The sequence below is a fragment of the Legionella pneumophila subsp. pneumophila str. Philadelphia 1 genome (assembly GCF_000008485.1).
GTDB lineage: Bacteria > Pseudomonadota > Gammaproteobacteria > Legionellales > Legionellaceae > Legionella > Legionella pneumophila.
In genome coordinates, this window is sequence record NC_002942.5 from 2,628,502 (window position 1) to 2,743,844 (window position 115,343).

The following is a 115,343-nucleotide window of genomic DNA, read 5'->3' on the forward strand; positions in this document are numbered from 1 at the left end:
TAACAGTTGACAAGGATAACTGATGTTCTCGTAAAAAATCGGCAAAATCAGCCACCTGCATCCCTGCACTCACTTCCACCAAAGTCATGGGGAGTCTATGAATGGGATTGTCTGGATTAAAAACAGGGGGATTTTTTAATGGACCAATCACTTTTGCATGATGAAATTTTTTTGCAAAACGGATAATTACATCGGTACCTGCCGTATCAGGAGATGCTTTACCACCTACGACTTGAGAAAAAGAAAATCCTTCATTGTACTGACTCTCCTGGGCTTCGCTCCATGGAAAAAAGCAACAGCTTTTACCCGGTTTATCAGTCCATCCCGCAGTAGCTCTCACCGTCACTTTATCTTTGGGTTCCCTGTCAGAATTCAATTCCTTAATCGCCTTCATCACTGTCTGAACCTCTTTTTCATTTTTAACTTCCACGACAATCGCGGCTGGATTATTAACACTCTCCATGTAGTTAGACCAACCAACAGAATGAGAAATTTTGTTTTGATTCAGAATTTGAATGAACTTACTTTTTAACTCCGTAGGTAACGCCATAATTACTCCTTGTAATATTAGTCCTCAAACGGTTAAACATAAGTTTAATAGAGCAAACCGATGTACCATGAACAGTGCCTCTCGATCAGGTATACATAAAGACACTTCAAAAATACAATACAATACTTAATGAAAAACAATAACGAATTTTGGTAGTCAATAATAAAAAATATACCCTTTTGATTGTACGCTTCTTGGAATAACATCCGTTGTGAATAGGAATCTTAAAAATCTTATCCTTGAAAAAATGAGCTCTTTTTTGAAGGGAAATAAAATATATCGTTTTACTATATTTTGAGTGGCAAACATGGAAATAATGGATGATCCATGCTAGCGCCTGCCGGTATTTCGGCCGTCAAACCAGGAAAATCAGGTGAAGTAGGCCATGCTCTGGGGGCATGCGTAATATCATCACCTAAAAAACGCACAGAAAACACTCTTCTTCTATGCCTTCCCTCAACTCCTCTTGCCATGTGTAAAGTCAGCATATGGAAACATACAACATCGCCTGGCTCAATTTCCCATCCAATAATTGGATACCTTGCTCGCGCCTCTTCTATAGGAGGCAACTCCTGCAAACTTCCTTCAGGAAACCATTTTGCCTGATTATCTAAAAATGTTCTTGGCATTAACCAGGGACCCAAATGAGAACCAGCGATAAATTCCAGAGTTGAAGAACGACTGACAGGATCAACCGGAATCCAGAAACTGCAGTTCTGCTTCCCCTCAATATTATAATACGGCTGATCCTGATGCCAGGGTGTAACCTGTCGTGTACCTGGTTCCTTTACCAACAAATGATCATGATACAACCGGACTGATTGGCTTTGCATTATTTGAGCGGCAGCTACTCCCAAATTCGTACCAAAGATAATTCGTTGATAAAAAGGATTGTTTTGCCAAGTACAAAAATCCTCAACAAAATAACCAGGATCATCGGGTCTGCTGGCTATTTTGGCACGGGGACTTAAGGAGGATAAATTAAATTCTATTCCTTCTTTTAGAATAGCAATTTCTTCCGCATTTAAAAATTGGCGAAGACATACGGCACCATTACGATTAAAATCACGGATAGTATCTTCATTCATTTTATATTCCGGTGTGATTGGTTTTTGATAACTCACATTTTCTCCAATACATCTCGCAAATGTTTAACTGGCTCTACCGTCATGGAATCGATTTGCTGTTTGGGAGCATTGGCAAAAGGGACTATAGCACGCTTGAATCCATGTTTTATAGCCTCCTTAATGCGTTCTTGACCACTTTGCACTGGTCTGATTTCCCCCGCTAATCCCACTTCACCGAATATGATGGTTTCACTATCAAATATACGATTACGTAAACTTGAAATCACTGCAGCCAACAAAGCCAAATCACTCGCTGTTTCAGTCACTTTCACTCCCCCGACTACATTGATAAAAACATCCTGATCGTAAGTAGCGATACCTCCATGACGGTGTAAAACAGCTAACAAGATAGCCAGGCGATTATGCTCAAGACCCGCAGTAACGCGTTTCGCTTGCTGACCGTGGGCCTCATCAACCAATGCTTGTACTTCTACCAACATGGGTCTTGATCCTTCCCAAGTCACCATCACTGCACTGCCAGGCGTAGGTTCGGGCTGGCGAGATAAAAAAATAGCTGAGGGGTTGGCTACCTCCTTCAGGCCTTTGTCAGTCATCGCAAATACACCTAATTCATTGACAGCGCCAAAACGATTTTTAATGGCGCGAATGACTCTGAAGCGGCTATCATTTTGCCCCTCAAAATAGAGAACACTATCAACCATATGTTCTAACACCCGAGGCCCGGCTAATGTTCCTTCCTTGGTGACATGCCCTACCAGGAAGATGGCCGTATTGGTCATCTTGGCATAACGCACCAATTGTGCTGCCGATTCCCTGACTTGACTAACTCCTCCCGGAGCAGAACTTATGGCTTCAGTGAATATCGTTTGTACTGAATCGACGACAATAATTCGCGGCTTTTCCTTTTGGGCTTGAGCAATGATGGATTCAACCTGAGTTTCTGCCAATAGCCGCAGTCCGGCCAAAGGTAGTCCCAATCTTTGGGCACGCATGGCAACTTGTTGTAATGACTCTTCCCCCGTCACATACAATACTGTTTCTTGCATAGATAAATTAGCCAGCGTTTGCAACAGTAAGGTGGATTTACCGATCCCCGGATCCCCTCCAATCAAAACAACCGAGCCATAAACCAGCCCCCCTCCCAAAACCCGGTTGAGCTCGGATATACCACAATCCATACGTACTATTTTGTCCATTACAACGTCTTCAACAGCAGTGATGACAGAGCGCTGATTAGCCCATTGCCCACTTCGTAAAGTCTTGTTTTCAGGCATAATCCCTTCTTCAACAATGGAATTCCAGGCGCCACATTGAGTACATTGTCCTGCCCATTGTTTAAAAATGGCCGCGCATTGATTACAAACAAACTGGGTTTTCACTTTCATAATTTTTGCCTTGATTCAAGCATTTTATTTAGTACATTTATGATAACTCGCGCTGAACATATTTGCCTTAAATAATTTTTAAATGAACCAGGACTTATCTTATCTTGAACGCCACCTTTTTCTTTTTATTGCACTCAATTTACAAAATATTTATTAAAACTTTACTTTTCAAAAACACTTTCTTGCTTTATTATTTGCCGAAGTGATTTTTTTATAAAAACCGAGGATAAAATTATGGCAAAATTCACCGTAGGTCAGGATCCAGTTAAAGGTTTAACTGAACTTAAGGCATACATGGAAGAGCAAATTTCAAAAATTAAAAAAGCAACCTCAGAGCAGGAAATCGATCAACTACTTGTAGAGGTTTTGAATGAGTACGATGATAAAATGGGTTCATTATCAAAAATTTACAAGGGTGGAAATGAGCAAGTTGAACAACTAAAAATTGACGTAAGAAAATTATATGAACCTTTACGTGATCAATTTAGTTATAACCACCCACAAACACTGGTTGGTGAATTTCAAACAAAATTAGAAGAACAACACAAACGGGCTGAAGAAGAAAAGCGTAAGCTGGAAAAACAGCGCGAAGAACAATTGAAACTGGAAAAGCAACTTGAAGAAGAAAAGCAAAAACTTGCAAAACAATCTGAAGTAGAAGAAAAACCTAAGCTTGAAAATCAACAGGAAGAAAATATAACTCAAGCTCTCCAGAAAGTTGATGGAATTATTCAAGAGCTCACACTCAAAATAGACAGAGTTGATCAACACCAGTATAAAAAAGCACATGACACAGCAAATACACTTCTCCAAAGTCTTATAGCTGCTCGTGATGAGTATGAGCGAGACTTAAGAGCCAATGAATTTTCTCAGGAACTTGCTGGAAGAAAGTTTAAATTAGCTTGTCAAGATGCCGTAAAAATAGCTAAACCGGTTTTAGAAAAAGACTTAGGCTGGGGTGACTACCTGAAAAATCTTTTAAAGTGCTTGGGCAACGCGGTGATTACCGTCTTTACGTTTGGTTATCAACAAGGTTTCTTCGCTTATGCACGTCCAGATTCAGCGAAAGCGGTAGAAAAAGCTGAAGAAGATTTGGGGCTTCGTCAAGCAGCTTCATCACCCAAATAATTAAACTTCAAACAAAAACCTGACATTCGCTTGGCTTCACGATGTTTAAATGCGAATGTCAGGTTTTTTATACAAATCGCGCCTGATTTTCATAGACTTATCTGACAAACAATTTGGCTTCAATTTAAATTGATTAACCCTATACCAGGCACTATGCATTAATACTTATCTAATAAAAAAGAATATGAAAATATTTGCTTTTCAATTGCCTGTTTTTGCTTTAACTTACCTAAGGGATTATTTTAAAATGTGAGGTCAAAATCATGCCTGCTTTCAAAAAAGGACAAAATCCGGTAACAGAACTTACCAGATTAAAAGAGTATATGGAAGACCAAATAGCGAAAGCAAAAGAGTCCTCCTCTTTAACAGCTCAACTAAAGTTCCTGGAAAACGCCCACACAGAACACTTTGTCAAAATGGGCTCTCTAACCACCATTTACAAGGGCGGCAGTGAAGTAGTTGACCGCTTGAAAATTGAAATACGCTCTTTATATGAAGAAATGCTCGAGTTAAAAGATAAATGCCGTGATCAGATTCAACAATATGAGACATCTATAAAAAACAGCCCCACCTTCTTCACTACGAGGAATAGCAAAACAAAGGATGAAGAATTTGATCTGGATTTTGATAAAGCATTTGGTCTTTAAACGCTGTTAACTACCTAATGTTGGTCTTTGATATTAAACTTGCAAAGTCCAACATCCAGTTCTGGAGTTCCTTTATAAAACCCAAAGCTGCCAATAAGCTTCTATGATTGATTTTCCACTTACTTCCATTCAGAAGTTGAATCCTCGCGTTAACCCAGTATAATCACACCTTTTATCGCCTTGGAAAACAGTTATGAGCAAAGGCATACATTTCGAACAATCAATCACCGAACTCGAAGAAATTGTCCGGCAACTGGAAAAGGGAGAGCTTAGCCTTGAAGAATCGCTGAAACAATTTGAAAAGGGAATTAGCCTTGCAAGACGTTGCCAAAATGCTTTGAATCAGGCAGAGCAAAAAATTGAAACGTTAACTGGTACTGATTCCAACATTGAACTCGACTCAGATGAACAAACAAGTGATTGATAAGTATACCCAAAGACATGAGCTATATCTCGAGCAATTGCTCAATGAAATAATAATACCAGCTCCCCAAATTCGCTCCGCACTCCATTACGCTTTATTTTCAGGCGGCAAAAGAATAAGACCCATTTTGGTTTATTTGGCTGGCGATTTAATTGATGTTGACCAGGGAGTTCTGGATATTATTGCGGCAGCGCTTGAGTTAACACATTGCTATTCCCTGATTCATGATGATCTTCCAGCGATGGACAATGACGATCTGCGCCGCGGTAAGCCGAGTTGTCATAAAGCATTTGATGAGGCAACCGCTATTTTAGTCGGCGATGGCATGCAAGCTTTAGCGATTGAAGTCTTACTGATGAGATTATCGCCCCTTCTCCCCGCAGCACAAGTCGTAGCCATTACTCAAGTATTGGTAAATGCCAGTGGAATAAGTGGAATGGTTAGTGGCCAAAGTCTTGATTTATCAGAACTGGCCAAATCATCGGTAACTGAGGAGCAATTAAGAGAAATTCATCTTTTGAAAACTGGAAAACTGATCCTGGCGTGTTTTGAAATGGTTTTAGCAGCACAACATGAGGTATCTGAGCAAATCAAATCCGCACTAAGAACTTATGGGAAACATATAGGGCTTGTATTTCAAATGCAAGATGATTACCTGGATCTGTACGCTCCAACTCAAATATTGGGAAAAGGTCGCTCCTCGGATCAGGCAAACCAAAAAACCACTTTTGCAACCTTATTTAACAAGCAACAATTGGAAGAAGAAATCGCTGTTCATTACCAAATTGCAATGGATTCTCTGCGGTTATTTGGTAGTAAAGCGGCTGCATTAATTGAATTAACAAAACAATTACAAAATCGTAGCAATTTGTCTTGACACCATTGATGCACCGGACAATCCGATTGATATCCGTTTTAAATTAGGATTTTTTAACAACACGCGAAACAGGAATCCAGGTTTCTATACCTTGCTCCATTTTACGTTGCGCACCCTTCCAGGCTTGCCCATAAACTACTTCATAAGTTAAGGGATATTTGCCAGTAGTAGTACGCATTGTAGCGTATTGTGCTTCAAATTGTTTCCATGCACTTTTACCTGTGAGCCCGTGATTTCGTTTAGGATTAATATTTCTTACCCCTTGAGTTTTTAGAGCTAATAGCAATTGGGGAAGGGTCTCGTAATGTATAGACAGTAATTCCATGTCAATGACTGGGTCCATGAAATGCTCGGCAATCAGACAATCTCCAATATCATGCATATCAACAAATTCATTAACATGAGCATATTGATTAGCGGCAGACCAGGCCGTTTGTAATTCCTTGAAGGTATCAGGACCCAAGGTAGTAAACATTAAGCATCCGTTGACATTCATTACACGATTAAGTTCCCGAAAAACCATGCCTAATGAGCTACTCCAATGAATAACCTGGTTAGCAAAAACCAAATCAAAAGCGCCTGTTGCAAAAGGCATTTTCTGCATATCGGCACTGACTAAAGGCCATTTACGACGCCAACCCTGTTTTTTCCTGGCTTGCTCTAACATGGCAAACGACAAATCCATTCCAACAATCTGCGCTTTCGGATATAACAAAGCCAATTCTTTTGAAAAAAATCCAGGCCCACACCCCAAATCAAGAATTCGTCGAGGAGCAATTTTCAAATATTGTAATCGCTCAAACAAACGACTGCCGATTTCTTTTTGAACTTTGGCCACACGCTCATAGTCATCGGCATGTTTGCTAAATGCCTTGCTTATTTCATTGTTGACCGTCATTATAAAGACCAGGGAAAAATTAAATGCTGGAAATCCAACTATCGTGCTCCAAAAATTATTAAGTATAACACAGAACTTACGTTTACCTTCAATATGCACTCTTTGCAACCAGTTCCACAAAAGCCAACTTGCAGTTTGCTCTAATTGCATGGAGTTTATGAAACAACTTGGATCTTGCTGTCAATACTGTGCCTACCCCCTTTCTGATGATACGTATCTGGTTTGTGGTCAATGCGTTAGAAAAAGGCCCTCCTTTGATAGTGCTTATATAGCGTATCGTTTTGAAGAACCTCTGCGTAGTTTAATACATCAGTTTAAATACCATAATGGCCTTTATCTGGCCTCGTTTCTAAAGCAATTACTTCTTAATGCCTTACCCAAAAACGCATTGAAACCAGATTGTCTAATTCCCGTTCCCATGCATCCCAAACGATTAAAACGAAGGGGATTTAACCAGGCTGGTGTATTAACCAGATTATTAGCTCGTCAATTAAACATCCCTTATGATTTATATTATTGCCAAAAAATAATCAATACCGCTTCACAAGCCAACCTTGATGGAGAGCAACGAAGGAAAAATTTACGTCATGCTTTTTATGTATCAGCTGTAACTTATGAACACGTTATGATTGTTGATGACTTATTAACCACAGGCAGCACAGCCAATGAAATGGCACATACATTAAAAAATGCTGGAGTTAAGAGAGTAGATATATGTTGTTGTGCGCGGGCTGTAACTAAAAATTAAAAGGCAGCCCGTACCTATGAGTCCACTGTCAATGGTGTAAATATCGATTCAAATCATTCATTAATAAATGCACTAACAAAACACAAAATAGAATAATCATCAAGCGATGAAGCAAGACTTCCACAGCCACTGAGACAGGTTTCCCACGAATTTTCTCTATAAACGAATATAAAATGCTGCCTCCATCAAGGCCAGGTATAGGAAATAAATTGACCAAAGCTACAGCAAGACTCAAAGTAGCAATGAATAGTAAAAAAACGATAACGCCTTGAGTTAAAGAAGCCACAGAAACAGAAAAAATAGCCAACGGTCCAAGTAAAATTGAAAAAGGAATAACCCCGAGAAACAATTGCTTCAATATCATTATAAAAAAGTACATGGTATGGATTATCTCAGCAAACGCTTTTTGCATTGAAGCCAGTAGAGATGGATAGCGCGTCAAACTGGAAACTGCTGACAAATCAGGTTTGATCCCTAGACTCTCGAGCAGAGAGCCATCTTTTGAAGTAAATTCAATCTGACTTAAATCAAGATTCAATTGTTTTAATTGTTGATTCCCTTGTCTTAAAACAATGTGAACATCCTTTTGCCCCCAATGAATTACCAATTGCATACCTACCCCTTGCCAGGAATCAGTTGGGTAATTCTCTATAGCAACCCATTGATCGCCTGCTTGAATACCCGCCTTAGCAGCAAGGCTATCCAGTTTTACCGATTGAATTTGAGGTTGTTTGTAGCTAATGCCAATATAAAAAACCAATACCAAGGCTATCCATGCGGTAATAAGGTTGGCAATCGCTCCTGACAATAAAATCAGCACACGAATCCAAATTGGTTTCTTATCAAAACAATAAGCATTTTCTTGTGGCTTTACTGGACTAATCCGCGAATTCAGTAACTGAACATACCCTCCCAAAGGCCACATTGCCCAGATCCAGTTACAACCACTTTGCGTTTGCCATTGAATTAATGGTTTTCCAAATCCTATGGAAATTTTACTAATTTTGACCTGAAACAGGCGGGCTGCCAGTGCATGCCCCAGTTCGTGTATACCTATCACCAGTATTAACGTAAGTATTATGGCTACCAATGCCATAATCATAATGGACTCCTTATCCAGAATATGAGGCTTATTAAAAACACACCAGAAAGAATAATCTATTTGTGCGTATTATCAACTACCAGCTGCAACATTGGAATCCCTTTTCTTCCAGCCAATTCATATCCTTTACGATAAACTTCAAAAATTCGATAAGGTTGATTCGTATCACTATCAACCAACTCCACCTCATCGCCCTGTTCATCAACTAAAGTGACAGTCAAATGAATCTCGCGAAATCCATCAACCTGGTAACGCTCTTTAAATAATTTCAGAACCCTCTCCAGGCTCTCAACAGTTTCAATAGCATTATGTTGACCTTGCAGGATAATGTCCATTTAAAGCTCCTATTGAAATGACACATGTTGTGCAATATGTGGCTATACATGTTGGCGGCAAAACTCAACAGGACTTTAGAAAGTCACTGTTCTCATTATTAGATATGAGCCCGTTTGAAGATAGAGAAAGTAAATTGAATCCCTTGCCAGCAAATTTTCCCAAGTGGGACAATCTTGAGGAAGAAGGCGGGTAAAAAATATACTGTAAAATGATTGCAAGAAACAGAAATACAAGGAACCTTGTCTTTTTCTCTACAAATTTTACAATGAATCGTTTACAATTCGTTAATTCCCTTAAACAAATAAATCAAGATTCTATGGTATTTGTAGCTTGCGGGCTTAATCATAAAACTGCTCCAATTCATGTGCGTGAAAAAGTCGCACTGCAGCCAGCCATGCAAGATTCTCTATTGAGCAGTCTGCTTGATTTACCTGAAGTCAATGAAGCGGCTATTTTATCTACATGCAACCGGACTGAAATCTACTGTGATACCAATACCCCTGAGGTTCTTGGAAACTGGTTAGCTCATGAACACCAATTATCAGAGGAATTATTATCTCAATTTTTGTATATCCATCAGGGAAAAGAAGGAATCAAACATACCTTGCGTGTTGCCAGCGGTTTGGATTCCATGATGATAGGCGAACCACAAATCCTTGGCCAAATGAAACAGGCGTATCAACATGCTTGTCGTCTTGGCACAGTAAAAACACAATTACGGCCTGTGTTTGAATATATTTTCAGAGCGTCCAAACGCATCAGAACTCGTAGCGGAATTGGGGCTAATCCCGTATCGATTGCCTATGCTGCGGTACAACTGATAGGGCAATTATTTAAAAACTATCATTCCTTAAGTGTCTTTTTAATTGGTTCCGGAGAAACAGCCTCTCTGGTTGCTAAATACCTGCATCAGCATGGTGTCCATCGTTTTTTGATAGCGAGCCGCACTCTGGAAAATGCTCAAAAATTAGCTGAAACTTTCGGTGGAAAAACACTGTCCATTGGTGATATCCCGCAATATTTACCTCTGGCCGATGTTGTTATTTCTGCCACAGCATGCCCACTCCCATTCATCAATAAAAGCCTGGTTGAGCATGCCTTAGAGCAAAGAAACCATGCCCCCATGTTTTTATTGGATTTGGCCGTTCCTCGTGATATTGAAGGAAATGTCAATGAATTGGAACAAGTTCATCTCTATAATGTAGATGATTTACAATCCATGATAGAAAAAGGGATGGATGAAAGGCGAAATGCGGCATTACAAGCAGAACAATTGATCGAAAGCGAACTGGATAACTACATTAGATGGCATCGCTCGCTTAGAGCCAAAGACGTCATTTGCGATTACCGCAATCAAATGCACACTTTGGCTCAACAGGAATTACAACGTGCTTTGAAAAAAATATCCGCTGGTCAAAATCAGCAAGACGTTTTAAATGAATTCAGTATGCGCTTGGTCAACAAGCTAACTCATAATCCCACCATAGGTTTAAGACAAATAGCATGGGATAACAGAGAAGACTTACTTGACCTCGCGCGATATCTCTTTGATACAACAGCCAATCAATCATTATATGAAGAAATCTCTTGAGTTAAAATTACAGCAAATGTTGGAGCGATACGAGGAAGTAGGCCGCTTACTGTCCGAAGCATCCATTATTGCCGATCAAAACCAATTTAAGTCTTTATCAAAAGAATATGCCCAACTTGAACCAGTTTCCCAATGTTATGAGTCGTATTTAGAGGCAAAAAATAATTTGGATTCTTTAAACGAATTATTGGAAAGTGATGATAAAGATTTAGCGACTATGGCTGAAGAAGAGATTGACACTGTCAAGAAACAAATTGAGGAATTGGATGAACAATTACAATGGCATCTCATTCCTAAAGATCCTGATGATGAACGCAATATTTATCTTGAAGTCAGAGCCGGCACAGGTGGAGACGAAGCAGCTATATTTGCCGGAGATCTCTTTCGAATGTACAGCCGTTATGCAGAAAGCCAGGGTTGGCAAATTGAATTAATTAGCGCCAGTCATGGTGAACATGGAGGCTACAAGGAAATAATTGCCAAAATCAGTGGGCAAGCGGTTTATTCACAACTCAAATTTGAATCAGGAGCTCACAGAGTACAGAGAGTACCTGAAACTGAATCGCAAGGTCGTGTCCATACTTCCGCATGCACGGTTGCTATCATGCCGGAGGTGGATGAAATTAATGACATTCAGATAAATCCCGATGACTTACGCATCGATACTTACAGATCTTCCGGAGCCGGTGGACAGCATGTTAACAAAACAGATTCTGCCATTCGTATCACACACATTCCTACAGGAGTGGTTGTAGAGTGCCAGGATGAGCGTTCACAGCACAAAAACCGTGCCAAAGCAATGTCCTTGTTAAAAACAAGATTATTAGATGCCGAAGTAAGCAAACAAAAACAAGAACAAGCTCAAACACGTAAGTCACTGGTTGGTACAGGTGACCGCTCCGAGCGCATTAGAACTTATAACTTTCCTCAAGGCCGGCTCACTGATCACCGTATCAATCTGACTATCTACCAGCTTAGTGACATCATGGAAGGGAATTTATCCCTGGTCATTGACCCGTTAAAACGCGAATACCATGCTGAACTGCTAGCCGATTTAGGTCGACATGATTGATATTCGTTCATTACTGGAACAAGCTCTGCAACAATTCAAAGTCAAAAACCAGGAAACCAAGTTAGAGGCAGAACTTTTACTCTGCCATGTGTTAAACAAAAACCGGGCCTATCTTTTTGCCCATCCGGATGCTTTGGTTTCTCCTGAACAGATAGAAACCTATTTGCAGATGATTAAACAACGTGCTGAAGGTCTACCAATCGCCTACATTACTGGACAGCGGGAATTTTGGTCTCTTTCGTTAAAAGTAACACCCAATGTTCTCATTCCAAGACATGAAACCGAGCGTCTGGTGGAGCTTGCACTGGAGCTAATACCTGACAAGGAGAATGTTTCTGTCCTTGATCTGGGAACAGGAAGTGGTGCTATTGCCTTGGCGCTTGCAAAAGAAAGACCCCTTTGGCATATTGACGCCTGTGATTTCAGCAAAGAGGCATTGGAGTTAGCCCGTTATAACGCTAAAACACTCGGCTTAAACAATATTAATTTCTGTCATTCCTACTGGTTTAATAATCTCCCCCTAAAACAATACCACGCTATTGTATCTAATCCGCCCTACATTGCTGAAAATGATCCTCATTTAAAACATGGCGATGTCCGCTTTGAACCAACAAGTGCATTAGTCAGTAGTCAAGATGGATTAGCTGATCTACAATATATTATTCAGCACAGTTATGAATATCTTTTGCCTGATGGACTGCTCTTGGTTGAACATGGTTTTGAACAAAAAAATGAGATAAGCGCTATACTTAATCAATTAGGATATAAAAACATACACTGTTGGCAAGATCTTCAAGGACATGATAGGGTAAGTGGAGGACAACGTCCAAGCAATCGGAATAACAAACCTTTGTAGTGATTATTTTTTTGTTGATGATACTGACATTTTTTGGTATACGTAGCGATTTTGTATAAAACTCAGTTTCAGATACAGAATGAAATATAGGGTCTGGCATGACAGGACAATTAATTGATAAAACCAAAGAGAGATTATACAACGTGAAAAACGATGCAATAGGAAATATGGGAATAGCGCCCTACCAAGAGACTGAGGGCGAGGAATATATGAATGAAAAACAGCTGGCACATATTGAAAAAATATTGCTCGCCTGGCGCCAATCTTTAATGGAAGAAGTAGATCGTACTGTCTCGCACATGAAAGATGAAGCAGCCAACTTCCCAGATCCTTCCGACAGAGCAAGCCAGGAAGAAGAGTTTAGCATTGAGCTTAGAACCCGCGACAGGGAACGAAAACTCATTAAAAAAATCGAAGACGCTCTTGAGCGATTAAGAAATGAAGATTTTGGATATTGTGAAGCCTGCGGAATCGAAATTGGCCTGAAACGTCTTGAAGCAAGACCTACTGCGACCTTATGCATAGATTGTAAAACTCTATCTGAAATCAAGGAACGCCAAAATCAGGGTGCTTGATTCTTTCTTGCCTCTGAACATTAAACAATAAATTCCCGCCAGGCGGGAGTTTATTATTACAAGCAATCGATGTTTTTTATGTATTTTACCAATTATGGCTACAGATTAAATCAAATCAAAAAAGGCTCGGATCAACACTGGCTGTTTCTGCCAGGTGGGCCGGGGCTTGGTTCTGAATATTTAGCCAGTTTTTGCGACAAGCTAACTTTGCAGGGCACTGTAAGCCTTGTTGATTTTCCAAAAGATGGAAATAATAGTGAAGGCCAGCTTGATTTTGTATCTTGGCAGGAAGGCCTCATTTCATTGCTGAAATCTTTGAACAAGCCAATCCTTGTTACCCATAGTTTTTCAGGAATGTTCACGCTGAATTTTCCGGAAATTGAGAATCATTTAAGCGGGCTTGTTTTAATGAATACAACAACAACCAACAGTTTCTTTCAGCACGTTAACGAAATGCGTCAAAAACATAATTTGCCAGATTTAGTCCCTGCTGCGAGCCAATATCATTTATATCCATCCAACGAAACCTATAAAAAATTTTGGGATACTTATAAACATTATTGTTTCACTCAGGAAGAGCTACCAATCGGTGAGCAAATGATGGAATTATTTGCCTACAACAATGAATCCTATCATTATGCCATCGAGCATTTTTATAATGATTTTCACTATAAGTGGCATCCTCAAACCATTCCAACCATGACCATTGCCAGTGAACTTGATTACATTTGTCCACCTGCAATATTTATTCAGGATAAGAATTTTCAATGTCAAAATGTGATTAATAAAGTCATTTATAAAGCAGGCCATTGTCCATGGATACTCCACCTTGAACAAGTTCAAAAATGTTTTGATGAATTTTCTGGTATGATACAAGAAATCAATATTGAGAGAATTTTATAACAAGCTAATATCCCAAAACTGACTCAATTTTCTGTAAATACCTCACTACAGAGCCCTTATTACTTTCAAGGACTGAACTGGCGTTTGCAACCATAGTGCTTTGAGATTCCTTATCCTGATATAACTTGATAATTGCATCAACCAACTCATTGGCATGATTCACTAGCAAAATTGCCTGAGCCTCTTTAAGCTCTCTGCAAATTGATTTAAAGTTATGCACTTGATTCCCGCTTAAAACAGGCACATTCATCGCGATTGGCTCCAATACATTATGACCACCAACCGGGACAAGGCTGCCGCCAACAAAAGCAAAATCACTAATTTGATAAAATCCCAAAAGCTCACCCAAGCTGTCGAGTATAACAACTTCATTTTCTCTGGAAATCGTATCCAAATTGCTACGACACCCAGTATTAAATCCTGCTTGAACACTCAACTGATAGACCGTTTGAAATCGTTCTGGATGACGCGGAGCAATTAATAACACTACCCCCGGAATAGCCTCCTGCAAACGAGGTAGCTGAGATAAAATCTGAGACTCCTCGTCGTCATGAGTGCTTGCTGCAATGACGGTAAGTCTATCCTCTCCCCAATGACTTTTTAATTCCCTGTATTGACTACTATCAACAGAGTCAATCTGCAAATCAAACTTCATATTCCCTAATACATGGACTAAATCGGCATTTGCACCCAAGGCAATGAATCTCTCAGCATCCTCATTGCTTTGAGTCAAAATTCCTGAAAATTGATTCAAAACCGGTTTAAATAAAAATTTAAGCTTTAGATATCCTTGCAAGGAGCGATCAGATAAGCGTCCATTCGCCAGAAATAATGCCACTCCTGAAGCATGAGCCTGCTTAATTAAATTAGGCCACAATTCAGTTTCCATAATGATCCCGACACGAGGTTTCGTTCTTTTAAAAAATCGTTTGAGAACCCAAGGTAAATCATAGGGTAAATATTGATGCGCTACTTTATGACCAAATCGAGATTTTACTCGTTCAGAACCTGTAGGGGTCATTGTGGTAACTAACACTGACCAATGTTTGTTGAGCATTGCATCAATTAAAGGTGTTGCCGCGATCACTTCTCCCAGAGAAACCGCATGAAGCCATACATCAACTGGTGCATTTTCTTGTATTCCCAGACAAAAACGCTCTCCTATCCTTTGCCTGTAAGCTGGCAACTTTCTACCTTTCCGCCACAGGCGAAAAAGCAAGTAAGGAGTCAGTAAGTACATTAAAAAGGAATACACAAAACGCATAAACAGGTACCAAACACAAAAAGGTAAAGTATATACCTAAAACAGTTCCTTGTGCGATATGTTACAATTCAATTAGAGACTATGTTGTCCTCAATCTATATTATTAGAACTTGAAATTAAATTTAACACATATCTTTATAGGTAATTTCTGATAATGAACTTACGCGATTTCTTTGTAATAACAACCTGGTGGGGAAAAATACTTGGTGCCTTCTTTGGCTACTTAACTGCTGGGCCAGTAGGCGCTTTGTTTGGCATTCTCGTTGGAAACTTTTTTGATCGGGGCCTTGTCAGTTATTACTCTAATCCCCATTGGCTGTACCATGCAGAAAAACAAAGAATCGTTCAAAAAGCTTTCTTTGAAGCCACTTTCTCCATAATGGGGCATGTTGCGAAATCGGATGGCCGTGTTTCTGAACAAGAGATTAGCATGGCTAAATCCATCATGAATGAAATGAAATTGAGCAAGGGGCAAAAGGATTTGGCAAAACGATTATTTAATGAAGGGAAACAAGCTGATTTCAATGTCAGTCTTGCTCTTATCCAATTACAAAGAATCTGCAAGGATAACCGTGATTTGTTAAAGCTTTTTGTAGATATTCAGTATAGGGCAGCTCAAGTAGATGGATTAAGTAGTCAAAAAATTCACGCACTAGATAACATTTTTACGCATCTGGGATTTGCTCCCCTACACAAACAGTATCGTTTTTATGAGGATTTTGGTTCTTATTTCCAGCAAGAACAATCCAAACAACACTATCATAATCAACAGGAGTACAAGCATACCTCCTCATCTCAAGGTCAACAGGGTTACAAACCTCAATCACCCCCTAATACTTTAGCCCATGCTTTTGCATTACTTGAGGTAAGTCCGAATGCAAACAAACAGGAGGTTAGAAGAGCGTACAGACGTCTATTGAGCCGTAACCATCCAGATAAATTAATTGCTCAAGGTTTACCCGAAGAAATGATTAAATTGGCTAACGATAAAACTCATCAAATTATGAAAGCCTATGAATTGATCTGTGAAACCAAGGGTTGGTAGTCCAATTTGTTGGTCGATACGATTGAACTTGCTGTAGAATAAACGGGTTCCAGATAAGAAACCAATATCGGCGGTGGCTGTGGCTCAAACTCTGGAAGCTTTGCCATCCAACCATGGACAAACGCCAATAATAATTGTTGACTGTATTGGTAGTCATGAGTAGCACCAGGTATATCAATGGCTAAATAACTATTCTCTTTAAATTTTTCTTCCCTGCTCTTACGTTGCTGCCTTACCATGTCATAATCAAACTGCCCCACAATATCAAACAGTGGAAAACGCAACCGAGGTACTTTTTGCAAATTTCTATTTAAATCATAGGCAGACAACATCACTAGCCCATTGATCATCTTGGATTGGGGCTTGCTAAAATACTCTAATGCCAGATTAAGTTGATCACCATAATGGACTAAAACGATTCTTTTATTATTATTCTGCCTTAAAGTACTGATGACTTCCGGTAATTGGTTAATCCAGGGTATCGAGTTATTTTTAGTACAATTCAATAATACGACTGACCAGCCATTTCGAGCCAATCCCTTGGCAAACTGTTCCAATAATAAGGACCATTGCGCTGTCTCTCCACCACTAACAATGATAACCGCCCCATAGGAAACAGGCCTTGATAGCCAATAAGGCAATATAATTTTTTTTTGATCGACGGTTATGTCAAGCTTATCCGCAAATACATTGGAAACAACAAAGCAAAATAGTAGTACTATCCATTTAATTTGATTCATATTTCCCTATAAAATTGCCTATGATGGACAAGACGCACTAGTTAGTGCCAGTTAGAATGAGAGAATATTTGCGAAGTTCAAACACATCATTCTCTCATTGGGTTCTGCTCAGTATAAAATCCCCGTTCTTATCATTGCGGATTCATTTGAATGACGATGCAAGTTGCATTTGCTATCACCATAAAAAACTCTTAATTCTCGGCGAACTCCACACCAGCTTCATCCAGCATCAAACGCGCTTTTTCTGCCATTATTTTATGTGCCAACGCTGTCGGATGAACCAAATCAAAAAACAAATAACCATCACATGCGCTTTCTGTCAATTCTGGCTTCACAGACGCAACCATCTTCAAAACCGAGTTTTTAGTAATCTCATCTACTATCGAAAAGGAGCAGGTACCTGTTATATTTGTAAATCCATACTCTGCAGCATGTTCTATCACATGGTCAAAATGACTACCCGTGTCAAAAAACAACCACTCAACTTCAGGATAAGTTTTTTTAAAATAATCGACTGTATTGGATAATGCATTATTATGCTGTGTTGAGAAATAGGTCATCTCTTCAACAGAGCCAAACTCCAGAGCGGCAGGAGTTCTTCCCAAATCAGGTAAATTGAGAACTAAAATATGCTTCGCTCCCTTGTCTACCAAACGTTGTATGCTATCCGTAATCCCTCGGTTAACATTTTTAAGCGTTTCGTCCACTTCAACAGGCATTCCGAGGTAATTATTTGCCCCTATCCAAATAACAAAAAGACTGTCAGGGCTTGCTTTATCCTGATGTGCTAACAAATAAGAATTCACTTCTCTTCTTAAGGTAAAAAATACTTCATCATCTTCTTCATCGACAGAGACTCCTGCTCCGCCAAAAGCATAATCCAGCAAATGAGAGTTGGGATCATTTGGGAAGTATGAAGCTGCCAGACGTTCTATCCATACTGGGCCATTGGAAAAACGACCTTCAAAATAAGGGGGGGATTGAGGAAGTTGGTGTTTCATGTATTCATATAAGTTACCGTTATCCGACAAACTATCACCAAATACAACTATGTTATTAAGTGGTGTCGCGCTAACAGCTCCCGACAATAAAAAAGCACACAAAGATGCTAATAGTTTCATGAAACCCCTTAAATAATAGATTGATTTTATATCTTTAGGTTCATTCAATTATATAATGATTTATCAATTTTTCCACGGCATTTAACACATTACTGTATATAAATTTTTTGTTGATCTAAAACAGAAACCTAATTATAGTAAATCCTGTAAACACTTCCCTGACTCGATTCATAATGCTTTCTTTTGTAACAGGGTACAGAAAATCAATATCTTGCAATCGATTCAGCAGAAATGTCGTCAGCCCTTATTTCTTTATGAGAACCATAATAATGACTAGATTTGAAAGAAATTTCCTGATTAATAGCTTGATGTTTCTTGAAACCATACTCTCTGTGGACAAGAAGCTGGATGATGCAATTCACCATTTTACTCAAGGCCAATATGAAAACCCCCGCTATCAAATTAATTCACGTATAACAAATGCTGATGACTGGTCCAAAGAGGATAAGCTAAAATTTACTTCTGCAATTGCAGAAGCCATAGCTCTTGTTTCGGAGAAATATGAAAATCCAACCAGTGAGACTACAGAGCAAATACAAAGTGCCCGAAATATATTATTGGATAACTATGTTCCATTACTTACAGCGAACACCGACCCTGAGAATAGATTAAAATCTGTGAGAGAAAATAGTAGTCAGATAAGAAAAGAATTAATTGCCAAACTCAAAGACGAAGTACCTTATAAAAGTCAGTTTGAAAACCCCTATGTTCTTTTCCCATTCGTTGCTGCCACTGTAGCCGTAGCAGCTACTGCTGCGTCAGTGTTGTTTGGCAACAAACCATAAAGGTAGTGTTTTATTACTAATGAAGCCTCTTGTCAGGCTTCATTAAACTCAGAAATATACAGATCATCAGTACTCCAATGGTTATTTCCGTTCAAGATGGACCAAATACGGTCGTTTCAAGAAGGAGCTGATCTCTTACACTCAGAGATAAAATAATGGTTAATTAAATTTATAGGCAGATTCATTACGAATGTCGTCTAACGCTTCTTTTACTTCTTCTTTTATTCGTAGCTGAAACTGGCTGCTTGCTTTTTGGCTGAATCCACGAGACTTATCAGCTCTCCGAATTGGGCAATCAGGATCGTATCTATTGCTTTCAATGTCTTTGATATTCTTGGTTTCTCTACCGAAAAAACCGGGTTCATGTTTCTTTTTCATAATTTGGCCCCTCAGTGTTAAATTTCAGAACACCAATCCATATTAGAGGTATTAAATTAGAAAAACAAGCCAGGAAAAAGGTAGGTCTTCAGGGTAAAATCATACTTTGATTAAATAATACGTCATGCATATCATTCCTACGCGAGTGGGAATCTGTTTCAAATCTTACCCCTCCCTTTGCTATAGAGAAGAGATAGCTTACTGCCTGTGCGGGGATAATAAAATGTGAACCATTGTTTGCGCTATTTATTGTACTTAATGTTATGATCTCGCCCTGACAGGCGAAATCGTTTTACAAAATAATTAAAGGCCAATTGATAGCGCTAACAGCACTTTACTGCTAAGCTATTCAGGCACTACCAATTAATGTTAAATTGAGTTGGCGGCCACAAACCCAAGCCTTGGTTAAGTCCTTCATCACTTCTTTTGGCATACCTTTTGGTAAACGAACAGTAGAGTGATCTTCATGAATTTTAAGACCAGTAATATATCGGCTTTGCAAGCCAGCCTCATTAGCAATAGCCCCTACTATGTTGCCAGGTTTGACTCCATGAATTTTGCCTACATCGATACGAAATAAATCCTGGGCTACTGATTCTTGATTAACGGCCTTCCTGCCATCATTAAATTTTTTTCTTTCATTAGAAAAGTCTTTGGCAAAATCTTTCTTGCTTCCTCGCGCACCTTTCCGATCAGCAAAAGAACTTTTTCTATCTTCCTTAAATCGACCACGTAAATCCAATCCTTTTTCTCCTGCCCGAGCTCTCTCTTCTTTGAATGCTGAAGCTGCTTTAGGCATATTTAATTCTTTTCTCCAAGGCATGTCTTTATGCAGCAATAAAGCAAGAGCAGCCGCAACATCTACTGCTGATACGTCATGCTCTTTAATGTATTCTTCCACAATCCTTTTGTAGGAATACACATGCTCATGATTCAGTCGAGTAGTAATGTTAGACATGAATCTTTGTTGACGAGCCATCTGTATCATATGGTCATTAGGAACTTGAACTTTCTCAATTCGTTGCCTGGTATGGCGTTCAATGCTGGAAATTAAACGCGATTCCTTGGGAGTTACAAATAAAATCGTAACACCAGAACGGCCAGCTCTCCCTGTTCTGCCAATTCTGTGAACATAAGTTTCATTATCATGTGGCATATCATAATTAATCACATGAGTAACTCGCTCGACATCCAAACCTCTTGCAGCGACATCCGTCGCCACCAGAATATCAATCGCTCCTTGTTTAAATTGAGCAATAATCCGCTCACGCAAAGACTGAGTAATATCACCATGAATTGCCATTGCTCTTAATCCATGTTGTTGCAATAGTTCTGCTACTTCCTCAGTACTGCTTTTAGTGCGTACAAAAACGATAACCCCTTGATAATCCTCCACTTCCAAGACCCGGATTAACGCATCCGGTTTTTGATGTACGGAAGCAAATAAAAACCGTTGCTCAATAGACTTGACCGTCGCAGTTTCCATACGGATTTCAATTGAGGCAGGGTCATTCAAATAAGTATTGGCTATTTGACGAATTCGATAGGGCATGGTTGCTGAAAACAATGCCATTTGCTTTTTTTCAGGCAGTTTTTCTAAAATGGTTTCTACATCTTCGATGAAACCCATACGCAACATTTCATCTGCTTCATCCAGAATAAATGTCTTCAGATTATTTAAGAGCAAGGTGCCTTTATCGATATGGTCCAGAATACGTCCTGGCGTTCCAACAACCACTTGCGCACCACTACGCAATTGTTTTAATTGACGACCATATTCTTGCCCACCGCAAAGAACGGCGATCGTCACATTGCGTTGGTACTTGCTTAATAATTCAAATTGCTCTGCAACCTGGATTGCCAATTCACGAGTAGGGGCTAAAATCAAAGCCTGAGTGGTAGATATCTCAGGGGACAAATTTTGCAAAATTGGTAATGCAAAAGCCGCTGTTTTACCTGTACCAGTTTGCGCAAGAGCAATGGCATCACGACCTTGCAATATCAAAGGAATGGTTTGAGCCTGGATAGGCGATGGCGTAATAAACTTCATATCTTCTAACGCCTTATTTAAAGCATTAGAAAAATTAAAAGTAGAGAAGTTTGATATTTCTTGATTCATACTGTTCCTGAATATAATAAAGCGTCTTTCTGAAAAGGCTAACTAATATAAAAAATGTGCATTATAATAACAAAATTAACAAGATGATGCACTATATTTATTAATTTTATCAAGACTACAACCAGGGCAAAATCATATTTTGACTAAATAATACATCACATGTGTCATTCCCACGCAAGTGAAAATCTATTTCAAATTTTGCTCCACAGCTTACAATAAAAATGGCTTCCCGCCTGCGCAGAATGACAAAATATGAACAATCGTTTGTGTTGTTTATTGCACTTAATGATGTGATCTCGTCTTGAGGCAACAACCTGTCTTGATAAAAAATAATTTTATAGAAAGTGCCCTATTTTGACCTTTATTTTTAAATAATAAGAGGAAGAGTTTCTTTAATTAACTCAAACTGTGCCGGTAAGCAACCAATAATTTCACCATCTGCCTCAATTTCTATTTTACTTTCTTCCAACGGCTCTATTTTAATTTTTTTAGTCTGAACATAATGGACATTATTATCCAACAAATGCCCTCCTGAATAAATTTTATATAATTTTAAAAGTGCATTTAGTTTTGAAAATTCATTAAAAGAAACCACATCAAACAAGCCATCGTTCACTTTTGCCATTGGCGCTACATGCATACCTCCGCCAAAATACTGGCCACTGCAGACGGCCATGAGCAGGATGGAGCTATCAAATGGTAGAGCATCGTCTATCTGAACCCTTACTTTGGTTTTACGATAGGTCATCAACCCGGTTAAAGCATGCAACAAGTAATTCAGAGTACCGCCCAGTTTTTTTAACCACTTGCTTTTAGAGACACGCAAAACCACATGTCCTGACAGACCACAGCTGGCAATATTAATAAAATACCTCGACAATTGATTGGCAAGAGTAATTTTCCCAATATCACACTTGATAAATTGGTTATGACTTAATCTATCCAGGAATTCGGTCATTTTCTGTTGGGGAAATTGTCTTGTAAAATCACCGCCACAACCTGCGTTAAAAAAAGCGATTTTTGTTTGCGGATTTTTTAATTTATCTTTCTCAATTAAGCCATTCAAAACATGATTTAAAGTGCCATCTCCACCGATTATTAACAGGCTGTCAGGGTTTTCAGCAAGAAGTCCGTCTGTGATTGCTTCAAGATCATTAACCCTGTTAGATATTCTGTAAACAGTTTGTTCGAATAGGGCATGTAACCCGGGTTTTAGGACTTTCCAAACTTTTTTTCCGCGACCGCCGCCTGCTATAGGATTTATCACTACAGCAATTTTACTCATACTAATGCAGCCAACCGACAAGCCTGATCAATAGCATGACGTGCGTCAAGCTCCAAAGCTTTATAAGCGCCTCCTATTAAATGAACCAACTTGCCTGCCATTTTCAGAGGCTCATACAAATTCTTTAATTCTATTTGGCCTGCACAAATCACTATAGAATCTACTTCCAAAACTTGAGGCTTGTCATCAATAGTCAAGTGCAATCCCTGATCATCAATACGCTCGTAATTTACACCCGAAAGCATTTTGACTTGTTTATGTTTTAAACTGGAGCGATGAATCCATCCGGTAGTTTTTCCCAACCGTTTACCCATTTTTTCTTTTTTGCGTTGTAATAAATACACTTCACGAGGGCTCGGTGCAATTTCAGGTGGTTTTAATCCACCTCTATGCTGCCCGCTAATATCAATTCCCCATTCATTATAAAATTGCTCAGAAGTCAATTGATGATCATGAGTTAAAAACTCAGCGACATCAAAACCAATTCCTCCTGCCCCAATGACGGCAACACGTGAGCCAACGGGTTTGTTTTGAGTAATCACATCAATATAACTCACCACCTTTTTATGATCTATGCCTTTAATTTCGGGAACTCTGGGTATAATTCCACTGGCCAAGACCACTTCATCATAGTCTTTAAGTAATTCCACAGTAGCTTCAGTATTCAAACGTACATCCACTTTATACTTTTGGAGTTGGTAGGCAAAATAATTCAAGGTATGCTGAAACTCTTCTTTTCCAGGAATTTTTTTCGCTAAATTAAACTGCCCGCCAATCTGATTCGCTTTTTCAAACAGGGTAATTTTATGCCCTCGCTCAGCTGCTGTTACAGCAAAAGCAAGGCCAGCTGGCCCAGAACCAACTACAGCAATAGCTTTCGGTTGATTTGTTGTTTCATAAACCAAGGTTGTCTCGTTGCATGCGCGGGGATTAACCAGGCAAGATGCTGTTTTGTTCACAAAAACTTGATCAAGACATGCTTGATTACAAGCGATGCATACATTAATCGCTTTGCTTTCGCCTAATTTTGCTTTTTCTGCAAAGCAGGGATCCGCTAGAAATGGTCTGGCCATAGAGATCATATCTGCGACCCCATCTTCTAATAATTGATTAGCCAATTCTGGTGTATTAATTCGGTTAGATGTAATTACAGGTATTTTAATTTCTGGCTTTAAATGCTGGGTCACTGGAGTGAAGGCAGCAGATGGAACCATCGTTCCTATCGTTGGAATTCTTGCTTCATGCCAACCTATACCCGTATTGATTAAACTGGCACCAGCTTGCTCAATGGCTTTAGCGAGGGTAACCACTTCCTGCCAATTACTCCCCTCAGCCACTAAATCAAGCATGGACAAGCGATAAATGATAATAAAGTGCTCGCCTACCGCCTCACGAACACTGCGAACTATTTCAATAGGAAATCGAATGCGATTGGAGAAACTTCCTCCCCATTCATCCCTTCGATGATTGGTATGAGTAACTATAAACTGGTTTATCAAATATCCTTCGCTTCCCATGATCTCAACCCCATCATAGCCAGCCAATTGAGCCAGTCTGGCACATCGGGCAAAATGTTTGATGGTTTTGATAATTCGTCTTTTACTCATTTCCCACGGTTTAAACGGGCTAATGGGGGATTTAATGCCGCTTGGTGCTACAATAAAAGGGTGATAACCATAACGCCCTGCATGCAATATTTGCAAGGCAATTTTTCCACCTGCTTCATGGACCGCTTGAGTAATGACCTCATGCCGATGTTGCTCTTTACTATTAGTCAGCTTGGCAGCGAAGGGAGCCAGACGGCCAGCTCGGTTAGGAGCAAAACCACCCGTTACGATTAATCCAACTCCACCCTGAGCCCTTTCTCTATAAAAGCTTGCCAGGCGATTTAAATTTTCTTTATCTTCCTCAAGTCCAGTGTGCATTGAACCCATCAATAAACGATTCTTGATTTGGGTAAAGCCCAGATCCAAAGGCTGAAAAATGGCTTTAAAAGGGGTATTATCAATTCTCAATTCCATGAGGACTCTCTGTTTAATTAAAGCTTAAAACATAAAGTATAAACCTTGCTTATTATACAGCAATCATTTTTTACCGATTCAATTAATTTGTAATCCTCTCTCTAAACTTTAAAATAGAGTTTACGAAACTCTCATGGTCTACACAATGAAGGTTTGAACGTGCAAATCCTGATATACTAAATGTCTGAATTAAAAATATTTTTAACCCCAAAAAATCGATTTTTTTTTAAATCCTGTGGAATAAATGTTTTTCTTGGATAATACTAAAAATATTAACGGGCTTTGAAAAATACCAGGAAATGACATGAATAAATCAGGAATAATATTAATTGGTACTATTTTATTCTCAAGCATGGCTATTGCCGATGATCTTACAGCACCAATTTACACAACTGGTCCCAAACCAGTTGCAATAGGCAAGGTAACCTTCACACAAACCCCTTATGGTGTTTTGATTACACCAGACTTAACTAACCTTCCTGAAGGTCCGCATGGTTTCCATTTACATAAAACTGCAGATTGTGGTAACCACGGAATGCATGCAGAAGGACATTATGATCCTCAAAATACCAATAGCCACCAAGGCCCTTATGGTAACGGGCATTTGGGAGATTTACCTGTTTTATATGTCACAAGTAATGGGAAAGCAATGATACCTACTTTAGCCCCTCGTTTGAAATTAAGTGATATGCACAATTTAGCTGTCATGATCCATGCCAATGGAGACACTTACAGTGACAATCCTCCACAAGGTGGCGGGGGGGACCGTATAGCGTGCGGCGTCATTAAATAGTTTTTTGCATTTGAAGCAGATAATCTGCTTCAAATGCAATGATTTATTTGATTCGACCACTCACATGAACCGCATGAATCACAGCAGTAATACGTCCAACTCGTGCAAGGCTTGTATCAGATAAGCCGTGCTCTTTCAATTGACGTGCGTGAGAGCTGACACAAGCCCCACAACCATTGAGAGCAGAAACAGCAAGGGACAATATTTCAAAGGTTACCCTGTCTACCCCCGGAGTCATCATTCCTTGCATTCGTAATCCTGCAGGAATGTGCTCAATTTCCTTAATTTCAGTTAAATGAACAAAGCGATAGTAAATATTAGTCATCGCCATAAGGCTTGCCGCAAGTTGTGCTGCACGTACAATCTGTTCGTTATGCACCAATTCTTTAAGTCCTTTAATTAGAACCTCATTGCCTAAAGAATAACTCACAGCCAATGCAGAACCTAAAATCTGATGCTCACTCAATCCATCACTTTGTTCCAGATCAAGTACCTTAGTCAAATTCAAGCGTATGTCTTTAGCCACTTCCGGTATACTTTCTTTAACATTCTCTAACATGATTGATGCCTCTTTTTTCAATTTATTTGATATGAATTGTTTCTTCACCTTTTTTCCAATTACATGGACAAAGTTCATCGGTCTGTAAAGCATCCAGAACACGTAATACTTCAGCTGGATTGCGCCCTACATTTAAATCCGTAACCATCACAAAACGAGTAATTCCCTGAGGGTCTACAATAAATGTCGCACGTTGGGCAACTCCCTCCTCGTCATCCAATATGCCCAAATTTGCTGTCAATTCTCGTTTAACATCAGCCAGCATGGGAAATGGCAAATTGTTTAAGTCCGGATGCTGATTTCTCCAGGCCAAGTGTACAAATTCACTGTCTGTGCTTCCACCCAGAATTTGAGCATCTCGATCGGCAAACTCGGAATTTAGCCTTCCAAACTCCGCAATTTCAGTAGGGCAGACAAAGGTAAAATCTTTAGGCCAAAAAAATACGACTAACCATTTACCCCGATACGTTTCATTAGAGATCATTTGAAATGCATTACTTACATCATTGGCCACCGTTGCTTTAAGTTGAAACTCTGGAAATTTGTTGCCTACCGTAATCATAAGTTTTCTCCTCATTAAATTAACACCATTTTCATTGTTAAATTTAGGTGAAACCGCTAAATAAATAAAATCAATTGTTTTTATCAAAACGATAAACAAAATTAATCATAATAAAAATTATTAATCCATTTTGCAAAATATTTGGCTTTTATGTTTTTATAAACTACTTTTAAAGAAGGGCCTGTGGAGGAATATTGGTATGGAAGACCCTTTTTCTGTATTGCTAAAATCATTACAATCAGTATTTCATTTAGAGGCAATGAGAAATGGCAAGTACACTTTTCCAGCAGTTCAACATCTTAAAGAAGCCACCGAGAACTACAATCCAAAAGCCAGAAATACTTTTATTGAACTGCTTAGAGCAATTAGAGAAGCCTTGCCTTATATTGAAAAATGGCGGATTAATTTTAATGTAATCAGAAAATCCATGGATGCTCTGGCTAAATTGCACCACATGCCAACTATTGACTGGAATCAGGTCTTATCTCATCCAAAAGTATCGCCACGATTTCAATTCAGCGCACTGAATCATTCTCATCATGACTATGATTTAACGACCTGGCTTGAAAAAAAGGTAGGAAAACCCTTTGCTCAATTGGATCATACTGAATTAACCCAAACGCTGGTTGACAACCGGGATAGGTTTGGATTTAGCCAAAAATTGAGCAATCACTTAAAAAAAGATCCTGATTTTTTATACACTATCATTCTCAGGTCAGAAAGAAATTTCATCAAAATTTCTCAAACCCGCTTGATTCTTTACTTAACAGACGAACAACTTGCCAGAGCTATAATTAAGCATATTCCCGTTTTGATGCATAAAAGAAAAGAACCCTTCGAGCAAATAGAGCAATTGATTCATACTCTCAACGAAATATTATCCAATGGTCGTTCCGTATCAACTCTTTTACGAAACACAGACGCTAAAACCATCCTGGAGAATTCGCCATTATTTCAAATGTATTTGAGTGAGGAATATAAAAACAGACATCAACATCCCAATAAAGACCCTGATTTAAAAACAAACGAGTCATTGAAACCTGGTTTATAAAACCAAGGTGCGACAGCACCCTGCCCTGAAAAATTCACAAAGCAGGGTAATCAGCAAAAACAACAGAATCAAATCTATCAAGAATTAACCCGGTCTGGTTAATCCAATAAGCCTAAAGACTTGACCGTGTCACGCTCACTTCGTAATTCGTTTAAAGTGGTATTGAATCTCTCGCGGCCAAAATCGTTGAACTCCAAGTTCTCGACCACTTTTAATTCGCCATGTTCTCTTCGGCATGGGAAAGAGAAAATCAAACCTTCATCGACTCCGTACTCTCCCTTTGAGCGACGGCACATTGAAAACGATTCGCCAGCAGGAGTATCCGTAACCAAATGATTAACTCCTGTAATTATCGCATTGGCGGCAGAAGCAGCAGAAGATGAACCCCGTGCCTTGATCACTGCGGCTCCTCGTTGCTGGACGGTTGATACAAAAGTCTCTTTTAACCAGGTTTCATCATTAATGACTTGCGCAGCAGAAGTTCCATTGATTTTTGCGTTATAAAAATCGGGATATTGGGTGGCGGAATGATTACCCCAAATCGTCATTTGAGTCACTGCAGTAATGTCAACGCCTGCTTTTTTAGCCAATTGAGTACGAGCTCTTAACTCATCCAATGTGGTCATTGCATAAAAACGATCAGAAGGCACGTCTTTTGCGTGATTCATAGCAATTAGGCAATTGGTATTGCAAGGGTTTCCCACAACAAATACCCGTACATCATCACTGGCATAATCATTAATCGCCTGACCTTGTTTGGTGAATATACCACCATTGATTTGTAATAAATCAGAACGCTCCATGCCTTGCTTTCGCGGAACTGAACCGACTAATAATGCCCAGTTAACACCATCCATTGCCTTATTCAAATCTGCAGTACAAACAATGCGTTTTAATAAGGGAAATGCGCAATCATCAAGCTCCATAGCGACTCCTTCCAGTGAGGGAAGTGCCGGCTCAAGTTCAAGTAAATTCAATTCCACTTCAGTATTTGGCCCAAACATTTGACCGGAAGCAATACGAAACACCAAGGCATAACCTATTTGCCCTGCTGCACCTGTGACAGCAACTCTTACTCGATTATTTGTCATATGATTTCCTCTTATTCAACCACTCTCTAACTAAAAATAGCGCAGCAATACTGCGCGCCTCGGTAAAATCCGGTTTTTCCAATAACTCATAAGCAGCGTGTAAAGGCCACTCTACTGTTTCAGGAGGCTCAGGCTCATCACCTGGCAACGGCGAATGGTACAAACCCTCTGCAACAATAAGCTCAATGCGAGCTCCAAAATAACCAGGAGCCAATGACATGGAACGAATCCAGTGCAGTTCCCTTGCCGCAAACCCAGTCTCTTCACGTAACTCTCTGTTAGCTGCTTCTATAGGGGTTTCATTTCTGTCTATCACTCCCTTGGGAAATGATAATTCATAAGAATCAGTACCTGCGGCGTATTCCCGAACTAATAATAATGATTCTCCGGGAGTCAATGCAACTATTAACACCGCACCATGACCATGACTTTTAATCCGCTCATAGACTCGCTGAGCCCCATTGGAAAATTCCAGATACATTTCTTCAACTGTAAACAACCGGGATTTGGCTATCACGGTCCTTTGCTTACATTTTGGTTTATTTCGCATCAATGGTCATCACTTAATTTTGTAGCAAAATTGCTATCATGATACTATCGCATTCCCTAACAAGCCAGTTTAAAAATTGTAATGCTTCCGTTATCCTTGTACATTCATATTCCCTGGTGCATCAGAAAATGCCCATACTGTGATTTTAACTCACACAAAAGCCCTGATGTTTTACCCGAACACCAGTATATTCAGGCTTTGATTGAAGACCTTAAAACGGATATTTCCTCATACAATACCCGTGAAATTAACTCCATTTTTATTGGTGGCGGCACACCCAGTTTATTTTCAGCCGAAGCTTATAACAACTTATTTAATGAATTAAAGCGCATACTCCCCTTTGCAAAAAATATTGAAATTACAATGGAAGCCAATCCCGGTACTGTAGAACAACATCGATTTACTGATTATAGACAATCAGGAATCAATCGTCTTTCTTTGGGAATTCAAAGCTTTAATCCCAATCATTTAAAAATTCTTGGCCGTATTCATGACGAGAAACAAGCCCATTCTGCTATAGATACTGCCCGTAAAGCCGGCTTTGATAATCTCAATCTTGATATCATGCACAGTTTACCCAATCAAAGTGTAACGCAGGGATTACAGGATCTTAAGACCGCTTTATCCTATCAACCTGAGCATTTATCCTGGTATCAATTAACCATAGAACCGAATACTGTATTTTACAAGCATACTCCTCCCCTACCTTCTGAAGAAGAAGATTACTTGCTGGAGGAACAAGGATTTGCCCTGTTACATAATTCCGGATATCACCGCTATGAAATTTCTGCCTTTTCCAAACCGGAAAAGCAAGCCAGACACAATATCAATTATTGGCTATTCGGTGATTATTTGGGTATAGGCGCTGGTGCTCATGGAAAAATGACAACCCCAAACGCAATAATAAGAACCCGTAAGCACCGTCAACCCAAAGATTATCTGGATAATGAGAAACCTTATCTGGCTGCTTGCGAAACCATTACAGGTAAAGAATTGTTGTTTGAGTTTATGCTGAATACAACCCGGTTGGAACAATCCATACCTTTAGACTTATTTACGACAACGACAGGATTGGAACTTAATCAGCTTTTACCCTTGCTGAAATTAGCTAATAAGAAACAATTGATTAATTTAACAGATACTCATTGGCAAGTAACACCATTAGGCAGGCAATATACTAATGATTTGCAAGCCTTGTTTCTGCCCTAGTTCGCTGTTTCAAAAATTATTGATTCTTGCTTCATTGCAGAGAGTGGATTAGAGAAGGGGGTTTATATCCCCCCATTAATTGCTCAACGCGTTCTGCAACAGCCAGAGAGGTAGTATCTTTCCAGCGATTAGCGGCTATTAATACATTAATGGGCAACCCCTCGGCTGAAGTCCCGCATCTTAGGCTAATCGTTGGAAATCCACTTAAATTGTGTGTCATCGCATAGGAAAAATCGCTGATTTCTTTAATCCCAATCCCATGCGGTTTTGCTACTGTTGGAAACACTGGACTAATCAATACATCATAATCTTGCATGAATAAAGCGAGTTCCAGACGAAACAAATCGATTTCACGCATGCGTTGATGCAATTGAGTCACCGAGAATTGCGTTTGTTCCGCTTGACGCAAGAACTCTTGTAATTCCCATGACAGATTGTTAACCCCTAATTCCGATAACATAGTTTTAAATCCCGCTCCGCGATCGCCCCCGAGAAAAAGCTCCCAGTGCAAATCAAAAGCCTTGCTGACACAATCAGGTCGTACCTCCCTCACTATAGCCACATCATCCTGCAAAGCCAAGGCTGCTGATTTAACAACGTTCTGTATCTCCGCATCAACTGGCGTAAAACCATTCTCTGTAAAATAGGCTACACGTAATTTTTTTAGTGGTGCAGCAGGCATAACAGGAACCGGATTTGTATAAGGATCATATTGGTCAGAACCCGCAAGCACGGAGAGTCCTAAACGAAGGTCACTGACAGAACGAGCCATTGGTCCAAAAGAAATCAGGTTGCCAATAAGACCATAGGAATCCCCACCTACAGATCCTGTATGAGGAAGATGGCCATGTGTTGGCTTCAATGCAACAATACCGCAACAATGGGCAGGCTGCATTAAACTACCTCCACCATCGGAGCCCAAAGCAAAAGGAACGCCTCCTGCAGCGATCAAAGCCGCGGAACCACCACTACTGCCTCCACTGGTTCTTGCCAGATCATAAGGATTATTGGTCCGTCCATAGATTAAATTATCCGAATCACCACCGCGACACAATTCAGGAACATTAGTTAAGCCAAGAATAATTGCTCCTTCCTTTTTCAGTCGAGAAACCAGGGTCGCATCACGTACTGCTTTTTCTCCCTTGTAAAATCCTGAACATGCCGAAGAACAAATTAGTCCTTTCACATACAAAGCGTCTTTTATGGCAACAGGCAACCCCATTAACTTGTTCAGATTTTTTTTCGAAGAGATACTCTTGTCAATTTCCTTTGCCTGCTTTAAGCATTCCTCAGGGGGAATACGTTCGGTGAGCGCATTGATTACAGGATTAATCTTATCAATATGGTTTAAGTGCGCCACCATGACCTCTGCAGCCGAGAGTTCTTTCATTTTAATGCGGCGAATGATTTCTGTTGCAGAAAGGAGATGAATGGCATCCATAGCTTTAGTAAAATTTCCTTAAATAATGGAGTAGAATGATAGTGACACACCGAACAGGACTAAAAAGCAACATTCAGTATCCGTCTCAAACTATTGCAAATAATTCAAATTCTATGGAACATCCTCTTTTTTAGCAATATGAACGCTCTTGTTGGATCAAATTATACCAACCATGGCTGCTGTTTGCATAAACAAGTCAATTCCTACACTCATTCCAGCACTAAACATGGAATTAAATTGAAATAACATGAAATGAATTCTATTATCTAGTCTTGGCATATTTTCTATCTTAAAATTGCCTGTTAATTGAGATTGGTTGATAATAAAAATTATTCCCGAGTAAGGAGAAATCGGTGGCGCTTTTTATATTTCTAATACTAGTTGGTTATTTAATGGGCTCCATTAATTCAGCTATCATAGTGTGCCGTACGTTCGGGCTCCCCGACCCAAGAGAAGAGGGTTCAAAAAACCCAGGGGCTACTAATGTACTCCGTCTTGGAGGGAAGCAGTACGGTATTATGGTCATGGTATTCGATGCTTTAAAAGGTATACTTCCTGTCATCCTGGCCAAATTTTTAAGTGCCGAACCTGTAACCGTTGCCTTTACTGCTTTAGCAGCCGTTGTTGGTCATATGTACCCTGTTTTCTTTCATTTCAGAGGGGGAAAAGGTGTTGCTACAACAATAGGAGCCTTGTTAGCATTTCATTTTATAATTGGTGTCATGGTTGCCGCGACCTGGTTACTGGTAGCAAATTTCTGGCGCTATTCCTCTTTAGCATCAATAGCTTCTATCTCTTTAGCTCCTTTTTACTCCTTAATATTGGTGGGTAATCTTAATATTTTCCCCCCATTATTCATGATCACCATTCTGGTTCTCTACAAACACAGAGATAATTTTAATCGTTTGATAGATGGAAAAGAGCCTAAAATCAAGTTCAAACACAGTGTGATAGAGGAAATAATGGAGGCTTCTCCAGCTACTTCTGCAGAGCAAGAGTTTCCTGGCAAAGAAGTCATTGATACGAATATTGATGAAACAGAAAAGACAGAACAAGCTGAGGCTGTAAAAAAACCAAAAGTCAAAAAAGCAACAACAAAAGCAAAAAAGACAACCAGCAAGGAAGAAACAACTAAAAAACCGAAATCAACCAAACCTAAAACGAAAACAGTCAAAGAAAAGGAATAAGGCGCAGCACCTATTAATGCACAAGCAAAGATGCGCCGAAGTCACCTACCCTTGAACGCCCATATTCGAGTGCAAATTGCCAGATCATTGCGACTAAAAAAGCGGAGTGTATAGATGAGTACATGAGCATTTTTTAGAGCAATGATCTGGCAAGATGCGCCGAAGACGGGCGTTCAAGCGAGGGGCCAACGAGGTTTGACTATAACCCCCAACCCCCCATCAATCTCCCCCCGCATCATGCGCAAACATCCTGCATAAGCGACCATTGCACCATTATCTGTGCAATATTCCAGAGCGGGGAAGTACACTTCCCCTTGGATGTCCTTAATCCATTTTTGCAAAGCGCTGCGCAACGCTTTATTGGCTCCTACTCCACCGGCTACCACAAGGCGCTTTGATTGAGACTCTTTAATTGCTCTTTTGCATTTTATAATTAGTGTTTCAACTACTGCTTGTTGGAATGCTTTTGCAATTTCGGAGCGGTCGCTTTCTTTTTTTTCACTTTGATTCCAGGTGTTTAAGGCATGAGTTTTTAGTCCGCTAAAACTAAAGTCCAAGCCTGGCCTGTCAGTCATGGGACGGGGAAATTGATAGGGAGTTGATAAACATTGATCAGCCAAATTTGCCAACACGGCTCCTCCAGGATAGGGAATCCCCATCAGTTTGGCTGTCTTGTCAAAGGCTTCTCCTACTGCATCGTCGAGAGTATCTCCTAATAATCGATACTCACCAATATTATTTACTTCTATCAGTTGACAATGGCCACCGGAAACCAACAGGGCAATAAAGGGAAAGTCCAGAGATGGGGTTTCCATTTTTGCGGCTAACAGATGGGCTTCCAAATGATGAATAGCCAATGCCGGGATATTTAAGGCGTAGGCGAGACTTTTGGCAAAGCAGGAGCCAACTAACAAAGCGCCAATTAATCCAGGTCCTGCGGTGTAAGCTATTCCATCCAATTGGTTTTTACGAATTTGCGCTTTAGTTAGTACCTCATCGACCAAAGGAACCAAGTAATTCACATGATCTCTTGATGCCAGTTCTGGAACAACACCGCCATGTACACGATGAGTGGCAATTTGTGAATGCAAGGCGTGGGACAATAATCCTGATTCTGAATCATAGACAGCAACACCTGTTTCATCACAGGAAGACTCTATACCCAATACAAGCATGAACTACCTCAATAATCGGAATCAATTTTCCAGATTTTAATCATTTTTCAATTATATCACAGACAAAAGATACCATTAAATTAAAGAACAATGTCTTGATAATTTGCTAAAATAGCAAGAAACGTATAGATTAATCTTGACGTGTGGAAAATCTAGCACTAGAATTGCCCACCTATTAAGATTAAATAACCAGAGGACTAGTTAATGCCTACCGTTCGTGTAAAAGAAGGCGAAAACCCAGAATATGCACTACGACGTTTCAAACGCTCTTGTGAAAAAGCCGGTATTTTAACCGAATTACGTCGCCGTGAGTTTTATGAAAAACCAACCGCAGAGCGTAAGCGCAAGCAAGCTGCTGCAGTAAAACGTCATCTTAAAAAAATATCTCGTGATGTTAGTTCAAGACGAGGTGTTGGTCACCGACGTAAAAAAAGCACTACCTGATCTGATTTTTTCAAGATTGACTGCACTAAAAAGCAAGTTTGCGTGAGGCACTTAAACAGTGCCCTATTTTGGAAGCTCTGTTATTTTTAATTGTTTTTATTTGAAATTAGCCTTCGTGGCAGTTTCGGTAGTAAATCGCAGCTCGTCCTATATTACACCAAGGTCACATTGTATGTGACCTTTTGTTTTTTAAGGAATTAAAATGACTATAAAAGAACAAATCAACAATGACATTAAAGACGCTATGCGCGCAAAGGACAAAAACTTGCTCAATGCTTTACGCTTAATCAGTGCTGCGGTAAAACAAATTGAAGTTGATGAGCGCATTGAAGTGGATGACGAGCGCATGTTAGTCATCCTGGATAAAATGTCCAAACAACGCAAAGAATCTATTGCTCAATTTGAAAAAGCAAGCCGTGACGATCTCGTTGCCCAGGAGCAGTTTGAATTGAATATCATTTCAAAATACCTGCCTGAACCTTTAACTGACAATGAAATTGAAGAGTTAATCTGCGACGCGATCAAGTCTACTGGCGCTGAAAAAATGTCTGATATGGGTAAAGTCATGGCTATCCTTAAGCCAAAATTACAAGGACGCGCGGACATGGCCCAAGTCAGCGCCCGGATAAAGGCGAAATTAAGCTGAGTTCCAATATGTCTGGCTTAATCCCACAGCCATTCATTGATGATCTATTAAACCGCACTGATTTGGTGGAATTAATAGACGGATATGTTCCTTTGAAAAAAAGAGGCAACAGTCATATTGCATGTTGCCCTTTCCATAATGAGAAAACACCATCATTCAATGTCGTTGCAAAAAAACAATTTTATCATTGTTTTGGTTGTGGCGCTTCAGGTAACGCCATCAGTTTTGTAATGAATTATCTGAATCAAGGTTTTACAGATGCTGTTGAAACCCTCGCGACACGCTTGGGTTTAAGTGTCCCACGGGATGGTACAGGAGAGAAACATAAATCATCTCTCAATCTCTATAATCTCATGTCAGAAGTCAGCCAATATTACCAAAAAAAATTAAAATATAATGGACAAGTGGCAATTGACTACCTTCGCAACCGAGGTCTTAGTGGGGAAATTGCCAAACGATATCATTTAGGCTATGCACCTGAAGGTTGGCATAACCTGGAAAAAGCTTTCCCAAACAATCAGCGTGAACTATTGAGTACCGGTATGCTCATTAAAAGCGATGAAGGTAAAATTTATGATAGATATCGTAATCGAATTATGTTCCCCATCCATGACAGAAACGGTCGTGTGATTGGTTTTGGTGGACGTGTACTCGATAAAGATCAAAAACCCAAATACCTTAACTCGCCTGAAACAGTACTTTTTCAAAAAAGTCGTGAGTTATATGGCTTACATCAAGTTCTATCTCAGCAGAAAAATCCCGACAGTATTATTGTTGTTGAAGGTTACATGGATGTCATTGCCTTGGCACAACATGGCATTTTTAATGTGGTAGCAACATTGGGAACTGCCACCAGCACATTCCATATACAACTATTGGCAAAGCATACCAAACATCTCATTTTTTGCTTTGATGGTGATGCAGCGGGTAAACAAGCAGCCTGGCGAGCATTGGAGAGCAGTTTACCGCATTTGAATGCCGGATTAGATGCCGGATTTATTTTCTTGCCGAATGAACATGACCCGGATAGCCTGGTAAGAAATGAAGGAAAAAACGGTTTCCTCGAGCTCTTGCAACAAGCAACACCACTCCACCGCTTTTTCTTTGATACGTTAAGTAAAGACATTAATTTGTCAAACCCTGCAGGAAAAACACAGCTTATCAACGCAGTGAAACCCTATTTGCAAAAAATGGTTGAGGGCTCATACAAACAGTTGCTTATTGATGACCTGTCACGCTTAACCCATATTGAAAGCCATCGGTTAACTAATTTGATTACTGATAAATCGGAAAGCAAGCCGGAAGTACAAGCTGCTATTTCTCGTTCACCACTGCGTATTGCTATCGCGCTCCTCTTACAAAACCCCGAAATTTATTCTATAGCAATACAACAAATCAATCCTGCTTTGCTCCATGAACAGGAGCATCATATTTTATTGAAATTATTGCAACAATTAAAAGACAAGCCCAATGCCAATACTGCCACCCTCATTGAATTCTGGCGCAATAGCAGTTATTTTGAATTGATAGTTAAATTGGCAGCCTGGGATCATCAAGTGCCTGAGCAGGAGCTGACTAAAGAATTTATTGATGTCTTATTATTTTTACAAAAACAAAATCGTGAGATATTGATACGACAATACATAGAAAAATCCAGAAAAACTGGCTTAACAGAAGCTGAACGGCTCAGTTTACAAAATTTATTAAAGGAAAGACATGGGCAAGCTGAAATTGAAAAATAAAAATACTGAAATACTGGTATGTTGCAGCTACCCAGTTTATAATTTAAAACTTTTTGTAATTTCCCATTGTTCCAACAGAAGTGCCTATGACCATGAATGACCAAGATCAGCAAAGCTCACAAATTACGAAAGTCATTAGCCTGGGTAAAGAGCAAGGTTATTTGACTTACAGTCAAATTAATGACTTATTACCTAATATTGTGGATACGGAGCATTTTGATGTAATCATTAGCATGCTGGAAGGCATGAACATCAAAGTTTTTGAGCTTCCACCCAGTGAAGATGAACTTGCGCTCTTATTAAATACTGAAGAAGTCCCAGATATTGAAGAAGCAGCCATGGTACTCGCCTCTGTGGATAAAGAAACAGGTAGAACAACTGACCCGGTTCGTATGTATATGCGCGAAATGGGTACAGTAGAACTGCTGACTCGTGAAGGTGAAATCCGCATTGCCAAACGCATTGAAGAAGGAATTTACCAGGTCCTAAAATCCCTGGCGCATTATCCGGAAACAGTGCAACTGGTTCTTGAAGACTATGATCGTTTCCTTGCCGAAGAAATTCGCCTTAATGAAATCATTAGTGGTTTTGCGGATGTTGATGAAGAAATAGCACCTGCCACTAACATTGGCTCCATGCTGGATGAAGAGCAACAGGAAGAAATACTTCTTGATGTGGATGAGGAAGATGAAGACGGCGAAGGTGGTATATCTGATGTGGATGATGGACCCAATCCTGAGCAAGCGAAGATTTACTTTGATGAACTGCGTGAAGCCTTTGAAAAGGCAATGAAAGCCCTCAAAGAACATGGCCGTACGAATAAAAAAACGGTCGAGTTGCTCGATTCCATGTCGGAATCTTTTCTGAAACTCAAATTGACTTCCAGACAAGTTGATAAATTAACTCGTCATTTTCGCCAATTGCGAAATCATATCCGTGAATTTGAGAGAAGCATTATGCGTCTTTGCATCGAAAAAGCACGCATCCCCAGAAAATTGTTTATAGATACCTTCCCAGGCCAGGAAACAGATCTAGGCTGGTTAGAAACCATTATCAGCAAACATGCCAAAAAACTTGATCTTCAGCGTATAGAAGAAAATCGGGAAGAAATACTGCGCTTACAATCCAAGTTGGCCTCTTTTGAAATCGAATATGGTTTAACCATTAGTGAAATCAAAGACATTAACCGCAAGATGTCTATTGGCGAAGCCAAAGCAAGACGTGCTAAAAAAGAAATGGTCGAGGCTAACTTGCGTCTCGTGATTTCTATCGCCAAAAAATACACCAACCGCGGCTTGCAGTTTCTTGATTTGATCCAGGAAGGCAACATCGGCCTGATGAAAGCAGTCGATAAATTCGAATACCGCCGTGGCTATAAGTTTTCTACCTATGCGACCTGGTGGATTAGACAAGCGATTACACGATCCATAGCCGATCAGGCGCGGACTATTCGTATTCCGGTTCATATGATTGAAACCATCAATAAGCTCAATCGTATTTCTCGGCAAATTTTGCAAGAAACTGGCCGGGAAGCGACACCGGAAGAATTGGCGGAAAAAATGGAGCTAAGTGAAGATAAAATTCGCAAAGTTCTAAAGATAGCCAAAGAACCTATTTCCATGGAAACCCCTGTCGGTGATGATGACGACTCTCATCTGGGTGATTTTATTGAAGACAACAACATTGAATCGCCAATCGATATGGCTACAGCGGAAGGTTTAAGAGAAGCCACTTTAGAAATACTGGAAACCTTGACCCCACGAGAAGCCAAGGTTCTGCGTATGCGTTTTGGTATCGAAATGAATACAGACCATACTCTGGAAGAAGTTGGTAAACAATTTGACGTAACCCGCGAACGTATTCGCCAAATCGAAGCAAAAGCACTACGCAAATTGCGCCACCCTTCACGTTCAGAAAAGCTAAGAAGCTTCCTTGAAGGAGACGAAGGTTAATTTAATGACTGTTTTTACAAACAGTCATTAAAAAAATATAAAAAATAGTAGAACATTAAAGAAATTAAGTTTAAAATGACCCCCTCTCCGGGCCCATAGCTCAGTTGGTCAGAGCAGCGGACTCATAATCCGTTGGTCCTAGGTTCAAGTCCTAGTGGGCCCACCAATAAAATCAAGTAGTTACGGTAGTTTTAGAAAATTCGAAAAAGTCATGTAGACGCAATGTAGACAGAAAATAAAGGGGTCTTGGCTCTTCCCATTTCCGGGGGCGCTAATCAAGAACACAAAACTTTAACCCTTAACCTGTAATTTTCAAAATTTCTAAACCCATAAGCACGCCGTTGAATCAGTTTCATCTTACGATGAAAGCCTTCAGTAATGCCGTTGTTTTTAGTAAACCGCCACATTCTAACTACTTCTTCCCGCCATTGATATAATGTTTTACCTAACGTTTTGAGTGATTCAAAAGGGCTTTCTTTCAGACTGGCAACCAGTTTAAGAAAGAGAGGTATTAAACGCGTACACTGTTTTGCGGTACGATGTTTTCGCATGAGAAGCCGATGTAATCGCTGTTTAAAGTAATATATTGCAGCAATGACAGGCTGCTGTTGCAAATAACGTTCTCGTCTATTGAGTCGCTTTACCGTGAGATTATTAGGATTAGTTCTCAATGCGGCCAAGAGGCCTCGCTGATACTTCATTTCGGGATCAATCTGCTGATAAGTCTGCAAACAGAGTTGATTCAATAAACGAATCACATGAAAGCGATCGGCAACAATCATGGCATTGGGAAAGTAATGCCTGATCAACTTGCGGTAACTCGAGCTTAAGTCAATACAGACTACCTGTACTTTCTCTTTTCCTTCCAAGGTATTAAGGTAGCTCTCTAAGTCCTTTTCTGAGCGCCCCTCAACTACATCAAATATTTTATGTTTGGCCAAGTCACAAAAGGTTGTAGCATAACCCACCTTTCTATTAAATGAATGCTCATCAAGTCCTAATACTCGGGGGCAGGAACGAGTCGCTATCTTCTTATAGCGAAGCTCATAACCATAATGATACCAGCGCTCTACCGTCGATTTACCCAGCTTTAAGTCGCGCGCCAAATCCTTTTGACTGACTCCTTTGCTGTGATAGTGAAACACCTGTTTACGCAAACTCTCGCTGGCTCTTTGATACTTACCTATCCCCGGAAAGCGTTGATTAAAATAACGTCCGCAAGAAGGACAATAATATTTATGCGCCTTTAAGCATAAATAGCTACGACGTAAACCAATAGACTCATGACGTATACGTCTTATAAAACTGTCTTTTACGCGTAATTTTTTATTACCACAATGAATACAACGAACAACACAACGATAGTTTACTTCAATATAAACCGGGTTCTCTCCGCTCACTTTTTTAATAGAATATCCTGGCAAATTTAGGATACAATCTTTCTTAGGCATTTTAATCTTCCTTTTGACCGTCAAATCAAAGGGTTAGTCTAGACTAACTTGATTAAAATGCCCCCTTTGTTGGGGTAGAGCCCAAGTTTTGAATATTATATCTTATTCTTATGGGATTATGGGATTGAATTGCCTCAATTGATGTATCAAAATTGATGTATCAAAATCATTGGTCAAGATTAAACCACAAAGATACAAGCATAGACTATAATTAAGTAAAGACTTTCAAGGACGAATTATGGTCAGATTCCATTTACCAGCACAAAAGCCTTATCATACACTCGATGCATTAGAATTCTCTGAAAAAACTTTTCATCTCTTAGGCAATTTTAGATCCTGTAAAACCAAAAAGGAATTTGGAGAAAGAATTGAAAATCTTGGCGGTAAAATAAGAGGCGAGGGACAAACCAAAAATTTAAATTTTAAAAATACTGATTACTTTGTAGTCGGAGATAATCACTACAAAGAAGGTCAAAACGGAAATAAAATCTCTAGGGTTGATAGTTACAATTCACGTCATGCCCCTCAAGAACAAATTCCTAAAATATCAGAATCACACTGTAATGAACTCATGGAGAAATATCTGCAACTAAAGCCCAAATAATTCTACGCAAATCAATTAGATAAATAGAAATTTTACTTCTATTGTAGGTTCAAAAAATGCTGTTACAAAATACAGCAAGCGTAGCCTGTATTAGACGAAATCCTAATACAGGATCTATTCCATCAAGCAATCCCCTTTTCATGTAAATCCCAATCAATGGGCTCAGACTCGATTGATAACATATATAATTTATAAACGTAGATTCACATAAGCATGTTGTCCAATATCTCAGGGACAAAGGGGACATTTGGGGCAGGCGCGTTGCTACTAGGTTTTAGCCGCCCCCACCCCATACAATGAAGGTGGGGCATGTGGGACTTATTGGAAACTATATCCACCAATAAAAATCCATCCAATTATAATAATTCCTCTAAATTAGGTATAGGATTAAAGGTAAATGAAGGCATAGCGCTTGGCTTTCTCTCTTTGTCTTGATTTACAGCCAGTCTCTTCGGCTGCTGAACGTTGATGTCCTTTTGCGAATAACCGGACTTTTGGCCATTCAGGTATTTCAATACGTATAACCTGAATGTATTGTAAGTTGCTGTGAAGCTCCCCTCATCCCTAAGCGTTTCCCATATGACGATAATTGACCATCCTTTTTCCAAGGCTTCGGAAATGTCTTCACGCATAGCTAGGAATTCCACTTTATGTTTTCTGGTGTTCGTTCTTTGTGGATTCTGTTTAGAAGTCGTTATGTTTTCTGTTAAGGATTTTTTCATGGGGTACACTCCATATTTTTGGTTATTCAATCCTTTGAGTTTTATCGTTTATTTCTATTTATTTTCGACCTTTTAGGTCACATGCAACGCCCTTTTTGGTAACTTTCGGTAATTTATTATTTATTTCTATTTATTCATGATTATTTTCGTTACTAATCGTTATATAACGAACAATTACAAATAATCACCAAAAGACGGTTCCAAAATAAATTTCAAAATGCAGGGCAAGATAGGTGAAGTTAGCTAACCAGCGAGCTGGTTGCCAAACTTCACGAGCCTTATTCGCACCTTCGGTGCTCAACGTAAAAACCGATGGTATAGGCAATTTTATTCACCTCCCCAAATCTTACCGGTAAAAACATATAATCTTGGGGTGCCAACTCCCTTTATTCTTGGCTTGTGTGAGGCTTTGCCATCGGAGGCGGGTTTCAGCCAGCCAGCTTGTAATAAAACCCTTGTCACGGTGCGTTGATCAAAGCCTTTGCATAACTCATTTTTGTACGTCTCGGTTAACACCATGTAGATTCTAAACCCTTCGCCATCTGTATGATAAAATCCTGCGCGATTGAGAATCTTGTCATTGTTGGGTGAGTTGACATTATCAAATCGGCTGGCACCATGGGATTCAAAGAAAGCGCGTACCTGCGCCATAATGGCGCGATCTTCGCGGTGGCCATCAACTCCAAAAGCATCCTGCCATGCAATGAAACAAGTCTTCGCAGCATGGAAAGATTCGCCTTTTTTCCATCCTGTCAGACCAAATTGACTGGCCAATTCTCCCGCAGCAGCAACCAGTGCAAAGCGTCTGGCAACACGGATAATCTGGCCTGTTGCATCAGGCTGAATGACGATATCAACAAAAGATTGAATGGTGTCGGTAATGAATCGACTGATTGTTTGCCGGTTAGCAACCACTTGATTTAGCCACGCCCTGCCGATTGCGCCATGATATCCGCTGCTGTACTTCTTGAGCGATAAGGCCATGCTAGCTGGACTGAGCTGATCATGAATCGTTTCAAAGATCCCCATCTGACAGCCAGCATCCGCCTCAATATCAGCAAGCCTGATTTCCTGACCTGCATTAATGCGTTGTCCTGATTTTGCCATGAGTGCCGTCAAGGACTCTTCACCAGCAGATAAGAAAAATAAAGACCATCGAGAAGATTGCCTGACTGTGCCAGTACGAGAGGCACGTGTTTTTCCCTGACCATTGGCCAGTAAATAAGCTGCCTCCCCTGCTTCTCTAGGATCCATTTGACTAAGTTCATCAAGAATCAGCAAGCCGTCATTATGCAATGCGGCTAAGCCTTCAAGCCCATTGGTAGTGCTGCGCCATAAACGGCAATAAGATTGTGGGTTTCCCCAAACAGAGGCAGCCAGACTCAATGCAGTGCTTTTACCTGATGAGGATGCACCTCTGAAATGAAAGCCTCCTGAGTCTTCACCAACAATCTTTGCTAGAACTGGAGCAAGTGCTACCGAGATGGCAAATACCAATCTTGAGTTGCCGGAAGCCAGACGACCTATTGAATCTCGCCATTTATCAACGCTGCCTTTGATGGACATTGCCGGTTCAATGGCATTGGTATTTTGGAAGACAATCTTCTCTGTTGATTGCCCGATACATTGGGAAGCGGTTACAAAGACATCGCCATGCCAACCCAGTTTATCAACGCATCTTGCACGTGCGTCTACTGGAAAGACTTGTAAATAGGAGGCTAACAAATCACGAGCAGTTCTATGAGGTGAAATACTCAATCCTAATCTTGCCAGCTCTCGCCTTACATCGGAGGCATCACCCTGCAATAAAGCCAATGGCATCGCCCACTGATGAGTTATCCCATCATCATCTTGCCATTCCAGCAAACGACCCCACTCACCGCTCTGAGCATCTCGGGTTTTGGCAACGATATGCAATGGTGCACATATCCACCGAGGTGGTAAAGGAGTGCCATCCCTATCAATACCGATATAAGTTAGCCCCTCATTAGTTAACCGAAAACGACCACCGGTATAGTCGCATACAATTGGACGCTGCTTTAGTGTATTGGCTAATTCAATAACATGATTTTGTGACATACATTATTCTCCAAACAACAGTCAACCATCGGAATGAATCCAATTCATTCTGACTAATTCTAAATTTATGCGTTCTCAACGAGCTGTAACTGACCTTCGTCACTGGTTGAGTAATAAATTTTTTGTTGTTGGAGAAAGTTCAACACATCGCTTTTTCGATACAACACCTTACGACCGATTTTTAAATAGGGAACACCACCACCCGCCCAGCGGTTACGTTCAAGTAACTGGGTGGAGCAGCTTAATACTGCAGCAATCGTTTGTTGATTAAAAAGCGCAGAATGTGGCGCAGATTCAAATTCGTTTAATAGATGTAAACGGGATGGATTTTTTAAAGTCATAGGAAATTCCTCAGTTATTTACACCTCTGCCAAATGCCGAGATGTATCTTCCTTGAACAGAACTCAACGCATCATCCAGTATCACCCTGGACAATTGATTGATATTCTTTTCTCCTAATCCTTTGACTTCCAACTGCCTACATTTTGTTGGAACATCGGGCTTACTCCTTAAGCTTGGAAAAAGTATCTCGTATTCCCTCAAAGAATGTCAAGCACAAAAGATCAATTTCAAAGATGTGTTATCGAAGGATATTGATTGATACTAAAAATGAAATATAACATGTCATAAATTCGCAATTCGCGAATCGCGAATTTATCATAACCTTTAGTTTTATTACTTAAGTGCAGGAATTATCCGTGTCCCATACGTCCCAAAGTTCTCAAATAAGCTAGGGACATGTCTAGCCCAGTAATGACATGGATGCCCCACGTGTCCCATTAGTCCCAGATATTTTTATACGTCTACCAATGAGCATTAAATAATCGAAAAAATTCATTTGCATTCCATTTTGGACGAAGCTCTATTCCATATTAGACGGACATATAATCCATTTTGGACGAACTCAGAATCCATATTAGCCAAACCTTTAATCCATAATGGATGTATTTTGAGGCTAAACATGACTTTTTGTTATTCCCCCCTCAAATTTACCGTGATAACAGTAATTTTTAGGAATTTATAATAAATAAATATGGGAAAATAAGGAAATCAATCAAATTTACCGCCATAACAGTAATTTATGGTGAATTAATGCCAAGAAAAGCAATAATAAATTTATTTTTATCATTTTTACTGCTATAACAGTAATATATAATTAATTTTTGGTGTTCCATGCCCAAACACGAAATTGCCAATTTAATCCATTATTACCGCAAACAAAGCGGCTTATCACAACAAGAATTAGCCCGGTTAGCGGGGGTCGGTAAGACGGTCATCTATGATATTGAAAAAGGGAAAGAATCGGTGCGGCTAAATACATTGCTAAAAGTGCTCGATGTTTTAAATATCCAAATAAAATTTGAAACGCCTTTTCCTCAAACAACGGATAATAATTCATGAGAAAAGCATACGTATCGGTGAGTGGCATTAAGGCTGGAATATTAGAAGAATTACAAGGTGGAACCTATCAATTTACCTACTTTGAGGATTATCACGGCGCACCTGTTTCACTCACTATGCCGTTGAAAAATAAGGTCTATGATTTTGACGTGTTCCCCCCTTTTTTTGAAGGATTACTTCCTGAAGGCATTATGCTTGAAGCACTATTACGCAAATACAAGATAGATAAAAATGATTATTTTGGTCAATTGATACTAGTTGGCCAAGATGTCGTAGGCGCAGTGACTATTGAGGAAATAAGATGAAACACTGCCCTATTACTTATGAAAAGATTAGTGACCAGGAAAACTATTCGCAACGTGGATTGCATTTGCTTTCTCCTCAATTAAAAAACCTTAGTCCATTGGATTTAAGTGCTGATGAGCAGCGTCAGGAAGCAATTGCTCGAGTAGGAAAGATGTCTGTTCAAGGCGTCCAAAAGAAACTAAGCGCAAAACTAAAGATTAAAGAAGGCTGTTTTGAAATCGTGGATCAATATGGTCAGTATATTTTAAAACCACAAAGTGATATTTATCCAGAATTGCCTGAAAATGAAGCCATTACTATGACCCTTGCAAAAACTATAGGCCTCGAAGTTCCGGTTCATGGTTTGGTTTATTCTAAAGACAACAGTTTAACCTACTTCATTAAACGCTTTGATAGAATAGGCCATAATAAAAAGTTAGCTTTAGAAGATTTTGCACAGCTATCAGGTGAAGATCGACATACAAAATATAAAAGTTCTATGGAAAAAGTAATTGCAGTCATAGAACAGTTTTGTACATTCCCAAAAATTGAATTCGTGAAATTATTTAAGTTGACGTTGTTTAACTTCTTGGTCGGTAATGAAGACATGCATCTAAAAAACTTTTCCTTAATTACGAAGGATAGAAAAATTTCCATATCACCAGCCTACGATTTACTTAACTCAACCATCGCTCAAAAAAACACAAAAGAAGAACTGGCTTTACCTCTAAAAGGAAAAAAAAATAATTTAACAAAGAGTGATTTTCTTAAATACTTTGCCATTGAAAAATTAGGATTAAACCAGAACGTCATCGATGGGATCGTACAAGAGTTCCATCAGGTAATACCAAAATGGCAAGAGCTGATTGGCTTCAGTTTTTTATCTCAAGAGATGCAGGAAAAATATCTCGAATTGCTAGAGCAACGATGCAAGCGATTAAATTTTTTTGATTAACTAATATCCGCAGTCTCAATCATATGCTTAAGTATAAAATTAGCTATTTGTTACATGGGTTTTCTTAATCGCTCAACATCTTTCATGATATACTCTGCTGTAACGTCATTGTTCATTTTTGCGTTCTGTTCATTTTTAATGAACATAAAACAATTATGAACAAAAATAATTTTATTACTGACTTCACAGAGCTTGTAATGCCAGGCCAAGTATACAGAAATCCTATATTTACATAGGATTTCTGTATACTTAACAAAATAATCGCTTTTTGCCAGTTCATGCTAACATTTTGATGTTTTCTTACATGATGCATGTATCTGAAACAATATAGCTTTAAAATTAATCAATAAAAGTAGCTGGAATAACATGAAATCTCGCTGCTAATTTCTTGATATGAGAAATGTTCAGCTATCACTTGCCGTTTAATATCCCAATTTATTAAGCTTAAAATTCTGAGGAAATCCCTTGCTACATTTAATCAGAATAAGTATAAGCTTTTTCAAAACTAGCACATCCTCATCATATTTTGGTCTAAGAAAAAAATGCTTCTAAAATACTTATTTACAGTTACGATTTTAATCACTAGTTCAATAGTTTTTGCCCAACTACCCAAAGAAGTCATAGATTCATGTCATGATGGAGTAGCTGACAATAGAGATAGTGTTATCTACATGTATCTTCCTAATGATCTATGGCGCTTGGCACCTCGTTCAATAACTCCGGTTAAAAATGATGTTGAGCATATAGAGCTAGGTGGAAGTTATGATTATGAAGAAATTAATGGCAGTGAAGAACGGTATCAATTTGATTTCTTTATGCACCATTTTAGTATAGAAGATAACCAATATTTTGTAAGAAGTGACAGTAGGACAAAATTATCCGATGCGATTAATCATTCGAACCACTCTATTGCCCAGCCAGGAAATATAAATAATCTCATGATTGTAGGAAAAATTACATTCAACAAAAAAGAGTACCTATGTATATCTGGCCCCTTATATCAAAATGGCACATTCGCTGCAGTTGCAGAGTACTATATTGTTGAAAATGCTTTTGATTATGATAAAAAAATACAATTACATTATTATTTTTTTGACAGAGAATTCGTTGAGATGGCGTTAATCAGAGACAACTGGGATGGGCACTGGGAGGATTAAAATACGACCAATGGATTACTCAGCTAATTAACTAATTTACAGTAAATTCAGCTATTAAAATAATTTGATCGCAATACGAATTTAGTGAATATGGAAGAATTAGTATGATTAAACCTACCACCATAAACAGAGAAGATTTTAATTTATTAAATTTATCAATAGTCATGAGTTTCATCGTATATAGAAATCATGTGACTGATAATATCAACTAATCCCATTAATTCATGAGACTCATCATCCTTGACTATATCCAACAGCTGATCAAGGACATTAGCCAACTGATTATAATCCTCCGTACTTTGAGGCGCCCGTACTATTGATGAGATATATTTCCAGTGTTCTATTAGTTCATTGATATTCATAATTCAGCCATCTCCATCATATGCTCAAGTATAAAATTAACAACCTGCTGCATTGGCTTACGCAACCGATCAACATCTTTATATATCCTGCTGTAACATCATTATTCATTTGAAACATCTTGGTAGCTATCATGAAGTCGGTGATAACTCCATACCGGAAGGCTGATTATCTCTACGGGATAACGATATCTTTTCGGCCTTTGCTCCGACATCTTTCCACAGGTAAATAGAGCATAGTGTACACAAAAAGTTAAGTTGCCGTCCCAGGCCTAATAGGAGTTTGGGCTGCTTTATTGTTGGAATTGAAAATATACTTTAAGGAACATTTCAGCCCAATTGAAGGTTAAATATAGCCTGTTTGTAATAGATAAGATCAAAAAGTATAATTATCAGAGAGCATCAAACTATAGATCAACTATTATGAGTACAACTATTGATGAAGCAACTAAGCGCTTAGATAACATGGTTAAATTATTAAAAGAGTTTAAGAAGGAAGTCAAAGCTCAAAAATTCAAGTCAGAGAGAAATTTCGAAAATTCCAGTACCATTTTTGCAGAATTCAATAGCGAACTGAATGAACTAAAAAAATTAAAACATCATAATCTTGCAAGAGTAATTGTGGAATATTTAGGTCAGGTCATCGAAAAAAATGATCTCAATATGAAACTGATAATTACAAATAAGGATACGACACAAAATATAGTTGAACTTGAAATGACTAGTAATCTCAAGAAAAAAGAGTTTTATAAAAAGGGGATCGTGATAGCCACAGATACATCAGCCATCAATCATGAATTAATGAAATATGTTAGTGAAGTCACGGTTAATTGTCACTGGTCCAGGAAAAATAGAACATCCTACAACAGCACGAGGGAGCTAGTTGATACTGTTGCCAACGAACTGAAGCATGAGAAGCAGTATCCGCGGCTCAAGCGGTTTACCATTTTAGGCTGCGACACAGCGGATATAATCCCTCCCGAGGTTGAAACCAAATCATCTTCTGCAATGTTATATGTTTACCAATGTGAAAAAAATAACGCTGCTACCCCAGACAGGAAAAAAATACAAAGTTTCCCCTGTTTTGTACTCACAATTTCACAAGGACAATATCAGCTCCATTACTATATTGACCAAGACAAAGAAGGAACCTGTGGAGAAATGGTTAAGATTACTAAGCAAAAAAAACTCCAAAATAACTATAAGGTGTTAGCGGTTTGCAATAAAAATGACATCCCCCTCATACCCGATAGTATCTTAAAGAACATTTATGATAAAACAAATTCTGCGAAAATAAATGGTGTAAATAACCCCTACTTACATAGAGGCGCTACCGTAGGCAATGTACAATCAAGAGAAGAGTGGAGAAATCGGAAAAAAAATATTCCCGCACTCTCGTGTGGTTTATTTAAATTTGATAATAAAAAAATTCACAACTCAAATTTAGCTGAAAGTGCGGCTTTAATTATCAATAATAGCCGGAGTAACGTTAAAGTTAAAGGCTATTTAATACCAATTACTCCGGATGAAAACCACGGATTTATGAAACCAATGACAATCCACGAGGACACGCCTTGTAAAGCAGTTATCATTGACCATGGGCAGTAAATCGTTCACGATCTGACCCTAGTCCCGTTCGCGAATTGATGACGTTATTTGATGGTAAATCAGAACAGGCGGAGTTTTATATTTAAGATTTGAGAGTTTGCAGGATGAACAAAGCAAAGCGTGTCCACCGGGACAAAATTGGGCTATGATCGGTAGGCACGTCACTGGGTTCCTTTGTCCATCCTATATATCTGGTAAATTGGCTTTTAATCAATTCAAAAACGCTTATAGACATTCATGTCGAAAAAATAATAGCTAATATTATAATTTTTTTTGTTCACATCAAAAGCATCTTCAACTAGATAATATTACCAGGAATTAGCAGCAGATCCTGTATCTGAGAGAGATGTTTGTATACATAGATAAGATTTATCGCTTTTATTTATTCTCCACCACTCAGAAAAACGAAGAATTGGGATATCTGGTTTAACACTTGGATTCATCGAATAGTTTTTAGCTGTTGCTGTACTTATTTTTTATTTGCAATTATTAAATAAGGTTGGTCATCACACACTACCGCTCCATAGAGCTGACCATTAATTTCAGAATCGAAATGATTTCTACAACCTGGTTCATTATCTTTAGTGCTGCCAAACCCATCCAGTAAGGTCATGGTTATAGAATCATTGGCTGGCTTACTGTTTTTACATGATTGTAAAAATTCTACTGGGGCATAGCCAATACAATAGAGCTTATGAATATACAAATTAAAATTACAACAAATTTTTCCCTTAAATACATTACGTTTCTCCTGCTTCAAGCGCCTCTTTAGTGTACTTCCAAAATATAGTTTTATTGATGCCAGATGTTGAAATATAAGTATATTCAAAATACTTATTATTTTTTCCTCTTCTTTGTAATGGTGGTGGTTCAATTACAGAAAGAACATTATGATTTTTATTAGCAAGCTTAAATCTTGCTTTATATCTATAAGCATTTTCTCCATTTACCTTCAAATCAACCCCATCCCCAAAACATGCCCCATTTGAATAATCAGTTCCATCGTTTAGAACATTCCTGGGAGCTTTATACGCTAATTCTACCCCTGGGGAATCGATTCCACATAAGTTGCAAGCCCCATGATAATCTGAGCCAATGACCATTTCACCGGTTCTTGGATTATTGATGACGTATATTGCTTCAACAGGATAAGTTAATAGAGAAATACTATGCACTTTTTCGCTATATGCATTACTAGATAACAAGCTGAACAAAAATACCAGTACGAAAAAAACATCCATCATATGAAACCGCAAGGTATATGTTACGCCAGACGACTCCACCGCCCTATTCACCTCTTTTTTAGGTTCATAGATATAGCCGGTTTTACTTTCAGCCTGGAATACAAATTCACTGGTTTTATTTCGGCTTCTGCGTTCCATTAACACATAGACAAAATCAGACATAGGCAAGATGTATTTCTTGATTTTTGGGTCTATTCGCGCCTAATTTGAAATCATTTTGTTTAAATCAGATTGCAATATAAAATCTTTAAACAATTGATGTATATAAAGAACGCTTTTTTCTTTGTGACATACCATATAATACTCATTATCCACATTAAGCCAATCAGGTAATACCTTAACCAACGTTTTGTGTTTCAAAGCATCTGAACATAATCGGCAGTGCAGAAAACTCTTTGAAATATTCCCCTGGCTTGCCTTTTAATTTTTTAAATTTAGGAGTTTTTAACTTGCCTGCAGAGTCACTCATCAATAAATATCCTTTTTTGGAGATTACCTGAAAACATAAATCAATTTTAAATACTACCAATTTTCTCTATGACAAGTATTCTTGCAGCCCCTTTTGGATAAGCTACATGCTCACATCCTTCTTTCAAATAACATATGTCTCCACTATTTAATTCTTTTTGATTTTCTACACCACCCTCACGGTAGTGCATAATCACTTTTCCAGACAGCACAACAAAAACCTCATCCCCATCATTCTTATGCCAAATATATGGTTGATCTGCCCAATGAAGTCTAATGCTCGCATCAGATATTTGAGCAATATCTAATGCTTGCCATGGAAAATCGCCGTTAAATAATGATGATTTAATTATTTGCATATTACCTTACGCTTATTAAATTTTAGTGGTTTTAGATTCTGGCTAGCAGCCAGAACGAATAATCCTTTTTGCTCCAATTTCCTAACTCAATTATAATCACTTTCAACTTGTTCTTTCGATTCATGGCGTAGAGTTAATAGACCAGGCATGGGAAAAAGATCGACTGTTTTCTTAAGATACTTACCAGGTCGAACGTTAAGGTTAAGCGTTACAAAACTAATTAATTTTTTAATATACTCTAGATTTTGATGTTCATCTAATAAGTTGATCATCTACATCACCATTCATCCTCCAGAATTTTAATACTCATTATTAAAATTTCATTAAGAATTTTAAGAATACGCTAATTATTCATCGATAAAATGACACTTATCAATTCAATAAGATCAAAAATTATTCATATTGAAGCGATGAATTTATTAAATAATTGTAAAATAGGAGTTATCCATGCGTAGCAGAACAGAAAAATTAAGCAGTAAACGTTCGATCATCAATCATGAGCATTTAATCACTGATGAAGTCTGTATGATAGGAATTTATAGAGAAGGTGGTGACTTATCAATTTATGCTGAATCACCCGAAGGAATTGAACATTTCTCTATAAATCGAGGAAACAGTCTTGATATGGTGATATTACCACATACTTTAGTTGGAACTTGGAGGCATCATCAATTACTTCGTACGGTGGAGCAAGCAGCACAGATTCGAGCATTAAGAATAAGATCTCATGATTACATCGAACAATCAGTCACCCGAAAGGAACTTGAACAATTTAAAGAGGTATTTATGCTCGCATGCAAAGAGGAAATAAGCAATCAACCTGAAATTGAAGAGTATCTCCAAACCGCTTTGGGTAAGTTACATGGGGAACCAGAGATGACTTACAAACCAAAGTTCACAGAGCAATGCAGCATTCTCTAAAATTTTTATTAGAATAATCAGAGAAAAAGCTCGAGATTCAAAATCTTCGAGCTTTTTTAATATCCTTCATCAGTTCGATTAGTACCAGGCTTATTTGCAAACTGTATCGCTCTCAACTAACCTCAAACAAAAAGCCGTTAAAAATAGAGTCATTTAAAACCTATTAGGGTCCTATATACGGATGATGTTTTATGGATAAACTTAATCTCAATTTACTTCGCGCTCTGTATGCACTATTAACCTGCCGTCATCTAACACTTGCTAGCAAAAAAATGGGTATAAGCCAATCCTCAATGAGTATTTATTTGAAGCAACTGCGTGAGCATTTCCATGATGATTTGCTTGTACGTGGCCAAGGCAATATTATGCAATTAACTCCTTTAGCTAACTCGTTGATCGGTAAAGCCCGACAAGCCCTCTCACTGATTGAAACACTATTTAATACTATAGAGACCTTTAACCCCTTGATTTCAGAAAGAAGTTTCTCAATTGGCATGACTGATTTAATGTCTATTTTGTTGACTCCAAGTTTGATTAAACGATTGGAACAAGAGGCTCCAGGAGTCAAGCTAAATATAAAACATCCTAGTTATTTAAATACGGTGGAAGTGTTTGAGTCCGGTGATATTGATTTAATGATTGGTATGTTTGAGAGAGTCCCAGAAGGCTTAAAGCAACAAAAATTGTTTCAAGATGAAGCCGTCATTGTTGGGGGAAACAACCACCCAGGAATCCAAAAAGGGAAAATTTGCATTGAAGAACTATTTAAGTACCCATTAATTCAATTTTCATTAAGAGAAACTCCTTTTTACAATTATTTCGATCGCTATTTACGTCAACTGGGTCATGACAAACGAGTTTCTATTAGCTTAGGACAGGGGATCATGCCTTTATTGGTTCTTACTGACTCTCATTATCTTACATTAAGTATTCGAAAAGTAGCTGAAAAACTTTCCCATTTGATACCATTAAGTATTGCCTCTGTACCCTTTGAGGTTGACAGTTTTAATTGCTATCAATATTGGCACCAAAAAGATGATGCTGATCCTGGTCATCGTTGGTTACGGGAAATGATTCTCAGTATAGCTAAGAAATCTTATCTAAAATAATCAGTTAAAACCCACTCTACGAACTAGCTATAGATTGATATAAAACACATATATTTTAGATAATCACAGAAAAGTCTCTTTTAATAGACCATGAATCAGGACTGGTATTACTAGCAAATCGCAAATAATAAAAACTAAATGGCGATAAAATGCACCATGAAACCAACATTATAAATGTGTTCCCAGTGCACTAAACAGGGAAATTGAGGGTAGGGACAGGGCTAGGCCAATGACTTTTTTGTTATCCTCCAAAAATTTACCGCGGTAACAGTAATTTTATGAATTTAACATAAATAAATACGCTGAAAATTAGAAAGTCGAGTAAATTTACCGCCATAACAGTAATTTATGGCGAATTAATGCAAAAAAATGCAATAATAAATTTATTTTAATCATTTTTACTGCTATAACAGTAATATATAATTAATTTTTGGTGTTCCATGCCCACACACGAGATTGCCAATTTAATCCATTACTACCGTAAAAAAAGCGGCTTATCACAACAAGAGTTAGCCCACTTAGCAGGTGTTGGCAAGACAGTTATATATGATATTGAAAAAGGGAAAGAATCGGTGCGGTTGAACACCTTGCTAAAAGTATTAGATGTTTTGAATATCCAAATGAAATTTGAAACGCCTTTTCCTCAAACAACGGATAATAATTCATGAGAAAAGCATACGTATCAGTGAATGGCATCAAGGCTGGAATATTAGAAGAATTACAAAGTGGAAAATATCAATTCAGTTACTTTGATAATTATCACGGGGCACCTGTTTCTCTCACAATGCCGTTAACCAATAAGGTCTATGATTTTGATGTATTTCCCCCTTTTTTTTGAAGGGTTACTTCCTGAAGGCATTATGCTTGAAGCACTATTACGCAAATATAAAATCGATAAAAATGATTATTTTGGCCAATTGATAATAGTTGGCCAAGATGTCGTAGGCGCAGTGACTATTGAGGAAATAAGATGAAACGCTGCCCCATTACATATGAAAAAATCAGTGACCAAGAAAACTATTCACAACGTGGATTGCGCTTGCTTTCTCCTCAATTAAAAAACCTGAGCCCATTAGATTTAAGTGCTGATGAGCAGCGTCAGGAAGCAATTGCTCGAGTAGGAAAGATGTCTATTCAAGGTGTCCAAAAGAAACTAAGCACAAAACTAAAGATTAAAGAGGGATGTTTTGAAATCGTGGATCAAAATGGTGACTATATTTTAAAACCACAAAGTGATATTTATCCAGAATTGCCGGAAAACGAAGCCATTACCATGACCCTTGCAAAGACCATTGGCCTTGAATGGTTTAGTGTACTCTAAAGATAACAGTTTGACTTACTTCATTAAACGGTTTGATAGAATAGGCCATAATAAAAAATTAGCTTTAGAAGATTTTGCACAGCTATCGGGTGAAGATCGGCATACAAAATATAAAAGTTCTATGGAAAACGTGCTTGCAATCATAGAACAGTTTTGTACATTCCCCAAAATTGAATTCGTGAAATTATTTAAGTTGACATTGTTTAACTTCCTGGTCGGCAATGAAGACATGCACTTAAAAAATTTTTCCCTAATTACCAGAGATAGAAAAATTTCCATATCGCCAGCCTATGATTTACTTAACACTATTGCTCAAAAAAATACAAAAGAAGAAATCGCTTTACCCTTAAAGGGGAAAAAAAATAATTTGATAACGAATGATTTTCTTAAATACTTTGCCGTTGAAAAATTAGGATTAAATCAGAAGGTCATAGATGGGATCGTACAAGAGTTCCATCAAATAATAACTGAATGGCGAAAGCTGGTTGGCTTCAGTTTTTTATCTCAACAGATGCAGGAAAAATATCTCCAATTGCTAGAACAACGATGCAAGCGATTAAATTTTTGATTAACTGATATGATGTCTCTTCTTTCCCAAACATCAATTTAATTTTGTTTCCTATAATTGTATTTAGACTTTCTTGATCAATTCTCTGCTTTTTATTTTTTACTTTTAAGACTAATGGAAAAAAGTAAATGAAAATCAACTTAGACTTAAATGACTTATCAACTTATGACCAGAACCTACTTTTAAACGAGTTAAATAGTTCATTGGAAGGACTAAACAATTTCCAAGCGCAAAAACGGTTAACTCAATATGGTACGAATGAAATTCTAAGAAAACCCTATCATCTGATTATCCTTGAAGCAATCTCGCACTCAATTAATCCTTTAGTTGCCATCTTATTTTTTGCTGCTTTAATTTCAGCATTTACGGGAAATGTAGTTAATGCAGCGATAATAATTAGCATCATCATCATTAGCATTGGCCTGGATTATTTTCAAAGTCATCGCGCTCTTGTTGCAATTAAAATGTTACAAAAGAAAATAGCAACTACAGTAACAGTCTTACGTGAAAATCAATGGCTGGAGATACCTGCAAAAGAATTAGTTCCTGGTGATTTATTTCGATTATCCGCTGGTGATATGGTGCCTGCAGACTCAATACTATTAAAATCAAAAGACCTTCATATTCACCAAGCTGCACTTACCGGGGAATCAATGCCAGTTGAAAAGGAAGCAATCCCTCTAAAGACCAAACCTAAAAATCCTCTTGATGCACTCAACATCGTTTTTTCAGGCTCATCTGTTATTGGGGGTAGCGCAACAGCACTAGCAATTAATACAGGAAGTAATAGTTTATTTGGTCACATCGCAGAAAGCTTAAAGAAGAAACCACCACATACAGAATTTGAACAAGGTATGATGCGGTTCAGCACTTTTATCATGAAAATGGTATTTCTGTTAGTAATCTTTGTATTTTCAATCAACATATACATGCACAGACCATTGCTTGATTCCTTGTTGTTTGCTGTAGCGCTAGCCGTAGGTCTTACTCCTGAATTACTTCCCATGATCACGACAGTGACCTTAGCCTCTGGTGCCGTTCGCATGTCAAAGAAAAAGGTAATTATCAAAAATTTATCAGCGGTCCAAAACTTCGGGAGCATTGATATTTTATGTAGTGATAAAACAGGCACCCTGACAAGCGGAGAAATGAATTTAACAAAATACCTGGATTTTTCAGGAAAGCAATCGGAATTTGTAATGTTATTAGCCTACTTAAACAGCTTATACATAACAGAAATTAAGAGTCCCTTTAATATTGCAGTATTAAAAAAAGCAAGATTAAATCCATTAGATTTAGCAATCTTAAAACATGATCATCCCGATATTCAACCATACCATAAAGTAGATGAAATTCCTTTTGATTTTGAGCGCAGACGTTCAAGTGTCATTGTTAGCAAAAATGAGAATCACCTGTTCATTTGCAAAGGCGCACCTGAAAACATTATGAGCGTATGCTCCTATTATGATTTTGCAGGCGAAAGAGAACTGTTTACCGAAAAAGAACAAAAACAATGTGAATTGCTTTTCCAATCGTTAAGCAGCGAAGGTTATCGAGTCTTAGCTATTGCCTACAAACTAATGGATCGACAACTTAAATATACTCAAAGTGATGAAAAAGAAATGATCTTTGCGGGTTTTTTAGCCTTTACTGATCCCCTACTTGAAGATATCCCAAAAGTAATTAAAGACCTGCGTCAGGAAGGAATCAATATAAAAATCTTATCTGGTGATAATTTAATAGTTACTCAACACATCTGTCAAACAGTTGGTATGGATACAAGCCGTATTTTGACAGGGGAAGAAATTTCAAAAATTTCGGATGACGCACTTCCCTCACTAGCAGAAGGAATTGATATTTATGCTCGTATAAACCCTATGCAAAAACAGAGGATAATCTCTGCTTTAAAAAAAAGAGGGCATGTCGTGGGATATCTTGGAGATGGGATAAATGATGTACCATCTTTACATCACGCTGATGTGGGAATTTCAGTTGCTTCTGCTGTTGATATTGCTCGTGAAGCAGCAGATATTGTTTTGCTGGAACATCATCTAAAAGTATTATTAAACGGAATCATCGAAGGTCGTAAGTCGTTTAGAAACGTCATGAAATATCTCATGATGGGTACAAGCTCAAATTTTGGCAATATGATTAGTATGGCAGTTGCAGTCCTGTTTTTACCTTTTTTACCTATGCTACCCAGACAAATCCTATTAAACAATTTACTTTATGACATCTCACAAATAACGATACCCACTGATCATGTAGATCCAAGCTCGATACATCAATATAAGAGATTAGATATTAATATAATTCGCCAATTTATGTTCTACGTTGGGCCTATTAGCTCTGTATTTGATTTTTTAACATTTTTTGTCATGTTAAAAATATTTTCTGCTAATGAAGCTTTGTTCCAAACAGGTTGGTTTGTCGAATCTTTGGCAACACAAACTTTAGTTATTTTTATTATTCGCACGGCCAAAAAACCTTGGCAAAGTATGCCAAGTCTCCCTTTAACAGCTACTGTTCTACTGATAGTTATGGTGGGAATATGGTTACCATTTAGTCCATTTTCTGGATTATTTGGATTTGTGCCCTTGCCGCCATTGTATTTTCTTTTTTTGGTTACAGCGACTTTTACTTACTTATTTCTGGTTGAATTAATTAAAAAAAAGATAATGCGGAAATTATATTAGTCAAACAACATTATCATTCATTTGAAGGCTCAAAATGATTAAATGGATTTCTGGGTTTATAATTTTGGTTGTACTTATTATTATCATTGGTCATTTTAGTCAACTGCGAGTTTTTCTTGGTTTAATTGAGCAAAAGGATAAAAAATATATTTCATGGCCATTTGTTTTACTATTTCTAATTTAGAAACCATTATTTTCCAAATGAATACATTCTCTAAAAAAATCAAACCGTGCAAAATACATTCACTTAGACTTAATTTAGGAATATAATATGGAAAATAAAACAATGGCATTAAATTTTCTTAACCGCATTGAACGATGTCTTGTACCCCAATCAAATCCTCAAATAATGAAGCAATTATTATCAGCTCTTGGGCTTGATAAGCTAACTACTGGCAATGAAGAATATAAATTTTTTATCCAAACAATTAGAAAAAAAGCCATTGATCTGAATCCGTTAATTCACAAGATCAAATCAGATATTTTAAAAAATGAATCTTTATGTATTTTGCTTGCCTATATTGAAGAAAACGAATTAATTGATGACGCAGAAATCAAAAATGCATCTTTTACGATACAGCTCCAAATTAATTTATTATGCCTTTTAGAGGCAATAACCGTCACTATGGCCAATAGTAATGATTTTGCTCATGATATTTATAACCATATGATGAAGCAAAGAGGAAAAGGCGCTACAGGTAATCCTTTTTACAATTTTTTATTTGGAATACCTTCTCGTGCCACCTTATTTGAAAGATTAAAACTGATTTCCATAGATCCTGGTTTGACAAGCATTATATTTCATCGATTGATGGGTACAAATCCGGAAACTCAGGCTGATCTCGATGATTTCGTAAGTCAAAGTCGTTTATCTGGATGGAATGCTGATGTCGAACTGGCTAATTTTGATGTTGCATCAACGAGCACTTTACCTGCTATGGGAGTTAACATTTTAGAAGCCGTGTGGGAAGACTCAACAGGCCATAATAAAAATACCAGTGGTATTTTAAATGCACAAGCTGGCTTGGGATTAATTGGTATAATGGAAGAAAAAGAATACACCACTTCTTTTAAATTGGCTGAAACTACTTTGCCTCAGGGCACTAGACTTCATTCAGATTTAGGTTATTCATTGATACCTGAGTTAAAAGTTGATAACTCACCAAAGAAAGTATCTCAGTTTCATATCGATGAGCGATGGATGAATTTATACAATAGCTGGAATTTATGTTTTGTGATTGCAAATATTGATCCTGTATTCGTACCACTTAAATTGTTAATACCCAGTGTGTTTTCAGCAGAACCATCCAATTATAAAGAAACAAGAGTGCTCACCTTGTTTCTTGTTGCGAATCTCTTCTTAAACCAACAAACTCTTAATAACCCTCTATTTTCCAATAATTTTTCCTTTCGAAATGGAGATGCTATTATGAAAAAATGGGGTGAAATCAATAAAAATCATGCCAGTGAACTATTGCAACAATGTTGCGCGAAAGAATACAAAGAACCTGATACTCTATATAATAGTATACTTGGTGAGCACCCTCACTTAAACTTTGTGTTAAAACTTCTCTCTTATTTTCAGGATTCACATCAGTTTAGACTCACTAAAAAAGCAAAACAAAGTACACTGAGTGATTATTTATTTTTCTCAGGTAATGCCGCATCTGCGGATAATTCAGAGCAACTGAATTTAGCCTCTCAACCTTCTTTGAATAAGGTATAAAAATTTTATGCTTTCATCGCATTGAATAGGTAGTTGGAACCTGAGACTGGTTATAGCTAGTCTCCGTTAAAAAAATTTCCTTTTGGAATCGCTCATGAGGTAATGTGGCTATGAATTTTAAGCTGCTGTTTTCAAGATCAAATCAGCTTTCTCTGTCAGGAAATCATTGTTGTTGATTTACAAAACTGTCATCCAGGTCTATACCATTTAAAAAGAGTTCAATTAAGAAAATTTCAAGATGAATATTTTATCCTGTTTGAAAGGCTTTATTGCAACCGTTGATTGCAAAAGTTTTTCAAAGGCCGCACAAAAATTATATATATCCCCCTCTAAATTAAGCAAACAAATAACTTGGCTGGAGGAGGAATTAAAAGTTACCTTGTTGATACGCTCTACAACACGATTAATTGTGACTGAATCAGGCCATAGGTTGTATGAAAAGGCTTTAGATCTTTTCGAGCAATTAGAGGTAGTCAAGGTCATTGCAACGCCCGATCAGTTCGAATTAAATGGCATAATCAGGCTCTATCTTACTGTTACTCCGGCAATTCCCTACTTAACCTCATTAAGTATTCAATTTATGCGTAAATATCCCGGGATTGAAATAGATTTTATTGTTGGTTCGGATACAAAAGAGCTCTACTCCTCTACCTTTGATCTGGCTATTTCATTTGATGATGTCAAACATGCAAAACTGGTTTGCAAAAGATTATTTTCAATCCAGAGAAATGTCTTTGCTTCACCTGATTATATCACTCAATATGGGCTTCCTCAGACAATCGACGAACTACCAAAGCATAATTGTTTGATTAACACTCTCTATGGCCTGCAAAATAAATGGGTTTTTAACAAAAAAATCATTCATGTCTCGGGAAATTTTAAAAGCAATAATGCGGGTGTTTTAAAACAAGCTGCGGTTGCAGGCCTAGGACTTCTATTGGCTCCTTATTTTTCAGTTTATGAAGAAATAAAAAATGAAGCATTAATTCAGGTACTACCCCATAAATCTTCACCAGATATCAATCTTTATGCCATTTACCCAAAGTCTATAATGGATGAACAAAAAATTAATTTACTTTTGAACTTTTTTGTGAAAAGGCCTTGTCAGAAAACATTGCGACATCCTTTATTGATGAAAATAATTAAAGATGGATCAGTAATTTAATCTATTTTCTATTGCAAATTCAAAGAATTAGATTAATTTATCTAAGATTAAAGTGGCACTTATTGGAGGATAACCCCTCCTTTTGAGCAAAGATAAATTTAATGAGAGAGCCAACTCAATGCCCTCAACAAGAAACATTGAAACGCATAACGACTCCAATCCCACATTGCGAGCACTAAGCCTATCAGCCTTGGGCATAGTTTACGGAGATATTGGAACGAGCCCTCTTTATACTTTTAAGACGGTGATATTGCTGGCTGGAGGGGGAACTCCAGCCGTAAACACCATTATGGGTTCGGTATCATTGATTATATGGACTCTGATAATCATCGCATCTGTTAAATACATCCACTTTGCTTTACGGATTGACAACGATGGTGAGGGAGGGATTCTCGCGCTAATGTCCCTTTTGAGTTTAAAACTGAAGCAAAGGCCTTTCATTATCGCAGTTGGACTTATGGGGGCTGCTCTTATCTATGGAGATGGCACAATTACCCCAGCCATATCGGTGCTCTCTGCTGTAGAGGGACTTGAAATCCTTTCCCCATCACTTAAGTATTATGTTTTGCCTATTGCGATAACAATTCTGATAACACTTTTTGCGATTCAATCTAAAGGTACCGCAACTATTGGAAAGGCCTTTGGCCCAGTGATGGCATTTTGGTTTTTAACCATTGGTATTTTAGGGGCAAGAGGAGTTATCCAACACCCTTCTGTATTAGCGGCGATTAATCCCATCTATGGCCTAAGTTTTTTATTTTCAAATGGCGCCACAGGATTTTTTATTCTATGTGGGGTCTTTCTTTGCGTCACTGGTGCAGAGGCTTTATACGCCGACCTGGGACATTTTGGTACCGCCCCAATTCGCTGCGCCTGGTTTGGTCTGGCTTTTCCAAGCCTTATCTTTAACTATCTGGGACAAGCCGCTTTGGTTTTGGAAGGAGCATCCACGGAGCATAATATTTTTTATATGCTGTGCCCGGGTGATTTTTTATTACCGTTAATAATTCTGTCCACCGTCGCAACAATTATTGCCAGCCAAGCCATTATTACCGGAGCATTTTCCATGACAAGACAAGCAATGCAACTGGGTTGGCTGCCCAGATTACGAGTCACGCAAACGTCTTCAGAAGGTTATGGGCAAATTTATATAGGAGTCGTTAACTGGCTTTTAATGCTGGCTACCCTTGGGCTTACTATTGGATTTGGCAGTTCTGAAAAATTAGCCGCTGCCTATGGCATTGCTGTTTCAGCTACTATGCTTTGCACCACTCTGCTTTTATTTATTGCTCTGCATAAACTATGGAAATGGGATATTATCACATCAGGGCTTGTTGCTGGATTATTCATGATTGTCGATGCCTCTTTTTTTGCGGCTAATCTCACGAAATTCATCAATGGCGGATATATACCAATCACATTGGCAATCATAATCTATTCCATGATGTATATTTGGCATAAAGGCTATCAAACCATCGCAATCAAGCAAAAAGAAAAAAATATAACAGTCGCTTCCTTTCTGGACAGTATTCAAAAAGAGAGGGTAGTCCGTGTGCCTAAAACTGCTGTTTTTCTTACATCCAAAGAGCAGGATATTCCTCCAATCCTGGTTTGGCATGTCAAGAAAAATCATGTGTTGCAGGATAAGGTGATTATTTTAAAAATTAACAACTTGTCCATTCCCCGGTGTAAACCTGGTGATCGATTACAAATTGTAGAAACAGGAACAGGCATCTGGCATGCCGTAGCAAATTATGGCTTTATGGAACAACCTCATATTCCAAAATTATTAAAGAAATTAGAGGCTCAAGGCTATGACATCAATATCAAAGACATAACCTATTATATCGGTCATGAAACAATATTTGTCCGCAATGTCCGTCATACTCTGTCAAAATACATTAAAATTCTCTTCGTTTTTATGCATCGCAATGCCCTTCCCATGAGTAACTACTTTCATCTTCCGCCAGAATCAGTATTTGAAATAGGACGACAGATAGAAATTTAGTGAAAATAATTGATCCCACACATGGAAAACTCTGTGGGTGAGTGCTGTTTTATGGTCAGGATTGAATTTTGCACCTGGTCTTATAGCACATATGACAAATCAAGATTAAATCCTGGCTTTTGCTCTTTTGCAGATTATACCCAGGTCCCCTGAAAAAGATTATAAACATACCAAAAAAGTGACCTATAATTATAAAACAAATACTTTGGATGATAGAAATGGTTCAATTTGCCAAACCATCTATTGGCCCTCCGGCTGATTGTGGACGAATAAATCTCTTAATTGGACGTGAGTTAGGGCAATATCAAAATATCATACAAAAATGGATTGCTAATCTCGAAGACAACGCGAAACAAAGACCTTCTAATATTTCTGAATTTAAATTTGGAAAAACTTTAGGATATCTTTTACTTCAAAGCTTAAAGAAAGCAAATTTACATCCAGACAACTTCAGATCTTTTGGTTTCGACCCTTGGGAAGAACCTCATTATCAATCGGCACTAATCGCTGGAAAATATGTGATAACTCAAGATACGTACCGAATTTACTTTGATATACCAAAAATTGATCATTCAGATGAGGAAAAAATAAAGGCTAATCAAGACCATGCGCAGATACTTTATTTCACAACTATGACCAATGATGGCCTTATGGTTTTTACCTTTGAAGATAAAGTAGAAAATATCAATTCCAGATTATTTGTAGAACTAGCAAAAAACATAAAGATAAACTCAGAAGCATGGAGTCAATTAATACAGTTTACAGAAAAAAATCTTTTATATGAACAAGATGATATTTCATCAAAATTGCCGCAAGTATTTGGTTTGATATTATATGCAAGCATATCTCCAGAACACAGGGAAGATGTTTTTAATAACCTTTGCCCATTACTCTTAAAATCAAAAAACTTTGAATCAGAACATGTTCCCGAATTTCGTTCAATTACTACAAGACTGCTTAAAGATATTATTCCTGATTATGAAGCCAAAGTGATGGCCTTCCTGCATAAAAACAACAATCCAATGCGTTATAGCGAAAGGGACATTAGTGAGCAAGGAGCTCTTTTAGGTCTTTCAGATGAAAAAATTGACGTAGTACAAAACGAAATGAGAGAACGTAAAGCATTAGAAGTACAAAACAACAATCGATCACAAGCCATTGAACTAAAAAAAACTCTCATTGGTGCCGTAGATGAATACCTTAGATGGCGCAATAATGAAAGCAAAGAAACGGATTATCAAAAAAGCTCAGGTGCTTTTACCTGGCTGCGTCATTACACAGATTTTGGCAAAAACCGAGCCAATGATTTAAAAAATGAGCTTAATAAAGCACAAGATTTAAAGACCATGCTTGATGTTTTACAAAAACATTTCGCAAATAACTCCCGATTACATAATCATTCTCTTGATAGTTATCTATTAAGAGCAGTATACAAAGATTTTAATAAATTCAACTCAATATTTAATTTTGAACATCTTGCAATTAAAAATGATACCGATGCTAACCGTGAATGGCTAAGAGAAGAAATGTTGGGGATGGTAGCAAAAACGAACATGAATGTTACATTAGAAAAGTCAATAAATAGCAGACAAGAGAGCCCCACTCTGCCTAATAAAACAAAAGTACATATCAGTATCATGAAGATTCCTGCTAATGAACGGGAGGAAAATATTTTGGCGGTCCACACCGCGTTAAGAAATGATGAATTGCTGAGAAATCAAGATGGATCCGTTCCTGCTATCATAAAGGAAATACGAGATATTGTAGGGAAAATCGACCCTTCAGAAGAAGAAAACATAGCCAATGCGATTATTGAAATCAAAAGAACAATAGCAGACAACAGCGACAATAATTACAACGAGAATGCGCATGACATCATCAAAGCATTTGAGAATCCAAGTTGTTGTGATTTTAGAAAAATCCGCGCTGCCTTAACAACCAACCATGCAATCGATGAAATAATGAATCCGGTCAGAGTAGGAATGCAGTTGAACTAATTCAAGCTATTTTTCTACCCCTCAGTTACGCTCCGACCAAAACGGAGTTGTTCGGATTGATTAAAAGTTTGCTTAACTCGGAAACAGCCATGATTCGAAATAGGGTTATTTTGTCCAACATAGCCTGTTTGGTGGATTGTTTATGGTTTGCCATATCAATGCAGGAAGAAATACTCATTATGGTGATAATATCCTTTGGCAGATTGGTTATAAGCCCATCCTCTCTAGTCAGGTAATAACCAAGACAGTACACATTTCCATGATTTTAAGGTATGGTTATTCACTTACCTAATATGAAAAACATACATTACAAGGGCTGTGATCAATGACCATCTACTTTTTGTTTGGCAAAACTGGCTCGGGCAAAAGTTATATTGGAGAGCTGCTCAGACAGCTAAGCATCGTCCATATCGATGGTGATAACCACATCACCCAAAAAATGCGTGACTGTCTAATCGAAGATGAACAAATGACTCCTGAGATGATTGATGAATTTGTCGATGTCTTGATTGATGTTATCAAGACACAAAAAACTAAAACACCGAACGAGAGTTTTGTTATTTCACAAGCCATGTATCTCGACAAGCACCGTCTCAAGCTATTAAACGCCATACCCGAGCTCGAATTTGTAATGATTGATGTCATTCCTGTACTGCGGGCAAGCCGCATCACCAATCGATTTCGCAACCAGGAAAGCAAAGTAAGCCTGCGCTATGCCACCAGGATGGATGCATTTTTTGAGTATCCTTCACATGAAACAATACGGCTTGAAAACAATCAAAGCTCAGATGAAACGCTTATAGAGCAAATCCGTGAAAAAATGCCGGCACTGTTTAACATGGAATCAAAAGAAGAATTAAACTCAGGCATACAGCTTCAGTTTGCATAGCTTGAGAGCCATATCCAGATATTGTTGAAATAACGAACGCATGCAGCAACCGTCTTGAAGCCAGAACTTAAGAAGGTTGCCACTTGCTAGTTGAGATTAGAGAATTTGAGCCTTTTAAAAAAGATACTGTAAACCAAGAGCGACAGTATAGTGTTTATTGGATAGCCCTGCTGAATCACCAAAATAACTGCGCTCACCCGTGTCATTGTCAATGATTTCAGTATCCGCTCTCCCATTAGGATAATGATTGTAAGAAGCCTCAACAAAAATTTTCGTATTAGGTTTCAAAAAGTAGCCAGAATGAATCGTTGCCGCATAATATCTGGAGCTATTTCCCCGCTCATTGAATGTTAAGTTACGGGCATAATGCTCATCATGATCTCGAGCTGAAACCCAATCACTAAATTTTAAAACACCACTAAACTCAAAATTATTAATAAAATACCTCCCTGCCAAACCAACATAAGGAGTTCTAAATTTTTGTTGGTATCCTATTCCAGGTTGATCTCCTGGAAAACAACCGGCATAGAGCCCTCCGTTATATTGGTAACAACCTCCGGTAGCTTTCCAGTCAAAGGAATTCCATTGATAACCAGTAGCCAGGCCTAACTTGTAATTTTGTTTTTGCATCAACCAAGCCCTTAAGCTCATATCTAACTCATTTGCATAATTGAGATGCGTATCTTCATGATGAGACCAGTGAGTCCAGGTATCTTGATAAGGATTGAGCCAATCATAATCATCCATAGCAGCTTTATTTTTTACCAAAGTTGTCCAGCCTTGACCATTCATGCTAAGCCAATCCAGGACATCATAATTTAATTCCCCTTTTATTATCGGAGCATTTTTTATGCGCCAATCCAGCTGGCTTAACTTAGTGTCTGTCTCTGGATGGTAAACATATTCATGAGCTTTACCTGACAGAATGCCTAGAGAAGCACTTAATGACAAACCATTAAATTCGTAATCCGCAGCATAAGTAGAGAATGAGAAAAGAAAGGATAAAGAGACTGGAGCCAACAAAACTATTTTATTTTTCATATTTTTTCCTAGTTAAGGCTGGCAATCCTTGCAGCAAAGTGACTTTAAAAAACCAATCGCATTATTGTGATCCAAAATGATCTTGTCAAGATCAACATTGAATAATATTAATCATTAAGGATTCTAATCAAGCAATGTCATATCGCTCAATTGAGAAAGCAGGAGCAGTTATAGTAGTGCGTGTATTTTGGGCAACCATGTTTTGAGTGTGGGCACTGGGCTTTCTGGACAATAGGGCAAAACCAAATACAAGCAAGCTGAAAACTAATAAATACAACAAATCCCAATACTGGGGAAGGATATGCTTACCACCATAATTACCAAGAAATGAGAAAATACCAAGTCCAAAAAGATAGAATATAAACCACAGTGCTTGTTTGCTATCAATCTCCCGATGTGTATTTTTCATAAGACAATAGAGGAAAGAACAAACTACTCCCAGAATAGTGATCACCAATAACTTTCGTACGCTATGGAAACCTGCCCAATAAACACCGACTGTACAAACATAAAATCCGAGAAAGCCAATAAGGTTACTCCCCTGCAAACGAAAAGGACGCTTATAGTGCGGTAATTGCTGACGTAAGCAAACCAGTGCTACAGGCCCTATGGAATAGCTAATCATTAATATTGCCACAAGAAAAGCTGACATTTCTTGCCATCCGTGCAACACGAGCGACATGGTGGCAGCGAGTAAGAAATTTACGCCTAAACTAACCCAAGGAACTTGATACCTGTTTTGTTTTGTAAGAATTACAGGTGTAGGAACAACTGAGCCCATACTACTTAGCATGTGAGCTGCTGTGGTTGAATAAACAAGACCAGTGGAATAAGGTGATATAAAAGCATCGGCGTACAATAAAATACTCAACCAAAGCATACCGGCCAGTGCAGCGAGAGCAGCAAATGGTCCTGCATCACCAGTAAAAGACAAATTCACCCACCCTTTTTCCAGCGCTTGTTCGCTAACACTCCCAATAAAGGACCATTGCAAACCAGTGTAAAGCAGTGTCACGAACACTAATGAACCACCCAAAATCAGAGGTATGTATTGTCCTGGTTTCTCCAATTCACCCATCATGATAACCACTTGTCGAAACCCTAAAAGTGAAAAAAGCACACCTCCGCTTGACATTGCTGCCATAACGCCCTGCCAGCCATAAGGCATAAAACCACCGTGCTGAAAAAAATTACCCGGGTGATAACTCATGGTTACCAAGCTTGCGATAGTAAGAATAGGGATTATTATCTTCCAGATAGTAAATGCGGCATTAATGCGGGCAAACAAACCAATACCAAAATAATTAAACAAAATAAAACTCATTAATACAAGCAGCGACAACATATAACCTGTTGGCGTATTTCGATAGTGCAAAGCGTCATGAGATACCAGATCTGGAATGTAATTACTAGCATATTGAATGACACCTTGCGTTTCAATCACTGGCAAAATGGCCAGGGAAAACCAAGTCATGACATTCATGATAATGCCAGTCAAACGTCCATGGGTATATAAAGGCAAGCAAGCCAGGCTGTCGGACTGTGGAAACATCGTACCTAATTCAGCGTAAGATAAAGCAACAAACAGAAGTAAAAAACCTGCCAGTGGCCAAGCGATAATGGCAGCAGGACCAGCAAAATGAGCAGAATATAAAGAACCAAATAACCAGCCTGAGCCTACCATGCTGGTAATTGAAATCCAAAGTAAACTCAAAGCACTTAAATTTTTATTCATCTGATTTTCACATGTCCTTATGATTTTGATGCAGGCAAACAATTCACCAGTCAGCAGAGCGAAATCATTATATTTTTGCATTGTAAACAGAAATATCATGACTACCAACCCTATAAGAGTCAAGTTTAACCAGGTATGTTATAAATACCTTCCTGCATCAGGAAAAATGAAAAACAAGAACTTGCAGCAGTGATTTTCTTTGCTATGGATTCAGCATTTTTCACTCTGCAATCTCTCGCTTGATAGTATCCTTGCTTCGATTGCTTAGCTGCCCTCCCTTAAGCTATAGTTAGGTCTCTAGTGAATTATGATCTGCGACCAGGAGTGTCTATGGATGGAAAAGTTGGGAGTACAACAACCGGGTGTCCGGTGATACATGGCGGTATGACGTCTACAGGAACATCCAACACGGCATGGTGGCCAAATGCCTTGAACCTGGATATATTGCATCAGCATGACACCAAGACAAATCCAATGGAAAAAGATTTCAACTACCGTGAAGAAGTCAAAAAACTGGATTTTGAGGCACTCAAAAAAGATTTGCATGCTTTAATGACTGACAGTCAGGCGTGGTGGCCTGCTGATTGGGGACACTACGGTGGTCTAATGATTCGCATGTCCTGGCATGCTGCTGGTTCCTATCGCGTGGCTGATGGGCGTGGCGGTGCAGGTACTGGCAATCAGCGTTTCGCTCCATTGAATTCCTGGCCTGACAATGTGAACCTGGATAAAGCACGTCGCTTGTTATGGCCGATCAAGAAAAAATACGGCAACAAAATCAGTTGGGCAGACTTGATTGTCCTGGCCGGTACTATCGCTTATGAGTCAATGGGACTTAAAACATTCGGTTTTGGTTTTGGCCGTGAAGACATTTGGCATCCTGAAAAAGATGTTTACTGGGGTTCAGAACAAGAATGGTTGGGCGCCAAGCGTTACGATGGCAAAAGCCGCGAGTCTCTGGAAAACCCGCTGGCGGCAGTACAAATGGGATTAATTTATGTAAATCCCGAAGGAGTGAATGGACAACCTGATCCGCTTCGCACAGCGCAGGATGTTCGTGTAACCTTCGGACGGATGGCAATGAACGACGAGGAAACCGTTGCTCTGACTGCCGGAGGACATACTGTTGGCAAATGTCATGGCAATGGCAATGCAAAACTTTTGGGCCCCAATCCTGAAGCCGCTAATGTTGAGGACCAAGGGCTTGGCTGGATTAACAAAACCACCAGAGGCATAGGCCGTAATACTGTTTCAAGCGGCATTGAAGGCGCATGGACAACACACCCTACCCAGTGGGACAATGGCTACTTCTATTTATTGCTGAATTACGATTGGGAACTGAAAAAAAGCCCCGCCGGTGCCTGGCAATGGGAGCCCATCCATATTAAGGAAGAAGATAAACCAGTAGATGTTGAAGACCCTGCCATCCGGCACAACCCGATCATGACTGATGCTGACATGGCAATGAAAATGGATCCCGTTTATCGTAAAATTGCAGAGCGCTTTTACCAAGATCCCGACTATTTTGCAGAAGTTTTCGCTCGAGCCTGGTTCAAACTGACTCATCGCGATATGGGGCCGAAGACGCGCTACATTGGCCCTGATGTTCCTAAAGAAGATTTAATTTGGCAAGATCCGGTGCCTGCTGGTAACAGGGCATATGATATTGCTGCCGCCAAAGCAAAAATTGCGGCCAGCAATCTGACCATCGGTGAAATGGTTTCTACTGCATGGGACAGCGCGCGCACTTTCCGCGGCTCAGATAAGCGCGGTGGTGCGAACGGAGCACGTATACGACTAAAGCCACAAAAAGACTGGGAAGGCAATGAGCCACAACGCCTGACTAAAGTCTTGCAAATTCTTGAAGACATCGCTACTGATACAGGCGCAAGCGTGGCAGATGTGATTATACTTGCCGGAAATGTCGGTATCGAGAAGGCTGCCAAGGCAGCTGGCTTTGACATTATCGTTCCCTTTGCTCCTGGCCGTGGGGATGCAACCGATGACATGACGGATGCAGAATCCTTTGACGTTCTGGAACCGCTTCATGATGGCTATCGCAACTGGCTTAAGAAGACATATGATGTCCGTCCTGAAGAGCTCATGCTAGATCGCACTCAGCTCATGGGACTGACAGCCCATGAGATGACAGTCCTTGTTGGGGGTCTGCGCGTGTTGGGTACTAATCACAACAATACCCAATATGGCGTATTCACTGATCGCGTTGGTGCCCTGACTAATGACTTTTTTGTCAACTTGACCGATATGGCCAATGTATGGATACCAAGCAAAGACAATTTGTACGAAATTCGAGACCGTAAAGCGGGTAACATCAAGTGGACAGCGACTCGTGTAGATCTGGTTTTTGGCTCTAATTCGATTCTGCGCTCCTATGCTGAAGTCTATGCCCAGGATGATAACAAGGGAAAATTCATACAGGACTTTGTTGCAGCATGGACAAAGGTTATGAATGCTGATCGCTTTGATTTGGCATAATCCTTTGCAAGTTGTCATACCATAGATAATCATAGTAGAAATAGTTCCGATTATGTTTAGCTTTGATTGCCTTTCATCGCATCAAAACTAAACATAGCGTACTACCATAAAATGTTGTTTCAAAAGCGAACATTTATGATGGTTTGCATTAGGCCTGATTAACCTAACTTGTCTCTTTTGTTTTATTTCTGCGTTGCAAACGTTTCTGTAAGTCTCATCTACTGCATGTAAACCCCAATCTTCAAAACGCTTGCGCCCTGCCCTAAAACAAAATGATCAGATCATGCAAGAGGTCTATTTATATTATGTCTCAGCACAAACGACATGCTTCAGCATTTATATCACTGATGGGTTGAGTTACTCTTGGGATGAAAATTGTTAAGAACCATATGGATTAACAAATTAACATCACGGATATTAAAAGTTTCATCCATATCCAGAATATTATTATCTTGAAAAATTATGTGATTTCCATCAAATTTTACTTTAATTCTTCGGTGCCTGTTTTCACCTTCTTCAACTTCAGGTATTTCTATTTCAATTCTTTTGCTAAATGGATTACCGTCCAGATCAATATCTTCTTTATAGTAAGTGATAATTTTTGATTGTTTTTCATAATAATCGAGCGGTCTCTCTGAAGCAAATCCCCAAGGAATAGGGTAGTGAGATTCGGTAATAATTTCTGTATCAATACCGTCTATCTCTTTTTTTCCACATAAATATATTGGCTGGATTTTTGTGTTAGATCACTGTTTTTCGTACCATAAACTAATAAATTAATTCGTGCTTTTTTCTTGAATCAACCACAGGGCAGGAAGAGTCAACAAAGCCATCACCATCAAATAAATAGAAAATGCAAAATGGATGAAAGCATAACTTAATAGCAAAATAATGAGTGGTGCTGTGCCTCCAAATAGGGAATTAGACAAGTTAAAAAATAAAGTAAAGCCACTGGCCCGCTCTTCCTGTGGTAATTGTTCAAGGCTGGCGGTAAATGCACTTCCAATAAAAAAAGAGATAATGACAGCCAAAACACTGCAGGCGACAGTAATTTGTAATAAAGTACCTGTATTGATCAAATAATTTATTACCAAAACCGTACATAAAGTTGCAATTAAACTCACCGCCAAGGGAAAGCGTCTGCCTAAAATATCAGAGGTGAAACCTGATAATAAGAGACCCATGCTATAACAAATCATCCCTATGATAATAACATCCATCGCTGTAGTTAATGGCAACTCCTGCTGTTGCAGGTATGAAGGCATATAAACAAAAAATGTATAAAAGCTACTGTTGCAATAAATTGCCAAAAGAAAAATAGCAGCAATTGCTTTTTTCCGATAATGCCAGGCATTTAATATGGGATGAGATTGTCTTTGAGCAACTACTTTTGCAAAATCGGTTAATTCTCTGGTTTGACTTCGCAAATAAAGTCCGGCAAAACCTACGAATATTCCTATTAAAAATGGGAAGCGCCAGAAGGAATCGAGATGCTGTTTGGAAAAAAACAGCATGGTTATTTTGCTGACTATTATTGCAAGCAACAGCCCACAAATCGAACCCAAGGTGACAAAGCTGACTGCTAAACCTTTATGGCGCATGCTCACATTTTCATAAATGTAAATACTGGCTAAGGTCATTTCCCCTGCCACAGAAACCCCTTGAGTTAATCGACAGAACGTGAGCAAAATTGGAGCAAAAATACCGGCTTCTTGGTAAGTAGGTAATAAACCAATAAAACCTGATGAAAAAGTCATGACCATAAGAGTTATGGTCAATGTTTTTTTGCGACCAATTTGGTCACCCAGATTCCCTAACCAATAAGCAGAGAATGGCCGAACAAGGAAACCTGCCGCGAAAATACCAAATGTTGCGATGAGAGCAGTGTGTTTATCGGTAGTGGGGAAAAAAAGCGGCGCCAAAATAGGCGCCATAAACCCATAAATGGCATAGTCGTACATTTCAAACAAGGTACCAAAAGAGGCTGCCGCAATAATCCTTTTATCCATATCCAATCTGTTGTTTTTGTTTTACGGGTAAGTGGTACAGCCTACTTTAACTCAATTGATTTCTGCTCTTGCTTCTCTGTCTCCACCTCCTCTATGACAGGTGTACTACGACTAAAGAAACCAGCTATACTAGGTCTTGATGGTAACACAGACACAATCAATTGTCTTAGTGAAACTGTTTCAGACTCAAGAGGTCTGGGTAATTCGTCAAGAGAAAGTTTTTGCGGGTGACTTGCAATATAGTCATTACTGTCTTCGAGGTATTTACAAATAAATGATTCATAAACCCCCAGACCTGTATCATACTTTAGCAAATACAAATCAGCCAAATGCGTGTCCAGTTGTCCATCACTGTTTCTGCCATATTTGGTCTCAAGAAATGTTATTCCTTGTTCGCTTAATGAGGCCCAATGCCACTGTTTATAGATATCTCTTTTAATACGATACTCTTCAGGACAGGGATCAACGAAATGTTCAAGTTGAGAATTGGATTCAATGCTTTCTGCAAGCGTTGCATGCCCTGCCCCTAAGGTAAGATCACCTGTATGATTGACATGAATTTGGTAGGGTGTGTCCTGGCCATAGCCCTCTCCTGGACGAATATCCCAACCCGTGTAACGAAGCAGAGGACGAACTGTATAACGCAGAGTAGAGAACGCACCCAGATTTCCTTCTACAGCAGCTTGAAAAGTGGAAAAGGTATTATTCAGAATGCATCTTACTGTTACATTGGATTGCAGTTTGAATTGATCACTGACTTTTTTTGCCACTGCAGCACCAAAGGAGTCGCCTTGAAAAAGGATATCATCAATTGATATGCCTTTTTCAAGCAAGGTATTGGCCAGCGCTATTCCAGTGTTAACCATATCATTGACTTCTAACACTTCACCGCCCAGTTTTCTCATGCCCGGGTATTCAAAGGCGTAATAATGCGCTCCCGTTATTTGAACAGCTTTTGCTATATCAATCAGGCAATCTTGATATTGTGTTCCTATTCCAGTGAAATAAATCACATGTTTTCCCTTCCCGACAGCTTTGAACTTCTCATTAGGTGTGGAGCTTGATTGATTAGAATTATTCTGAAAGCCTATCACCTCGGTCATACAGGTTTTTTGGTTGGCTAAAGTCACCTCGATTTCAAAGCGCTGAAAGTCTATACCGGATAATTGTTCATGGTAGGGAGAATCCTCTTGACGTATTGCTTCTACAAAAGAGGCAAAACGTTCTTCAAGTGACATCTCTGAATTACCGAAACCATTTTTGACATACCAGTCCTCTCTATTGGGAGGAAAGGTTCTTAAAGCTATTTGTCTTTGCAACCAGATTTGTATACTTGAATTCGGCATAACACCCCCTTTTTTTTGATCAATAAGTGTGCATACAATTTGCTAATGAGTCAACATTTCTTTGCGCATCTTTATTAGAGATAATTCTTATTTTCAGCACAGCACCGATTTGCACCCGATTGCAACAAAACAAACTCACTTTAACCCTGCGCTTATAAGAAATTTGTATAGACAATATACAAACGATTGATTTCAATAATGAACAACTGGTTGATATTATCCTCGTTTTGATCAAAACATAATCTATGTATTTGGGAGATTTTCACCATGTTTTACGAATTAATATTAACCAGAACCAGCAACCTGATACAAGAATTTATCTCTATTCCTCATGGCGTTACTTCTCTTGACTTGAGTTTAAATGAATTAGGCAATATAAGTAATGCTGAATTAATTCAGGCCTTTCATTATATACCTGACAGCGTTATATCGTTGGATTTGACTAACAATCACTTATGCGACAAAAGTGGTGCAGAATTGGCACAACTCCTGGCCGCCATCCCTGCCAATGTCACTTCTCTTGATTTAAGCTCTAATAATCTCGACAGAAGAAGTGGTGCTGAGTTAGCACAAGCCTTTGCTGCTATCCCAGCCAGTGTAACTTCGCTTAATTTGCATTGTAATTACCTGGGCAATAACCGTGGAGTGGAGTTAGCACAAGCCTTTGCGGCCATCCCCGAAAATGTGACCTCACTGGATTTAAGTATGAACTATTTCGACCTGGAAAGTAGTGCTGACTTATCACAAATTTTTACCAGTATCCCTCCTCACGTGGCGTCACTTAATTTGAGCTTTAACTCCTTGCATGAAGTACCCTTTGAAAAGCTGGCACTCCTTAATGATTCGCTAAAGCATGTGCAAACTGTTTACTTGAGCTTTTATAGTGTCAAAGAAATGTCCAAAGAACAACGAAGAGCACTGGGCGCTGCATTTCCCAATGCGCAAAAAATCATTTTGATTGATGATTATGGCCATGAAATTCAACCGTCTATAACAATTTCTAACCTGATTAGGGAGCTTTCTGGAAAGGCAGATGCTCCATCCTTGTTAAATCAATGTATTCTTTTTACCCAAAGACATCAAAAAGACAGTGATAACAAGATCATCCCTAAGGAATTAGAAGAGAGCATTCGAACTTTTAACTCTCGCTGATTGATAATCTTGAGCAACCGTCGTTCGCTCTTGTCAATGAATTAAAAAATACCAAAAACTTGTTTGACTCTTCGAGTCAAACAAGAAATGGAATAATCGACAAAGAGAAACAACTCTTGCTAATCTTTGAAAGTTGTCGGGGAATTAAGCATTTTGGATATTTCTCCAAGATGCATTTCTTCTTCTTGAATCATTTGTCTTGCAAATTCTTCAACTAACACCGACTTATTTTCTGCATATTGTAATAGTTGATAATACAAATCCAGACTTTGCCTTTCATGCTCAAGCGACTCTTCTAAAATATTACTGATATTATGCTCATGAGTCTCTAATAACTTACCGATTTTAAGTGTAGGATGATAGGAAAAATGGGTAATGAGCTCACCGATTAGATGAGCGTGGTTCAAACTTTCTTGAGCCTGATCTCGCATCCATTTGCAGATCGGGATGCGATTAAATCCAAAGACCATAAAGGAGTAATGAGTATAGCGCACAACACCCGCTAGCTCGATTTCCAATAATTTATTTAGAGTTTTTATGATGGCATCATCAATGTCTTGAGTTTCAGATCTTCTATGTTTCATAGGATTACCTGTCATTTTACTTATCTAAGTATAGAATAATTTCAAGAAAATCTCGAAGCGTTATCAGTTATTGAGAATTGCCTCTCATATCTAACATAAGCCCTGATACAAAGATGACATCTGGCAGGCTTGGATACATAAAAAACTGGCTACACAAAATAATTATTCAATTTTACCAATATATTGCCACTTCTATCATTCAAGGCGGCTTGATGGAAGAAAATTATGTTCTTTTTATTTACTACTTAAGGATTAATAGAAAACATGGGCATAACCTGATCTTAATGATCTATATTAGCGATAAAAACATAAAATTTATAAATATTGAAAAAAACATTTGCATTTAACTCAAGATTTGCATTAATCTGAATGGGACTCACAAGGAAAAGGAGATCACCATGAGTAACAAAGCGAAAAACACTCACCTCAAAAATGGAGATAGTCAAACCAAACAAGCTTATACCAATCAGGCTTCACCACTTTTTTTTAGTCAAAAGCAAATAACCCCCTCATCGGGAACACTGGAAACAAAAAAACCACAGGAAGGAAAACAACCCACTCAAGAAATCAGCCTTGAGACAACCACAGACATTTTATTAGCTGCTATTTTGCAAGAATTGAAAACGCAAAATATGATTGAACTCATGAAGCTCAAAGCTCAACAGGAACATGAGCAAGAGGAATTAGAAACCATTGAAGCAATGAAAGAGAAAGATGATGCCCGGTTTAATGAAATCCGTCAAACGATGTATGCCTGATTAACAGGACATCCTTACTTAACCAATTAACGGATAACCGTTAATTGGTTTATCCTCTGACAAGAGTAAATGTTACCTAAAAGAAAAGCCCCTAACCTCATTAGATTTCTTACATAATCTGTTTATTTTATTTACGCATCACATAGTAGGTATTCATAATGTCATGTTCCAGATAATGCTTTTCAATTTTTCCAAAACCAGCCTCAACCAGCATTTTTTCTGCAAGCTCCTCTCCCCAGGCCGCGCCAAGACCTAAGCCATTTTGTGAGAGGGATACAGTCATACAATGCATACAGGAGATAGTGTAAATAAGCGCCCCCAGCGGATGATGAACATTCCCTGCCACATCACTGGAGGTTTTGATATCCTGCATCAGGAAAATACCATGAGGCTTCAATGCCTTGAATACGTTGCTCAGTACCTGCGCTGGCTTAGCCTGGTCATGAATCACGTCAAAGCTGGTAATAAGATCATATTTCTCCTGCTCATCCCAGACCGACAAATCCATTTTTTCAAAATGGATATTTTGTATTTTATTTTTCTTGGCTGAGTGTACAGCATGAGCAATGGTTTCATCACACAGATCATAACCGGTAAATTGGCTTTGAGGATAGGTTTTAGCCATTAATATCAAGGCACGCCCATAACCACAACCAATATCGAGCACCTGAATTCCCTGGTTCAGTTTGTCAACCAAGCCGTGAACCATAGGTAAAATTTTGTCAGTCAAGGAAGATAAAATCGTTTGTCCACTCTCTTCTGCCATGACTTCATGAAAACGATGATAAGCCTCATAAGGAACACCGCCTCCGTGTTTAAAAGCATCCACTATGCCATTTTCCACATAGGCCAAAACTGGAATAAACTGCGCTACCACTGCCATGTTCTGTGGCGAAGATTTTCTCGTAAGAAAAGAAGCATGTTCAGCGGGTAATTGATAGGCTTTTGTATGCGCATCATAATCCACAATGCCTCCCACCACGAGAGCATTAAGCCATTCCCTGACATAACGCTCATTGCAGCCTGCCGCCTCGGCTATCACTTCACTGCTTGCAAAATCAAGCTTGTCCATGACATCAAACAAGCCGGTACGATGCCCAATGGATATCATCAAAGTTAGTGCAGCATCATTGAGAACAGACAAAAGACGCTCAGCAAACGCATCAGCTTGGGCTTGATCAAAACGTCCTGTTTTCATCTTGCGATCCCCAAAAAGGTAATCTTCAAAATCCCATAGAGAAAATAATGTATCTAACGTAATAGATAAGGATTATAAAAGAAGCAGTCGATATCCAGAGGCCGTATGGGCTGAGGAGATGCGTACGCATCGTCTCGAAGCCTTGGCAAGAAACATTAAATTCCATACAAGGCTTCGAGACGGCATAAATGCCTCCTCAGCCCGAACGATTCAAGACAACGACCTGTCTTATCCACAACTCACGTTACCTCATATTATAGACTATGGGACATTCCATGTTATGAGCATCAATTTGCCAGGGACCCATTTAATACTTCATGTATAAAAGCGTCTTCCTAAAATACTCTATTTTTATCGTCTAATATTCGATTATTTTTCTGCAAAATTCATCAAAGCATTTTCATGAACCAGCTCATGATGATGTTCTGTTAATCTCCCCTCATAGACAATAGGGGATTCCCACTCATCGCCGGCAAATCGATATTCTTCTGTAGAAAAATGTTCAAATGCATAGGGTGTCCCTTGGCCAATTAAAGGAGATGGTTTATCAATAACATGAAAATGCAAATGCGGTGCGTCAGAATTGCCCGAATTACCCAATTTTGCAATTAATTGATTCTTACGAACCAACTCCCCCTTAGTGACCTTAATACTATGGGGAATTAAGTGGGCATAGAGAGCATATTGGTGTTTTCCTATTTTAATAATCACGTGATTGCCAGCCATATTAATCAGCGTAACAGGATAATCACGTCCAGGCGGAGTATTATCAGGAACACCATCGTAAACTGCGACTACCTCACCATCCGCAACCGAGTAAACATTGGCCCCATAACTGTAATAGTTTTCATTTTTGTTGGGATTTTCTTTATAGACATGACCATCAGCTCCAAATTGCATGAAATCAATGGCGTATCGTTCGGGATAATACACAATGCCATGGGCTGCAACCCTTGCGCGGCGGTGTATGGAATGATTGGATGGGCCATTAATTGCCATCCAATGCTTTCCATCCAAAGGATTGGCAATCACCAGGGGCTTAGTAATTTTTACATAAGCGGGAGCAGCCAGAAAAGAATACCTGACACCCTCTTCGGATATTTTAGTTTTCGATGAATATAGATGAAACCGATGCATTATTTTTTCAGGGATTTCATCAAGACTATCGAATTTCACCATAAAAAATAACAAACCACGCTCACCCGGTCTTAATGTCAAGTCTGATGTTAAATGATTAGAATGACCACTAAAAGAATATATCATCTTTCGCAGCTCTTCCTGGTTATAGGAAAAAAGAACTTTATAAGGTTTTCGGCCATTTAATACTTCAACGTTTTCTAAAGAGAAGAGGTAATCACCCACATTGGCAAGAAAAACCTCATACGTGAGATAAAGTTGTCCTTCAATAGTCACGGGTTTTGGAGAATAAAACGTTTCGGCTTCTAACTGAAAATAAACCAATTTATCCTGATTGGATTCCAATCCAGAGGGAAAAGCATGCATGTCTCGTGCGAGAATCAAACCACTTACAAGAAATAAAAAAACTGTGACACGAAATGATTTTATCATTTAAAACCCTTGGTAAATTGCCAAAACAACGTTCTATTTTCAATAGGCTCATCATTAATTCCCTGTAATCAATGACAAGGATTTTATCATGATGAGATGATTGGGATCCTGGCTGAAACCTGTTTGCTGAAAGCCCGCTTTTTCGTAGCAACGAATGGCTTGTTGATTGTTAACATCGGGGTCAACAACAACAGCTTTGAAACGGGTAAGAAACTTATCAATAAAGCGATTAATGAGTTCCACCCCTAATCCTCTACCTCGTCCCTCGCTTTCAGCAATAAACAAATCGATTCCAGCTAAATCCCTGGGATTATATTTTTCAAAGAGAAAACTCTCATAACCATCAATTCCATCGGGTAAAGAGTCTGTGAGTATGTAAAACTGGACGAACCCGAAAGGCAAGTCATCTTTATATACAATGAAACTTGGAACATGCTCCATACCTGCAATTCTTGGTTCATATTTTTCTGTGATTTCATCCAGTGACCAACTTTTGTCTCTCGCATACCAATGATTAATAATTGGCTCCTGAAACCATTGATACAGTTGATTTAAATCCTTGATGCCCAGAGGTTGAAATTTAAAAACACTCATGACTTGGCTCTTTGAATCCCTTATCAATGCCATGACGACTCACATCTGAGGCATGCCAAATTGATTTCCATATGTCAGGTTTGCGGATAATCATGATTCACTATACTGTAGGCAAAAACTGAGTGGGTATTCTACCACAGTTTTCATCGCCTGGATTTGCTTGTGATTGACATAGAAGATCATCTCATCAGTGCAGGTTGAGCAAATTGCCCAACCGCTAATCTAATTCAATAACGCTGGATCAAATGGCTGCCCATTCACTGTAAATTGGGTGTTTTCCAGAGTAAATGAGGCCTGATAGTAATCGCCTTCAACCTTTAAGATGCCTTTATTCACCCATTTTTGCAAGATTTCTTCCGTTTGTTTATGGGCTTCAGCATCGACATCAACCAGCGGCTCTGTAACCTGAGATTGAGACATATCCGCTGCTGGTGTAGCTGTTTTTGATTTGATTGATTCAAATAACAGCTGCTTGACCAGTTTGATTGGCGCTTTAAACTGACCATTGCCTTTCAGATTTTGCAACAGATCCCCAGGATTGCTGAATGAACTCTTGGTTAGAGCCAGGTTCAACGAACTGGACAAATGCCCCTGTGGCGTATCCAGCTCTTGATTCAGATTGAGTGTCGCACCTTTGGAAAGCAGATTAAAAATTTCAGCCAGGATCGCGATTTGATTGGAAGGATAGTCATAGTTCAATTGATTGAGCTTGGCCATCGCTTTAGGATCCAGATTTTTAAGCTCGATTTTTAATTGGCCAGGACCATAGCTGTTATTATTCATTAGAAATTTATTCAGGGATAATTGCAAATTAAAATCCAGTAAATTGTTGTTGATTCCAGCCCACGCATCCATACTCAGATCTTGCAAATCAAACACTGGCTGTGAATTAGTGATGGTAGAAACAGAAGACAGCAAGATAGATGAATCACCAAGCCATAAATCGTCCATGTAGCGATTCAATGCAAAATTGATTTTGACTTTACCAATCCTGACATCGGTTTCTTGCACTTTCGTACTCATACCGTACATAGTCACATGACCAGAGGCCTTATCAACCTTGGGATTGACTTTGAGCTTTGCACTTAAGCCTTGCCAGACAAAAACAAAGTTGCCTTGATCACCATTGTTCGTGCCTTGCATATTAATTGAGGGCAAACTATAGCTGACAACGGTTTGATTTAAATAGTTGATCAAAGCCCCATAATGGGTTTCCGGCTTGGTTGTGACCCAGGCGAGACCAAAATGCAAGCCATTATTGGTCATGATGAAAGGACCATGGTGTATGACGATTGGGAAATCGAGACTCAAATGAAGCGCTGGCTGCACTTTAACATTACCCTGTGCGTCTTTATTTTCCTGAGCTGGCAAATCAACAAGTAAATTCAAAACGGCAGTGGAGCAGAACCATCCACGGTGATTATCTTTTAATTGCCAAGTCAGGAAGGGATTCCTGGGAATATTATCGACGTTTTTTTTCACCGTGCTTAAGGCCATCATGCCAATAATGGGGTAGAAGCATAAGACAATGACTACTAACAGCAACACACTGATAATCCATTTTTTCATGACTGTCCAACATTAATCCTTAGTAATTAATATTTAGACCAGAAAAAGCTGATTGTAAAATAGCCCATCTATCTGAAAGAACCTTTAATACTTGAGCGAGCCGGCTGCTCAAGTCTTCCCTAGCAAACTTTCAATTTCTAACTGGATTTTCAATAGAACAAATCCACTTTAATCCAGCATTTATAAGAAATTTGTATACACAATATAAGAACAATTGATTTTAATTTAGACCCCATGGTGGATATTATGATCATTTTGATCAAACAAAGACTATCATTTCGAGATTTTCATAATGAATTACAAGCTAACATTACACCCAGGCAGCAACCCAGTAGAGGAGTTTACCTCTATCCCACATGGGGTCACTTCACTTGATTTAAGTTTGAATAACTTATACAGTATAAGCACTGTTGAATTAATACAAGCCTTTGCTAATACACCCGCCAGCGTCACTTCACTGAATTTGAGTGGAAATTCCCTAGGCTTTAAAAACAGTGATGAATTAGTTCAAATTCTCGCAGCCATCCCTGCCAACGTCACTTCATTGAATCTGAGTGGAAATTTCTTAAGTTATAAAAGCAGTGATGAACTAGTAAAAACCCTGGCAGCCATCCCTTTCACCATCACCGTACTGGATTTAGGCTGGAATGATTTCAGCAGTAAAAGCAGCTCAGAATTTAAGCAAGCCTTTTCCAATTTACCTGCCAGCATCACTTCACTGAATTTGAGAGGAAATGACTTAGGCATTAAAAGCAGCGATGAATTGATACAAATCTTGGCAGCTATCCCTGCCAACGTCAATTCCTTGAATTTGAGAGGTAATAACTTAGCCAGTAAAAACTGTGCTGAATTGGCAAAATTCTTGGCTTCCATTCCTGCTAGTGTGACTTCACTGGATTTAAGCGCGAATCTCTTAGGCCTGAAAAGCTATGCTGAATTAGCATATATCTTTTCTTCTATCCCAAATCACGTGGTTTCACTTAATTTGTGCCTTAATTGTTTGCATGGACCATCCCTTGAAAATTTGAAACTCCTTAAGGATTCACTCAAGCATCTACAGACTGTTTATTTAGACTATGATATCGTCAAGAACATGTCCAAAGAACAATGCAAAGCACTAGGTGCCGCATTCCCCAATATACAAAAAATCATCCTGGTCGATAAGAATGGCAAAGAAATTCATCCGTCACATTCTATCCCGATTTCTAATCTCATTAGAGAACTCTCTGGAAAAGCAGATGTACCATCCTTGTTAAATCAATGCCTTATTTTTGCCCAAAAACATCAAACAAACATTGAGGACTTGAATATTCCTGATGAGTTAAGGGAAAGCATTCAAACCTGCAAACCTCTCTGATTTATGGTCTTGAAGCTTCCTTCTATTGCTTTTGTGAATAAGTTAAAAAAGCGATGAAGTCAGGATTAATTAATCGTCTGCATTATGTTGTAGCAATGCAGCAAAAACCGGGGTATTAACGGGTTTTTACGATATTTTTGCGAAAAAAATTTTTGAGTAAATCGAACACGTTAACACCCAAAGTATAATTTATGACCAAATTATTTTTTTGAGTGAACTTATGTCTTACATGAAAATAGAAGAACTTCTTTTAAAAGATACCATGAAAAAAGGCCAGATCCCGGGTGTATCCATTGCTTATATCAATAATCAAGGAATCATTTCCACCCAGGAGATAGGTTTTACAGATGGATGTGGCCTTGTCAAAATGTCAAAAGATCCCACCCAGTGCCCATTTCAGGAGTTGGTTCTTGGATCTAAAAATGAATTAGGTATCGGAACCAAAAACACGGTCATTGCATTTAACAAGGAACTTTATTATGTTGACCAGGCAGCAAAAATGGTTCAGAAAATTGCGTTAACAGAGGCAAATAAAATAGCCTATGAAATGTTGCATGCAAAATGCACCGAAACCTATCAATTGGCTGATGGCAATGAACATGAATTCATTGCAGCTCTAACAGGTCGCATGCCACCAACCGAAGTGAAGCCAGACACCGTTTTTGGCGCAGCATCTCTAAGCAAACCACTCTTTGCTTATCTGGTACAAAAATTGGTACAAGCCAATGTAAGTAATACATCTCAAACAGGATATGATCAATTTATTCTGCCTGACACTTTAAAGAGCTTTGATTTGGATACTCCCCTTTTCCATATTATCCCCCTGGAAGAATTCAATATTGACGGCATGAAATTTGACCTGTCTGATGAATCTGCCGCTGCTCATTCTAAAGCACTAACCGCCAGGATGGTGTTATCGCATACGACTGGACTAGCTCATGGGGAAATGAAATTTCAATTTCTGCCCAACTCTCAAGAAAAAGAACATGGGTATTCGAACGTTGGAATTATTTATTTACAACAAGTGATTGAAAAACTGACTGGTGCAGATCTTGAAACACTGGCCCAAAAACATGTGTTTCAACCCTGCGGTATGGTTCATAGCACTTATGGGCCCAAACCCTGCGCAGCCAATTCTCTATGGACTACAGCAGGAGATTATGCCAATTTCGTCAAGCATTTAATTCATGACAGCACGATTGAAAACCCCTTTGTTCCCCACACTTACATGACAAAAGATAAGGGGTTGGCAGGAGCAACCGGAATAGCCAAAGGCAATATACCCGATACTATTCTGCAACATGTTGCATGGGGTTTAGGCTGGGGATTACAAACCAATGATGAAGGAAGAGTTATCACTGCCTATCATTCAGGCGATATGAATGATTACAGAGCGTGGGTAGTGATCGATTTACAGGATAAGGATAAGAAAAATGCTGTGGTATTTTTCGCTAATTCGCATAATGGGCATATTCTCGCTGAACAAATTATTCCGAAGACCATGCAAATGGAACAGGCTGCCAATTATTTTTTTTCAAAATGGGGTTTTGCCAGAAACTTCGCTGAATTAGGCGGAAAAACTACTCGACTGGGTATTAAATCATCCTCAGGTAGCTCTGATAGCTCTCCTGATACTTCCATTCAGGATGAGCCGGTTGAGATAAAGAAGGAGACAGAAAAATCAGATACTTCCTCAATCGAGACTTATACTTCAGGATGGACTTTTAATGCTTGAACTGACCAGCTTGGCTAACCAGGAGACTCCCTCATCATACTGACTTTTGCTATGGGTCACCAGATAAATAGGAGTTGGTTCCAGATTGAAAGGTAAAGGTTGCATTCCCAGATTAAACTGTCTGGCAAACATATTTATCAAAAAACTTGGGGCTGTGGAAATCACCGCATCGGAATTGGCTACTGCGAAAATTGCGGGCAAGATATTTTTTACAAAAAGCATGTCATTACGTACCAGCTTTCTTTTATATAAATATTCAGCGGAGTGGCTATAACGCTCCTGATTAAAACTAAATGCGATATGTTTATTGCTTATGTAATCTTCCAAAGACAATGGCCTGTTTATGAGTGGATTGTTTTTGCTTGCAAAACAAATAATTTCCTCCTCATACAGTTTTTCAACTTTGAGTTGCGCGGATAGAGAATTTTCATTAATAGCTCCAATCGCCAGATCTACATTCTCATCGATAAACAGATGTGGATCATCAGCCATTGATTGAATCGTTGTCTCAATAACAATATGAGGCAGTTTTTCAAGCGCCGCCATCAGGGATGGCAACAAAATTAATTCAACGTAATCAGGTAAAGCGATTTTAAATGATCTTTTGGTCTGAAAGGGATCAAATCGCTCATTCGGTTGCAGAATATTTCTTATGAAAAACATCACTTGCTCTAATTGTGGCTGCAACTCTTTAGCTTTTGGAGAGAGAAAATATTCCCCTTTACCAGGAATTAATAGCGGGTCTTTAAATAACTCTCTCAGTTGTTTTAAAGAGGAACTCATGGCTGGTTGGCTGACAAACACTTTCTCTGCAGCAGCACTGACGCTTCTCTCGCTTAGTAAAGCATCCAGATGTAGTATGAGATTTAAATTAATACGTTTAAAGGGAATCGCCATTCGATCCTCTCGGCAATTGTTCTCTTCTTATATTAGTATAAGAAATTTAAAAGCATCCAATATGGATAATTCATTATCAATGACAGAGTGTGTTTTGAGAGGGGTTACAATGCCACTTACCGAACCAAGTAACGCTGTCAAATAGACCTCATTACCTGGTATCAATCTATTGTTCTTTCCAGTGCTATTGCATTAGTCCAAAAGATTTATCTCTGGAAGTAATGTGTAATGTTGAATCATCCTCATCTTTTTTAACCAATTGAAGTTGGTAGTCTGAAACAAACTTGGCAATCGTTACTTTAAATAAGGATTCGGTCACTGCAAATGCAGGGCAGTTGCGCAGTCCTACTGAAAAGGGAATATCTGAAATAATAAAAAAATCATTACCAGAAAAAAATTTAAACGAAGCATGCCCTCTTCGACCAGATTTCTCCTGGTCAAATTGATTCAATAATTCAGTCAGTTGAGATTGAGACTTTGGTGTAATGACGGCGTAGTTTCCCCCCAAATATCCCAAACTGACAACACTATATCCTGCTTCACTGCTTCGTGCTTTAGAAGTTAATGACTGGATCATTGATTTAGGATCACGAATAAATTCTCTGGTATAGCCAATACCAAATCGTTCTATTTGCCCCAAAAGACCTGCCACCGCCTGATAAGCCTGATTGGAATAATAACGAACACCCAACACGATTGAACTTGCAAATAATTCACCAAACATAAATCATCCCAAACTATAGGCCAAAAAATTGGACTATAGTAATACATTTAGAAAATATTGAACACATCCAGGCGTTTTTTTATTTCATGTTGGCTGATTATATGATGTTTATTATTCACCCCTTTCAAATACCAGGAAATGATTCGGACACCGATACTTGTCAATAGTTAGCAGGAGCGATACAATGACTTTGCCTAAAAAATTATGGTCTTCAGCAAGTCTCGATTCCTCCGGTGCTGGGTATAAAGACATAATTTTGGTCGAGGGATACTTTCGTTTTTAATACGAGGTATCCTATGGCAACGACATTAATTCAAACACCCTCTTATACTAAAAATCTAACTCTCAACCTTGATGATTACCCGGGAGGAGTTGCAATTTGGGGTGCATTACCCGCTCTTTTTGATACTTCAAACCAGGGATTTGATCGAGGCGTCCATGTTCACGCGCGTCTTGCCGATTCATCTAAAAAAGTGATAGACGCAACCTATGACCATGTCACAGTTATTTCCGGATATCGTATTTTTACAATTACAGAGGAAGCTGCTGTTCATTTCAGCATGTCCGCCATTTTTGATATCAAAATTACATCATTAACATGTCAGCACTGCTCTCAGTTGATTACTTCCGTTGGCTACGCTGCAGTCAGGCCATCACGCCAGCATCAATGTAATCATTGTGGTGAAATCACGACTACAACTTCAGACTGCATCAGCAATCCAATTATGTTACTTAAAGAATTGATAGGAGATGAGCAAGTTAAAAGGCCTGCAGTTATCCCCAATCGTACCATTGCAATTGATCCTGATAAATACAGTGGTGGCATTCAAATTTGGGGCTCTAATCCATCCATTATTTGGACTGCTAAAAGACTGGAAGAAAGCGCTATCCATATTCATGCTTACAATGAAAATGGCAAAAGGATTATAGATAATACTTATGGAAGTGTTTCTTTAGATGGTCACAAACTGGATATTGAAATGATTAGAGTTCTGCAAATCCAATTGGCATTGCCAAATTTGGCATTACTCCTGACAACCGTGTATTGTCCTCATTGTGGTGCGGAACAGTTTGATCGGGGGATTTGGGCTGTTTCTGCGCATAATCACAGGGTTTGCTTACTATGTAAACAAACTTTTATATCTCAAGACGTGATAAGTAACCCTGCTTTTGACGTACTAACTCATGTTTCTGGAGTGATCTCTCAATGAACACATTAAAGACTATATTTAAAATAGGCGCGCTTATTTTTAATGAAAAAAATCAGTTACTTGCTGTACATAAAAAAGGAAAACCACCCATGGAACTCATTGTTCCAGGTGGCGTTATGGAGGAAAATGAAAGCGATGAAGAGACCCTGCGTCGAGAAATCAAAGAAGAACTTGACTCCGATATCATATCATTTCAGTTTTATAAGCAATTTGAAGACAAGGCAATCTATGAGGAAAAATGGCTGGTAATGCGTACTTACATTGTCACTCTCGGCAATGCCCCTAAACCTGCTAATGAGATTGATCAACTGGTATGGCTTGGGCATGATTATCATCAAAGTGGCTATCGTTTTGGATCCATATTAGGCAAACAAATTATTCCTGATTTCTTTAAATAAACCATTCCCAGACATTCACAGCAACTTTTGGCTCAGACCAGGAAGTGAAGTCCGAACCTTTATGAGATGAGAATAAAATGATGCTATTTGGTTAAACAAGGCACTAATCCGAATTGTTGATCATGAATATCCCGCTCAGCATCTGAACAATGCCGAACTTCAGTAGTTACCTTTGGAGATGACTCTTTAAAAAAAACCAACCTTTTTCCAGAAAGACCTTCATGACGGGCTATATCCGCCATCATTTTACGATTGATCTGACTGGCTAATTTCGTTTCCTCAATTAAAAAACATGTAGATTGATTAATGGAGTTACAACAATGTAAATTGATTAATAAGCAAAATTAATATGACTGACTATACTTAAGTAATTCATTATAGTTTTTCGGGTATTATGAAAAAGAAAGACGAGCACAATAACCTTACCAAAGGTAAGGAGAATGAACACAATACCATCAGCACCAATACCCATTTGTTATTTTCAAAACCACCTGGTATTAATGCCGATACTGCAAATCATATGGCTTCATCTATTGACCGCTTAAAAGATTTTGACAGCTCAAAACAAAGCCTTTGGTTAAAATACAGTGAAGAAATCATCAACGAATTCTGTGCTTTATTACCTGAGTTTCCCAAGAAAAAACCCAAAGTACGTGAAGACATTCGCTGCCCGGAAGAGGCATTATTAACCCAAGTCGGTTGTGCCTATGCCTTTTTATCCAGTAAAAGACGCGAGGTAGCCAAGCTTTTAAAACATGGGCCTCTAAGACATCAATTTGGTTTATTTAATAAGCCAGGGTTTGCTTCAATCGATGATTTCAATCTCAGTAAAGATATCCCTTCTCAAAAGGATAAAATTTATGAGCACCTCTCCTTGTTAATTAGTCAACCTAATCCTTTTATTGAAGTTAAGAAAAACCATAGAGAAGCAGAAGGTTCTTCTATTTACACCATAACATTCAAGATGAAGCCTGATGAAATAGAACAAGTACACAAAAAAAATTTGGATTCAAACAAACCATTTATTGAAAATGACACGGTACTGACGATAACCTTCAATGATTATGGGAAAAATGACAACAGAACCTCAATTGTCATTGATCACTGCCCTACTCCTTTTGCTGAAAACTATACGAGCGAATCCAGCTATTTCAAAGTGCAATTTGAATTGATTGAGCCTTACTTTCAAGCATGCCAGGCCTGGGAACCTTCTGATGGAATCGATCATTTTTTAGAAAATGCCGGAAGAATTGTTTATATACTGGCTCGTATGCAACCTGTTGGACGTGGTAATTCTGCGATTGTTGAATGGATGATTAGAGGCCTTGCCCAAATCAAAAACATCGAATTAGGACCATTCAACCCTGATGAAAAAATTGGGTGGGATTTTAAAGCGTTTCTGACGCCTGAAATTCAGGATTATGCTCATTGGTTTTCCGAGAAAGCCTTTGCGTATAGCCAATTAAAAAATGTTACTTCCCTGGGACAATGAATTAAGACATTGAATTAAACTGAGTAAACCAGCCTATGTGGTAAAAAAATTTATAGAATTGTAATAAATAGATCAAAGATAATCCCTTAGGATATAACTGCAGGTAAGAAGATAAAAGAGAACGCCGGGATTCAAGTCTTGCTTTTGACTATAAGACACAAGAAAAATGAAAGACTTGCCCCAAGATAAAAGCGTTATTGTTTTAAGTTTGCTTTAGAAGCTTCTTCTTCAAGTGCTTGAGCGTCCAATAACTTTTGTGTGTTGTTAGTGATTGCACGACCTGTGATCATTGATTGAAAGCGATCAACCATATATACACCACCCCAACCGAAAGTGCTGCTGTTTTTATACTCGAACTCAGAAGCTACCTTGATAGAATTAGCCAGTTGCTCATCAGAAGCCCCTGGTGCTTTATATTTTTTACGAATTTCTTTACTTTTTTCACTGGTTGGTTTCATGTGCTCAACACCTTCATTGTTAAAACTGACGACATTATACATGAATAATATTCAAACACAATTTATTTAAAAAAAACAATTTGATCTAAATTTTTCACAAACATTTCTTTAGTAAAACACTCTCCATTACATGGCCTTTACAATCACTTGAGTTTCCAAAAAATAAAATCTCACAATCTAAAAACAAACCCAAACAGATAAAATATTAACAAATTGTATTTTATTTGATACAATAACTCTGTTTTACTCTCTGAGATTTTTTTAATGCTCACCAAAAATCTGAATGAAGCCTTAAGCGCAATAAAATATGTAAAATCCAAACTAGTTTATGGTTCCAATACCGAGGAAGATTCAAAGAAGCCAAATTGGGAGCCAGGAAGAATTATTCTCTTAAGGAAGGAAGTTCATGCACTAGCAGTCGTCTATGCTCGTTCACATAATGGCAAAGCAGGATTTGACATCATCTCCAAATTAACCCATGCGGCACTCTTAAAATACGGATTCGGCAATTGCGGTGAGCAAGCACAAACAGCATTTTGTTATCTGCAATCTCGAGGAGTTGCGCCGCTTGATTATTGTCAAACATCAATAGGAGAGCACTGCCTGATAGTGATTGGGCGCGTTAGTGGTTCTGATCCCAATGATATTTCGACCTGGGGAGAGGATGCTGTAATTTGTGATCCCTGGGCTGAGAAAGCCTATCCTCTTTCTGAATTTAGAGCAATGCAAAGTCCCGATAATGACATTCGCTATCCTGAGATATGTTATGCTAATGGTAAAAGTCCAAAGCCTTATTTGGCAGGGGAATTAATCAGTCATCACAGAATAGAGCCCGCCTCGAAAGCATCATCGCTCTCTTTCTTCAAAAAAGAAAATTACGAACATTCACAATTAAATAGTGCTACACCCATGCTTATTGCTTAAAGCATTCCAGTGCCAAAGTGCAATGACTACCATGTGTACCAATTACTATCTTTTGTTGTAACGAATCATCAAATTATCCTGGCGCTATTGATTAAAATCTGGCAAAGAGAAAAAACACACCTTGTGCGAGCAAGGAAAAGCCAGGATATCTGATGCTCTCTTTTACAAAATAATTCCAAAATCATCCAGTAAGAAAAATTAATCTATCTATTGTTAACTATTAATATTCTCTTAATAAAAAGAAAGCATTATAGTCATCTTGAAGTCACATTTGCATATCAAAAAAACATGATAGAAAAACAAAACCACAATCAGGAGGTAAAAAATGACAAACAGTAACCATTTAAGGAATCCTGTTACCAAATCATTAAATGACCTTTGCCAAGATGAGCTGTCTGTAATTGGCTCCTACCTTGGTGCCTGGAATGATTTATGGAGCTTAACATTTACATCATCAGAAATGAAAAAATCCTTAATCCATCAGCAAACCGATGAGTTGTGGAAATTTTTTTTCAAGGAATTTTTCCCTTATATTCCTCTACCAACAGAGGATTTTTATAAAAACTTCATGAAAAACTATAAAATATGGTATCAAACATTGTACCGTGTGAAACAGGATCCTTTTTTTCTAATGTATCTGGATAAACTCAAAGAAGATCCTGCACACTTATTTAGGAATGATAAAGAAATTATTATAGCAGCCATTGAGAAACAACCCTTTTTGTATAAAAATTTTTCCCGAGGATACAAAGAAGACGAAGAGGTTATTCTGTGTGCTCTTAAAAATAATCGATTCATAATCCATGATGTACCAAGAACAGTGAGAGAAGGATTCAAAGAAATAGCTGATATCAAAGAAGATAAAGCAAGAGTTGACGCGTGTGACAAGCTAATTGACAAGCTTTCACCACAACGTGTTTCTAAAATCAAAAGCCTCGACTTGTTTAAAAGCCAATTTACTCTGCAAGCACAAAATATAACAAAAAAAAGTGGAGAACAAGTAAATAACCGCCAGCTTCAAAGATCAACTGCGCCTATAACGCCCGAAGGTATCAGCTCTCTTGTTCATTTAGGCCTGTTTAGAGACACACAAATCCAATATGAGGAAAAGGAAGAATCTCTACACAACAAATATCGAAAATGAGGCGAATAAATTTTGATAAGGGTTGCTCTATCGCAAATTCATTACAGAAACAGCCAAGCATAGCCTTAATAGATTGAATAAGGCCGGAAGCTAATATGTTTTGATTGCAATAATGGGTGTTTTTTTAAACAAAACACCCTTCGGATAACTCCTCTCTGCAAGTTGTCTAGTAACTTAAATTTTCATTTCGAATAATTGGTGAAACAAGTTGACGTCTGCTCAAAGACCATTTATGTTAATTATTGATCCATGAGATCTTAACCTACTCAATTTGATTTAAAATACCCAATAACTGAAACACCAATCATTTAAAAAAGGAGAGTACCCTCAATACAAAAACCTTAGGGCGAAATCGTTTTAAATACTCGATAGATTGTGATGGCTGTAGCAAAAGAATCGTAAAAAATAACTTAGAATTTGTTTTATATAAGGGATTATCGGTATGAAAACAAAGCAAGAAGTTTCTCAGCAGGATAAATTAAAAGATTCAAAATCGTCTACACCACTACAGACAAAAGAACCATGGTTCATCTCTGATACCTTAAATATTACTTTTGACTCCTATGATTTTAGTATCTCTGTCACTGAACAAGCCCCCATACCCTCTCGTATTGTTTTCAGTGGTGGAGGTTCAAGAATACTGGCACACATAGGTGCCCTAGATGAGTTAACCAGGCATGGATTAAAGTTCACTGAATTTTCCGGAAGCTCAGCCGGTGCAATGGTCGCTGCCTTTGCTTATCTTGGTTATAATTGTTCCGAAATAAAACAAATTATTTCCTGGTTTAATGAAGATAAACTCCTTGATAGCCCACTCATTTTTAATTTCAATAACATAAAACAAATATTTAACAAGGGGGGGCTTAGCTCGGCAAAATTAATGCGTCAAGCAGCAAATTACGTTATTTTAAAAAAAGTAATGGATATTATATCCGATGAAAAATTCAAAACACGATTTGCAAAATTTCAAAATTTTTTAGAAGAAAATATATACAGCTGCCCCGAGAATATAACATTTCAAACCTTAGCCAGAATAAAAGAAATATGTCCTGAATGTGAATTAGGAGAAAAACTATTTATTACTGGAACAAATTTGAGTACCCAAAAACATGAAGTGTTTTCTATTGATACAACACCATCTATGGCACTTGCCGATGCCATTATTATTTCCGCAAATTTACCTATTGCCTTTGAGCGTATCTGCTATCAAGGAAACGTATACAGCGATGGAGGAATCAGCAATAATTTACCTGCCCATTGTTTTTCAGAAAAAGGGCATAAAACAACCTTTTTGAAACACAAAGATGATGTTGACTTCAGTGTACTTGCTCTGCAGTTTGATAATGGGCTTGAAGAGAACGCTCTTTATAGCCAGAACCCAATACCTAAATGGTCATGGCTAAGCAACACATTCTACTCATTGATTACAGGACATCCAAATGTTACTGAAAACTGGCATGAGGATCTTCAAATACTGAGGCGACATGCCCATCAAAGTATTTTAATTAAAACGCCAACTATTGCTTTGACCAATCTCACAATTAGTCAAGATACAAAAAAAGCCCTGGTCGAATCAGGACGAACAGCTGCCAAGACCTATCTGGAACTCCATGAGTTTTATACGGATGATTATGGAAATATCAGACATAATGAATGCTTGCATGAAAAATTTCAAAAACCCGAAGAGTTATTGGATTATTGTGTCCTACACAGCCACTTTGCACTTTTAAAAAAAATAAAGCAAGCCATTTCCTGCTCACAATATTTAGAAAAAGGGTATAAACATTATTTATGTGAGTTGTGTGACAACTTGCTTCCACCTCAACTGAAATGCCCCAACGAAGGTTCAGGAACAGAACAACCTGAAATCAAGTTAGAAAAAGATACCATCATTTGCAAAAAGAATAATAATAGTGGGCTGACATTTTCAATGACATTTTTTGGGGTTCCATCCCCTTTAGGCAAAACATTAAATCAGGATAGCCCAGAATTAAAAATTAAGCTATTTACAGGTTTATATCCTATACTAATTCAAAACTGGCAAAATTTATGCCCTGTTTCAGGCATTAGTGGTATATTAAATTCTATCCGCATGTCATTCGTTGAAATCAGTTCAACAGATACCTGTATAAAAACATTAATTGATAAACTGAACGAAATTGAAATTGGACATTTTTTGATATTTGTTTTTAAAGCAGCTTTAAAAAATTACGATAAACATGACTTCATATTACTATTGAAAAACCTGAAGCATCTTCATCATTCTATCGAGTTAATTAGAAATAAACCGTTTCATTCTGACGACCGATTTTATGGACAGTGGAGTTTTGAAGGGCATGATCCCAAAAGAATCCTCGAATTCATTAAAAGCGATGATATTTCAGGATTAATGACTATTTTAGAAGATAAAAAGGCGCTGCCCAATAATAAACCGAATTAACAGGTTTAAATCCAAAGCGTCACTGAGTTAACAAATCAACTTGAATTGGTGTTTTTACTATTAATCAAGTGATCTTTCTGCCTTGTTTTGGAAAATAAACAATTAAGTATACGATGGTCCCTTGTTCATTGCTCTTTCATTAAATTCCTCTATCAATAAATCTATTTTTTGCCCTAATTGCCCCTTCCCCATTAATTTCCCGGAAGCATTATAAAGTGTTTGTGTAAAATAGGAGTACATATAACTTGTGCTACTATCCTGATTTCTGCGCTTTTGTAAATTATTTTCTTCAGAACGCATGCTAAGTAACAGGATATTTACCATCTCATGGCAATCAGAGAAATCCTCTTTTTCATAGCGAGGATAAAGATCAGCCGCCTTCTGTATATATTTAAGAACCAATTGTTTTTTTGCATCAAAAATATCTCTGCTGGCTTTAGTGGTTATAAATTCGAATTCCTTCTCAAGGATATAGTCACAGAATACAAAGGACAGCTGATACACCCAGGGTACATTTCTACTATTGCAAAACAATGACTCATCCATGATATTAGTAATAATAGAAGGACTTTTTTGAAACAGGTCAGATACGACTTCAATAAAATTGCTTAAACTGTATGTAAAAAAACTTTCATACAAATCTGTTGTGAAATCAGTATTATGTTCTTCATTATATTCTTTGACAGCATTTTTGGCTGCTTGTAATGCCGAGTTAATTTCATCAGAGACTCGTTTAAAATAATTAGCATAATCCTCTTGGGTTTTAACTTCCATTAATGAAATGGTCTTAATCAAACATCTGGCAAGCTCATTTCGTTGAATTAATAATTCCGCTTCTTTGCCTTTATATGTTTTTTCATCTGCCTGCAATTGGTAGCTATCCAAAATTTTTTTATAATAGCGGTCGGTAATATCTTTAAAAATCCACATTATCTACCTCTTTAATTAGTGATCCAGAAAGTATTTGCAAAAATTGTCGCTGATTATCAAGAACAATAACGTCTTCCTTTTCTATTACGGGCGATAGTCAATATTGTAATGACAGCAAACACATGATTTCCTTGTCTGATGTATTGGTAATCCATTGATAACTGCCAAGAATTATAAATAAATGTTCAAAAAACAGTAGGAATAGCCATGATGGCTAATAGTAACTCATTGTAAGTTATAGGAAAAGTATCTGTATTCGGTTTTTTGAAAATATCAATTAACTAAAAACACTACAGCGAAAGATACTTACAGGACTTAAAAACAGTATTGATTAAAACATTCAACTCAAAGCAATTATTTGGCTCTTTTCTAAAAAAGATCGATAATTAATCAAGAATGCTGAGACTAACAATCTGTAGAACGCAAACACGGTTTTTGCTTTGGAGCCCTTACACAATCAGGATAGAATCGCTACAAGATGTCCTGACGATGCAAAATAAAGAAAAAATAATTATTATATTTTCCCAAAAGAAATTAATCATGAAATCAAAATCCATTAATTTATGCTTTTTTTTATTCATTCTATACTTTGGCAGTCCAATTCTTTTGGCACAACCGTCCAGGGTGGATAATATAATTAATGAACTGGTTCAACCAATTATTGAGACACATCGGACTCCTGGCTTAGCCATTGCCATTTATTATAATGGAAAGGATTATTATTATAATTTTGGATTTGCTGACCGGAAAAGTAAGAAACCCGTCACTAAAAATACTATTTTTGAATTGGCATCGATTACCAAAATATTCATTAGCACTCTTGTAGCCCTGGAAGTTCAGAAAGGAAAATTGAATGTAACAGATTATGCCGTTCAATATACACCTGAACTTTCAAAAACCAATGGACTACCAATTGACAGGGTTCAAATTGTGCATCTGGCGACCCACACAGCAAGCTTTCCCAAACAAATGGAGCAATTTGGTGTTAATAAAGGCAATATAAAGGCTTTCTTTGCCCGTCTTAAAACATGGCGTCCTCCAGTAAAAATAGGAACTCAATATAAATATTCCAATATTGGTTTTGGGTATTTGGGATACGTATTGGAAAACGCCTCAAACGAAACTTTACCTAATCTGTTAAAATCGAATATTACCAAGCCATTGGGAATGTCGCATACTTTTTTTAATGTACCAGAAAACCTCGCTAACTATGAAGCTCAAGGTTATCGACCTAAAAATAAGCCAGCACCTTATTATAGACCTGCCAATTTTCTAGGCGGAGGTGCTTTGCGCTCTTCTGCAGCTGACATGCTGGTATTTTTAAAAGCAAATTTAGGAGTTCAACCTGGCACCGCATCACCAGAATTACTTTCTGCGATGCAGTATGCCCAACAACCATTTTTTGAAGTCAACCCAAATTTTGTTATGGGATTAGGTTGGCAAAGAGTGAAAAGAGGGAGGCACATTGTGATCACTAAAAATGGAGCAAATCAGGGATTTAGCACCTTTATTGGTTTTTCTCCTGCGAAAAAACTGGGAGTCGTCGTATTAATCAATCAGGCAAGGGGCAAGGCAACCTGGCTGGGAAACCAAATTCTTAATAGTTTGCTTAGGTTATAGCTTAAAGGACTATTTTTAAGCATAGACTCATGGGCATTGACAATCAAAATGTCGTGCAACATGATTATCCTTGACCCTATTCTCTGTGCGTCTTGACTTACAATATGGATAGTATGATTTTAATCTAAACTAATGACGAACAGAGCCTCAGGTCAAACCAACAACTTATCAAATAACTGAAAAAGGAAGTTTCAATGAAAAAATCCAGTCCTGTATACTCGTTGTTATTGCTTTCTGCTATTACCTTTTCGCCTGTTATCAAGGCAAGTCCTATCGGTATGATGGTGGATATCTATTGCCCTATTACCCAGGGAGGGCCAAATGTCATCACTAATTTTGGAGATTACATTGGTGGTTATGGCATGGAAAATATTTTGTCTCAAAATAATCCTATTTATTTTAAATCCATTTCGCTAGCCCATGATGTTCCAGCTCAACTTGGAAATTATTACAATGAAACGACCAGCTACAACAGCACAACAGGTCAAGTCACCTGCAGTTACATAAGCAATAACCCGACAGAACCTCGCTTTGCTGTGGCGTATACCTTAACCAATGGCAGGGGCGGTTCTGTCCAATGGCAGTCAGGGAATTCAATCAATATCATTTTTCCAGTTGGTCTAAAAAGTTAACCAAAGTTTACTGGATTAAAATGCCTGACTGTCTTCTTCGCCTCCCAGCAACTCTTTCTGGAATTGATTTGCTGGGACCCTACAATCAAAGCCAAACCAAGCAGAAGAACATACCTGATAATTGGGGTATTCAAGCTGAAACGCATGATTTATATGATTTCAACTCGGGCCAAATTAGCTGATACAGATTACTAGCGTTTTACTTTGATGGTTGAGGGATTTTATCCAGTTGCATACTGACATGCTTAGTAATATCATCAAGCATTTGTTGGCATGACTCAGGTTGCTCTGGAAACTGTTTATAAATAACATTAGTCAAAAATGCAGACAAAGCCTGACAAACTAACCTGCGATTACGAAGCTGTGGAGGCAACTTTTCTACAGATTGAGTTAATGATGACAATAAATTTTGGCCTATAAAATTCATTGCCTTGGAATAATCTTCAGTAGTTAGAGCTTCGCCTGATTGAGTGTTTTCACTATTCACATTCATTTTTTATCCTGTCAGTGTGAGAGCAAGCCAGATTATAGAGTCTATCTCAAGCTACTTCAACGACTGTTTCAATTCTTTCCGTAAAAGCAGCTTGATTATCAATTAAAACAACAAAATACATCATTAAGAGGACTTATATAGGATGTAGCTATGGTTTTACAATGACAACAGGCTCTGGTGTGCCACCCAAAAGACTAAAGACCAAAAGCACAATAAACATTACGATAAAGAGGAAGAACAGAACTTTAGCTATCCCTGTTGCGGCTGATGCTACCCCTCTAAATCCAAATAAACCTGCGACAATTGCAACAATAAGAAAAATTAAGGCCCAATATAACATGATAAACTCCCTGTCTTTCAGAATAATAAGTTCTTCCTGAATTGTTTTTACCAGAGCAAAATCAGATCCATCTGTTTTTGCTCATCTCACTTATAAAAACGAAAGAAATTGAAATACTTATTTATAGTCATCCTACTAAAATTGTAGACTATTTATCCAAAATATAGAAAAACAAACAACTTTTAGGATATTTCATATTGTCCTCTTTTAACCGTAGATTGTCCTTATTCGACCATCCAGCTCAATTGTGATTAATTTATAATTGTTTAGTTTGTTTTTTATCTATTTAGATCCATGTGTAATCTAACTATTCATAATATAGAAAACTATGAGAACGATCCGCAGTTACGATTAATACCCTGGATTCTATGGGAAAATTTATTTCAGCATTTTATCAGTGCCAATGAATTATCTCTTATGACTTTATCATATAAAGAAGCAATCCATATCTTTTTGCCAGGAACAAAAAATATGGAACAGGTGAGGCAATTGTTGTGTTTATACTATGCCCATTATAACAGGAATGCCAAACAACTCTGGAGTGATGCTCACAAGAAAGGAATAAAAAGCGAGGTTATTTGTTTTGTTGCTGCAATAACCGGTTGTTCAAGTGCCTTAGATACATTATGTCTTCTTTTAACATCTGATGAGATCGTGAAAGTGATCCAGGCAGAAAATTACCAAGCTTTTCGTCTGGCCGCAGAGAATGGACACCTCCATGTGCTAAATCGTTTATGTGAATTGGCGCCAACTGAAATCATGGCGATGATCCAGGCAGAAAATTACCATGCATTTCGTCTGGCTGCAGAAAATGGACACTTGCATGTGCTAAATCGTTTATGTGAATTGGCACCAACTGAAGCTACAGCAATGATTCAGGCAGAAAATTATTATGCTTTTCGCTGGGCAGCAGTTGGAAGAGGCCATCATAATGTCATTAATTTTTTGCTCGACTGTCCGGTTATGCTCGCTTACGCAGAAATACACGAATTTGAATATGGAGAGAAGTACGTCAATCCGTTTATTGCGAGGCATGTGAACAGGTTAAAAGAAATGCATGATGCCTTTAAGCTAAGTAACCCGGATGGTGTCTTTGATTTAGTCACAAAGTCGGAATGCCTGCAAGGTTTTTATATGTTACGCAATTTAATCCGTCGTAATGATGAAGTATTACTCGATGATATTCGTTTTTTGCTGAGCATCCCCGGTATAAAAGCCTTGGCTCCTACTGCAACCATTCCAGGAGATGCGAATGAGTTACTGCGTCTGGCTCTACGATTAGGTAATCAAGGGGCTTGCGCATTACTATTATCCATTCCATCTGTACTAGCATTGACTAAGGCAAACAATTATTACATTAATGAAACAGGGGGACGACTCGACTTGCGTGCAGTAGCCTAAAGTTCTTTGAAAGATGTTTCAATTGATTTTATTTAATACTTTATAAAAATCCTGGGCTACAAGAAGAATACTTGTTGTGACTGATAGAGTATTAATACTGAATTCTTGATATGATAAAAGATGTCTTTTCCTCTTCATTTTACTTCCTATTTTTTTATTTCATGATAATTTATTCTCTTGATTGTAAGTATGAATTTTCAATTATTGTGAACAAAAAAAGGGCGACTGTGTATACATGCATTAGATTTGGAATAACCTCGATAGTTCTTCTTGCAATATGTTCGGTCCCTTCTTATGGCACACCAATATTTCGTGATCATAGCCTGACTCTATCAGGCCTTATTGGTTATACGGATTTCAAAGATCCTGTCGATCAACAGTTGGTAATCAGTCACTATGTCACTGATTTACTGACTAATTCTCATAAACATACTCACCCAAGCGTATTAATTTCTGCCAAGCAACAATTGAATTTTGAAGCCAATAAGATTCATAAAATCATGCTGGGTCCTGCATTGTATTTTCAAAAACTGCATTATTCTGGCGATGTGTGGGAATTAATGTTACCTGAGTTCTATAATTACCAATATGATTATACAAGTAATAATGTTAACTTTTTAATAGAAGGAGACCTATATTTTAATCCTATATCTACTTGGCTTATTTCTTTTGTCACTGCTGGTTTAGGATATGGGGTTGCTTATATTCACTATGACGATTATGCCCTTCCTGGTATTGATCCTGTAAGTGAGCGACATCACTTTGACTCTTCTATCAAAGGAATTTATCAATTGGGAGCAGGCCTTGCGGTACCAGTCAATCCTAATTGGTCAATTAACTTACGCTATGCCTATATTCATATGGGCAAAGTCCATACTTCTCCTAACTCCCTTGGGCCTATAGAACTTGTTTTAAACAATCAAAACATACTGATAGGAATTAATTACTCGATATAACTCAGGCCAAATATGAAAAAGACCGGTTATTTATTAATGTTTGTATTAGTTGCATGCTTGTGTAATCAGAAAATAGTGGCAGCCATCCCCCTGGTTGAGTTGATTGCAAAGCCCAACCCCTCTCAATTTGTAAAAACTCAAAGTTCTGTCTTGTTATTTTATACTTTGCGCAATAATACAAGTGTTGGCTTTCCGCTTAGCTATTTATTTTCCAGCAATAACGCCAGCCTATCAAATGCTGGAAACACCTGTGGAACATTTATTGGTCCAAACAAAACATGTCAATTTACTGTACAATATCAAGCTCCAGCTATTAGTATCACAGAAAAATTAATAGTCCAAGTAGCTTATCAGGGACGGGCGCCAGTAAGTGATATTGTCTCTATCAATGTAGATAATAACATCGCCTGTACCTTACTCAATACGGCATCCTATCAAACTCCTTTCTGCCAAGAACAATACCAAAAAGTACTTCAATTTACTCCCGGTGTATTCAATACAACAAATCAAAATGTTCAGGAAGAACAAACTTTAGGAGGGATATTTGGCCTGTATCGGAAGACAGGAGGCACTGAACAGATCTGCTACATAAGTTGTGGATTAAGGTCTCTAAATGGTGCACCACCCAATGAAAACACAGTATTTGAATTAGCCTCCGTCACCAAAACTTTTACCGGGTCGGTATTAGGGAAATTTATTATCAATGGCACTATTGTTTCCCAATTTGATGAAATTCGGAATTATCCTCATCCCGCAGGTCTTAGCTTCAATATCAATGAAGAAACTGTGAGTTTTCAACAATTGGCTACTTTCTCCGGAGGAGTTTGTTTCTCCAATGCTCCCAGTGTCAATCAAAGCAGCACAGATCAAGCCGTCAACCAAATGAATTTCATAACAGACATCAATGCGCTAAATCCTGATCCGAATAGCGGCAATTGTAGTAATGGTGCACCCAATGTAAGTCCTGTATACGCCACTCCGCCATTTTTACCAACACATAATTTCTACTCAAACAGTAGCGTGGGTTTACTAGGACAAAGTCTTATCCGTATCGATGGTTTTGCTAATGTCCTTGAAACCGACTTCAATAATTGGATATGTAAGAATGTCGCCAATCCTCTGGATATGATAAGAACGAGTGCTTGTCTTCCTGATGAGGCTCACAATGGCACTTGTGGTGCAGCAGCTGCATACTGTGCTTATACTGCAAATTGGATAACAGCTGAATACGCTTCAGGATATCATCTATTTCAAAACAGTTATCAGTTGGGCAATCCTTTCCCATTTTTACCCTGGGCACCTGCTGGAGGAATTCGAAGTAATGCCTCTGATATGATTAAATTCATACGCGCTAATTTGGGCTTTAACACAGGGGTTCATAACCCCGAACAAGCCCAACTAATTCAAGGCATGTTGATGGCCCATGAACCAAATATTTACTTTCCAGGTGGCACAGAGCCTAATATAGGCAACCAGAGCCCCATACGTGGTGGCCAAGGCTATGCCTGGGTATGCATGCCTTCTCCGACTAATGGAGACAGGATCTGTGGAAAAATTGGCGGACATAAAAATTTTCGCAGCTTTCTTGGCTTAAATAAAAGTAAAAATTATGGTTTGATTATTTTATTTAATACAGGCGCTCTTACGACAGATGGAAGTCTAACTCCTGCGACAACACCACCGACTATAAGTCAGATTGGCACTAATTTATTAGAGAATATTGATTAATATATTCTGCTTCGATAGATAGGAAACGGGAGTGTAACCATTCATCATTCCTTTACCTGCTATGTGTGAACTACTGCATAAACCATGTAGCTCGACAATGCAGTAATCCAATTTTCCTGATTGGAATAATTACACTGTATACTTAAAGTCGACAAAAACCTGGTTTGCCTTCAAACGACCCGACCAGGGTGTTCCTGTCTGAAAACCATCGCTGTTGGTATAGACAACTGATGGTCCATTAAATTGACCGCCGTCATAATAACGATAACCCGCATCGATACTCAGATGGCTTCCTGTTGGATGAAAATTCACCCCGGCAGACGCTTGCCACGCAAAACTGTTTTTGTTAACTGGCTCACCAATACTTGAAGTGGAACCAATGGCAACACCAACCACAGTTGTTGTCCCTACGGTATAAAAATTGCGTACTTCATTACGCGCATAACCGATACCGCCATCTATGAATGGGGTCAAAGCAATACTCGCCAGACTAGTCCACGCCTGGGCTGGATGTAAGTAGCCATTTACTAATAATGCTTTATTATCAAGTTCAAAATAGCGAGTTCTTGACCTTCCTGTAAAACCAGGGGTACCAGAGGTGCCAGGTAGTGACGTTTGGAATTTTTGATAGTTAAAAACCTCATGGTCAAGATAACTTAGGCTAATATCAATGTACTGATGAATTTGTTTCCCAACAGCAAAGGTATAAAATCCCCTATCCCCCAGATCAGAATCATAACCTTGTAATGAAAAATCCCAAAAAAGAGGATTAGGATTAACAATCCCTGGCTTTTCAGTCCAGGAATAGCCAGTGCCTATAGAAGCAAACCATGGATAGGCAGGTGAAACAACTTCTCCCATTGTTCCCGCATGCAAAGAAAGCGAAGAAATACATAAAGCAATTAGACTCAACTTTTTATTCACGATAATATCCTTATTTAAATGGGTAATAACAGACTTACTGTTATGAAGCGCCTTTGAAAACGGCGTTTAGTTTAAATGAACAAGAAAAATTAGCAAGCTTGCCAAACTACTATCTTGGGTTGATAAAGTGCAGATAAACAGTATCATATAGCATTTTTTCCATTTGCTAATTCATAGTCGCAAGAGGTACAAGTTTGAAAAAAGACATCACTTTATTCACATCAGCAAGACCAGAACTAAAATTTTTCAGATTATCCGAGTGCAAGGAACATCTGGATACTGCAGCCATGTGGGCAAAGAATGCCTGGGGATACATGCATCTGGATGATGAACAATTTCATTACAAACAACTGCAGGAATTGTGTGAACATGTTTATATCGCGATGTATGACGGACTACCGGTTGGAATGCTCGCTGTCATTGAAAAAACACTCTCTCTTGAAGAAAACAGAGAGGAATCCTCCGAAAAAATTGTGGAAGAACCCTCAACCCCAGAAATCACTGAAATGAAAAATGCTTATTTGGACTATGTGTACATTGATGAACGCGCCCGAAGCATAGGGCTAGCTGGAATAATTATTGAAAAAGCAAAAAACCTTGCAAGAGAAATGAATGCTGAAGTAATGTCTCTTGAAACACTGAATTCCACCCTCAATGGATTCTATAAAAGAAAAGGCGGACGAGTCATTTGTGAAGGCAGATATAACGATAGTTATCCTACAGAAGTGATGAGATTAAGGTTTTAATCATATGAATTAGTTTCGACTTAATCTGACACAACTACTTGAAAAAGTGAGAGTTTCCGGTTTTGATAGAAGTGCGAACTTTAAACAAAACCAAGAGGAAAACTCTCATGATAGATAATACAGTTAAAATCATTAAACATAAAGTTGGCTTATTAAACCTTGCTGAAGAATTAGGAAATGTTTCTAAAGCATGTAAAGTAATGGGCTTATCCAGAGATACTTTTTATCGCTATAAGTCGGCGGTTGAATCGGGAGGCATTGATGCTTTATTCGATCAAAACCGAAGAAAACCTAATATCAAAAATAGAGTAGATGAATCAGTCGAGCTAGCAGTCAAGGAATACGCGATAGCATTTCCAGCACATGGTCAGCAGCGCACGAGCAACGAGCTTCGTAAACAAAGTATTTTTGTTTCTCCTAGTGGTGTTCGTAGTATTTGGTTGCGGTATGAACTTGCCAATTTTAAAGACCGTTTAAAAGCATTAGAGGCTAAAGTAGCCTCTGAAGGGATTATATTAACAGAGGCGCAAGTTAGCGCTTTGGAGAAAAAGAAATTTGATGATGAAGCATGTGGTGAAATTGAAACAGCCCACCCTGGTTACCTCGGCTCTCAAGATACTTTTTATGTAGGTACGCTTAAAGGAGTCGGTCGTATTTATCAGCAAACCTTTGTTGATACTTACAGCAAAGTAGCTTTTGCCAAGCTTTATACGACAAAAATACCGATTACCTCAGCAGATATACTCAATGACAAAGTCTTACCATTCTTTGAGCAATACAACTTGCCTATACTGCGAATTTTAACTGACAGAGGCACGGAATATTGTGGAAAGGTAGAGCATCATGATTATCAGCTTTATTTGGCGATTAATAATATCGACCATACGAAGACAAAAGCAAACTCACCTCAAACAAATGGAATTTGTGAGCGTTTCCATAAAACGATTTTACAAGAGTTCTATCAAGTAACATTTCGAAAGAAAATTTACGAATCAATCGATGAATTACAAAAAGATCTGGACGAATGGATGGATTACTATAATAATCAACGAACTCATCAAGGTAAAATGTGTTGTGGTCGTACTCCAATGCAAACTTTGATAGAGGATAAACAAATCTGGATGGAAAAATTTATAAACTAAATTTGACCTGACAGACACTTCTTGAAAAACCGGTAACTGTCAGATCAAGTTTGAACTACTACAAATCATATCAGCAATTTTGTCTGCAGCTTGGAGCCTGATTCATATTATTGTCAAACTAAAAACCTGCTTATGATAACTCTCAGAATGGAACAGAGTTTAGTTCAATTTAACCTGACTAACCTCCTCATGGACCAAGTCTTTGGTGACTTTGCGTGCCACAAGGAGTTCTTCCATTGATTTATTGATAATCTTATCCAATTCTCCCATTTCCAGTTTTGAAGTTTTCTTATAATGTTCAATTAAATCTTCGCGAGCTTTACCAAGCTCTCTGGTGATTGCATTCACATCATTACCCATGCCCTTTTCTTTGAGATCAACAAGTCTTTCTTTGAGCTTGTCAGCAATTTGCTCTTTAACCTCCGAATGCAGTTTGGGAAGAGGAATATTGAAAAAATTCAAAACTTCCTTGACTGAATTCCAAAACCAATTTCGATTTTTATACCCATCCAATCGCTGAGTAATTTTGTCCGTCATACTGGTTTCACCATAATGAGCTTTCGATAGTTGATTCAATGTTTGAGACAGAGATTCTAAATTCAGAGTTTTTTGTGTATCCCCTGATAATTCAAAATAAGCTTTTTGGAAATGACTTCTTGTTAATTGATTATCATCTTCCGGTGTGGTGGCTTTGGCATTTAACTCAATCACCTCTCTTCTTATTTCCCTATATTTCTGTTGACTGTCTTTGCTACTATCATTGACTATATTATCCATTCTATCCATAGCCTTACGAATTTCCTCTTTTTGAGTATCTGATAGTACCTGATTATGCTCAAGGTGTTCCCGGAGTGCTGCTTTCACTTGTTCACAATATTGTCGAGCATTGGGGGAAATATGATTAATCTGTTGCCAGAGGAAACCTTTTTCATTTTTGGACTCGAGTATCTGTCTTACCTCGTCCATGGTCTGTTCCAAATGTTTGATTGCTTCGCTATCCGGTTTTGTCCTTGACTCTTTAACACGTTCTAACAGCAAATTTTTAACCGATTCATTAGTTGAGCTCTTCTCATCACAATGATAGTGATAATAATTCGCAATGGAGGTCAGCGAATGTTGTAAATAAGAAAGCCTGTCCCTGACTGGGGGTTGTCCGAAGCTACTTTTTTCATCCCTATCAATACCTGAAGGTTCTGGCAATGTTCCTGCAATATTATTCTCATTAATTTGAAAGTGTTTCGCTAATGATGAAAAAAAATGCTCATACCTTGGATCTTCGGATAATGATTTTAATTCAACGATGACTTCTTCCTTTTTTGTTTGACCACCATGATTTTTTTCAAAAAACCAATTAAATGATTTGGGATACAATTGTTTAAACAATTCCCTGTGTTCCTGGTTGACAAACAATCTGGAGTCTTGTACGTAATCTTCCCGCTTCGACAGAATACTGCGCTCATGATATTTTTTGGTCAGTTTGGCATAGCCCCATTCGTTTTCCTTCATACCACATAACAACTCAAAGCGTTTTTCTGGAGATAATTCTGAATGAGTTCTAACCTCCTCTTTTTTATCTCCTACTCTGGCAATAATGGGTGGAGAAATCCCAACAGAAGGGAGTGAGCCGGTTTCCCTGCAAAAGCGATTCATATCATCATTTAATAAAATAGCGGTGTGATTTGTGTTGGGATCTTCGGTAACACGATTACCGGTATTGTGTTCTCCATAATACGGTTTAACAACTACTTTTGTTTTTTCGGGATCTGCAATCACATACCTTCCAGAATGTTGAGGGTCAAATCCAGGCCTGTATTCATGCAACATCAATGTCGACTCAAAATGCTCTACATTAGGAGGAACAGTATAAGAATGAGGATCATCCCGTTTCCCAGGTCCGGGAACCTGATCAATAAGAAATAAATTGACCTTGATGTCGGGATATAATTGATAAAGAAGATTCGCCATGCGCATACAAGTATCAGCCCCTCGGCTAAACCCATGCAAATTCACTGTTTCAGGCAGTTTGCCTCCATTTTTTTCAATGATGTCATTAAGGTAAAGTACTGCCTCAAATAATAAATGCTCTATACCTTCTCCCGCCAAATTTCCTGTCAGTTTTTGTATGGCATTGGTAATCGTTTGGGAGATTACAGGACTAATTAATATCTTGGAATTATCTTTTGGGTTATAAATATAAGTCCCAGGAATAGGATCCTTGCTGTCGCCTGATTTTGGTTCTGAACCAGGACCATCAAACATTCTCATTGCCACTGTAGGATTGTCTTTATTTACTTCCGAGATTGTATTATGAAAACTCGTGAGAATATGATGAACCTTTTCACGATGTTGTCCTGTACCCAGAAAACTTAATGTGACTGTTTTTACTTTTTGTTCACGAACGTCTTTCTCTGATGTGCTCATAACAGGAATATCAACTAATAATGGTCCTTGATATAATTTTAAACCATGCGCACAATAAATGCTCCATAATTGCTTAAAATGAATGTCTTTCTTAAAAATAGACTTATTTAAAACCTGTATTGAACTCGAACAGAGAGTAAGGTTAGAGAAGGGTAATTAAAAAACAAGGAGTAGCAGTGCTGATAGCTGACTATATCTTGCCTATCTCTAATTAGTCTTAGTCTTTAATCGTAACGTTTCAATTATCGTTAGCAGTTCAATACAAGAATTGCTATCCTTGACACAACAATGAATAGAATTAAAACAACGATTCATGGAATGAAGATGAAAATAATTCTCAGCATTTTAATTGCTCTGCACGCTACGTCTACTTATGCTGGCCAGCAAGTTTTAGTCCTGTCAGGAGGAGATAACCCAGGCCTTAACCACTACACCCAATACCTGCAAACAAAAACTCTTTATGAGCATTTAATCACCCGATTTAATCCCGAAACCGTAAGCATCTATTTTGGAGGAGGTAACACACCGACCACACAACTTTCTCCATTTGATGTGCACAAACTCATTAATACAAAAGATAATCAACAAAACAAAGAAGACGTCATGTTTACGGGTATTATCGCAAACAATCAACAAGCCAATAAATACAATGTGGATGCCTTTTTTTTATCTTCCAAAATTCAACAAATCAACCCTGGTGATAATTTGCTTCTCTTTGTCAGCGATCATGGCATGCCTCATGGGTTTTTAGAGGATAAAAATATCAATCCCTACAGTAACAATTGCATTGATCTCTGGCATTATCAAAAACCATTTATTAATAACTTCACTAGCGCTAAAAACTTTAGCAAAGCCTGTTTATCCAAAAATGAATTATCATCGCTGCTCACTTTAATACCAAGCCAACACGTTATTTTTGCGATGTCTCAGTGTTACTCAGGTGGGTTTCATCAATTATCTGTTACAACACAAGATGGCTATCCTGTAGCTAACACTAAAATTTGTGGTTTCACTTCCTCAACAGATGATCACTATGCCAGTGGCTGCACTGCTGATGCCAACGGCGCTACTTATCAAGGATATGAACGTTCTTTTACCGAATGGTACACAGGGCATGGCGTCATTGATGGAAAAAAAATCAGGGAACCGGCTAAAAGTATGTTGGTTGCCCATCAAAACGCGATCATTGATGACATGACAGTAGACATTCCATTAAGTACTTCGGACTATTATTTACTCCAATGGGCCAAATTATTTGCATCAAAACAATTTAAGTCCCGCACGAAACATTACGACAACAATATGATTCAATCCATTTACCTGAATTATAAGAAAAGACTTCAGTCCAGCAATAATGATGCTCTTTCCCAATTTATGCATGTTGCCCGTGCTTCCGAAGATAAAATCGTACAGTTAATGCCTGAAGCCGGTGAGTTTGCTTCTCTATCCATAACACAACAAAAACAAAAAATCAGTTCGCTGGAAAAGCAATTAGAGCGACAAGGCAAAGAATTACAAGCTGTTTGGGAGGGAATGATGAATCTGACACTTAACGTCATCACGCCAACCTGGGAAAAAACAGTGAATCATTCAAAAAATCAGCCTCTCAATGAGAAGCAACAAACTTTTGAAAAAGAATTTTACCAAACTATTGTTAAACTTAATTTATACCAACACCCTTATCAGTTTGAAATGTATTATTTGCAATATCTATCAGAAAAACAGAATGATCCTGATTTAGTGAACTATCAAAAAAATCGCAACGCAATTATTTACCAATGGGCACGAGCCCACAACAATGATTCTTTGGCGAACGCAATAAAAAATTGGGAAAAACTAAACAAAAAGCAGCTTTCCTTAACTGAGCACATTGCTGAAGAAGAAAAGAAAAAACAGTGGTTAAAGCGGATTTTTACCTACAATCAGATCATGGCCTCCTGGGTCACGCTATTAGCTATCCATGACGAAAAGGCCCTAGATGATCTCGAAGGTTTGTTAAAATGCCAAAATGCTAGTTGAATAAAAATATTGCAGGATAAGATAACAAAGCATAATGCTAAAGTGGCGACATAAAAGGCATCTTATACCTCTTATGTCGAATTTGACTTTAACCTAAAAATAAAGATTGATTTTGCTCATTAATTTTTTGTTCCTCAATTTGCGGTTTGAAGAGATTGTGGCGATGACGATGTTTTAATCTGGATTGATTTATTTCAGCACATATATCTTGCAATTCGGGCAGCTGTTGCGTTGTTAAACCAACCGCAACATCAATAATAAATTGAGATGATTTAATAGTATTCTCAATACTGCTCATGTATACAGGTCTTGATTCATCTTTCATCTCAACCATCTCATTTCTGAAATCAAAGCTGATTTTTTTTGATGTTTTATCCTGAAGTTTTTTGAGAATAATCATCGCACTTTTATAGTCACTAGTAGCTTCCTGGTGATAGACTTGGGTTCTAATATGAAGATAGGGTCGTGACATACTCCTTCCCTCTCTGCCATCAAAGACAACCAGATCCCGGATTACTTGATTATTTGGAAAAGATTGCTTTAAAAGTTCAATAATATTGGAGAGCATTTCTGAGTTTGCATTAGTATTCTTTTCTTTTTTAAGTGAAAACTTATGAAGTTCCTGAGGATTTACCTGCTTGATAACGCATACTTTCTGGCCATCCTCAAGTTCTTTGCTTTCTGTTTTTAAACAACCAAGCAAAACGAGGCTATCCATCGCTCTCAGTAGTTGTTGAGCGCCTGCCTCGTTGAGATCCAAGCTTCCTGTACGCAAATCAATGGGGAATTCTTCACTGGATGAATGAAAATAAACTTCAAACTTCACCCCCAAAAGAGATTTTAAGTCGTTCTGTATTTGAATAAGATTAAGTTCTGACTCACTATTTAATAAATCCAATAATTCAAGAACGGAAAACCATTCTTGTGTCGACGTGTTTAGTTCGCCTTCTTTAAACGAACCAAGGTAATTCTCTCCATCGAGTTTTTCAGAATTGAATGAAATCCCTCGCACATACTCCCTATTCCCTGCAACTGACATACGAATAAACGTCATAACAGGAATAGTATTTTGCATTTCTTCCTGATTCGGTGGGGTAAACCCTTCCAGTTGCTCAACATCACATCCCGTAACAATAAACTCCACAGCATTATTCTCTAAGTTGTGCCCCTCCTCATATTTGACTGCTTTGGCGCCAGACAATGTGATGAGTACAGCTCTTATTTCCTCTATTCTTTTTTTTGATTTTATAGGGCCTATCCTTAAATCGGTTGTAGCACCTTCTTCCCAGGACCGGCTTGTCGATTGCTCAATTCGCATTAGCTCGTTTTCTTTTTCATCCAGATTTAAAAGCTCGCTTAACCTAGTTTTGACACGATGAATATAAGGCTTTTGCAATTCATCCAAGGTAGCTAATAACTCGATAATTTCTTTCATCTTTTAAATTCCAAGTAAAGTAAAAGGACTATTCCAAAATAGTTTTTGTATCTAACTTTTTGATTTTATTGATCAAGATATTGAACAATAACATAAAATATAATGTATAAAAAGCACAACATTTATAATTTAAAAACAATATGTATCCTGCTTAATAAGAAACTCCATGCGCCCATAACGGAGCCTAAAAATTGTTAAAATAACTGGTGATGTTTTAAATGAATCAAATTATTTACAGAAAATGAAGGAAACCGGCTCGAAGAGATTTTTGGATATACCTATATCGATTACTTAAACAGGCAGGAGTATCCCCACAATTTATTTATTAGGATATTAAGGCGGTGTTTTGGCAGTACATACACAACCATATTTAATTTGGCATTCGCTGCAATTTCTGCATCGCAAAGATTGGAGCCAAGCAATCATCAAACAATTCAAAAAAAATTTAAACTGTTAAACTCAAGCGATTAAAAAATACGGAGTCCTGTGCAGGACTCCTGATAATCACATAGGCGCAACAAGAGATTGCCTTTCTTGACTCACTTCCTTACCTGCCAGTTGACTTAATTGATTTTTGATATGCACCCAGCTATTAAGATCATATTGGGTTCCTAAACTGAGTATGAACGGTTTAAGAGCATACTGAATCAATAATTTATTGAGCTCGTCCATTACATAAGGGGCCAATGAATGATTGTTATATCTGGTATTGGAGTCCGCGAAGAAATGATGAAGCAAGGTCAACAAAGAATCAACCGTACTGGTTCCCCGTGCTTCACTAGCAAGCTCTCCTGCTTTATCTTCTCCTGCCTTGCCATGACGCAACCAGCTAAACCAGCCATAAGCTTCACTGGGAGTAGTTCCTTCCATTCTTTTATGACTATAGTTGTCAACCGCTCTTGATAAGGCAGCAATCAGTTCCGTCCAAATTGATGTAGAAGATTTAGCAACTACTTTTTTTTTATCGCTTGAAATGGATAAAGAAGGCTCTTCCCTCTCGAGCTTTTCTTCTTTGGGAGAAATAAACAAAGTACTCTCTGAGTTGGTATAACTAAATGAAGAAGGGGGTCTATGGTTGATTTTTGGACGTTCGCTCGTTGGATGAGTCAATCTGGGTTTGAGTGACTCGGAATTGTCCTCTTTCGCATGACTCTCTGATTCTCTATTTAAGGATTCTTGCGATTTTATAGCTTCTTCTAATTTTGCCAAGAGCAATTCTGCTTTTCTTTTTGCAACCAATCCCTTAGGAATATCAGAAGGTTTATTGATAATAGGCTCTGATCGACCGGTATATTTTTCTCTCATATCCACTTCCCTATGTAATGATTTATGAATTTAAACAGTTCACTAATGTTAATGCAATATATTGTTTTCTTTCAAGAAATTAATCTCTTCTGTTCAACCAGAAAACAGAAATAAACTGAAACAAAGTATTTAGTATTTTTCAGTTACAGAGAAATATCATAGGCTAACTTATCTTGCACAAGCCAAAAGAAAAAAGCAGGGGATAAAATCAAATAATTGCGTCAATATCTACTATACTATTAACATTTCATATCACTTAGATAGTTCTCATCTGATTACTAAAAAATTATGGACTGGAATAAAAATCTCAAGGATTATGAGAGCAGACTCATTAAAATCAAGCCTTTTTTTAAAAAAGGTAAAATCGTTTCTGAGAAAAATATAGTTACCCTTCTTGAAACAGCAATAAAACCTTATGACAAAGTTTGCCTGGAAGGAGACAATCAGAAGCAAGCTGATTTTCTGGCACGTTGCCTATGTTCTGTAAATCCCCAAAAAATATACGGCTTACATATGCTGCAATCGGCTGTTACCTTATCAGAACATCTTGACTTATTTGAACGAGGAATCGCTGAAAAAATTGATTTTGCGTTTGCTGGCCCACAATCAACACGTTTGGCAATTATGATCCAGCGTAATCAGGTTAAGATAGGCAATATACATACCTACAATGAGCTGTATGCACGTTATGTGATGGATTTGGCCCCCAATGTGGCCTTAATTTCTGTAGAAAAAGCGGATTATCATGGTAATCTGTACACAGGTGCCAATACGGAGGAAACACCGAGCATTGTTGAAGCAACTGCTTTTAAAAATGGCTTGGTCATTGTACAAGCTAATGAAATAGTCAGGAAACTCCCAAGAATTGACATTCCAGGAGACTGGGTCGATGCCATCGTTAAAGCCCCATCTCCATCCTACATTGAACCCTTGTTTACAAGAGATCCCGCACTAATTGACGAAGTAAAAATCCTCATGGCCATGATGGTGATTAAAGGCATTTACGCTCCTTATCAAGTTAATCGATTAAATCATGGGGTTGGTTTTAACACTTGTGCAATTGAACTCATTCTTCCAACTTATGCCCAGTCTCTGGGTCTAAAAGGTAAAATATGCAAACATTGGATGGTCAATCCTCTGCCTACTTTAATACCTGCAATCGAAGCGGGATTTATCGAGTCTATCTTTTGTGTGGGAGGTGAGGTAGGGATGAATGAATTTATTCGCTCCAAACCAGACATCTTTTTTACTGGTCGAGATGGTTCATTACGTTCGAACCGTCTGTACGGGCAACTTGCCGGACATTATGGATGTGATGTATTTATTGGCGCGACCCTTCAAATGGATCCGCAAGCCAACAGTTCAACAGCTACCAAAGGTAGAATTGCCGGATTTGGCGGGGCACCCAATATGGGCTGTGATACGTTAGGAAGACGTCATTCCTCTTACGCATGGCTTAAAGCCGGACAAGAAAAAAACTCTCATAATCCTGTAGCAATGCCTCGAGGACGTAAACTTGTGATACAAATGGTTGAAACATTTCAGGGGGCAGGCAAGCCAACTTTTGTAGAAAAACTGGATGCATGGGAACTACAAAAAGAAATGCAGGCCGACCTCCCACCCATTATGATTTATGGTGATGACATCTCTCATGTCGTTACCGAAGAAGGGATAGCCAATCTGTTATTATGTAAAAATTCAGAGGAGCGTGAACAAGCTATCCGAGGAATCGCCGGTTATACTCCGGTAGGTTTGAAACGTGATAAAGCAATAGTGGATGAACTGCGCCATCGTGGCATCATTCAACGACCAGAAGATTTGAACATTTCATTAAAAGAAGCTGATCGCGATTTACTCGCTGCCAAAAACATCCATGATCTAGTGGAAATTTCGAATGGACTTTATAGTCCTCCTAACAAATTCAGGAATTGGTAGACCTATTTATGGATAAATATCAATACACATTCAGTTTGCCCAAAAAACTCCAA

Annotated in this window: 110 protein-coding genes, 1 tRNA gene and 2 pseudogenes (2 of these 113 only partly in view); 63 read left to right on the forward strand and 50 right to left on the reverse strand. The window is 38.3% G+C overall.

Annotated features, from left to right (window positions below; all coding sequences use genetic code 11):
* The 3 genes from LPG_RS11675 to radA form a co-directional block, all read right to left on the reverse strand.
* Positions 1-550: the 5' end (the start) of an FAD-binding oxidoreductase gene (locus LPG_RS11675; protein WP_010948030.1), read on the reverse strand. Its footprint begins 1,379 nt before the window's first position; only the first 550 of its 1,929 coding nucleotides appear in the window; it begins with the start codon at positions 548-550; the stop codon falls past the left edge of the window.
* Positions 551-837: 287 nt separating this feature from the next.
* A complete protein-coding gene (locus LPG_RS11680; protein ID WP_010948031.1) occupies positions 838-1,674 on the reverse strand; it encodes a phytanoyl-CoA dioxygenase family protein in 837 nt (278 codons plus the stop codon).
* Positions 1,671-3,023: a DNA repair protein RadA gene (gene radA, locus LPG_RS11685; RefSeq protein ID WP_010948032.1), complete on the reverse strand. Its 1,353-nt coding sequence runs from the start codon at positions 3,021-3,023 to the stop codon at positions 1,671-1,673. Before radA ends, LPG_RS11680 begins: the two co-directional genes overlap by 4 nt.
* 234 nt (positions 3,024-3,257) lie before the next feature.
* Here radA and LPG_RS11690 point away from each other — a divergent pair, with 234 nt between their 5' ends.
* The 4 genes from LPG_RS11690 to LPG_RS11705 all read left to right on the forward strand — a co-directional run bounded on the left by LPG_RS11690 (position 3,258) and on the right by LPG_RS11705 (position 6,099).
* Positions 3,258-4,151 (forward strand): lpg2327 family Dot/Icm T4SS effector, encoded by an 894-nt coding sequence (locus LPG_RS11690; protein WP_010948033.1) that lies wholly within the window; start codon positions 3,258-3,260, stop codon positions 4,149-4,151.
* Between the two features lie 263 nt (positions 4,152-4,414).
* The gene (lem22, locus tag LPG_RS11695; RefSeq protein WP_010948034.1) at positions 4,415-4,798 is read left to right on the forward strand and encodes a Dot/Icm T4SS effector Lem22; all 384 of its coding nucleotides are present in this window, start codon (positions 4,415-4,417) and stop codon (positions 4,796-4,798) included.
* A 193-nt stretch (positions 4,799-4,991) separates the two neighbouring features.
* Entirely contained in the window at positions 4,992-5,222 is a 231-nt protein-coding gene (locus LPG_RS11700; protein WP_010948035.1) for an exodeoxyribonuclease VII small subunit, read from the forward strand.
* Positions 5,203-6,099, forward strand: a complete 897-nt coding sequence (locus LPG_RS11705) for a polyprenyl synthetase family protein (RefSeq protein ID WP_015444138.1) — start codon at positions 5,203-5,205, stop codon at positions 6,097-6,099. Before LPG_RS11700 ends, LPG_RS11705 begins: the two co-directional genes overlap by 20 nt.
* A gap of 43 nt (positions 6,100-6,142) precedes the next feature.
* Here the strand turns inward: LPG_RS11705 and bioC are convergent, their stop codons facing one another.
* A complete protein-coding gene (gene bioC, locus LPG_RS11710; protein WP_015444137.1) occupies positions 6,143-6,997 on the reverse strand; it encodes a malonyl-ACP O-methyltransferase BioC in 855 nt (284 codons plus the stop codon).
* Positions 6,998-7,040: 43 nt separating this feature from the next.
* Here bioC and LPG_RS11715 point away from each other — a divergent pair, with 43 nt between their 5' ends.
* Positions 7,041-7,745 (forward strand): ComF family protein, encoded by a 705-nt coding sequence (locus LPG_RS11715; RefSeq protein ID WP_349254537.1) that lies wholly within the window; start codon positions 7,041-7,043, stop codon positions 7,743-7,745.
* Between the two features lie 28 nt (positions 7,746-7,773).
* On the opposite strand, the gene LPG_RS11720 is transcribed toward LPG_RS11715, so the two are convergent.
* Together LPG_RS11720 and LPG_RS11725 are read right to left on the reverse strand one after the other, a co-directional pair.
* Positions 7,774-8,847 carry a M50 family metallopeptidase gene (locus LPG_RS11720; RefSeq protein ID WP_015444135.1) on the reverse strand — a complete coding sequence of 358 codons (1,074 nt, stop codon included), beginning with the start codon at positions 8,845-8,847 and terminating at the stop codon, positions 7,774-7,776.
* A gap of 56 nt (positions 8,848-8,903) precedes the next feature.
* Positions 8,904-9,182: a hypothetical protein gene (locus LPG_RS11725; protein WP_010948040.1), complete on the reverse strand. Its 279-nt coding sequence runs from the start codon at positions 9,180-9,182 to the stop codon at positions 8,904-8,906.
* A gap of 38 nt (positions 9,183-9,220) precedes the next feature.
* Between LPG_RS11725 and LPG_RS11730 the strand changes: the two genes are divergently transcribed.
* From LPG_RS11730 to LPG_RS11755, 6 genes are all read left to right on the forward strand, one after another.
* Entirely contained in the window at positions 9,221-9,376 is a 156-nt protein-coding gene (locus LPG_RS11730) for a hypothetical protein (protein WP_162096598.1), read from the forward strand.
* A gap of 123 nt (positions 9,377-9,499) precedes the next feature.
* A complete protein-coding gene (gene hemA, locus LPG_RS11735) occupies positions 9,500-10,774 on the forward strand; it encodes a glutamyl-tRNA reductase (RefSeq protein ID WP_015444133.1) in 1,275 nt (424 codons plus the stop codon).
* Complete coding sequence (gene prfA, locus LPG_RS11740) at positions 10,758-11,846, forward strand: peptide chain release factor 1 (protein WP_010948042.1); 1,089 nt, start codon at positions 10,758-10,760, stop codon at positions 11,844-11,846. The genes hemA and prfA overlap by 17 nt, the downstream gene beginning before the upstream one ends.
* The gene (gene prmC / locus LPG_RS11745; RefSeq protein WP_010948043.1) at positions 11,839-12,702 is read left to right on the forward strand and encodes a peptide chain release factor N(5)-glutamine methyltransferase; all 864 of its coding nucleotides are present in this window, start codon (positions 11,839-11,841) and stop codon (positions 12,700-12,702) included. The genes prfA and prmC overlap by 8 nt, the downstream gene beginning before the upstream one ends.
* A gap of 98 nt (positions 12,703-12,800) precedes the next feature.
* Positions 12,801-13,277, forward strand: a complete 477-nt coding sequence (gene dksA / locus LPG_RS11750; RefSeq protein ID WP_010948044.1) for an RNA polymerase-binding protein DksA — start codon at positions 12,801-12,803, stop codon at positions 13,275-13,277.
* Positions 13,278-13,346: 69 nt separating this feature from the next.
* Positions 13,347-14,180 (forward strand): alpha/beta fold hydrolase, encoded by an 834-nt coding sequence (locus tag LPG_RS11755; protein ID WP_010948045.1) that lies wholly within the window; start codon positions 13,347-13,349, stop codon positions 14,178-14,180.
* Between the two features lie 4 nt (positions 14,181-14,184).
* On the opposite strand, the gene waaA is transcribed toward LPG_RS11755, so the two are convergent.
* Positions 14,185-15,444, reverse strand: a complete 1,260-nt coding sequence (gene waaA / locus LPG_RS11760; RefSeq protein WP_015444132.1) for a lipid IV(A) 3-deoxy-D-manno-octulosonic acid transferase — start codon at positions 15,442-15,444, stop codon at positions 14,185-14,187.
* Between the two features lie 154 nt (positions 15,445-15,598).
* Between waaA and djlA the strand changes: the two genes are divergently transcribed.
* Complete coding sequence (djlA, locus tag LPG_RS11765; protein WP_010948047.1) at positions 15,599-16,489, forward strand: co-chaperone DjlA; 891 nt, start codon at positions 15,599-15,601, stop codon at positions 16,487-16,489.
* On the opposite strand, the gene LPG_RS11770 is transcribed toward djlA, so the two are convergent.
* Positions 16,456-17,229: a DUF3530 family protein gene (locus LPG_RS11770; RefSeq protein ID WP_010948048.1), complete on the reverse strand. Its 774-nt coding sequence runs from the start codon at positions 17,227-17,229 to the stop codon at positions 16,456-16,458. The two genes, djlA and LPG_RS11770, sit on opposite strands and share 34 nt — an antisense overlap.
* A 191-nt stretch (positions 17,230-17,420) precedes the next feature.
* Positions 17,421-18,350: a GDSL family lysophospholipase PlaA gene (gene plaA, locus LPG_RS11775; protein ID WP_015444131.1), complete on the reverse strand. Its 930-nt coding sequence runs from the start codon at positions 18,348-18,350 to the stop codon at positions 17,421-17,423.
* A 269-nt stretch (positions 18,351-18,619) separates the two neighbouring features.
* Here plaA and mavE point away from each other — a divergent pair, with 269 nt between their 5' ends.
* Positions 18,620-19,135 (forward strand): Dot/Icm T4SS effector MavE, encoded by a 516-nt coding sequence (gene mavE, locus LPG_RS11780; protein ID WP_015444130.1) that lies wholly within the window; start codon positions 18,620-18,622, stop codon positions 19,133-19,135.
* A 159-nt stretch (positions 19,136-19,294) separates the two neighbouring features.
* Here mavE and LPG_RS11785 read toward each other — a convergent pair whose 3' ends face one another.
* From LPG_RS11785 to LPG_RS11800, 4 genes are all read right to left on the reverse strand, one after another.
* On the reverse strand, positions 19,295-19,513 hold the full coding sequence (locus LPG_RS11785; protein ID WP_014326988.1) for a hypothetical protein: 219 nt from the start codon (positions 19,511-19,513) through the stop codon (positions 19,295-19,297).
* A gap of 349 nt (positions 19,514-19,862) precedes the next feature.
* Positions 19,863-21,632: a DEAD/DEAH box helicase gene (locus LPG_RS11790; protein WP_010948051.1), complete on the reverse strand. Its 1,770-nt coding sequence runs from the start codon at positions 21,630-21,632 to the stop codon at positions 19,863-19,865.
* 367 nt (positions 21,633-21,999) lie between these two features.
* Positions 22,000-22,917 carry a diacylglycerol/lipid kinase family protein gene (locus LPG_RS11795; RefSeq protein ID WP_015444129.1) on the reverse strand — a complete coding sequence of 306 codons (918 nt, stop codon included), beginning with the start codon at positions 22,915-22,917 and terminating at the stop codon, positions 22,000-22,002.
* Complete coding sequence (locus tag LPG_RS11800) at positions 22,914-24,938, reverse strand: NADPH-dependent 2,4-dienoyl-CoA reductase (protein ID WP_010948053.1); 2,025 nt, start codon at positions 24,936-24,938, stop codon at positions 22,914-22,916. The genes LPG_RS11795 and LPG_RS11800 overlap by 4 nt, the downstream gene beginning before the upstream one ends.
* Before the next feature lie 304 nt (positions 24,939-25,242).
* Between LPG_RS11800 and sodC the strand changes: the two genes are divergently transcribed.
* Complete coding sequence (gene sodC, locus LPG_RS11805) at positions 25,243-25,731, forward strand: superoxide dismutase SodC (protein ID WP_010948054.1); 489 nt, start codon at positions 25,243-25,245, stop codon at positions 25,729-25,731.
* A gap of 43 nt (positions 25,732-25,774) precedes the next feature.
* Here the strand turns inward: sodC and LPG_RS11810 are convergent, their stop codons facing one another.
* Positions 25,775-26,290 (reverse strand): carboxymuconolactone decarboxylase family protein, encoded by a 516-nt coding sequence (locus LPG_RS11810; RefSeq protein WP_010948055.1) that lies wholly within the window; start codon positions 26,288-26,290, stop codon positions 25,775-25,777.
* 22 nt (positions 26,291-26,312) lie between these two features.
* Complete coding sequence (locus tag LPG_RS11815; protein ID WP_015444127.1) at positions 26,313-26,852, reverse strand: peroxiredoxin; 540 nt, start codon at positions 26,850-26,852, stop codon at positions 26,313-26,315.
* Between the two features lie 130 nt (positions 26,853-26,982).
* On the opposite strand from LPG_RS11815, the gene mavF reads away from it, so the two are divergent.
* Positions 26,983-27,903, forward strand: coding sequence for a Dot/Icm T4SS effector MavF (mavF, locus tag LPG_RS11820; RefSeq protein WP_010948057.1), 921 nt, complete (start codon positions 26,983-26,985; stop codon positions 27,901-27,903).
* A gap of 98 nt (positions 27,904-28,001) precedes the next feature.
* On the opposite strand, the gene LPG_RS11825 is transcribed toward mavF, so the two are convergent.
* Both LPG_RS11825 and nudE read right to left on the reverse strand, forming a co-directional pair.
* Entirely contained in the window at positions 28,002-28,994 is a 993-nt protein-coding gene (locus LPG_RS11825; RefSeq protein WP_010948058.1) for a malate dehydrogenase, read from the reverse strand.
* Positions 28,984-29,544, reverse strand: a complete 561-nt coding sequence (nudE, locus tag LPG_RS11830) for an ADP compounds hydrolase NudE (RefSeq protein WP_015444124.1) — start codon at positions 29,542-29,544, stop codon at positions 28,984-28,986. The genes LPG_RS11825 and nudE overlap by 11 nt, the downstream gene beginning before the upstream one ends.
* A gap of 81 nt (positions 29,545-29,625) precedes the next feature.
* Here nudE and hemW point away from each other — a divergent pair, with 81 nt between their 5' ends.
* Positions 29,626-30,753: a radical SAM family heme chaperone HemW gene (gene hemW, locus LPG_RS11835; protein ID WP_010948060.1), complete on the forward strand. Its 1,128-nt coding sequence runs from the start codon at positions 29,626-29,628 to the stop codon at positions 30,751-30,753.
* A gap of 31 nt (positions 30,754-30,784) precedes the next feature.
* Here hemW and LPG_RS11840 read toward each other — a convergent pair whose 3' ends face one another.
* Positions 30,785-32,194 carry an amidase gene (locus LPG_RS11840; RefSeq protein WP_010948061.1) on the reverse strand — a complete coding sequence of 470 codons (1,410 nt, stop codon included), beginning with the start codon at positions 32,192-32,194 and terminating at the stop codon, positions 30,785-30,787.
* Positions 32,195-32,350: 156 nt separating this feature from the next.
* Positions 32,351-32,473: a hypothetical protein gene (locus LPG_RS15425; protein ID WP_015444123.1), complete on the reverse strand. Its 123-nt coding sequence runs from the start codon at positions 32,471-32,473 to the stop codon at positions 32,351-32,353.
* Positions 32,474-32,547: 74 nt separating this feature from the next.
* Here LPG_RS15425 and plsY point away from each other — a divergent pair, with 74 nt between their 5' ends.
* Positions 32,548-33,381, forward strand: a complete 834-nt coding sequence (gene plsY / locus LPG_RS11845) for a glycerol-3-phosphate 1-O-acyltransferase PlsY (protein ID WP_010948062.1) — start codon at positions 32,548-32,550, stop codon at positions 33,379-33,381.
* Between the two features lie 173 nt (positions 33,382-33,554).
* Here the strand turns inward: plsY and tsaD are convergent, their stop codons facing one another.
* Entirely contained in the window at positions 33,555-34,556 is a 1,002-nt protein-coding gene (gene tsaD, locus LPG_RS11850) for a tRNA (adenosine(37)-N6)-threonylcarbamoyltransferase complex transferase subunit TsaD (protein WP_010948063.1), read from the reverse strand.
* A 204-nt stretch (positions 34,557-34,760) separates the two neighbouring features.
* Between tsaD and rpsU the strand changes: the two genes are divergently transcribed.
* From rpsU to LPG_RS11875, 5 genes are all read left to right on the forward strand, one after another.
* Positions 34,761-35,000: a 30S ribosomal protein S21 gene (gene rpsU, locus LPG_RS11855; RefSeq protein ID WP_010948064.1), complete on the forward strand. Its 240-nt coding sequence runs from the start codon at positions 34,761-34,763 to the stop codon at positions 34,998-35,000.
* Between the two features lie 202 nt (positions 35,001-35,202).
* On the forward strand, positions 35,203-35,646 hold the full coding sequence (locus tag LPG_RS11860) for a lpg2359 family Dot/Icm T4SS effector (protein ID WP_010948065.1): 444 nt from the start codon (positions 35,203-35,205) through the stop codon (positions 35,644-35,646).
* Between the two features lie 8 nt (positions 35,647-35,654).
* Positions 35,655-37,388 carry a DNA primase gene (gene dnaG, locus LPG_RS11865; protein ID WP_014842314.1) on the forward strand — a complete coding sequence of 578 codons (1,734 nt, stop codon included), beginning with the start codon at positions 35,655-35,657 and terminating at the stop codon, positions 37,386-37,388.
* A gap of 86 nt (positions 37,389-37,474) precedes the next feature.
* Positions 37,475-39,340 (forward strand): RNA polymerase sigma factor RpoD, encoded by a 1,866-nt coding sequence (gene rpoD, locus LPG_RS11870; protein WP_011216252.1) that lies wholly within the window; start codon positions 37,475-37,477, stop codon positions 39,338-39,340.
* 89 nt (positions 39,341-39,429) lie between these two features.
* Positions 39,430-39,506, forward strand: a tRNA-Ile gene (locus LPG_RS11875).
* Positions 39,507-39,615: 109 nt separating this feature from the next.
* Here the strand turns inward: LPG_RS11875 and LPG_RS11880 are convergent.
* Entirely contained in the window at positions 39,616-40,791 is a 1,176-nt protein-coding gene (locus tag LPG_RS11880; protein WP_015444121.1) for an ISL3 family transposase, read from the reverse strand.
* 238 nt (positions 40,792-41,029) lie between these two features.
* Between LPG_RS11880 and LPG_RS11885 the strand changes: the two genes are divergently transcribed.
* The gene (locus tag LPG_RS11885; protein WP_010948069.1) at positions 41,030-41,395 is read left to right on the forward strand and encodes a BRCT domain-containing protein; all 366 of its coding nucleotides are present in this window, start codon (positions 41,030-41,032) and stop codon (positions 41,393-41,395) included.
* A 356-nt stretch (positions 41,396-41,751) separates the two neighbouring features.
* Here LPG_RS11885 and LPG_RS11890 read toward each other — a convergent pair whose 3' ends face one another.
* The 4 genes from LPG_RS11890 to LPG_RS11905 form a co-directional block, all read right to left on the reverse strand.
* A complete protein-coding gene (locus tag LPG_RS11890) occupies positions 41,752-42,117 on the reverse strand; it encodes a TraK family protein (protein WP_010948070.1) in 366 nt (121 codons plus the stop codon).
* A 184-nt stretch (positions 42,118-42,301) separates the two neighbouring features.
* Positions 42,302-42,442: a hypothetical protein gene (locus tag LPG_RS11895; protein WP_153802426.1), complete on the reverse strand. Its 141-nt coding sequence runs from the start codon at positions 42,440-42,442 to the stop codon at positions 42,302-42,304.
* A 2-nt stretch (positions 42,443-42,444) separates the two neighbouring features.
* The gene (locus LPG_RS11900; RefSeq protein WP_010948071.1) at positions 42,445-44,196 is read right to left on the reverse strand and encodes a DUF927 domain-containing protein; all 1,752 of its coding nucleotides are present in this window, start codon (positions 44,194-44,196) and stop codon (positions 42,445-42,447) included.
* Between the two features lie 65 nt (positions 44,197-44,261).
* Positions 44,262-44,537 carry a helix-turn-helix domain-containing protein gene (locus LPG_RS11905; RefSeq protein WP_010948072.1) on the reverse strand — a complete coding sequence of 92 codons (276 nt, stop codon included), beginning with the start codon at positions 44,535-44,537 and terminating at the stop codon, positions 44,262-44,264.
* A gap of 832 nt (positions 44,538-45,369) precedes the next feature.
* Between LPG_RS11905 and LPG_RS11910 the strand changes: the two genes are divergently transcribed.
* The 4 genes from LPG_RS11910 (at position 45,370) to LPG_RS11930 (ending at position 47,994) form a co-directional block, all read left to right on the forward strand.
* Complete coding sequence (locus LPG_RS11910; RefSeq protein WP_006870829.1) at positions 45,370-45,597, forward strand: helix-turn-helix transcriptional regulator; 228 nt, start codon at positions 45,370-45,372, stop codon at positions 45,595-45,597.
* Positions 45,594-45,902, forward strand: coding sequence for a HipA N-terminal domain-containing protein (locus tag LPG_RS11915; RefSeq protein WP_010948073.1), 309 nt, complete (start codon positions 45,594-45,596; stop codon positions 45,900-45,902). The genes LPG_RS11910 and LPG_RS11915 overlap by 4 nt, the downstream gene beginning before the upstream one ends.
* Positions 45,899-46,837: a lpg2370 family Dot/Icm T4SS effector gene (locus LPG_RS11920; RefSeq protein WP_010948074.1), complete on the forward strand. Its 939-nt coding sequence runs from the start codon at positions 45,899-45,901 to the stop codon at positions 46,835-46,837. The genes LPG_RS11915 and LPG_RS11920 overlap by 4 nt, the downstream gene beginning before the upstream one ends.
* Positions 46,838-47,379: 542 nt before the next feature.
* Positions 47,380-47,994 (forward strand): hypothetical protein, encoded by a 615-nt coding sequence (locus LPG_RS11930; RefSeq protein WP_010948075.1) that lies wholly within the window; start codon positions 47,380-47,382, stop codon positions 47,992-47,994.
* A 155-nt stretch (positions 47,995-48,149) separates the two neighbouring features.
* On the opposite strand, the gene LPG_RS11935 is transcribed toward LPG_RS11930, so the two are convergent.
* A complete protein-coding gene (locus tag LPG_RS11935) occupies positions 48,150-48,356 on the reverse strand; it encodes a hypothetical protein (RefSeq protein ID WP_015444115.1) in 207 nt (68 codons plus the stop codon).
* 336 nt (positions 48,357-48,692) lie between these two features.
* On the opposite strand from LPG_RS11935, the gene LPG_RS11940 reads away from it, so the two are divergent.
* Positions 48,693-49,961: a lpg2372 family Dot/Icm T4SS effector gene (locus LPG_RS11940; RefSeq protein ID WP_010948076.1), complete on the forward strand. Its 1,269-nt coding sequence runs from the start codon at positions 48,693-48,695 to the stop codon at positions 49,959-49,961.
* A 469-nt stretch (positions 49,962-50,430) separates the two neighbouring features.
* Here the strand turns inward: LPG_RS11940 and LPG_RS15385 are convergent, their stop codons facing one another.
* The 4 genes from LPG_RS15385 to LPG_RS11955 form a co-directional block, all read right to left on the reverse strand.
* A complete protein-coding gene (locus LPG_RS15385) occupies positions 50,431-50,721 on the reverse strand; it encodes a hypothetical protein (protein WP_223804318.1) in 291 nt (96 codons plus the stop codon).
* On the reverse strand, positions 50,702-51,367 hold the full coding sequence (locus tag LPG_RS11950) for a hypothetical protein (RefSeq protein WP_015444114.1): 666 nt from the start codon (positions 51,365-51,367) through the stop codon (positions 50,702-50,704). Before LPG_RS11950 ends, LPG_RS15385 begins: the two co-directional genes overlap by 20 nt.
* 175 nt (positions 51,368-51,542) lie before the next feature.
* Positions 51,543-51,674: a hypothetical protein gene (locus LPG_RS15430; protein ID WP_015444112.1), complete on the reverse strand. Its 132-nt coding sequence runs from the start codon at positions 51,672-51,674 to the stop codon at positions 51,543-51,545.
* 46 nt (positions 51,675-51,720) lie between these two features.
* Complete coding sequence (locus LPG_RS11955; RefSeq protein ID WP_010948078.1) at positions 51,721-52,032, reverse strand: mannose-6-phosphate isomerase; 312 nt, start codon at positions 52,030-52,032, stop codon at positions 51,721-51,723.
* Between the two features lie 447 nt (positions 52,033-52,479).
* Here LPG_RS11955 and LPG_RS11960 point away from each other — a divergent pair, with 447 nt between their 5' ends.
* The 11 genes and pseudogenes from LPG_RS11960 (at position 52,480) to LPG_RS12005 (ending at position 65,543) form a co-directional block, all read left to right on the forward strand.
* The gene (locus LPG_RS11960) at positions 52,480-52,953 is read left to right on the forward strand and encodes a hypothetical protein (RefSeq protein ID WP_010948079.1); all 474 of its coding nucleotides are present in this window, start codon (positions 52,480-52,482) and stop codon (positions 52,951-52,953) included.
* 191 nt (positions 52,954-53,144) lie between these two features.
* Positions 53,145-54,062: a LysR family transcriptional regulator gene (locus LPG_RS11965; protein ID WP_010948080.1), complete on the forward strand. Its 918-nt coding sequence runs from the start codon at positions 53,145-53,147 to the stop codon at positions 54,060-54,062.
* A gap of 440 nt (positions 54,063-54,502) precedes the next feature.
* Complete coding sequence (locus tag LPG_RS11970) at positions 54,503-54,730, forward strand: helix-turn-helix transcriptional regulator (RefSeq protein WP_010948081.1); 228 nt, start codon at positions 54,503-54,505, stop codon at positions 54,728-54,730.
* Positions 54,727-54,900: a HipA N-terminal domain-containing protein gene (locus LPG_RS15435; protein ID WP_010948082.1), complete on the forward strand. Its 174-nt coding sequence runs from the start codon at positions 54,727-54,729 to the stop codon at positions 54,898-54,900. Before LPG_RS11970 ends, LPG_RS15435 begins: the two co-directional genes overlap by 4 nt.
* Positions 54,901-54,922: 22 nt before the next feature.
* Entirely contained in the window at positions 54,923-55,036 is a 114-nt protein-coding gene (locus LPG_RS15440) for a HipA N-terminal domain-containing protein (RefSeq protein ID WP_072364031.1), read from the forward strand.
* A pseudogene (locus LPG_RS11980) lies at positions 55,033-55,951 on the forward strand (HipA domain-containing protein). Before LPG_RS15440 ends, LPG_RS11980 begins: the two are co-directional and overlap by 4 nt.
* Positions 55,952-56,079: 128 nt before the next feature.
* Positions 56,080-58,647, forward strand: coding sequence for a magnesium-translocating P-type ATPase (mgtA, locus tag LPG_RS11985; protein WP_010948085.1), 2,568 nt, complete (start codon positions 56,080-56,082; stop codon positions 58,645-58,647).
* Between the two features lie 271 nt (positions 58,648-58,918).
* On the forward strand, positions 58,919-60,373 hold the full coding sequence (locus LPG_RS11990; RefSeq protein WP_010948086.1) for a lpg2382 family Dot/Icm T4SS effector: 1,455 nt from the start codon (positions 58,919-58,921) through the stop codon (positions 60,371-60,373).
* Between the two features lie 238 nt (positions 60,374-60,611).
* Positions 60,612-61,538 carry a LysR family transcriptional regulator gene (locus LPG_RS11995; RefSeq protein ID WP_010948087.1) on the forward strand — a complete coding sequence of 309 codons (927 nt, stop codon included), beginning with the start codon at positions 60,612-60,614 and terminating at the stop codon, positions 61,536-61,538.
* Positions 61,539-61,656: 118 nt separating this feature from the next.
* Positions 61,657-63,546, forward strand: coding sequence for a potassium transporter Kup (locus LPG_RS12000; protein WP_016357009.1), 1,890 nt, complete (start codon positions 61,657-61,659; stop codon positions 63,544-63,546).
* A gap of 218 nt (positions 63,547-63,764) precedes the next feature.
* Complete coding sequence (locus LPG_RS12005; RefSeq protein ID WP_015444106.1) at positions 63,765-65,543, forward strand: hypothetical protein; 1,779 nt, start codon at positions 63,765-63,767, stop codon at positions 65,541-65,543.
* Positions 65,544-65,568: 25 nt separating this feature from the next.
* On the opposite strand, the gene LPG_RS12010 is transcribed toward LPG_RS12005, so the two are convergent.
* Positions 65,569-65,721: a hypothetical protein gene (locus LPG_RS12010; RefSeq protein ID WP_015444105.1), complete on the reverse strand. Its 153-nt coding sequence runs from the start codon at positions 65,719-65,721 to the stop codon at positions 65,569-65,571.
* 147 nt (positions 65,722-65,868) lie between these two features.
* Between LPG_RS12010 and LPG_RS12015 the strand changes: the two genes are divergently transcribed.
* Positions 65,869-66,432, forward strand: a complete 564-nt coding sequence (locus LPG_RS12015; RefSeq protein ID WP_010948090.1) for a hypothetical protein — start codon at positions 65,869-65,871, stop codon at positions 66,430-66,432.
* A 114-nt stretch (positions 66,433-66,546) separates the two neighbouring features.
* Here the strand turns inward: LPG_RS12015 and leo are convergent, their stop codons facing one another.
* Together leo and LPG_RS12025 are read right to left on the reverse strand one after the other, a co-directional pair.
* Positions 66,547-67,473, reverse strand: a complete 927-nt coding sequence (gene leo, locus LPG_RS12020; protein WP_010948091.1) for an omptin family outer membrane protease Leo — start codon at positions 67,471-67,473, stop codon at positions 66,547-66,549.
* Positions 67,474-67,600: 127 nt separating this feature from the next.
* The gene (locus LPG_RS12025; RefSeq protein WP_015444103.1) at positions 67,601-69,208 is read right to left on the reverse strand and encodes an APC family permease; all 1,608 of its coding nucleotides are present in this window, start codon (positions 69,206-69,208) and stop codon (positions 67,601-67,603) included.
* Between the two features lie 330 nt (positions 69,209-69,538).
* Between LPG_RS12025 and katG the strand changes: the two genes are divergently transcribed.
* Complete coding sequence (katG, locus tag LPG_RS12030; protein ID WP_015444101.1) at positions 69,539-71,704, forward strand: catalase/peroxidase HPI; 2,166 nt, start codon at positions 69,539-69,541, stop codon at positions 71,702-71,704.
* 776 nt (positions 71,705-72,480) lie between these two features.
* On the opposite strand, the gene LPG_RS12035 is transcribed toward katG, so the two are convergent.
* Both LPG_RS12035 and sdbC read right to left on the reverse strand, forming a co-directional pair.
* Positions 72,481-73,713 (reverse strand): MFS transporter, encoded by a 1,233-nt coding sequence (locus LPG_RS12035; RefSeq protein ID WP_015444100.1) that lies wholly within the window; start codon positions 73,711-73,713, stop codon positions 72,481-72,483.
* Between the two features lie 41 nt (positions 73,714-73,754).
* Entirely contained in the window at positions 73,755-75,059 is a 1,305-nt protein-coding gene (gene sdbC, locus LPG_RS12040; RefSeq protein ID WP_010948095.1) for a Dot/Icm T4SS effector SdbC, read from the reverse strand.
* Positions 75,060-75,326: 267 nt separating this feature from the next.
* Between sdbC and legL6 the strand changes: the two genes are divergently transcribed.
* Positions 75,327-76,211 carry a Dot/Icm T4SS effector LegL6 gene (legL6, locus tag LPG_RS12045; protein WP_010948096.1) on the forward strand — a complete coding sequence of 295 codons (885 nt, stop codon included), beginning with the start codon at positions 75,327-75,329 and terminating at the stop codon, positions 76,209-76,211.
* Positions 76,212-76,330: 119 nt separating this feature from the next.
* Here legL6 and LPG_RS12050 read toward each other — a convergent pair whose 3' ends face one another.
* Entirely contained in the window at positions 76,331-76,795 is a 465-nt protein-coding gene (locus tag LPG_RS12050) for a ferritin-like domain-containing protein (protein ID WP_015444099.1), read from the reverse strand.
* Positions 76,796-77,193: 398 nt separating this feature from the next.
* On the opposite strand from LPG_RS12050, the gene LPG_RS12055 reads away from it, so the two are divergent.
* On the forward strand, positions 77,194-77,553 hold the full coding sequence (locus LPG_RS12055) for a hypothetical protein (RefSeq protein ID WP_015444097.1): 360 nt from the start codon (positions 77,194-77,196) through the stop codon (positions 77,551-77,553).
* 127 nt (positions 77,554-77,680) lie between these two features.
* Here LPG_RS12055 and LPG_RS12060 read toward each other — a convergent pair whose 3' ends face one another.
* Positions 77,681-78,751, reverse strand: a complete 1,071-nt coding sequence (locus LPG_RS12060; RefSeq protein WP_010948100.1) for a class I SAM-dependent methyltransferase — start codon at positions 78,749-78,751, stop codon at positions 77,681-77,683.
* 118 nt (positions 78,752-78,869) lie between these two features.
* Here LPG_RS12060 and LPG_RS12065 point away from each other — a divergent pair, with 118 nt between their 5' ends.
* The gene (locus LPG_RS12065; protein WP_171843121.1) at positions 78,870-79,076 is read left to right on the forward strand and encodes a hypothetical protein; all 207 of its coding nucleotides are present in this window, start codon (positions 78,870-78,872) and stop codon (positions 79,074-79,076) included.
* 44 nt (positions 79,077-79,120) lie between these two features.
* Here the strand turns inward: LPG_RS12065 and LPG_RS12070 are convergent, their stop codons facing one another.
* From LPG_RS12070 to LPG_RS12080, 3 genes are all read right to left on the reverse strand, one after another.
* Positions 79,121-80,320 (reverse strand): M23 family metallopeptidase, encoded by a 1,200-nt coding sequence (locus tag LPG_RS12070; RefSeq protein WP_010948101.1) that lies wholly within the window; start codon positions 80,318-80,320, stop codon positions 79,121-79,123.
* 54 nt (positions 80,321-80,374) lie between these two features.
* Positions 80,375-80,947 carry a GNAT family N-acetyltransferase gene (locus tag LPG_RS12075; RefSeq protein WP_010948102.1) on the reverse strand — a complete coding sequence of 191 codons (573 nt, stop codon included), beginning with the start codon at positions 80,945-80,947 and terminating at the stop codon, positions 80,375-80,377.
* 189 nt (positions 80,948-81,136) lie between these two features.
* Positions 81,137-82,483, reverse strand: a complete 1,347-nt coding sequence (locus LPG_RS12080) for a YdgA family protein (RefSeq protein ID WP_010948103.1) — start codon at positions 82,481-82,483, stop codon at positions 81,137-81,139.
* A gap of 292 nt (positions 82,484-82,775) precedes the next feature.
* On the opposite strand from LPG_RS12080, the gene legL7 reads away from it, so the two are divergent.
* Together legL7 and LPG_RS12090 are read left to right on the forward strand one after the other, a co-directional pair.
* Entirely contained in the window at positions 82,776-83,840 is a 1,065-nt protein-coding gene (gene legL7 / locus LPG_RS12085; RefSeq protein WP_010948104.1) for a Dot/Icm T4SS effector LegL7, read from the forward strand.
* 220 nt (positions 83,841-84,060) lie between these two features.
* Positions 84,061-85,575: a serine hydrolase domain-containing protein gene (locus LPG_RS12090; RefSeq protein WP_016357011.1), complete on the forward strand. Its 1,515-nt coding sequence runs from the start codon at positions 84,061-84,063 to the stop codon at positions 85,573-85,575.
* Here LPG_RS12090 and lelA read toward each other — a convergent pair.
* On the reverse strand, positions 85,552-86,472 hold the full coding sequence (lelA, locus tag LPG_RS12095) for a LysR family transcriptional regulator LelA (protein WP_010948106.1): 921 nt from the start codon (positions 86,470-86,472) through the stop codon (positions 85,552-85,554). The genes LPG_RS12090 and lelA overlap by 24 nt on opposite strands.
* A gap of 184 nt (positions 86,473-86,656) precedes the next feature.
* On the reverse strand, positions 86,657-87,196 hold the full coding sequence (locus LPG_RS12100; RefSeq protein ID WP_010948107.1) for a hypothetical protein: 540 nt from the start codon (positions 87,194-87,196) through the stop codon (positions 86,657-86,659).
* A gap of 296 nt (positions 87,197-87,492) precedes the next feature.
* Here LPG_RS12100 and LPG_RS12105 point away from each other — a divergent pair, with 296 nt between their 5' ends.
* The 3 genes from LPG_RS12105 to lem23 all read left to right on the forward strand — a co-directional run bounded on the left by LPG_RS12105 (position 87,493) and on the right by lem23 (position 90,297).
* Positions 87,493-88,407 carry a hypothetical protein gene (locus LPG_RS12105; RefSeq protein WP_010948108.1) on the forward strand — a complete coding sequence of 305 codons (915 nt, stop codon included), beginning with the start codon at positions 87,493-87,495 and terminating at the stop codon, positions 88,405-88,407.
* Positions 88,404-88,805, forward strand: a complete 402-nt coding sequence (locus LPG_RS12110) for an NUDIX domain-containing protein (protein WP_010948109.1) — start codon at positions 88,404-88,406, stop codon at positions 88,803-88,805. Before LPG_RS12105 ends, LPG_RS12110 begins: the two co-directional genes overlap by 4 nt.
* A gap of 394 nt (positions 88,806-89,199) precedes the next feature.
* Entirely contained in the window at positions 89,200-90,297 is a 1,098-nt protein-coding gene (lem23, locus tag LPG_RS12115; RefSeq protein ID WP_010948110.1) for a Dot/Icm T4SS effector Lem23, read from the forward strand.
* 194 nt (positions 90,298-90,491) lie between these two features.
* Here the strand turns inward: lem23 and LPG_RS12120 are convergent, their stop codons facing one another.
* Positions 90,492-90,797 carry a lpg2407 family Dot/Icm T4SS effector gene (locus LPG_RS12120; RefSeq protein ID WP_010948111.1) on the reverse strand — a complete coding sequence of 102 codons (306 nt, stop codon included), beginning with the start codon at positions 90,795-90,797 and terminating at the stop codon, positions 90,492-90,494.
* A gap of 222 nt (positions 90,798-91,019) precedes the next feature.
* On the opposite strand from LPG_RS12120, the gene LPG_RS12125 reads away from it, so the two are divergent.
* From LPG_RS12125 to vpdA, 3 genes are all read left to right on the forward strand, one after another.
* Positions 91,020-91,679 (forward strand): hypothetical protein, encoded by a 660-nt coding sequence (locus tag LPG_RS12125; RefSeq protein ID WP_010948112.1) that lies wholly within the window; start codon positions 91,020-91,022, stop codon positions 91,677-91,679.
* A 325-nt stretch (positions 91,680-92,004) separates the two neighbouring features.
* Positions 92,005-92,823, forward strand: coding sequence for a Dot/Icm type IV secretion system effector Ceg29 (gene ceg29 / locus LPG_RS12130; RefSeq protein ID WP_010948113.1), 819 nt, complete (start codon positions 92,005-92,007; stop codon positions 92,821-92,823).
* A gap of 442 nt (positions 92,824-93,265) precedes the next feature.
* Positions 93,266-95,263, forward strand: a complete 1,998-nt coding sequence (vpdA, locus tag LPG_RS12135; RefSeq protein WP_010948114.1) for a Dot/Icm type IV secretion system effector VdpA — start codon at positions 93,266-93,268, stop codon at positions 95,261-95,263.
* Positions 95,264-95,365: 102 nt separating this feature from the next.
* Here vpdA and lem24 read toward each other — a convergent pair whose 3' ends face one another.
* Positions 95,366-96,193 carry a Dot/Icm T4SS effector Lem24 gene (gene lem24, locus LPG_RS12140; protein WP_010948115.1) on the reverse strand — a complete coding sequence of 276 codons (828 nt, stop codon included), beginning with the start codon at positions 96,191-96,193 and terminating at the stop codon, positions 95,366-95,368.
* A gap of 540 nt (positions 96,194-96,733) precedes the next feature.
* On the opposite strand from lem24, the gene LPG_RS12145 reads away from it, so the two are divergent.
* The 3 genes from LPG_RS12145 to LPG_RS12155 all read left to right on the forward strand — a co-directional run bounded on the left by LPG_RS12145 (position 96,734) and on the right by LPG_RS12155 (position 98,627).
* Positions 96,734-97,813 (forward strand): serine hydrolase, encoded by a 1,080-nt coding sequence (locus LPG_RS12145; protein WP_010948116.1) that lies wholly within the window; start codon positions 96,734-96,736, stop codon positions 97,811-97,813.
* A 194-nt stretch (positions 97,814-98,007) separates the two neighbouring features.
* A complete protein-coding gene (locus LPG_RS12150; protein WP_010948117.1) occupies positions 98,008-98,445 on the forward strand; it encodes a hypothetical protein in 438 nt (145 codons plus the stop codon).
* Between the two features lie 20 nt (positions 98,446-98,465).
* Positions 98,466-98,627 (forward strand): hypothetical protein, encoded by a 162-nt coding sequence (locus tag LPG_RS12155; RefSeq protein ID WP_015444088.1) that lies wholly within the window; start codon positions 98,466-98,468, stop codon positions 98,625-98,627.
* A 17-nt stretch (positions 98,628-98,644) separates the two neighbouring features.
* On the opposite strand, the gene LPG_RS12160 is transcribed toward LPG_RS12155, so the two are convergent.
* Both LPG_RS12160 and LPG_RS12165 read right to left on the reverse strand, forming a co-directional pair.
* Entirely contained in the window at positions 98,645-98,938 is a 294-nt protein-coding gene (locus LPG_RS12160) for a hypothetical protein (RefSeq protein WP_010948118.1), read from the reverse strand.
* 148 nt (positions 98,939-99,086) lie between these two features.
* Positions 99,087-99,278 (reverse strand): DUF1328 domain-containing protein, encoded by a 192-nt coding sequence (locus LPG_RS12165; RefSeq protein ID WP_010948119.1) that lies wholly within the window; start codon positions 99,276-99,278, stop codon positions 99,087-99,089.
* Between the two features lie 294 nt (positions 99,279-99,572).
* Between LPG_RS12165 and legA1 the strand changes: the two genes are divergently transcribed.
* The 3 genes from legA1 (at position 99,573) to LPG_RS12180 (ending at position 103,363) form a co-directional block, all read left to right on the forward strand.
* A complete protein-coding gene (gene legA1 / locus LPG_RS12170) occupies positions 99,573-100,679 on the forward strand; it encodes a Dot/Icm T4SS effector LegA1 (protein WP_010948120.1) in 1,107 nt (368 codons plus the stop codon).
* A 227-nt stretch (positions 100,680-100,906) separates the two neighbouring features.
* The gene (locus LPG_RS12175; RefSeq protein ID WP_016357012.1) at positions 100,907-101,635 is read left to right on the forward strand and encodes an outer membrane protein; all 729 of its coding nucleotides are present in this window, start codon (positions 100,907-100,909) and stop codon (positions 101,633-101,635) included.
* A 12-nt stretch (positions 101,636-101,647) separates the two neighbouring features.
* Positions 101,648-103,363 carry a serine hydrolase domain-containing protein gene (locus tag LPG_RS12180; RefSeq protein WP_010948122.1) on the forward strand — a complete coding sequence of 572 codons (1,716 nt, stop codon included), beginning with the start codon at positions 101,648-101,650 and terminating at the stop codon, positions 103,361-103,363.
* 129 nt (positions 103,364-103,492) lie between these two features.
* On the opposite strand, the gene LPG_RS12185 is transcribed toward LPG_RS12180, so the two are convergent.
* On the reverse strand, positions 103,493-104,287 hold the full coding sequence (locus LPG_RS12185; RefSeq protein ID WP_010948123.1) for an outer membrane protein: 795 nt from the start codon (positions 104,285-104,287) through the stop codon (positions 103,493-103,495).
* A gap of 194 nt (positions 104,288-104,481) precedes the next feature.
* On the opposite strand from LPG_RS12185, the gene LPG_RS12190 reads away from it, so the two are divergent.
* Together LPG_RS12190 and LPG_RS12195 are read left to right on the forward strand one after the other, a co-directional pair.
* Positions 104,482-105,033 (forward strand): Lpg2420 family Dot/Icm T4SS effector N-acetyltransferase, encoded by a 552-nt coding sequence (locus LPG_RS12190; protein WP_010948124.1) that lies wholly within the window; start codon positions 104,482-104,484, stop codon positions 105,031-105,033.
* 107 nt (positions 105,034-105,140) lie between these two features.
* A pseudogene (locus LPG_RS12195) lies at positions 105,141-106,200 on the forward strand (IS481 family transposase).
* Positions 106,201-106,334: 134 nt separating this feature from the next.
* Here the strand turns inward: LPG_RS12195 and lem25 are convergent.
* Complete coding sequence (lem25, locus tag LPG_RS12200; protein ID WP_010948125.1) at positions 106,335-108,596, reverse strand: Dot/Icm T4SS effector Lem25; 2,262 nt, start codon at positions 108,594-108,596, stop codon at positions 106,335-106,337.
* A gap of 324 nt (positions 108,597-108,920) precedes the next feature.
* Between lem25 and LPG_RS12205 the strand changes: the two genes are divergently transcribed.
* Positions 108,921-110,615 carry a hypothetical protein gene (locus tag LPG_RS12205; protein ID WP_015444084.1) on the forward strand — a complete coding sequence of 565 codons (1,695 nt, stop codon included), beginning with the start codon at positions 108,921-108,923 and terminating at the stop codon, positions 110,613-110,615.
* An 88-nt stretch (positions 110,616-110,703) separates the two neighbouring features.
* Here LPG_RS12205 and mavG read toward each other — a convergent pair whose 3' ends face one another.
* The gene (mavG, locus tag LPG_RS12210; protein WP_010948127.1) at positions 110,704-112,050 is read right to left on the reverse strand and encodes a Dot/Icm T4SS effector MavG; all 1,347 of its coding nucleotides are present in this window, start codon (positions 112,048-112,050) and stop codon (positions 110,704-110,706) included.
* Between the two features lie 504 nt (positions 112,051-112,554).
* Positions 112,555-113,361 carry a Dot/Icm T4SS effector MavH gene (mavH, locus tag LPG_RS12215; protein ID WP_010948128.1) on the reverse strand — a complete coding sequence of 269 codons (807 nt, stop codon included), beginning with the start codon at positions 113,359-113,361 and terminating at the stop codon, positions 112,555-112,557.
* A 282-nt stretch (positions 113,362-113,643) separates the two neighbouring features.
* Between mavH and mdcA the strand changes: the two genes are divergently transcribed.
* Together mdcA and mdcD are read left to right on the forward strand one after the other, a co-directional pair.
* Positions 113,644-115,290, forward strand: coding sequence for a malonate decarboxylase subunit alpha (gene mdcA / locus LPG_RS12220; RefSeq protein ID WP_010948129.1), 1,647 nt, complete (start codon positions 113,644-113,646; stop codon positions 115,288-115,290).
* 8 nt (positions 115,291-115,298) lie between these two features.
* Positions 115,299-115,343, forward strand: the beginning of a protein-coding gene (gene mdcD / locus LPG_RS12225; RefSeq protein WP_015444082.1) for a biotin-independent malonate decarboxylase subunit beta. 1,152 nt of this gene lie beyond the right edge of the window; only the first 45 of its 1,197 coding nucleotides appear in the window; its start codon is at positions 115,299-115,301; its stop codon lies off the right edge, out of view.

What these genes read in the sequence shown, in the direction of transcription:
- prfA (WP_010948042.1), top strand. Translation starts at nt 10,758, where the DNA reads ATGAAGAAATCTCTTGAGTTAAAATTACAGCAAATGTTGGAGCGATAC.
- lem23 (WP_010948110.1), top strand. Translation starts at nt 89,200, where the DNA reads ATGAAAAAGAAAGACGAGCACAATAACCTTACCAAAGGTAAGGAGAAT.
- LPG_RS11785 (WP_014326988.1), bottom strand. Translation starts at nt 19,513, where the DNA reads ATGAAAAAGAAACATGAACCCGGTTTTTTCGGTAGAGAAACCAAGAAT.
- rpoD (WP_011216252.1), top strand. Translation starts at nt 37,475, where the DNA reads ATGACCATGAATGACCAAGATCAGCAAAGCTCACAAATTACGAAAGTC.
- LPG_RS11725 (WP_010948040.1), bottom strand. Translation starts at nt 9,182, where the DNA reads ATGGACATTATCCTGCAAGGTCAACATAATGCTATTGAAACTGTTGAG.
- LPG_RS11900 (WP_010948071.1), bottom strand. Translation starts at nt 44,196, where the DNA reads ATGTCACAAAATCATGTTATTGAATTAGCCAATACACTAAAGCAGCGT.
- LPG_RS11755 (WP_010948045.1), top strand. Translation starts at nt 13,347, where the DNA reads ATGTTTTTTATGTATTTTACCAATTATGGCTACAGATTAAATCAAATC.
- LPG_RS11840 (WP_010948061.1), bottom strand. Translation starts at nt 32,194, where the DNA reads ATGGATGCCATTCATCTCCTTTCTGCAACAGAAATCATTCGCCGCATT.
- LPG_RS11700 (WP_010948035.1), top strand. Translation starts at nt 4,992, where the DNA reads ATGAGCAAAGGCATACATTTCGAACAATCAATCACCGAACTCGAAGAA.
- djlA (WP_010948047.1), top strand. Translation starts at nt 15,599, where the DNA reads ATGAACTTACGCGATTTCTTTGTAATAACAACCTGGTGGGGAAAAATA.
- radA (WP_010948032.1), bottom strand. Translation starts at nt 3,023, where the DNA reads ATGAAAGTGAAAACCCAGTTTGTTTGTAATCAATGCGCGGCCATTTTT.
- dnaG (WP_014842314.1), top strand. Translation starts at nt 35,655, where the DNA reads ATGTCTGGCTTAATCCCACAGCCATTCATTGATGATCTATTAAACCGC.
- LPG_RS11720 (WP_015444135.1), bottom strand. Translation starts at nt 8,847, where the DNA reads ATGATTATGGCATTGGTAGCCATAATACTTACGTTAATACTGGTGATA.
- LPG_RS12100 (WP_010948107.1), bottom strand. Translation starts at nt 87,196, where the DNA reads ATGTTTGGTGAATTATTTGCAAGTTCAATCGTGTTGGGTGTTCGTTAT.
- mavG (WP_010948127.1), bottom strand. Translation starts at nt 112,050, where the DNA reads ATGAAAGAAATTATCGAGTTATTAGCTACCTTGGATGAATTGCAAAAG.
- LPG_RS11960 (WP_010948079.1), top strand. Translation starts at nt 52,480, where the DNA reads ATGCGTAGCAGAACAGAAAAATTAAGCAGTAAACGTTCGATCATCAAT.
- LPG_RS12110 (WP_010948109.1), top strand. Translation starts at nt 88,404, where the DNA reads ATGAACACATTAAAGACTATATTTAAAATAGGCGCGCTTATTTTTAAT.
- LPG_RS12000 (WP_016357009.1), top strand. Translation starts at nt 61,657, where the DNA reads ATGCCCTCAACAAGAAACATTGAAACGCATAACGACTCCAATCCCACA.
- LPG_RS11890 (WP_010948070.1), bottom strand. Translation starts at nt 42,117, where the DNA reads ATGAAAAAATCCTTAACAGAAAACATAACGACTTCTAAACAGAATCCA.
- LPG_RS11690 (WP_010948033.1), top strand. Translation starts at nt 3,258, where the DNA reads ATGGCAAAATTCACCGTAGGTCAGGATCCAGTTAAAGGTTTAACTGAA.
- ceg29 (WP_010948113.1), top strand. Translation starts at nt 92,005, where the DNA reads ATGACAAACAGTAACCATTTAAGGAATCCTGTTACCAAATCATTAAAT.
- LPG_RS11815 (WP_015444127.1), bottom strand. Translation starts at nt 26,852, where the DNA reads ATGATTACGGTAGGCAACAAATTTCCAGAGTTTCAACTTAAAGCAACG.
- LPG_RS11770 (WP_010948048.1), bottom strand. Translation starts at nt 17,229, where the DNA reads ATGAATCAAATTAAATGGATAGTACTACTATTTTGCTTTGTTGTTTCC.
- LPG_RS12120 (WP_010948111.1), bottom strand. Translation starts at nt 90,797, where the DNA reads ATGTATAATGTCGTCAGTTTTAACAATGAAGGTGTTGAGCACATGAAA.
- leo (WP_010948091.1), bottom strand. Translation starts at nt 67,473, where the DNA reads ATGAAAAATAAAATAGTTTTGTTGGCTCCAGTCTCTTTATCCTTTCTT.
- LPG_RS12180 (WP_010948122.1), top strand. Translation starts at nt 101,648, where the DNA reads ATGAAAAAGACCGGTTATTTATTAATGTTTGTATTAGTTGCATGCTTG.
- LPG_RS11915 (WP_010948073.1), top strand. Translation starts at nt 45,594, where the DNA reads ATGAGAAAAGCATACGTATCGGTGAGTGGCATTAAGGCTGGAATATTA.
- LPG_RS15430 (WP_015444112.1), bottom strand. Translation starts at nt 51,674, where the DNA reads ATGAGTGACTCTGCAGGCAAGTTAAAAACTCCTAAATTTAAAAAATTA.
- waaA (WP_015444132.1), bottom strand. Translation starts at nt 15,444, where the DNA reads ATGCGTTTTGTGTATTCCTTTTTAATGTACTTACTGACTCCTTACTTG.
- LPG_RS11800 (WP_010948053.1), bottom strand. Translation starts at nt 24,938, where the DNA reads ATGGAATTGAGAATTGATAATACCCCTTTTAAAGCCATTTTTCAGCCT.
- LPG_RS11995 (WP_010948087.1), top strand. Translation starts at nt 60,612, where the DNA reads ATGAATATTTTATCCTGTTTGAAAGGCTTTATTGCAACCGTTGATTGC.
- LPG_RS11970 (WP_010948081.1), top strand. Translation starts at nt 54,503, where the DNA reads ATGCCCACACACGAGATTGCCAATTTAATCCATTACTACCGTAAAAAA.
- mgtA (WP_010948085.1), top strand. Translation starts at nt 56,080, where the DNA reads ATGAAAATCAACTTAGACTTAAATGACTTATCAACTTATGACCAGAAC.
- LPG_RS11955 (WP_010948078.1), bottom strand. Translation starts at nt 52,032, where the DNA reads ATGCAAATAATTAAATCATCATTATTTAACGGCGATTTTCCATGGCAA.
- lelA (WP_010948106.1), bottom strand. Translation starts at nt 86,472, where the DNA reads ATGGCGATTCCCTTTAAACGTATTAATTTAAATCTCATACTACATCTG.
- LPG_RS12050 (WP_015444099.1), bottom strand. Translation starts at nt 76,795, where the DNA reads ATGAAACATAGAAGATCTGAAACTCAAGACATTGATGATGCCATCATA.
- LPG_RS11935 (WP_015444115.1), bottom strand. Translation starts at nt 48,356, where the DNA reads ATGAATATCAATGAACTAATAGAACACTGGAAATATATCTCATCAATA.
- LPG_RS11910 (WP_006870829.1), top strand. Translation starts at nt 45,370, where the DNA reads ATGCCCAAACACGAAATTGCCAATTTAATCCATTATTACCGCAAACAA.
- LPG_RS11880 (WP_015444121.1), bottom strand. Translation starts at nt 40,791, where the DNA reads ATGCCTAAGAAAGATTGTATCCTAAATTTGCCAGGATATTCTATTAAA.
- tsaD (WP_010948063.1), bottom strand. Translation starts at nt 34,556, where the DNA reads ATGCTTGTATTGGGTATAGAGTCTTCCTGTGATGAAACAGGTGTTGCT.
- katG (WP_015444101.1), top strand. Translation starts at nt 69,539, where the DNA reads ATGGATGGAAAAGTTGGGAGTACAACAACCGGGTGTCCGGTGATACAT.
- LPG_RS12065 (WP_171843121.1), top strand. Translation starts at nt 78,870, where the DNA reads ATGCGTACGCATCGTCTCGAAGCCTTGGCAAGAAACATTAAATTCCAT.
- LPG_RS12080 (WP_010948103.1), bottom strand. Translation starts at nt 82,483, where the DNA reads ATGAAAAAATGGATTATCAGTGTGTTGCTGTTAGTAGTCATTGTCTTA.
- lem22 (WP_010948034.1), top strand. Translation starts at nt 4,415, where the DNA reads ATGCCTGCTTTCAAAAAAGGACAAAATCCGGTAACAGAACTTACCAGA.
- sdbC (WP_010948095.1), bottom strand. Translation starts at nt 75,059, where the DNA reads ATGCCGAATTCAAGTATACAAATCTGGTTGCAAAGACAAATAGCTTTA.
- LPG_RS12075 (WP_010948102.1), bottom strand. Translation starts at nt 80,947, where the DNA reads ATGGCATTGATAAGGGATTCAAAGAGCCAAGTCATGAGTGTTTTTAAA.
- legA1 (WP_010948120.1), top strand. Translation starts at nt 99,573, where the DNA reads ATGTGTAATCTAACTATTCATAATATAGAAAACTATGAGAACGATCCG.
- LPG_RS11905 (WP_010948072.1), bottom strand. Translation starts at nt 44,537, where the DNA reads ATGACTTTAAAAAATCCATCCCGTTTACATCTATTAAACGAATTTGAA.
- LPG_RS12070 (WP_010948101.1), bottom strand. Translation starts at nt 80,320, where the DNA reads ATGATAAAATCATTTCGTGTCACAGTTTTTTTATTTCTTGTAAGTGGT.
- LPG_RS11795 (WP_015444129.1), bottom strand. Translation starts at nt 22,917, where the DNA reads ATGAGTAAAATTGCTGTAGTGATAAATCCTATAGCAGGCGGCGGTCGC.
- LPG_RS11930 (WP_010948075.1), top strand. Translation starts at nt 47,380, where the DNA reads ATGCTTCTAAAATACTTATTTACAGTTACGATTTTAATCACTAGTTCA.
- LPG_RS12015 (WP_010948090.1), top strand. Translation starts at nt 65,869, where the DNA reads ATGACCATCTACTTTTTGTTTGGCAAAACTGGCTCGGGCAAAAGTTAT.
- LPG_RS15425 (WP_015444123.1), bottom strand. Translation starts at nt 32,473, where the DNA reads ATGCCAAGACTAGATAATAGAATTCATTTCATGTTATTTCAATTTAAT.
- LPG_RS11990 (WP_010948086.1), top strand. Translation starts at nt 58,919, where the DNA reads ATGGAAAATAAAACAATGGCATTAAATTTTCTTAACCGCATTGAACGA.
- LPG_RS12155 (WP_015444088.1), top strand. Translation starts at nt 98,466, where the DNA reads ATGCCTGACTGTCTTCTTCGCCTCCCAGCAACTCTTTCTGGAATTGAT.
- LPG_RS11810 (WP_010948055.1), bottom strand. Translation starts at nt 26,290, where the DNA reads ATGTTAGAGAATGTTAAAGAAAGTATACCGGAAGTGGCTAAAGACATA.
- lem24 (WP_010948115.1), bottom strand. Translation starts at nt 96,193, where the DNA reads ATGTGGATTTTTAAAGATATTACCGACCGCTATTATAAAAAAATTTTG.
- legL6 (WP_010948096.1), top strand. Translation starts at nt 75,327, where the DNA reads ATGTTTTACGAATTAATATTAACCAGAACCAGCAACCTGATACAAGAA.
- LPG_RS11705 (WP_015444138.1), top strand. Translation starts at nt 5,203, where the DNA reads ATGAACAAACAAGTGATTGATAAGTATACCCAAAGACATGAGCTATAT.
- LPG_RS12035 (WP_015444100.1), bottom strand. Translation starts at nt 73,713, where the DNA reads ATGGATAAAAGGATTATTGCGGCAGCCTCTTTTGGTACCTTGTTTGAA.
- LPG_RS11950 (WP_015444114.1), bottom strand. Translation starts at nt 51,367, where the DNA reads ATGTCTGATTTTGTCTATGTGTTAATGGAACGCAGAAGCCGAAATAAA.
- LPG_RS12060 (WP_010948100.1), bottom strand. Translation starts at nt 78,751, where the DNA reads ATGAAAACAGGACGTTTTGATCAAGCCCAAGCTGATGCGTTTGCTGAG.
- LPG_RS11885 (WP_010948069.1), top strand. Translation starts at nt 41,030, where the DNA reads ATGGTCAGATTCCATTTACCAGCACAAAAGCCTTATCATACACTCGAT.
- LPG_RS12145 (WP_010948116.1), top strand. Translation starts at nt 96,734, where the DNA reads ATGAAATCAAAATCCATTAATTTATGCTTTTTTTTATTCATTCTATAC.
- LPG_RS11825 (WP_010948058.1), bottom strand. Translation starts at nt 28,994, where the DNA reads ATGACAAATAATCGAGTAAGAGTTGCTGTCACAGGTGCAGCAGGGCAA.
- LPG_RS12205 (WP_015444084.1), top strand. Translation starts at nt 108,921, where the DNA reads ATGAAAATAATTCTCAGCATTTTAATTGCTCTGCACGCTACGTCTACT.
- bioC (WP_015444137.1), bottom strand. Translation starts at nt 6,997, where the DNA reads ATGACGGTCAACAATGAAATAAGCAAGGCATTTAGCAAACATGCCGAT.
- lem25 (WP_010948125.1), bottom strand. Translation starts at nt 108,596, where the DNA reads ATGAGCACATCAGAGAAAGACGTTCGTGAACAAAAAGTAAAAACAGTC.
- LPG_RS12150 (WP_010948117.1), top strand. Translation starts at nt 98,008, where the DNA reads ATGAAAAAATCCAGTCCTGTATACTCGTTGTTATTGCTTTCTGCTATT.
- LPG_RS12025 (WP_015444103.1), bottom strand. Translation starts at nt 69,208, where the DNA reads ATGAATAAAAATTTAAGTGCTTTGAGTTTACTTTGGATTTCAATTACC.
- LPG_RS12105 (WP_010948108.1), top strand. Translation starts at nt 87,493, where the DNA reads ATGGCAACGACATTAATTCAAACACCCTCTTATACTAAAAATCTAACT.
- LPG_RS12165 (WP_010948119.1), bottom strand. Translation starts at nt 99,278, where the DNA reads ATGTTATATTGGGCCTTAATTTTTCTTATTGTTGCAATTGTCGCAGGT.
- LPG_RS12090 (WP_016357011.1), top strand. Translation starts at nt 84,061, where the DNA reads ATGTCTTACATGAAAATAGAAGAACTTCTTTTAAAAGATACCATGAAA.
- hemW (WP_010948060.1), top strand. Translation starts at nt 29,626, where the DNA reads ATGCTTCCGTTATCCTTGTACATTCATATTCCCTGGTGCATCAGAAAA.
- vpdA (WP_010948114.1), top strand. Translation starts at nt 93,266, where the DNA reads ATGAAAACAAAGCAAGAAGTTTCTCAGCAGGATAAATTAAAAGATTCA.
- LPG_RS11860 (WP_010948065.1), top strand. Translation starts at nt 35,203, where the DNA reads ATGACTATAAAAGAACAAATCAACAATGACATTAAAGACGCTATGCGC.
- mavE (WP_015444130.1), top strand. Translation starts at nt 18,620, where the DNA reads ATGACTAGATTTGAAAGAAATTTCCTGATTAATAGCTTGATGTTTCTT.
- LPG_RS12005 (WP_015444106.1), top strand. Translation starts at nt 63,765, where the DNA reads ATGGTTCAATTTGCCAAACCATCTATTGGCCCTCCGGCTGATTGTGGA.
- dksA (WP_010948044.1), top strand. Translation starts at nt 12,801, where the DNA reads ATGACAGGACAATTAATTGATAAAACCAAAGAGAGATTATACAACGTG.
- sodC (WP_010948054.1), top strand. Translation starts at nt 25,243, where the DNA reads ATGAATAAATCAGGAATAATATTAATTGGTACTATTTTATTCTCAAGC.
- LPG_RS15440 (WP_072364031.1), top strand. Translation starts at nt 54,923, where the DNA reads ATGCTTGAAGCACTATTACGCAAATATAAAATCGATAAAAATGATTAT.
- LPG_RS11790 (WP_010948051.1), bottom strand. Translation starts at nt 21,632, where the DNA reads ATGAATCAAGAAATATCAAACTTCTCTACTTTTAATTTTTCTAATGCT.
- mdcA (WP_010948129.1), top strand. Translation starts at nt 113,644, where the DNA reads ATGGACTGGAATAAAAATCTCAAGGATTATGAGAGCAGACTCATTAAA.
- LPG_RS12055 (WP_015444097.1), top strand. Translation starts at nt 77,194, where the DNA reads ATGAGTAACAAAGCGAAAAACACTCACCTCAAAAATGGAGATAGTCAA.
- hemA (WP_015444133.1), top strand. Translation starts at nt 9,500, where the DNA reads ATGGTATTTGTAGCTTGCGGGCTTAATCATAAAACTGCTCCAATTCAT.
- LPG_RS12010 (WP_015444105.1), bottom strand. Translation starts at nt 65,721, where the DNA reads ATGAGTATTTCTTCCTGCATTGATATGGCAAACCATAAACAATCCACC.
- LPG_RS12125 (WP_010948112.1), top strand. Translation starts at nt 91,020, where the DNA reads ATGCTCACCAAAAATCTGAATGAAGCCTTAAGCGCAATAAAATATGTA.
- prmC (WP_010948043.1), top strand. Translation starts at nt 11,839, where the DNA reads ATGATTGATATTCGTTCATTACTGGAACAAGCTCTGCAACAATTCAAA.
- LPG_RS15435 (WP_010948082.1), top strand. Translation starts at nt 54,727, where the DNA reads ATGAGAAAAGCATACGTATCAGTGAATGGCATCAAGGCTGGAATATTA.
- LPG_RS11965 (WP_010948080.1), top strand. Translation starts at nt 53,145, where the DNA reads ATGGATAAACTTAATCTCAATTTACTTCGCGCTCTGTATGCACTATTA.
- legL7 (WP_010948104.1), top strand. Translation starts at nt 82,776, where the DNA reads ATGAATTACAAGCTAACATTACACCCAGGCAGCAACCCAGTAGAGGAG.
- rpsU (WP_010948064.1), top strand. Translation starts at nt 34,761, where the DNA reads ATGCCTACCGTTCGTGTAAAAGAAGGCGAAAACCCAGAATATGCACTA.
- nudE (WP_015444124.1), bottom strand. Translation starts at nt 29,544, where the DNA reads ATGCGAAATAAACCAAAATGTAAGCAAAGGACCGTGATAGCCAAATCC.
- LPG_RS11920 (WP_010948074.1), top strand. Translation starts at nt 45,899, where the DNA reads ATGAAACACTGCCCTATTACTTATGAAAAGATTAGTGACCAGGAAAAC.
- plaA (WP_015444131.1), bottom strand. Translation starts at nt 18,350, where the DNA reads ATGAAACTATTAGCATCTTTGTGTGCTTTTTTATTGTCGGGAGCTGTT.
- LPG_RS12160 (WP_010948118.1), bottom strand. Translation starts at nt 98,938, where the DNA reads ATGAATGTGAATAGTGAAAACACTCAATCAGGCGAAGCTCTAACTACT.